98 protein-coding genes and 1 pseudogene (1 of these 99 running past the window's edge) are annotated in these 115,343 nt (G+C 60.1%); 65 read left to right on the top strand and 34 right to left on the bottom strand.

Features of this window, described 5'->3' with window-relative positions:
* Nucleotides 1–271, top strand: partial view of a bifunctional acetate--CoA ligase family protein/GNAT family N-acetyltransferase gene (locus AC5ZG1_RS29060; RefSeq protein WP_456646878.1) — the 3' end only. 2,438 nt of this gene lie to the left of the window's left edge; 271 of the gene's 2,709 nt are visible here — the last part of the coding sequence; the start codon falls outside the window, past its left edge; it ends in the stop codon at nucleotides 269–271.
* Between the two features lie 167 nt (nucleotides 272–438).
* On the opposite strand, the gene AC5ZG1_RS29055 is transcribed toward AC5ZG1_RS29060, so the two are convergent.
* Complete coding sequence (locus tag AC5ZG1_RS29055) at nucleotides 439–837, bottom strand: RidA family protein (RefSeq protein WP_496134816.1); 399 nt, start codon at nucleotides 835–837, stop codon at nucleotides 439–441.
* A 210-nt stretch (nucleotides 838–1,047) separates the two neighbouring features.
* Here AC5ZG1_RS29055 and AC5ZG1_RS29050 point away from each other — a divergent pair, with 210 nt between their 5' ends.
* On the top strand, nucleotides 1,048–1,620 hold the full coding sequence (locus AC5ZG1_RS29050; RefSeq protein ID WP_496134815.1) for a TetR/AcrR family transcriptional regulator: 573 nt from the start codon (nucleotides 1,048–1,050) through the stop codon (nucleotides 1,618–1,620).
* A gap of 269 nt (nucleotides 1,621–1,889) precedes the next feature.
* On the opposite strand, the gene AC5ZG1_RS29045 is transcribed toward AC5ZG1_RS29050, so the two are convergent.
* From AC5ZG1_RS29045 to AC5ZG1_RS29030, 4 genes are all read right to left on the bottom strand, one after another.
* On the bottom strand, nucleotides 1,890–2,300 hold the full coding sequence (locus AC5ZG1_RS29045; protein ID WP_496134814.1) for a hypothetical protein: 411 nt from the start codon (nucleotides 2,298–2,300) through the stop codon (nucleotides 1,890–1,892).
* A gap of 36 nt (nucleotides 2,301–2,336) precedes the next feature.
* A complete protein-coding gene (locus tag AC5ZG1_RS29040; protein ID WP_496134813.1) occupies nucleotides 2,337–2,813 on the bottom strand; it encodes a phage holin family protein in 477 nt (158 codons plus the stop codon).
* Nucleotides 2,814–2,817: 4 nt separating this feature from the next.
* Nucleotides 2,818–3,090, bottom strand: coding sequence for a hypothetical protein (locus tag AC5ZG1_RS29035; protein WP_130228541.1), 273 nt, complete (start codon nucleotides 3,088–3,090; stop codon nucleotides 2,818–2,820).
* 99 nt (nucleotides 3,091–3,189) lie between these two features.
* Complete coding sequence (locus tag AC5ZG1_RS29030) at nucleotides 3,190–3,507, bottom strand: c-type cytochrome (RefSeq protein ID WP_130228540.1); 318 nt, start codon at nucleotides 3,505–3,507, stop codon at nucleotides 3,190–3,192.
* A 173-nt stretch (nucleotides 3,508–3,680) separates the two neighbouring features.
* Between AC5ZG1_RS29030 and AC5ZG1_RS29025 the strand changes: the two genes are divergently transcribed.
* The 11 genes from AC5ZG1_RS29025 to AC5ZG1_RS28975 all read left to right on the top strand — a co-directional run bounded on the left by AC5ZG1_RS29025 (nucleotide 3,681) and on the right by AC5ZG1_RS28975 (nucleotide 14,266).
* On the top strand, nucleotides 3,681–4,391 hold the full coding sequence (locus AC5ZG1_RS29025; RefSeq protein WP_456646881.1) for a cyclic nucleotide-binding domain-containing protein: 711 nt from the start codon (nucleotides 3,681–3,683) through the stop codon (nucleotides 4,389–4,391).
* 448 nt (nucleotides 4,392–4,839) lie between these two features.
* Complete coding sequence (ccoN, locus tag AC5ZG1_RS29020) at nucleotides 4,840–6,462, top strand: cytochrome-c oxidase, cbb3-type subunit I (protein WP_165435430.1); 1,623 nt, start codon at nucleotides 4,840–4,842, stop codon at nucleotides 6,460–6,462.
* 10 nt (nucleotides 6,463–6,472) lie between these two features.
* Nucleotides 6,473–7,207, top strand: coding sequence for a cytochrome-c oxidase, cbb3-type subunit II (ccoO, locus tag AC5ZG1_RS29015; protein WP_496134812.1), 735 nt, complete (start codon nucleotides 6,473–6,475; stop codon nucleotides 7,205–7,207).
* 11 nt (nucleotides 7,208–7,218) lie between these two features.
* Nucleotides 7,219–7,383, top strand: a complete 165-nt coding sequence (locus AC5ZG1_RS29010; protein WP_028168632.1) for a cbb3-type cytochrome oxidase subunit 3 — start codon at nucleotides 7,219–7,221, stop codon at nucleotides 7,381–7,383.
* A 6-nt stretch (nucleotides 7,384–7,389) separates the two neighbouring features.
* The gene (gene ccoP, locus AC5ZG1_RS29005; protein WP_130228531.1) at nucleotides 7,390–8,259 is read left to right on the top strand and encodes a cytochrome-c oxidase, cbb3-type subunit III; all 870 of its coding nucleotides are present in this window, start codon (nucleotides 7,390–7,392) and stop codon (nucleotides 8,257–8,259) included.
* A 94-nt stretch (nucleotides 8,260–8,353) separates the two neighbouring features.
* The gene (ccoG, locus tag AC5ZG1_RS29000) at nucleotides 8,354–9,817 is read left to right on the top strand and encodes a cytochrome c oxidase accessory protein CcoG (protein ID WP_496134811.1); all 1,464 of its coding nucleotides are present in this window, start codon (nucleotides 8,354–8,356) and stop codon (nucleotides 9,815–9,817) included.
* A gap of 20 nt (nucleotides 9,818–9,837) precedes the next feature.
* Nucleotides 9,838–10,338: a FixH family protein gene (locus AC5ZG1_RS28995; protein ID WP_463326863.1), complete on the top strand. Its 501-nt coding sequence runs from the start codon at nucleotides 9,838–9,840 to the stop codon at nucleotides 10,336–10,338.
* 9 nt (nucleotides 10,339–10,347) lie between these two features.
* Nucleotides 10,348–12,540 (top strand): cation-translocating P-type ATPase, encoded by a 2,193-nt coding sequence (locus AC5ZG1_RS28990; RefSeq protein ID WP_496134810.1) that lies wholly within the window; start codon nucleotides 10,348–10,350, stop codon nucleotides 12,538–12,540.
* Nucleotides 12,540–12,725 carry a cbb3-type cytochrome oxidase assembly protein CcoS gene (gene ccoS, locus AC5ZG1_RS28985; protein ID WP_208820454.1) on the top strand — a complete coding sequence of 62 codons (186 nt, stop codon included), beginning with the start codon at nucleotides 12,540–12,542 and terminating at the stop codon, nucleotides 12,723–12,725. Before AC5ZG1_RS28990 ends, ccoS begins: the two co-directional genes overlap by 1 nt.
* A 67-nt stretch (nucleotides 12,726–12,792) precedes the next feature.
* Nucleotides 12,793–13,239, top strand: coding sequence for a hypothetical protein (locus tag AC5ZG1_RS28980; protein ID WP_496134809.1), 447 nt, complete (start codon nucleotides 12,793–12,795; stop codon nucleotides 13,237–13,239).
* A 172-nt stretch (nucleotides 13,240–13,411) separates the two neighbouring features.
* A complete protein-coding gene (locus AC5ZG1_RS28975) occupies nucleotides 13,412–14,266 on the top strand; it encodes a 3-hydroxybutyryl-CoA dehydrogenase (protein WP_028168626.1) in 855 nt (284 codons plus the stop codon).
* 316 nt (nucleotides 14,267–14,582) lie between these two features.
* Here AC5ZG1_RS28975 and AC5ZG1_RS28970 read toward each other — a convergent pair whose 3' ends face one another.
* Nucleotides 14,583–15,797, bottom strand: a complete 1,215-nt coding sequence (locus AC5ZG1_RS28970; protein WP_496134808.1) for an ABC transporter substrate-binding protein — start codon at nucleotides 15,795–15,797, stop codon at nucleotides 14,583–14,585.
* Nucleotides 15,798–15,950: 153 nt separating this feature from the next.
* Between AC5ZG1_RS28970 and AC5ZG1_RS28965 the strand changes: the two genes are divergently transcribed.
* From AC5ZG1_RS28965 to AC5ZG1_RS28950, 4 genes are all read left to right on the top strand, one after another.
* Nucleotides 15,951–16,718, top strand: a complete 768-nt coding sequence (locus tag AC5ZG1_RS28965) for a FadR/GntR family transcriptional regulator (protein WP_208820458.1) — start codon at nucleotides 15,951–15,953, stop codon at nucleotides 16,716–16,718.
* A 56-nt stretch (nucleotides 16,719–16,774) separates the two neighbouring features.
* Nucleotides 16,775–18,388, top strand: a complete 1,614-nt coding sequence (locus AC5ZG1_RS28960; protein ID WP_496134807.1) for an acyl-CoA synthetase — start codon at nucleotides 16,775–16,777, stop codon at nucleotides 18,386–18,388.
* A 136-nt stretch (nucleotides 18,389–18,524) separates the two neighbouring features.
* Nucleotides 18,525–19,694, top strand: coding sequence for an acyltransferase family protein (locus tag AC5ZG1_RS28955; protein WP_496134806.1), 1,170 nt, complete (start codon nucleotides 18,525–18,527; stop codon nucleotides 19,692–19,694).
* Between the two features lie 214 nt (nucleotides 19,695–19,908).
* The gene (locus AC5ZG1_RS28950) at nucleotides 19,909–20,103 is read left to right on the top strand and encodes a hypothetical protein (protein ID WP_027577817.1); all 195 of its coding nucleotides are present in this window, start codon (nucleotides 19,909–19,911) and stop codon (nucleotides 20,101–20,103) included.
* A gap of 50 nt (nucleotides 20,104–20,153) precedes the next feature.
* Here the strand turns inward: AC5ZG1_RS28950 and AC5ZG1_RS28945 are convergent, their stop codons facing one another.
* The 3 genes from AC5ZG1_RS28945 to AC5ZG1_RS28935 all read right to left on the bottom strand — a co-directional run bounded on the left by AC5ZG1_RS28945 (nucleotide 20,154) and on the right by AC5ZG1_RS28935 (nucleotide 22,252).
* Entirely contained in the window at nucleotides 20,154–20,420 is a 267-nt protein-coding gene (locus AC5ZG1_RS28945; RefSeq protein WP_496134805.1) for a hypothetical protein, read from the bottom strand.
* 211 nt (nucleotides 20,421–20,631) lie between these two features.
* Entirely contained in the window at nucleotides 20,632–21,777 is a 1,146-nt protein-coding gene (locus AC5ZG1_RS28940; protein WP_496134804.1) for a GGDEF domain-containing protein, read from the bottom strand.
* A gap of 259 nt (nucleotides 21,778–22,036) precedes the next feature.
* The gene (locus tag AC5ZG1_RS28935) at nucleotides 22,037–22,252 is read right to left on the bottom strand and encodes a dodecin family protein (RefSeq protein WP_028168620.1); all 216 of its coding nucleotides are present in this window, start codon (nucleotides 22,250–22,252) and stop codon (nucleotides 22,037–22,039) included.
* Between the two features lie 182 nt (nucleotides 22,253–22,434).
* Here AC5ZG1_RS28935 and AC5ZG1_RS28930 point away from each other — a divergent pair, with 182 nt between their 5' ends.
* The 3 genes from AC5ZG1_RS28930 (at nucleotide 22,435) to AC5ZG1_RS28920 (ending at nucleotide 24,732) form a co-directional block, all read left to right on the top strand.
* Nucleotides 22,435–23,013, top strand: coding sequence for a GlcG/HbpS family heme-binding protein (locus AC5ZG1_RS28930; RefSeq protein WP_496134803.1), 579 nt, complete (start codon nucleotides 22,435–22,437; stop codon nucleotides 23,011–23,013).
* 213 nt (nucleotides 23,014–23,226) lie between these two features.
* Entirely contained in the window at nucleotides 23,227–24,222 is a 996-nt protein-coding gene (locus AC5ZG1_RS28925) for an SMP-30/gluconolactonase/LRE family protein (protein WP_496134802.1), read from the top strand.
* A gap of 141 nt (nucleotides 24,223–24,363) precedes the next feature.
* The gene (locus tag AC5ZG1_RS28920; protein WP_028168618.1) at nucleotides 24,364–24,732 is read left to right on the top strand and encodes a winged helix-turn-helix domain-containing protein; all 369 of its coding nucleotides are present in this window, start codon (nucleotides 24,364–24,366) and stop codon (nucleotides 24,730–24,732) included.
* Between the two features lie 8 nt (nucleotides 24,733–24,740).
* On the opposite strand, the gene AC5ZG1_RS28915 is transcribed toward AC5ZG1_RS28920, so the two are convergent.
* The gene (locus AC5ZG1_RS28915) at nucleotides 24,741–25,118 is read right to left on the bottom strand and encodes a hypothetical protein (RefSeq protein WP_463326853.1); all 378 of its coding nucleotides are present in this window, start codon (nucleotides 25,116–25,118) and stop codon (nucleotides 24,741–24,743) included.
* A 190-nt stretch (nucleotides 25,119–25,308) separates the two neighbouring features.
* On the opposite strand from AC5ZG1_RS28915, the gene AC5ZG1_RS28910 reads away from it, so the two are divergent.
* The gene (locus tag AC5ZG1_RS28910) at nucleotides 25,309–25,872 is read left to right on the top strand and encodes a DUF2478 domain-containing protein (RefSeq protein WP_496134801.1); all 564 of its coding nucleotides are present in this window, start codon (nucleotides 25,309–25,311) and stop codon (nucleotides 25,870–25,872) included.
* Between the two features lie 32 nt (nucleotides 25,873–25,904).
* Here AC5ZG1_RS28910 and AC5ZG1_RS28905 read toward each other — a convergent pair whose 3' ends face one another.
* A complete protein-coding gene (locus tag AC5ZG1_RS28905; RefSeq protein ID WP_496134800.1) occupies nucleotides 25,905–26,744 on the bottom strand; it encodes a VOC family protein in 840 nt (279 codons plus the stop codon).
* 201 nt (nucleotides 26,745–26,945) lie between these two features.
* Between AC5ZG1_RS28905 and AC5ZG1_RS28900 the strand changes: the two genes are divergently transcribed.
* Entirely contained in the window at nucleotides 26,946–27,569 is a 624-nt protein-coding gene (locus AC5ZG1_RS28900) for a 2-hydroxychromene-2-carboxylate isomerase (RefSeq protein ID WP_210384874.1), read from the top strand.
* A 50-nt stretch (nucleotides 27,570–27,619) separates the two neighbouring features.
* Nucleotides 27,620–28,819: a CaiB/BaiF CoA transferase family protein gene (locus AC5ZG1_RS28895; RefSeq protein ID WP_496134799.1), complete on the top strand. Its 1,200-nt coding sequence runs from the start codon at nucleotides 27,620–27,622 to the stop codon at nucleotides 28,817–28,819.
* Nucleotides 28,820–28,942: 123 nt separating this feature from the next.
* Here AC5ZG1_RS28895 and AC5ZG1_RS28890 read toward each other — a convergent pair whose 3' ends face one another.
* Nucleotides 28,943–29,617 carry a glutathione S-transferase family protein gene (locus tag AC5ZG1_RS28890; protein ID WP_028169051.1) on the bottom strand — a complete coding sequence of 225 codons (675 nt, stop codon included), beginning with the start codon at nucleotides 29,615–29,617 and terminating at the stop codon, nucleotides 28,943–28,945.
* Nucleotide 29,618: 1 nt separating this feature from the next.
* Nucleotides 29,619–30,359 carry an SDR family NAD(P)-dependent oxidoreductase gene (locus AC5ZG1_RS28885; protein ID WP_496134798.1) on the bottom strand — a complete coding sequence of 247 codons (741 nt, stop codon included), beginning with the start codon at nucleotides 30,357–30,359 and terminating at the stop codon, nucleotides 29,619–29,621.
* Between the two features lie 343 nt (nucleotides 30,360–30,702).
* On the opposite strand from AC5ZG1_RS28885, the gene AC5ZG1_RS28880 reads away from it, so the two are divergent.
* The 5 genes from AC5ZG1_RS28880 (at nucleotide 30,703) to AC5ZG1_RS28860 (ending at nucleotide 36,608) form a co-directional block, all read left to right on the top strand.
* Nucleotides 30,703–31,884 carry an acyl-CoA dehydrogenase family protein gene (locus AC5ZG1_RS28880; protein WP_496134797.1) on the top strand — a complete coding sequence of 394 codons (1,182 nt, stop codon included), beginning with the start codon at nucleotides 30,703–30,705 and terminating at the stop codon, nucleotides 31,882–31,884.
* A gap of 19 nt (nucleotides 31,885–31,903) precedes the next feature.
* Complete coding sequence (locus AC5ZG1_RS28875) at nucleotides 31,904–33,043, top strand: acyl-CoA dehydrogenase family protein (RefSeq protein WP_130230023.1); 1,140 nt, start codon at nucleotides 31,904–31,906, stop codon at nucleotides 33,041–33,043.
* Nucleotides 33,044–33,060: 17 nt separating this feature from the next.
* Nucleotides 33,061–34,245, top strand: coding sequence for an acetyl-CoA C-acyltransferase (locus AC5ZG1_RS28870; RefSeq protein ID WP_463326846.1), 1,185 nt, complete (start codon nucleotides 33,061–33,063; stop codon nucleotides 34,243–34,245).
* A 21-nt stretch (nucleotides 34,246–34,266) separates the two neighbouring features.
* Nucleotides 34,267–35,277, top strand: a complete 1,011-nt coding sequence (locus AC5ZG1_RS28865) for an NAD(P)H-dependent flavin oxidoreductase (protein ID WP_463326845.1) — start codon at nucleotides 34,267–34,269, stop codon at nucleotides 35,275–35,277.
* 125 nt (nucleotides 35,278–35,402) lie between these two features.
* Complete coding sequence (locus AC5ZG1_RS28860; RefSeq protein ID WP_496134796.1) at nucleotides 35,403–36,608, top strand: ABC transporter substrate-binding protein; 1,206 nt, start codon at nucleotides 35,403–35,405, stop codon at nucleotides 36,606–36,608.
* A 192-nt stretch (nucleotides 36,609–36,800) separates the two neighbouring features.
* On the opposite strand, the gene AC5ZG1_RS28855 is transcribed toward AC5ZG1_RS28860, so the two are convergent.
* Nucleotides 36,801–37,628, bottom strand: a complete 828-nt coding sequence (locus AC5ZG1_RS28855; RefSeq protein ID WP_130230029.1) for an enoyl-CoA hydratase-related protein — start codon at nucleotides 37,626–37,628, stop codon at nucleotides 36,801–36,803.
* Nucleotides 37,629–37,805: 177 nt separating this feature from the next.
* On the opposite strand from AC5ZG1_RS28855, the pseudogene AC5ZG1_RS28850 reads away from it, so the two are divergent.
* Nucleotides 37,806–38,829, top strand: a pseudogene (locus tag AC5ZG1_RS28850) (aldo/keto reductase).
* A gap of 131 nt (nucleotides 38,830–38,960) precedes the next feature.
* Here AC5ZG1_RS28850 and fabF read toward each other — a convergent pair.
* From fabF to AC5ZG1_RS28835, 3 genes are all read right to left on the bottom strand, one after another.
* Nucleotides 38,961–40,223 (bottom strand): beta-ketoacyl-ACP synthase II, encoded by a 1,263-nt coding sequence (gene fabF, locus AC5ZG1_RS28845; protein WP_496134795.1) that lies wholly within the window; start codon nucleotides 40,221–40,223, stop codon nucleotides 38,961–38,963.
* Nucleotides 40,224–40,390: 167 nt separating this feature from the next.
* Nucleotides 40,391–41,626, bottom strand: a complete 1,236-nt coding sequence (locus AC5ZG1_RS28840; RefSeq protein WP_496134794.1) for a GTP-binding protein — start codon at nucleotides 41,624–41,626, stop codon at nucleotides 40,391–40,393.
* 6 nt (nucleotides 41,627–41,632) lie between these two features.
* Nucleotides 41,633–46,849, bottom strand: a complete 5,217-nt coding sequence (locus AC5ZG1_RS28835; protein WP_496134793.1) for a DUF4082 domain-containing protein — start codon at nucleotides 46,847–46,849, stop codon at nucleotides 41,633–41,635.
* A gap of 217 nt (nucleotides 46,850–47,066) precedes the next feature.
* Between AC5ZG1_RS28835 and AC5ZG1_RS28830 the strand changes: the two genes are divergently transcribed.
* Nucleotides 47,067–47,399 carry a hypothetical protein gene (locus AC5ZG1_RS28830; RefSeq protein WP_496134792.1) on the top strand — a complete coding sequence of 111 codons (333 nt, stop codon included), beginning with the start codon at nucleotides 47,067–47,069 and terminating at the stop codon, nucleotides 47,397–47,399.
* A 1,777-nt stretch (nucleotides 47,400–49,176) separates the two neighbouring features.
* On the opposite strand, the gene AC5ZG1_RS28825 is transcribed toward AC5ZG1_RS28830, so the two are convergent.
* Both AC5ZG1_RS28825 and AC5ZG1_RS28820 read right to left on the bottom strand, forming a co-directional pair.
* Nucleotides 49,177–49,545, bottom strand: a complete 369-nt coding sequence (locus AC5ZG1_RS28825; protein WP_130225334.1) for an H-NS histone family protein — start codon at nucleotides 49,543–49,545, stop codon at nucleotides 49,177–49,179.
* 206 nt (nucleotides 49,546–49,751) lie between these two features.
* Nucleotides 49,752–50,027 carry a hypothetical protein gene (locus AC5ZG1_RS28820; RefSeq protein ID WP_496134791.1) on the bottom strand — a complete coding sequence of 92 codons (276 nt, stop codon included), beginning with the start codon at nucleotides 50,025–50,027 and terminating at the stop codon, nucleotides 49,752–49,754.
* Between the two features lie 262 nt (nucleotides 50,028–50,289).
* Here AC5ZG1_RS28820 and AC5ZG1_RS28815 point away from each other — a divergent pair, with 262 nt between their 5' ends.
* The gene (locus tag AC5ZG1_RS28815) at nucleotides 50,290–50,658 is read left to right on the top strand and encodes an H-NS histone family protein (protein WP_028169206.1); all 369 of its coding nucleotides are present in this window, start codon (nucleotides 50,290–50,292) and stop codon (nucleotides 50,656–50,658) included.
* Between the two features lie 237 nt (nucleotides 50,659–50,895).
* Here AC5ZG1_RS28815 and AC5ZG1_RS28810 read toward each other — a convergent pair whose 3' ends face one another.
* The 3 genes from AC5ZG1_RS28810 to AC5ZG1_RS28800 form a co-directional block, all read right to left on the bottom strand.
* A complete protein-coding gene (locus AC5ZG1_RS28810) occupies nucleotides 50,896–52,374 on the bottom strand; it encodes an undecaprenyl-phosphate glucose phosphotransferase (protein ID WP_496134790.1) in 1,479 nt (492 codons plus the stop codon).
* A 447-nt stretch (nucleotides 52,375–52,821) separates the two neighbouring features.
* Complete coding sequence (locus AC5ZG1_RS28805; protein WP_496134789.1) at nucleotides 52,822–54,150, bottom strand: polysaccharide biosynthesis/export family protein; 1,329 nt, start codon at nucleotides 54,148–54,150, stop codon at nucleotides 52,822–52,824.
* A 96-nt stretch (nucleotides 54,151–54,246) separates the two neighbouring features.
* On the bottom strand, nucleotides 54,247–56,427 hold the full coding sequence (locus AC5ZG1_RS28800; protein WP_496134822.1) for a polysaccharide biosynthesis tyrosine autokinase: 2,181 nt from the start codon (nucleotides 56,425–56,427) through the stop codon (nucleotides 54,247–54,249).
* On the opposite strand from AC5ZG1_RS28800, the gene AC5ZG1_RS28795 reads away from it, so the two are divergent.
* The 13 genes from AC5ZG1_RS28795 to AC5ZG1_RS28735 all read left to right on the top strand — a co-directional run bounded on the left by AC5ZG1_RS28795 (nucleotide 56,326) and on the right by AC5ZG1_RS28735 (nucleotide 71,000).
* A complete protein-coding gene (locus AC5ZG1_RS28795; protein WP_349645065.1) occupies nucleotides 56,326–56,607 on the top strand; it encodes a hypothetical protein in 282 nt (93 codons plus the stop codon). The two genes, AC5ZG1_RS28800 and AC5ZG1_RS28795, sit on opposite strands and share 102 nt — an antisense overlap.
* Before the next feature lie 677 nt (nucleotides 56,608–57,284).
* The gene (locus AC5ZG1_RS28790; RefSeq protein ID WP_028166733.1) at nucleotides 57,285–57,611 is read left to right on the top strand and encodes a hypothetical protein; all 327 of its coding nucleotides are present in this window, start codon (nucleotides 57,285–57,287) and stop codon (nucleotides 57,609–57,611) included.
* A gap of 49 nt (nucleotides 57,612–57,660) precedes the next feature.
* Nucleotides 57,661–59,811: a peptidase domain-containing ABC transporter gene (locus tag AC5ZG1_RS28785; protein ID WP_496134821.1), complete on the top strand. Its 2,151-nt coding sequence runs from the start codon at nucleotides 57,661–57,663 to the stop codon at nucleotides 59,809–59,811.
* The gene (locus AC5ZG1_RS28780; RefSeq protein WP_496134788.1) at nucleotides 59,808–61,226 is read left to right on the top strand and encodes an HlyD family type I secretion periplasmic adaptor subunit; all 1,419 of its coding nucleotides are present in this window, start codon (nucleotides 59,808–59,810) and stop codon (nucleotides 61,224–61,226) included. The genes AC5ZG1_RS28785 and AC5ZG1_RS28780 overlap by 4 nt, the downstream gene beginning before the upstream one ends.
* 196 nt (nucleotides 61,227–61,422) lie before the next feature.
* Complete coding sequence (locus tag AC5ZG1_RS28775) at nucleotides 61,423–62,484, top strand: Gfo/Idh/MocA family protein (protein ID WP_130225329.1); 1,062 nt, start codon at nucleotides 61,423–61,425, stop codon at nucleotides 62,482–62,484.
* A gap of 60 nt (nucleotides 62,485–62,544) precedes the next feature.
* On the top strand, nucleotides 62,545–64,005 hold the full coding sequence (locus AC5ZG1_RS28770) for an oligosaccharide flippase family protein (RefSeq protein ID WP_496134787.1): 1,461 nt from the start codon (nucleotides 62,545–62,547) through the stop codon (nucleotides 64,003–64,005).
* Between the two features lie 37 nt (nucleotides 64,006–64,042).
* The gene (locus AC5ZG1_RS28765; RefSeq protein WP_130225327.1) at nucleotides 64,043–64,537 is read left to right on the top strand and encodes an acyltransferase; all 495 of its coding nucleotides are present in this window, start codon (nucleotides 64,043–64,045) and stop codon (nucleotides 64,535–64,537) included.
* A 130-nt stretch (nucleotides 64,538–64,667) separates the two neighbouring features.
* Entirely contained in the window at nucleotides 64,668–65,777 is a 1,110-nt protein-coding gene (locus tag AC5ZG1_RS28760) for a DegT/DnrJ/EryC1/StrS family aminotransferase (protein ID WP_496134786.1), read from the top strand.
* Nucleotides 65,778–65,852: 75 nt separating this feature from the next.
* Nucleotides 65,853–66,848, top strand: coding sequence for an NAD-dependent epimerase/dehydratase family protein (locus AC5ZG1_RS28755; protein ID WP_496134820.1), 996 nt, complete (start codon nucleotides 65,853–65,855; stop codon nucleotides 66,846–66,848).
* A 58-nt stretch (nucleotides 66,849–66,906) separates the two neighbouring features.
* Nucleotides 66,907–67,767 carry a glycosyltransferase gene (locus AC5ZG1_RS28750; RefSeq protein WP_496134785.1) on the top strand — a complete coding sequence of 287 codons (861 nt, stop codon included), beginning with the start codon at nucleotides 66,907–66,909 and terminating at the stop codon, nucleotides 67,765–67,767.
* Nucleotides 67,768–67,774: 7 nt separating this feature from the next.
* Complete coding sequence (locus AC5ZG1_RS28745; protein ID WP_028166725.1) at nucleotides 67,775–68,914, top strand: DegT/DnrJ/EryC1/StrS family aminotransferase; 1,140 nt, start codon at nucleotides 67,775–67,777, stop codon at nucleotides 68,912–68,914.
* 79 nt (nucleotides 68,915–68,993) lie between these two features.
* Nucleotides 68,994–70,055, top strand: coding sequence for a glycosyltransferase family 2 protein (locus AC5ZG1_RS28740; protein WP_496134784.1), 1,062 nt, complete (start codon nucleotides 68,994–68,996; stop codon nucleotides 70,053–70,055).
* Complete coding sequence (locus tag AC5ZG1_RS28735; RefSeq protein ID WP_283814843.1) at nucleotides 70,056–71,000, top strand: glycosyltransferase family 8 protein; 945 nt, start codon at nucleotides 70,056–70,058, stop codon at nucleotides 70,998–71,000. It abuts the gene before it with no gap.
* A 64-nt stretch (nucleotides 71,001–71,064) separates the two neighbouring features.
* Here AC5ZG1_RS28735 and AC5ZG1_RS28730 read toward each other — a convergent pair whose 3' ends face one another.
* A complete protein-coding gene (locus AC5ZG1_RS28730) occupies nucleotides 71,065–71,961 on the bottom strand; it encodes a class I SAM-dependent methyltransferase (protein WP_496134783.1) in 897 nt (298 codons plus the stop codon).
* 426 nt (nucleotides 71,962–72,387) lie between these two features.
* Between AC5ZG1_RS28730 and AC5ZG1_RS28725 the strand changes: the two genes are divergently transcribed.
* The 4 genes from AC5ZG1_RS28725 to AC5ZG1_RS28710 all read left to right on the top strand — a co-directional run bounded on the left by AC5ZG1_RS28725 (nucleotide 72,388) and on the right by AC5ZG1_RS28710 (nucleotide 77,015).
* A complete protein-coding gene (locus AC5ZG1_RS28725; protein ID WP_496134782.1) occupies nucleotides 72,388–73,395 on the top strand; it encodes a glycosyltransferase family 2 protein in 1,008 nt (335 codons plus the stop codon).
* Between the two features lie 118 nt (nucleotides 73,396–73,513).
* On the top strand, nucleotides 73,514–74,863 hold the full coding sequence (locus AC5ZG1_RS28720) for an O-antigen ligase family protein (RefSeq protein WP_130225319.1): 1,350 nt from the start codon (nucleotides 73,514–73,516) through the stop codon (nucleotides 74,861–74,863).
* 263 nt (nucleotides 74,864–75,126) lie between these two features.
* Complete coding sequence (locus tag AC5ZG1_RS28715; protein ID WP_496134781.1) at nucleotides 75,127–76,293, top strand: glycosyltransferase family 4 protein; 1,167 nt, start codon at nucleotides 75,127–75,129, stop codon at nucleotides 76,291–76,293.
* The gene (locus tag AC5ZG1_RS28710; RefSeq protein WP_496134780.1) at nucleotides 76,290–77,015 is read left to right on the top strand and encodes a polysaccharide deacetylase family protein; all 726 of its coding nucleotides are present in this window, start codon (nucleotides 76,290–76,292) and stop codon (nucleotides 77,013–77,015) included. The genes AC5ZG1_RS28715 and AC5ZG1_RS28710 overlap by 4 nt, the downstream gene beginning before the upstream one ends.
* Nucleotides 77,016–77,076: 61 nt before the next feature.
* Here the strand turns inward: AC5ZG1_RS28710 and AC5ZG1_RS28705 are convergent, their stop codons facing one another.
* The 4 genes from AC5ZG1_RS28705 to AC5ZG1_RS28690 form a co-directional block, all read right to left on the bottom strand.
* On the bottom strand, nucleotides 77,077–78,375 hold the full coding sequence (locus AC5ZG1_RS28705) for a glycosyltransferase family 4 protein (RefSeq protein ID WP_496134779.1): 1,299 nt from the start codon (nucleotides 78,373–78,375) through the stop codon (nucleotides 77,077–77,079).
* Between the two features lie 18 nt (nucleotides 78,376–78,393).
* A complete protein-coding gene (locus AC5ZG1_RS28700) occupies nucleotides 78,394–79,803 on the bottom strand; it encodes a nucleotide sugar dehydrogenase (RefSeq protein ID WP_496134778.1) in 1,410 nt (469 codons plus the stop codon).
* 586 nt (nucleotides 79,804–80,389) lie between these two features.
* Complete coding sequence (locus tag AC5ZG1_RS28695) at nucleotides 80,390–81,325, bottom strand: hypothetical protein (RefSeq protein ID WP_496134777.1); 936 nt, start codon at nucleotides 81,323–81,325, stop codon at nucleotides 80,390–80,392.
* Between the two features lie 289 nt (nucleotides 81,326–81,614).
* Nucleotides 81,615–82,235, bottom strand: coding sequence for a hypothetical protein (locus AC5ZG1_RS28690; RefSeq protein WP_496134776.1), 621 nt, complete (start codon nucleotides 82,233–82,235; stop codon nucleotides 81,615–81,617).
* Between the two features lie 248 nt (nucleotides 82,236–82,483).
* Between AC5ZG1_RS28690 and AC5ZG1_RS28685 the strand changes: the two genes are divergently transcribed.
* From AC5ZG1_RS28685 to AC5ZG1_RS28665, 5 genes are all read left to right on the top strand, one after another.
* The gene (locus AC5ZG1_RS28685; protein WP_496134775.1) at nucleotides 82,484–83,512 is read left to right on the top strand and encodes a glycosyltransferase family protein; all 1,029 of its coding nucleotides are present in this window, start codon (nucleotides 82,484–82,486) and stop codon (nucleotides 83,510–83,512) included.
* A gap of 198 nt (nucleotides 83,513–83,710) precedes the next feature.
* The gene (locus AC5ZG1_RS28680; RefSeq protein ID WP_496134774.1) at nucleotides 83,711–84,073 is read left to right on the top strand and encodes a hypothetical protein; all 363 of its coding nucleotides are present in this window, start codon (nucleotides 83,711–83,713) and stop codon (nucleotides 84,071–84,073) included.
* Nucleotides 84,074–84,164: 91 nt separating this feature from the next.
* On the top strand, nucleotides 84,165–86,924 hold the full coding sequence (locus AC5ZG1_RS28675) for an Ig-like domain-containing protein (RefSeq protein ID WP_496134773.1): 2,760 nt from the start codon (nucleotides 84,165–84,167) through the stop codon (nucleotides 86,922–86,924).
* 221 nt (nucleotides 86,925–87,145) lie between these two features.
* Nucleotides 87,146–88,951 carry a type I secretion system permease/ATPase gene (locus AC5ZG1_RS28670; protein ID WP_496134772.1) on the top strand — a complete coding sequence of 602 codons (1,806 nt, stop codon included), beginning with the start codon at nucleotides 87,146–87,148 and terminating at the stop codon, nucleotides 88,949–88,951.
* On the top strand, nucleotides 88,936–90,252 hold the full coding sequence (locus AC5ZG1_RS28665) for an HlyD family type I secretion periplasmic adaptor subunit (RefSeq protein ID WP_496134771.1): 1,317 nt from the start codon (nucleotides 88,936–88,938) through the stop codon (nucleotides 90,250–90,252). Before AC5ZG1_RS28670 ends, AC5ZG1_RS28665 begins: the two co-directional genes overlap by 16 nt.
* Nucleotides 90,253–90,787: 535 nt before the next feature.
* Here AC5ZG1_RS28665 and AC5ZG1_RS28660 read toward each other — a convergent pair.
* From AC5ZG1_RS28660 to AC5ZG1_RS28650, 3 genes are all read right to left on the bottom strand, one after another.
* The gene (locus tag AC5ZG1_RS28660) at nucleotides 90,788–91,294 is read right to left on the bottom strand and encodes a hypothetical protein (protein ID WP_496134770.1); all 507 of its coding nucleotides are present in this window, start codon (nucleotides 91,292–91,294) and stop codon (nucleotides 90,788–90,790) included.
* Nucleotides 91,272–92,102, bottom strand: a complete 831-nt coding sequence (locus AC5ZG1_RS28655) for a hypothetical protein (RefSeq protein ID WP_496134769.1) — start codon at nucleotides 92,100–92,102, stop codon at nucleotides 91,272–91,274. The genes AC5ZG1_RS28660 and AC5ZG1_RS28655 overlap by 23 nt, the downstream gene beginning before the upstream one ends.
* Nucleotides 92,103–92,449: 347 nt before the next feature.
* Nucleotides 92,450–93,316 carry a glycosyltransferase family 32 protein gene (locus tag AC5ZG1_RS28650; RefSeq protein ID WP_496134768.1) on the bottom strand — a complete coding sequence of 289 codons (867 nt, stop codon included), beginning with the start codon at nucleotides 93,314–93,316 and terminating at the stop codon, nucleotides 92,450–92,452.
* A 720-nt stretch (nucleotides 93,317–94,036) separates the two neighbouring features.
* Between AC5ZG1_RS28650 and AC5ZG1_RS28645 the strand changes: the two genes are divergently transcribed.
* A complete protein-coding gene (locus AC5ZG1_RS28645; RefSeq protein WP_496134767.1) occupies nucleotides 94,037–94,546 on the top strand; it encodes an acyltransferase in 510 nt (169 codons plus the stop codon).
* Here AC5ZG1_RS28645 and AC5ZG1_RS28640 read toward each other — a convergent pair.
* Nucleotides 94,543–94,899 carry a VanZ family protein gene (locus tag AC5ZG1_RS28640; protein WP_463326812.1) on the bottom strand — a complete coding sequence of 119 codons (357 nt, stop codon included), beginning with the start codon at nucleotides 94,897–94,899 and terminating at the stop codon, nucleotides 94,543–94,545. The two genes, AC5ZG1_RS28645 and AC5ZG1_RS28640, sit on opposite strands and share 4 nt — an antisense overlap.
* Nucleotides 94,900–96,724: 1,825 nt before the next feature.
* On the opposite strand from AC5ZG1_RS28640, the gene AC5ZG1_RS28635 reads away from it, so the two are divergent.
* Nucleotides 96,725–97,084, top strand: a complete 360-nt coding sequence (locus AC5ZG1_RS28635) for a helix-turn-helix domain-containing protein (protein WP_208820560.1) — start codon at nucleotides 96,725–96,727, stop codon at nucleotides 97,082–97,084.
* A 268-nt stretch (nucleotides 97,085–97,352) separates the two neighbouring features.
* On the opposite strand, the gene AC5ZG1_RS28630 is transcribed toward AC5ZG1_RS28635, so the two are convergent.
* Complete coding sequence (locus AC5ZG1_RS28630) at nucleotides 97,353–97,994, bottom strand: nucleotide-binding protein (RefSeq protein WP_496134819.1); 642 nt, start codon at nucleotides 97,992–97,994, stop codon at nucleotides 97,353–97,355.
* Between the two features lie 514 nt (nucleotides 97,995–98,508).
* Here AC5ZG1_RS28630 and AC5ZG1_RS28625 point away from each other — a divergent pair.
* The 10 genes from AC5ZG1_RS28625 (at nucleotide 98,509) to AC5ZG1_RS28580 (ending at nucleotide 114,125) form a co-directional block, all read left to right on the top strand.
* A complete protein-coding gene (locus tag AC5ZG1_RS28625; protein WP_130225304.1) occupies nucleotides 98,509–99,468 on the top strand; it encodes a calcium-binding protein in 960 nt (319 codons plus the stop codon).
* Between the two features lie 191 nt (nucleotides 99,469–99,659).
* Nucleotides 99,660–100,274 carry a class I SAM-dependent methyltransferase gene (locus AC5ZG1_RS28620; protein WP_080663923.1) on the top strand — a complete coding sequence of 205 codons (615 nt, stop codon included), beginning with the start codon at nucleotides 99,660–99,662 and terminating at the stop codon, nucleotides 100,272–100,274.
* A gap of 203 nt (nucleotides 100,275–100,477) precedes the next feature.
* Nucleotides 100,478–102,712, top strand: a complete 2,235-nt coding sequence (locus AC5ZG1_RS28615; RefSeq protein ID WP_496134766.1) for a peptidase domain-containing ABC transporter — start codon at nucleotides 100,478–100,480, stop codon at nucleotides 102,710–102,712.
* Nucleotides 102,702–104,051: an HlyD family type I secretion periplasmic adaptor subunit gene (locus AC5ZG1_RS28610; RefSeq protein WP_496134765.1), complete on the top strand. Its 1,350-nt coding sequence runs from the start codon at nucleotides 102,702–102,704 to the stop codon at nucleotides 104,049–104,051. Before AC5ZG1_RS28615 ends, AC5ZG1_RS28610 begins: the two co-directional genes overlap by 11 nt.
* A complete protein-coding gene (locus tag AC5ZG1_RS28605; protein WP_496134764.1) occupies nucleotides 104,048–106,096 on the top strand; it encodes a tetratricopeptide repeat protein in 2,049 nt (682 codons plus the stop codon). The genes AC5ZG1_RS28610 and AC5ZG1_RS28605 overlap by 4 nt, the downstream gene beginning before the upstream one ends.
* Before the next feature lie 300 nt (nucleotides 106,097–106,396).
* Complete coding sequence (locus AC5ZG1_RS28600) at nucleotides 106,397–110,212, top strand: glycoside hydrolase family 99-like domain-containing protein (protein ID WP_496134763.1); 3,816 nt, start codon at nucleotides 106,397–106,399, stop codon at nucleotides 110,210–110,212.
* 36 nt (nucleotides 110,213–110,248) lie between these two features.
* Entirely contained in the window at nucleotides 110,249–110,689 is a 441-nt protein-coding gene (locus AC5ZG1_RS28595; RefSeq protein ID WP_028166700.1) for a hypothetical protein, read from the top strand.
* A gap of 81 nt (nucleotides 110,690–110,770) precedes the next feature.
* A complete protein-coding gene (locus AC5ZG1_RS28590) occupies nucleotides 110,771–112,156 on the top strand; it encodes a glycoside hydrolase family 71/99 protein (protein ID WP_496134762.1) in 1,386 nt (461 codons plus the stop codon).
* A gap of 88 nt (nucleotides 112,157–112,244) precedes the next feature.
* The gene (locus AC5ZG1_RS28585) at nucleotides 112,245–113,225 is read left to right on the top strand and encodes a glycosyltransferase family protein (protein WP_463326808.1); all 981 of its coding nucleotides are present in this window, start codon (nucleotides 112,245–112,247) and stop codon (nucleotides 113,223–113,225) included.
* 162 nt (nucleotides 113,226–113,387) lie between these two features.
* Nucleotides 113,388–114,125: a class I SAM-dependent methyltransferase gene (locus AC5ZG1_RS28580; protein ID WP_496134761.1), complete on the top strand. Its 738-nt coding sequence runs from the start codon at nucleotides 113,388–113,390 to the stop codon at nucleotides 114,123–114,125.
* A 10-nt stretch (nucleotides 114,126–114,135) separates the two neighbouring features.
* Here the strand turns inward: AC5ZG1_RS28580 and AC5ZG1_RS28575 are convergent, their stop codons facing one another.
* Both AC5ZG1_RS28575 and AC5ZG1_RS28570 read right to left on the bottom strand, forming a co-directional pair.
* The gene (locus tag AC5ZG1_RS28575) at nucleotides 114,136–114,702 is read right to left on the bottom strand and encodes a hypothetical protein (RefSeq protein ID WP_245474660.1); all 567 of its coding nucleotides are present in this window, start codon (nucleotides 114,700–114,702) and stop codon (nucleotides 114,136–114,138) included.
* Nucleotides 114,703–114,764: 62 nt separating this feature from the next.
* A partial coding sequence (locus AC5ZG1_RS28570; protein ID WP_496134760.1) for a dTDP-glucose 4,6-dehydratase occupies nucleotides 114,765–115,343 on the bottom strand: 579 nt, incomplete at its 5' end.

Below are 115,343 nucleotides of genomic sequence, written 5' to 3'. Positions count from 1 at the left end.
AATCCTGGGCGTGGTGCGGATTCATTCCGACTCGATTTATGAAAGCGGCGAATATGCGATCCTGCTGCGCACGGATCTGAAGGGAAAGGGGCTCGGCTGGGCGCTGATGCAGCTCCTGATCGAATACGCGAGATCGGAAGGGCTGAAGGCGATTTCGGGCCAGGTGCTGACCGAGAACATCGTGATGCTCGATATGTGCCGGAAATTCGGCTTCGAGGTGAAGGCCGATCCTCTCGAGCACGGTCTCTGTGACGTCAAGCTGGCGCTGTGACAGCTTCGTAGCCCGGTGGAGCGGAACGCGTAACCCGGGGCCGCCGTGGCAGTGTTGCGAGCGGGCCCGGGTTAGCTGGCGCTTCACTCGGGCTACGGAGTTATCAAAGCCGCGGCACCATCGTGACGCGATAGGTGTGCATCTTGTCGCCGATCGCTGCCAATCGATCAGGCGGCCTGAGGAAGGCGCGCGATGACCTTGATCTCAAAATCGAAGCCCGCCAGCCAGTTCACGCCTACCGCGGTCCAGTTCGGGTAGGGCTGTTCGCCGATTGCTTTCAGTCGAACGGCCGTGACTTTCTCCCATTGCGCGGCCGGGTCAGTGTGGAACGTGGTCACGTCAACGACGTCGTCGAACGTGCAACCGGCGGCCTTCAACACTTGCGTGAGATTGTCGAAGGCAAGCTGCACCTGCTTTTCGAAGTCCGGCTCGGGCGACCCGTCGTCGCGGCTGCCAACCTGGCCCGAGACGAACAGAAATCCGCCGGAGCGGATCGCCGCCGAATAGCGGTTGATTTCGTAGAGCGCCTGCCGACTGGCAGGAAAGATTGCATCGCGTTTGGTCATTGCTTTGCTCCTGTTCAAACGAGGCATGGCCAGTCCTCCCACGCGACGTTGTTTCGCCTGGGGTGTTTCAGGTCGTCTCTGCGCCGTCGGGAACTCGTTGATATACGCCCCGTATGTCGCTATATCCGAACATACGCGCCGTATGTCAATACACATACGTGACGTATGTCTTTTTAGGAGCTGGCGGTGGTCGCGAGACGACGTGCGCAGATGGTGGAGAAAACTCGGGCCAAGCTTGTTCGAGCGGCACGGAAGGCTTTCGCGGCCAAAGGCTATGCGGCGGCGTCGATGGACGATTTGACTGCCGAAGCCGGCCTGACGCGAGGCGCGCTCTACCACAACTTCGGCGACAAGAAGGGTTTGCTGCAGGCCGTGATCGACCAGATCGATGCAGAAATGGTGGCACGGCTGCGCGCCGTACAAGAACAGGCGACCACCCCATGGCTTGGATTTCTAGCGGCGAATATCGCCTATATCGAGATGGCTCTGGAGCCGGAGATTCAGCGCATCATGCTGCTGGACGGGCCAGCCGTGCTTGGCGATCCATCGCAATGGCCTAACCAGACTGCATGCCTTCGGACGACGACGCAAACGATCCAGGCGCTCATCGATGACGGAACGGTCAGGTCGATGGATGCGGAAGCTGCCGCCCGGCTGCTCAACGGAGCGGCGCTCAACGCCTCGCTCTGGATTGCCGCAGCCGACGATCCTCGCGCGGTCTTTGCAAAGGCTGTCGAAGCCTTCCGACATCTCGCGGGCGGTTTGCTGCAGAGCAAGGGATGAGCGTCACGATGTTGCAGTCCATCCGAAGCTCGGGCATGTCGGCAGGCGCGTGAACGGTCGCTTCACAGCGGGCGCTGTGAGGTGAAAGAGGCGGTGAGGGGATCGAAGCTGCCACCTCTCCCTTTCTCCGTTCTTACGGGGAGACGGTCGGGGTGAGGGGCTGTATCCGCGTATACGGAGGGAGATGAGGTGGTGGAGGGCTCCCCCTCACCCGAAATTCAAGCGTAGCTTGAATTTCGACCTCTTCCCGCAAGCGGGGCGAGGTGGGATCAGAGCCGCGACACCATCGTGACGCGATAGGTGTGCATCTTGTCGCCTTCGCCGATCGAGACGTATTCGCCCGCGACGAAGTGCTCGTCCTTGAAGTGGAAGCCGATCTCATCAGGTGTGCCGGGTGCGCCGTCATAATGCAGGACCCAGCCGCCGCCCTGGTGGTGGACGAGATGGCCGAGGATGTATTCCTCGTCGGGCCGGAGCCGGACCACCCGGCACGCCTCGCGGTTGGCCCGCCACAGCTTTTGGTCGATCCTGTAGTCGTCGTCGAGCGGCGCGACCATCACATAGCCGGCGCCGGCAGCGCCTTCGGGATGATCAGGCTCGCGCGCGAGCTCGAGGCGGATCTTGCGAAACTGCGGCGGCAGGGAGGTGTTGAGGATCGGCTTTTGGGGTGCGGTTGTCATCTTGCTCTACTCGGTTCGATCGCGCGGTGTGCGGCGTCAGGCGTGGTCCTTCGCGGCGTGCCCGGCCGCGGGTTTCTTCAGGCTGTTGATGATGATGCCGATCAGCGGCACCAGCACCGGTAGGATTCCGTTCAGGGGATTGCGCACTAGTCCGGAGACTTGCGACTGCATCGCGCGTGCCTCGACCTGAAGCGCCTCGACGGAAGCGCCGTGGATCTCGCTGGCGAGGTCGAGCTCGCGGCCTGACGGCGGCCGGAGCGCGAGGGCAAACAGGATCGCCGCGATGGCGAAGTTGGCGGCGCCTAGGATCGCCGCGGCCGAGACCGCGCTCCAGACCTGGACCAGTGCGAAATACGCGGACAGTTCGAACATCAGAAGACCGAATGCCGCAATCAGGCCCGCGAAGGCCCGCAGGCCAACGCCGATCAGGAGGTGGCGCAGGCGGATATCGGCGATGATCCTGTCGCTGCGCCAGAGTACGCGTAGCTGTCTGACGATATTTTCGGTGTTCACTTTGCTACCTCCGCATTGCGAAGCCGACGACCACGCCCAGCGCAAAGGCGGAGGCAAGCGAGGTGATCGGCCGTTCCGAAATCAACTGACGGACCTGAGTGTCTTCACCGCTCAGGACCTCGCTCAGTTCCTCCAGCGCTTCCTTGATGCGCGTGGTGAAGGCGTCGGCGCTCGCGCTTGCGGTGTCGCGTATGCCTTCACCTGTCGTGTTGAAGAGGCGCGACACATCGATCTTCAGGGCTTGCAGTTCGTCGTTCAGATGGGTCGTGTTGAACATCTCGTTCATCCCTGTTGCATCATGAAGAACTGTTATCGGCGCTCGCCATGCCGTGGTTGATTTGCGTCAACTCTCGCGGCGAGGCGAGGCGCCGTCGCGCTATTCCAGCGTCTTCAGGTAGGCCAGCAGATCGTGGATCTGGTCCGGGTCAAGCCGAAACTCCGGCATCGTCGGATGTCCGGTCTGGATGCCTTCCGCGAACGCCTCCGCGAGACTCTCGACGGGATAACGCTTGTGCAGGGTGCGGAAGGGCGGCGCGATCTTGAGCGGGCTTTTGGTGACCTTGTCGATGGAGTGGCAGCGGGCACAATTGTTGAGCGCGAACGTCCGGCCGCGCTGCTCGGACGGTGAAGCGGCAAGCGCCGATGTCGTCAGCACGATCGCAATGAAAACCTGGCGTGCGGCGGACTGCAGCATTACGGCCCCATCTATCAAAAAGCTCCGCGTTGGGTGGAGCGACGGTTTTGAAATTAGCTTTGCAATGGTGGGGCGATTGATCTGCATCAACACCCCGGCGGTGTGGACGGTACACTGCGCTGACTCCGCCGGGCGGCATAAGGACGCCTGCCGGCGGTCATTCGGAGCGACGCGTGAAGGTTTCTCTCTTGGAAGGTTCTCATCGGCAAACCTGTACCGATTGCGCGGTGCGGGGCTTTGCGATCTGCGCCGCGCTCGACAAGACCGAGGTATGGGAGCTGGCGAACCTGTCGCGCCATGTCCAGTGCGAACCCGGGACGACGGTGTTTGCGCAGGCGACCATGGCGACGTCGTTCTTCAGCGTGCTTGAAGGCGTCCTGCGTCTCTATAAGCTGTTGCCGGATGGCCGCCGGCAGATCATCGGCTTTGTCTTGCCCGGCGATTTCCTCGGACTTGCCGGCTCGCCGCAGTATGAGTTCTCCGCCGATGCGGTAGGCGCGGTATCGCTTTGCCAGTTCTCCAGAGCCAGCTTCTCGCGATTCGCCGAGAACCGGCCTCGCTTCCTGCGCCGTATCAACGAACTGGCGGGCCGCGAATTGATCCGGGCGCAGGAGCATATGGTTCTGCTCGGACGCCGTTCCGCCGAAGAGAAGGTTGCGAGCTTCCTGATCGGCTGGCGCGATCGGCTCGCCGAAATAGGGCATGTCGGGGACGTGCTGCCGTTGCCTATGGGCCGGCTCGATATCGCCGATTACCTGGGACTCACCATCGAAACAGTGAGCCGCACCTTCACCAAGCTCGAGCGCGACGGCATCATCCGTATTCTTACGGGCGGCATCAGCCTGCTCGATGCGGCGCGCGCCGAGGCGCTGTCAGCGGCCTAGCGTGCTGCGTCATGGCCGGGCTTGTCCCGGCCATCCACGCTTTTTTCTCAGAGCGGAGCGAAGACCGTGGATGCCCGGGTCGAGCCCGGGCATGACGAGCGTAGATGCGACACGCGTCCTCTCTCATTTTTGATCGAAGTCAAAGACTGTTCCCCGCGAGCGACGATATTCGAGCGAGCTTCAATGGAGGTCGCTATGCCCGTCGACTCGATTTTGGTTTCCGCAGCCGTCGTTTCAGTTTTCGTGGTTTTCGCCGGAGTGCTCGCTTGGGCGAGTGTTCACGCACCGGGGGCGCGGCAGCCGGCGCCGGAAGTGCGCAAGCATCGTCCTTTCTGATCGGTAGCCGTCGGTTGATCTCGATCAAGGACGCGGCGGCCAAAGCTGGGCTGATGGGGCAAGGCCCCTGCAAAGAGAATCAAACATGCAGCAAGTTCAATCCACGAAATGGATGACCCACGGCGAAGCCGGGTTGACGCTATTCTTCACGGTGGCGGCCTTCCTCTGCGCCTTCGCCGCGGCCAAGGCGCTGGATGCGCCGTTTGCCTTCCATGCTTCGCTCGCCGCGGTGGCCAGCGGCGCTGCCGCCTTCGCAATCCTTAACCGCTATTTCGATCGCCCGGCGGAGCTGCCGCCGCAGGAGATCAACGGCAAGCCGAACTACAATCTCGGCCCGATCAAGTTCGCCTCGTTCATGGCGATGTTCTGGGGCATTGCCGGATTTACCGTCGGACTCCTGATCGCCTGCCAGCTCGCCTGGCCCTGGCTCAATTTCGATCTGCCCTGGACCAGCTTTGGCCGGCTTCGTCCATTGCACACCTCGGCGGTGATCTTCGCCTTTGGCGGCAATGTTCTGATTGCAACTTCCTTCTATGTGGTGCAGCGGACTTGCCGGGCGCGGCTCGCCGGCGATCTGGCTCCGTGGTTCGTGGTGCTCGGCTACAACTTCTTCATCTTGGTCGCGGGCACCGGCTATCTCCTGGGCGTGACGCAGTCGAAGGAATATGCCGAGCCGGAATGGTACTCCGACCTGTGGCTGACGATCGTCTGGGTCGTTTATCTCCTCGTGTTTCTGGCGACGGTGATCAAGCGCAAGGAGCCGCACATCTTCGTCGCCAATTGGTTCTATCTCGCCTTCATCGTCACCATCGCCGTTCTTCACCTCGGCAACAACCCGGCGCTTCCGGTGTCGGTGTTCGGCTCGAAGTCCTACATCGCCTGGGGCGGCGTGCAGGATGCGATGTTCCAGTGGTGGTACGGCCATAACGCGGTCGGCTTCTTCCTGACCGCGGGCTTCCTCGCCATCATGTACTACTTCATTCCGAAGCGGGCGGAGCGGCCGATCTATTCCTATCGGCTGTCGATCATCCACTTCTGGGCGCTGATCTTCCTCTATATCTGGGCCGGCCCGCACCATCTGCACTACACGGCGCTGCCGGACTGGGCGCAGACGCTCGGCATGACGTTCTCGATCATGCTCTGGATGCCGTCCTGGGGCGGCATGATCAACGGCCTGATGACGCTGTCGGGCGCGTGGGACAAGCTACGCACCGATCCGGTGCTGCGCATGCTGGTGGTCTCGGTCGCGTTCTACGGCATGTCGACCTTCGAAGGCCCGATGATGTCGATCAAGGTGGTGAACTCGCTGAGCCACTACACCGACTGGACCATCGGCCACGTTCACTCCGGTGCGCTGGGCTGGGTCGGCTTCGTCTCCTTCGGCGCGCTGTATTGCCTGGTGCCGTGGCTGTGGGGCCGCAAGCAACTGTACAGCCTGAAGCTCGTCAACTGGCACTTCTGGATCTCGACCATCGGCATCGTGCTCTACATCTCCGCGATGTGGGTCTCGGGAATCCTGCAGGGCCTGATGTGGCGCGCCTACACCTCGCTCGGCTTCCTCGAATATTCCTTCATCGAGACCGTGGAAGCGATGCATCCCTTCTACATCATCCGCGCCGCAGGCGGCGCGCTGTTCCTGATCGGCTCGCTGATCATGGCCTATAACCTCTGGATGACGGTGCGGGTAGGCGAGGTGGAAGTCACCACGCCGCTCGCGCTGCAGCCGGCGGAATAAGGAGCTCAAGATGTCCTTCTGGACCCGCCACCAAATCTTCGAAAAGAACTCGATCATCCTGATCGCGGGCATTCTGGTCGTGATCGCGATCGGCGGCCTGGTCGAGATCACGCCGCTGTTCTACCTCAAGAGCACGATCGAGGTGGTCGACGGCGTCAGGCCGTACACGCCGCTCGAGCTCGCCGGCCGCAACATCTATGTGCGCGAAGGCTGCTATCTCTGCCACTCGCAGATGATCCGGCCGTTGCGTGACGAGGTCGAGCGCTACGGCCACTTCTCGCTTGCTGCCGAGAGCATGTACGATCATCCGTTCCAGTGGGGCTCGAAGCGTACCGGGCCTGACTTGGCGCGGGTCGGCGCCAAATATTCGGACGAGTGGCACGTCACCCACCTGACCAATCCGCGCGCGATCGTGCCGCAGTCGGTGATGCCGGGCTATCCCTTCCTTGCAAAGACCGAGCTCGATCCCGAGGCGATTGCCGATCACCTCAGGACCAACCGCGCGGTCGGCGTGCCCTATACCGACGAGCAGATCGCCAACGCAGTCGCCGACCTGAAGGCGCAGGCTGATCCTGACAATACCGGCACCGATGCTTTCACCAAACGCTATCCGAAGGCTGTGATCCGCAATTTCGACGGCAAGGGCGGAGCACCGACCGAGATGGATGCGCTGGTCGCGTACTTACAGATGCTCGGCACGCTGGTCGACTTCAAGCTCTACAACGAAAAAGCCAATCTTCGCTGAGAGGCCGGACGATGAAAGCAATTCTGACAGTTCACAATCTGGCGTCGAATCTCGTGACGAGCGTGTGGACGCCGATCTTCGTCGGCCTGTTCGTCGCGATCGTGATCTATGCGCTCTGGCCCCGCAACCAGGCCGCCTTCGATGAGGCATCGCGGATACCGTTGCGGGAGGAGTGAGAGACCATGGCTGAAACCGAACTCGATCAAGTCTCCGGCAAGACCACGACCGGTCACCAGTGGGACGGCATCAAGGAACTCAACACGCCGTTGCCGCGCTGGTGGGTGTTGACCTTCTACGCCACTATCATCTGGGCGATCGGCTACTGGGTGGTGTACCCGGCCTGGCCGCTGTTGTGGAGCCACACCAACGGGCTGATCAACTATTCGTCGCGGGCCGATGTCGGCGTCGAACTGGCCAACCTCGAGAAGATCCGCGGCGACAAGATGGTCGCGCTCGGCGCGGCGTCGCTGGAGGACATCGAGAAGGATCCGGCACTGCTGGCGCTCGCGCGCGCCCGCGGCAAGGCGGCCTTCGGTGACAATTGCGCGCCGTGCCACGGCTCGGGCGGCGCCGGCGCCAAGGGTTTTCCGAACCTGAACGACGACGACTGGCTGTGGGGCGGCTCGCTCGAGCAGATCCAGCAGACCATCCAGTTTGGCGCGCGCTCCGGCCACGCCAAGGCGCATGAGGGCGCGATGCTCGCCTTCGGCAAGGATGGCATCCTGAAGAAGGACGAGATCGTCACGGTCGCCAATTATGTCCGTTCGCTCTCGGGCCTGCCGACGAGCCCGGGCTACAATGCCGCCGCCGGCGCCAAGCTGTTTGCCGATAATTGCTCGACCTGTCACGGCGAGAACGGCAAAGGCAACCAGGAGCTCGGTGCGCCCGATCTCACCGACAAGATCTGGCTCTACGGCTCGGACGAGGCCACCGTGATCGAGACCATCACCAACGGCCGTTCCGGCGTGATGCCGGCCTGGGTCGGCCGGCTCGATCCGTCCACCATCAAGGCGCTTGCGGTCTACGTGCATACGCTGGGCGGCGGTAAATAAGCGGCGGATAGACCGCCTGTTTGCGCTGGATCAACTAAGGCACGGGAGGAGGGGTTAGCCTCTCCTCCCACGATGCCAGAAGAATCCCCGGCCCATGAACAAGATCGTCCAGATAGACCCTGACCAAGTCGAAGACGTCGGGCCGCTTTATGCGGCGCGCAAGAAGGTCTACCCGCAGAAGGTCTCCGGGACCTTCCGTCGGATCAAATGGGGCCTGATGGCGTTCTGCCTCGGCATCTATTATTTCCTGCCGTTTGTGCGCTGGAATCGCGGCCTCGCCGCGCACGATCAGGCGGTGCTGATCGACCTGCCGAACAGCCGCTTCTATTTCTTTTTCATCGAGCTGTGGCCGCAAGAAGTCTATTACTTCACCGGCCTCTTGATTCTCGCCGCGATCACGCTGTTCCTGATGAACTCGGTCGGCGGCCGCATCTGGTGCGGCTATCTCTGCCCGCAGACGGTCTGGACCGACCTGTTCTACGCGGTCGAGCGCCTGGTCGAGGGTGACCGGCGCGAGCGGATGAAGAAGGATGCATCCGCGCATCGCTGGACGCTGGAACGCATCTCCGAGCTCGTGCTCAAGCATTCGATCTGGCTGATGATCGCCTGGTGGACCGGCGGCGCCTGGGTGCTCTATTTCACCGACGCGCCGACGCTCGTCAAAGAGCTCGTCACCTTCCAGGCGCCGGCGATCGCCTATATCTGGATCGCGATCCTGACCGCGACGACCTATCTGCTCGCCGGCTTCATGCGGGAGCAGGTCTGCGTCTATATGTGCCCGTGGCCGCGCATCCAGGCGGCGCTGACGGACGAATGGGCGCTCAACGTCACCTATCGCTACGACCGCGGCGAAAAGCGCATGTCGGTGAAGAAGGCGAACGACCTGCGCGCGCTCGGCCAGCACGCCGGCGACTGCGTCGACTGCTATCAGTGCGTCGCCGTCTGTCCGGTCGGCATCGATATCCGCAACGGGCCGCAGCTCGACTGCATCCAGTGCGGGTTGTGCATCGACGCCTGCGACAATGTGATGAAGAAGATCAACCGGCCGACGCGGCTGATCGGCTACGACAACGACATCAACATCCAGCGCCGGATCGAGGGCAAAGCGCCGATCTATCGCATCGTGCGGCCGCGCACCATCATCTACGCCGCGCTGATCGCACTCGTCGGCGGCATCATGCTCTATACGCTCGCGACGCGTTCGCTGCTCGACATCAACGTGCTGCACGACCGCAATCCGGTCGCGGTGAAGCTCAGCGACGGCTCGATCCGCAATGCCTATACGGTCCGCTTCCTCAACAAGCGTGGTTTCGACCGTGTGGTGGCGATCGACATCGACGGCCCGCAGGATGCCAAGCTCCATGTCGTCGGCGGCGATTCGATCACGCCCGATCGTCCCATGATCGTGCTTGGGCGCGACGGCACAACCGAGCTGCGCGTGCTCGTCACCGCGCCGTCCGACCGGAATCCCGAGAAGTCGATCCCGGTGAAATTCCGCGTCACCGACATCGGTCTCGGCGAAGTCGCGTCCGCCACCGACAATTTCGTCGCGCCATAACGGGAAGAAGCAGTGCCGCCATGAATAGGGAATATGGATCGGAGAAACCGCTGACCGGCCGCAAGGTGCTCGTCATGCTGGTCGCATTCTTCGGCGTTGTGATCGGCGTCAACGTCACCATGATCAAGCTGGCGACCTTGACGCTGCCCGGCACCGACGTCGACAGCGCCTACGCGGCGAGCCTCGCCTATGAGAAAGAGATCGTCGCCGCGCGCGAGCAGGACGCCCGCAACTGGAAGGTCGACGCGCATCTGGCGCGCGATGCCGGTGGCGGCACAGCGCTCGAAGTCGAAGCGCGTGATGGCAATGGCAGGCCGCTCATCGGATTGCAGTTCACCTCCCGCCTGGAGCGCCCGACCGACCGGCGCGCCGACCAGGCGATCGAGCTGTCGGAAGCCGGCGGCGGTCGCTACCTCGGCAAGGGCAGCGCGATCGGCCCCGGACAATGGGAGCTGGTGCTCGAAAGCGAAGCCGATGGCCGGCGCGTGTTCCTCTCGAGGAACCGCGTGGTGCTGAACTAAGAGGGCGTGATGCAGGCGACACGGGACTTTTCGCACTACGTCAAGCATCTCGGCTCGGGATTGGCGCATATCGACCTCGCGGTCGAGGGCGTCAACTGCGCCGGCTGCATGTCAAAGATCGAGCGCGGGCTTTCGGCGATTCCCGATGTGACCTTGGCGCGCGTGAATCTCACTGACCGCCGCGTGGCGCTGGAGTGGAAGGAGGGCGCACTCGACCCCGGCAACTTCATCGATCGGCTCGCCGAGCTCGGCTACAAGGCCTATCCGTTCGAGACGGTGAGCGCTGAAGCCGCCGAGGTCGAGAACTCGCGCTTCCTGCTACGCTGCCTCGGAGTTGCGGCGTTCGCGACTATGAACGTGATGATGCTGTCGATCCCGGTGTGGTCCGGCAATGTCAGCGACATGCTGCCGGAGCAGCGCGATTTCTTCCACTGGATGTCGGCGCTGATCGCGCTGCCGGCGGCCGCCTATGCCGGCCAGCCCTTCTTCCGCTCGGCGTTCAACGCGCTGCGCGCGGGCAATGTCAACATGGACGTGCCGATCAGCATCGGCGTGATCCTGGCGCTCGGCATGTCCATCGTCGAGACTATCGGACATGCCGACCACGCCTATTTCGATGCGGCTATCATGCTGCTCACCTTCCTCCTGGTGGGACGGTATCTCGACCAGAACATGCGGCGGCGTACCCGCGCGGTCGCCGGCAATCTCGCCGCGCTCAAGGCCGAGACTGCGACGAAGTTCATCGGACCGGACGAGATTTCGGTGGTGCCGGCGGCGGCGATCCGGGCCGGCGATACCGTGCTGCTGCGGCCAGGCGAGCGCTGCGCGGTCGACGGCATCGTGATCGAGGGCCGGTCGGAGATCGACCAGAGCCTGATCACCGGCGAGACGCGGCATGCGGCGGTCGAGGCGGGCAGCGCGGTCTATGCCGGTTCGCTTAACATCTCGGGCGCGCTGCGCATCCGCGTGTCGGCGGCGGCGGAAGGCACGCTGCTGGCGGAGATCCAGCGATTGCTCGACCACGCCGTGCAGGCGCGCTCGCGCTATGTGCAGCTCGCTGACCGCGCGTCGCGGCTCTATGCGCCGGCGGTGCATGCAACCGCGCTCTTGACCATGATCGGCTGGCTGATCGCCGGCGCGAGCTTGCACGATTCCGTCATCACCGCGATCGCGGTGCTCATCATCACCTGTCCCTGTGCGCTGGGACTGGCGATCCCAACGGTGCAGACGATTGCCGCGGGGGCGATGTTCCGCGCCGGCGTGCTGATCAATTCGGGCGATGCCATCGAGCGTGTCGCCGAGGTCGACTACGTCATCTTCGACAAGACGGGAACGCTGACCTTGCCGGAACTGGATGTGGTGAATTCCACTGCCGTGCCGGCCGATGTGTTCGAACTGGCGGGCCGGCTCGCGCTGGCAAGCCACCATCCGGTTGCCGCGGCGCTGGCGCGCGCGGCCGGTGCGAAATCGCCGCTGCCCGGCGTCACGGAAGAGCCGGGGCAGGGGGTGCGCGGCAGCTTCGGCGGCGAAGAGGTCAGGCTCGGCCGTCCTTCCTTCTGCAACGCCGAGGATCTCGCAGACGAGATTCTGAGCCGCGATCCCGAGGCGTCCGTGGTCGCGTTTGCCCGCGGCAAGAAGCGCTACGTGTTCGCGGTCCGCCAGGGTCTGCGACCGGATGCATGCGAAACCGTCGCGGCCCTGCAGCGGCGCGGCATCGCGGTCGAGATATTGTCGGGAGATCGCGAACCCGCGGTGCGGGCTGCGGCCGAGACGCTTGGCATTCCCGAGTGGCGTGCCGGCGTGCTGCCATCGGACAAGATCGCGCGCATCGAGCAATTGAAGCGGCAGGGCGTCAAGGTGATGATGGTCGGTGACGGCTTGAACGACGCGCCGTCGCTTGCGGCCGCGCATGTCTCGATGTCGCCGATCTCGGCCGCGCATCTGAGCCAGGCGACCGCAGATCTCGTCTTCCTCGGCAAGCCGCTGGCGCCGGTGATCGCGGCGATCGACTATTCGCGCAAAGCGCTGCGGCTGATGCGGCAGAACCTCTATCTCGCCGTCGGCTACAACTTCCTCGCCGTGCCGATCGCGATCCTGGGCTTCGTGACGCCGCTGATCGCGGCCGCGGCGATGTCGGGCTCTTCGATCCTGGTGATGTGCAACGCGCTGCGCGGACGTCGGGTGCGGCAGGAGCAGGTGTGATGGAAGTGATCGCGTTCCTGGTGCCGCTGGCGCTGCTGCTTGGCCTGTTTGGATTGCTCGGATTCCTGTGGTCGCTGAAGAACGGCCAGTATGACGATCTCGAAGGCGCCGCCTGGCGGGCGATCTCCGACGATGACGAGACGCCAACCACCCCGGGGCCATCGGCCGCGCATCGTGGCGTTTGATCTGGCGCAATGACGGCCGCTTTGCATGGGCCGATAGTCAACCTGCTCAGAACTACGGGAGGGTAATATGGCAGCGGCAACACAGACGGAGTCGATTGCGGCCAGGCTGATCGGCAAGCTCACGGGCTTCCTCGAAAGGTTCCGTGACATCGGCGAAATCCGCGGCCTCAGCCCGGCCGAAGCCTGTTCCGTGGCGCACGATCTCCGCATCTCGCCGGCCCAGCTCGAGACGCTGGTTGCCCGGGGGCGTCATGGTGCCGACGAATTGCCGAAGATGCTGAAGACGCTGGGGATCGACGAAGTTGCCATCAAGCGCCAAGAGCCGGGCGTGCTGCACGACATGAGGCGGGTGTGCGCGCTCTGCATCGAGAAATCCCGCTGCCAAAGCGAGCTCGAGGCCGGAACCGCCGCCCTGCATCATCGCGAATATTGCGCCAATACCTATACGATCGATTCGCTCGAGACGAAGCCCGATCAGACCGAACTCCAGCTCCGCGGGCCCTGCTGCTGCTGAGCGGGAACGCTTCGTCTCCCCGATCGAACCGGCGCCGGCACGCCAAACTGCACCGTATCCTTGGACGCGAGGCCCTGCTAACCATGGGCATCGGCGGCGGCCGGCTGGTCGCCGCAACCGTCTGTGTGCGCGGGCGCAAGGCCTTGCGCGTTTTACGAGAAGGATACGAGCAATGATCGAAACCGTTGGCATCATCGGGGCGGGCACTATGGGCAACGGCATCGCCCAAGTCAGCGCCGCCGCCGGGCTTCAGGTGGTGATGGTCGATATCTCGGACGCGGCCGTGCAGCGCGGGCTGGCGACGGTCGGCAGCAGCCTGGACCGCCTGGTCAAGAAGGAGAAGATGACCGAGGCCGACAAGAACGCCGCGCTCGGGCGCATCAATGCGACCACCGACAAGGCCAAGCTTGCCGCCTGCGACCTCGTGATCGAGGCGGCGACCGAGAACGAGGAATTGAAGCTCAAGATCCTGAAGGATCTCAGCGCGACGCTGAACCCGCGGGCGGTGATCGCCACCAACACGTCTTCGATCTCGATCACCAAGCTTGCCACCGCGACCGACCGGCCCGACCGTTTCATCGGCATGCACTTCTTCAATCCGGTGCCGGTGATGGCGCTGCTCGAACTGATCCGCGGCCTGCAGACCTCGGACGATACGCTGGCCAAAGCGGAAGCATTTGCAAAGCGCGTCGGCAAGGTCGCGATCACAGCCAAGAACAGCCCGGGCTTCGCGGTCAACCGCATCCTGTGTCCGATGATCAACGAGGCGATCTTCGCGCTGCAGGAAGGCATCGCCACCGCCGAGGAGATCGATGCCGGCATGAAGCTCGGCTGCAACCACCCGATCGGCCCGCTGGCGCTGGCCGACCTGATCGGGCTCGACACCATGCTCTCGGTGATGGACGTGTTCTACAAGGGCTTCAACGATCCGAAATATCGCGCCGCACCGCTCCTCAAGGAGATGGTCGACGCCGGCTATCTCGGCCGCAAGACTGGCAAGGGCTTTTACGACTACGGCAAGGCGTGAGCCAGGCGTTGTAGGGTGGGCAAAGGCGCTTGCGCGGTGTCCACCTTCTAGCACTCCGCTCGTGATGGTGGGCACGCTTCGCTTTGCCTACCCTACGACTTCGTTGCAATGTCGGAGGCTTAGGCGCGATGCCAGTTGATGTGCCCTCGCCCCTTGTGGGAGAGGGCGGCTCAGGTGCCTGCAACGAACTCGCTTCGGTGAGGGGTTCTCTCCGCCTGCGCTGTCGCCCGCGGAGAGAACCCCTCATACGTCGCGCATTTCATGCGCGCCACCTTCTCCCACAAGGGGAGAAGGGAAGCCGCGTAACTAAATCCATTCACTTCACCAGCGGGCAGCCGCCGTCCTTCAGCGGGCGGAATGCCTGGTCGCCGGGCACCTCGGCCAGCACTTTGTAATAGTCCCAAGGCGCTTTGGATTCCTCGGGCTTCTTTACCTCGAACAGGAACATGCTGTGCACCATGCGGCCGTCGGCGCGCAGCACGCCGTTGTCGGTGAAGGCGTCGCGCACCGGCATCTCGCGCATCTTGGCCATCACGGGCTTTGTTTCTTTGGTGCCCGCGGCCTGCACGGCTTTGAGGTAATGCAGAGTGGCGCTGTAGGTCGCGGCCTGATTCATCGTCGGCATCCGCTTCATGCGCTCGAAGAAGCGCTTGCCGAAGGCGCGGGTCCTGTCGTTGAGGTCCCAGTAATAGGCCTCGGTGACGATCAGGCCTTGCGCGAGCTTCAGCCCGAGGCTGTGCACATCAGAGATGAACATCACGATCGCTGCGAGATTCTGGCCGCCGGCGACGATGCCGAATTCGCCGGCCTGCTTGATCGTGTTGATAGTGTCGCCGCCGCCATTGGCGAGGCCGATGATCTTGGCCTTGGAGGCCTGTGCCTGCAGCAGGAAGGAGGAGAAATCCGGCGTGTTGAGCGGATGCTTGACGCTGCCGAGCACCTTGCCGCCGGCGGACTTCACGACATCGCCGGTGTCGCGCTCGATCGAGTGGCCGAACAGATAGTCCGCGGTGATGAAGAACCAGCTATCCCCGCCATTCTTGACGATGGCGCTGCCGACCGTGTGGGCGTTGGAATAGGTGTCGTAGGTCCAGTGCGCGACGTAGGGGCCGCAGGATTTGCCGGTGATATCGGAGCTCGCGGCGTCCGTGACGATCATGATCTTTTCGTGCTGCTTGGACAATTCCATCACCGCGAGCGCGGTGGCGGAGGTCGGCAAATCGATGATCATGTCGACGCCTTCGTTCTCCCACCATTTGCGCGCCATGGTAGCCGCGATGTCAGGCTTGTTCAGCACGTCGGCGGAGACGATCTCGATCGGTTTGCCGAACATGGTGCCGCCGAACTCATCGATCGCCATCTTGGTCGCTTCGACATTCCCGGCGCCGCCGATGTCGGAATAGACCGACGAGAAATCGGTGAGCACGCCGATCTTCAGCGGCGTCGCGGCTGGCTGCTGAGCGGACGCTGATGCGATCAATACCGCCGACAACAGGCAAGCCGTCGACACCATCCTTGCGATGGGCTTCATGGGGTCTCCTCCGTGTTTTTATCAGTTTGTCGGACAAAGTAGATTTGGGTTCCGGGGAAGTCAATCGGCTGTCGATAAGAAGGTCCGCGCGGCCGAATTGACGCATCGTCGCGGCCGGACTACTTTGTCGGACAACCAACATTGAGGCCACCTTTGCCCGCTTCGCCGCTGTTTCGACGGATCGACGTCGCGCCCGCCTACCAGAAGGTGGCGGACGCGATCGAACGCGAGATCGTCAGCGGCCGGATCAAGCCGGGAGACCCGATCGGGACCGAGCTTGAGCTGGTGCGGCAATTTGGCGTCAACCGCTCGACGGTGCGCGAGGGAATCCGGGTGCTGGAGGAAGGCGGTCTGCTGCGGCGCGATTCCAGCCGCCGCCTGCAGGCCTGCCTGCCGCGCTACAACAAGCTCGCGACGCGCCTCAGCCGCGCATTGGTGCTCCACGAGGTCACCTTCCGCGAATTGTTCGAGGTGTCGATGACGCTCGAGATCGCGAGCACGGAATGCGCGGTCGAACGGGCTACCGAGGAGGACATCGCCGAACTCGCCGACAACCTGGCGCGGAGCGAGCAGGTGATCGCCGATCCCGCGGCGCTTGCCGAATGCGACGCCGATTTCCACGTGCTGGTGGCAAAAGCCTCGCACAACCGCGTGCTGCAGCTCGCGCGCGAGCCGGCCGCGCAATTGTTCTTTCCGACCACCGAGATGATCGTGAGCCATGGCGCGCAGGGCGCCACGCGCCTGGTCGAGGCGCATCGCCATCTGCTCGAGGCGATCCGGCGGCGTGACAAGGCGGCGGGCGTGCAGTGGACCCGGCGTCACCTGCAGGACTGGCGCCGCGGCTTCGAGCGGATCGCTTCGCTCGACCGGTCGGTCGAACATATGTACATGGAGCATGCACAAGCGGTTCGACGTAGATAGAACGACAACGCATCGTCCGAACCACAAACAAACAGCGGACGTTCAGGGAGGGAAACATGACCGCGGACATCACCACGACGATCCAGAAGGCGCGCGAGCAAAGCATCGGCGACCTGCTGCGCCGCTCGGCCCGGCGCTATCCCGACAAGACGGCGCTGATCTGCGGCGACGTGAGATGGACCTATGCGGAGATGGATGCGATCTGCAATCGCCTGGGTCGTGGCCTCGGCGGGCTCGGGGTGACGAAGGGCGATCGCGTCGCGGTGCTGTCACGCAACTCGCATGCCTTTGCGGCGCTGCGCTTTGCGCTCGCCAAGATCGGCGCGATCCTGGTGCCGATCAATTTCATGCTGAACCCGGACGAGATCAATTTCATCCTCGCCAATTCCGGCGCGAGGCTGCTCGCCGTCGGCCCTGATCTCGTCGAGGCCGGCCGCGCTGCGACCGTCAAGGGCACGAAGGTCGAGCAACTGATCTGGCTCCCGGGCGAGGATGCCACGGAGCCGCCGAAGGACGTCACGACCTTTGCGGACCTGCTTGCGGCCGGCGCCTCGCCGCTCGAGGCTTCCGTCGACAGCCGCGACATCGCGCAGATCATCTATACCAGTGGTACGGAGTCGCTGCCCAAGGGCGCCGTCCTCACCCATGAAGCGGTGATGTGGCAATATGTGAGCTGCATCATCGATGGCGGCATGGCGGCGGAGGACACTATCCTGCACGCGCTGCCGCTCTATCATTGCGCACAGCTCGACGTCTTCCTCGGGCCTGGCATCTATCTCGGCGCGACCAACGTGATCACCGGCAAGCCTGTGCCGGATCACATCCTCTCGCTGATCGCGGCCCACAGGATCAACGCCTTCTTTGCGCCGCCGACGATCTGGATTGCGATGCTGCGCTCGCCGGCGTTCGACAAGACCGATCTCTCGAGTCTGCAAAAGGGCTATTACGGCGCGTCCATCATGCCGGTGGAGGTGCTGCTCGAACTGCAGCGGCGTTTGCCCGGCGTGAAGTTCTGGAATTTCTACGGCCAGACCGAGATCGCGCCGCTCGCGACCGTGCTGAAGCCCGAGGATCAGTTGCCCAAGGCGGGATCGGCGGGCAAGCCCGCGCTCAATGTCGAGACCCGCGTGGTGAATGCCGAGATGCGGGACGTCAAGGTGGGCGAGGTCGGCGAGATCGTCCACCGCTCGCCGCATCTGTTGTCCGGCTACTACAATGATCCGGCCAAGACGGAGGCGGCCTTTGCCGGGGGCTGGTTCCACAGCGGCGACCTGGCGACCGTCGATGCCGAGGGGCACGTCACCGTCGTCGACCGCGTCAAGGACATGATCAAGACCGGCGGCGAGAATGTCGCAAGCCGCGAGGTCGAGGAGATGGTCTATCGGCTGCCGGCGGTCTCCGAAGTCGCGGTGGTTGGCCTGCCGGACCCGCGCTGGATCGAGGCGGTGACCGCGATCGTTGTGGTCAAGAGCGGCGACACGCTGGATGAGGAGACCGTCATCAGACATTGCGCCAGCCAGATGGCGCATTTCAAGGTGCCGAAGCGCGTGATCTTCGTGGACAGCCTGCCGAAGAACCCGAGCGGCAAATTGCTGAAGCGCGAATTGCGCAAGCGCTTTCTTGGAAATGAAACACTCGATCGTGCGATTCAGAAAAATTTTGCGGGCTGAGCAGCCGATTCAAACGGGCGTGAACGGCTTACGCCGCCATAGCTGATCGGATTCCCTTGGCCGACGGTGTATGGTTGCGTCGCTGCCGTGATATGCTGCGGCAGCGACGCAGCGTCATTGCGACACGCAGGGGCCGATGCTCAAGAAATCCCATGCCACCGAGCTGGCCGGGACGACCGGGACACGCATCGTTCCGCTCGACCGTGCGCGCACCTTCATCACCTTCCTGGTGGTGCTGTATCACGGCGTAATCAACTACACCTATTTCGGTATCGGCGGCGACCGGATGCGATGGATCGGCTTCGACCTGATCGCGCTGTTCAACGACAGTTTCTTCATGGCCTGCATGTTCTTCATCTCGGGCCTGTTCGTTCACGACAGCCTGGCGCGGAGGGGGCCGGCGAACTTCCTCGGTAGCCGTGCCTGTCGGCTGGGTATTCCGTATCTGGTATCGATCTTTGTGCTGATGCCGATCGCTTATTACCGCTACCATGTAACGGAGCTCAGTTTCCCGCAGTTCTATTGGCATATGGTCACCGTCGGCCCGTGGTCATCGGGGTCGGCCTGGTTCCTGTGGGTGCTGCTTGCGCTGGACGCGATCGCCGCGTTGCTTTGGGCCGCGGCGCCCGGCGCGATCCCGGCGCTCGGGCGATTGGTCGATGGCTTTCGTCAGCGGCCGATGGCGGCCTTCGCTGCGTTCCTTATCTTCTCGATCGTCGTCTATCTGCCGCTGCACCTGGAGTTCGGCGATTCCGCGTGGTTCGTGCCCGGCCACTATCCGCTGCCGATCCAGACCAGCCGCATCCTGCTGTACACCGGCTACTTCTTCACCGGCGTTGCGGTCGGTGCCATCAGCCTGAGAGGCGGGCTGCTGGCGGAAAGCGGCGAGGTAGCGAAGCGCTGGATGCTGTGGCTCACGTGTGCGCTCGCATTCTATGGCGTCATCCTGCTCCTGGTCTATGTCCATCACAGCGTGCTGCCGGATTTCCGTTCGCCGCCGCTATGGTGGCAGATAGCCTATGGACTGGCCTTTGCGATGTTCAACGCGGCAATGACTTTCACGGTGCCCGCGCTGTTCCTGCACTTTGCGCAATCACGGTTTCGGTTCCTCGATGCGATGCAGCCTTCGGCCTACGGCATCTATCTCGTGCATTTCGTTCCGCTGATCTGGCTGCAGTATCTCGTCTACGATCCGCCGCTGCCGGTGTTTGCCAAATTCGCGATCGTCTTCCTCGGCACACTCTTCGTCAGTTGGGGCGCGACCATCCTGCTGCGAAGGATTCCGATCGTCGCGCGTATGATCTGACCCGTGGTCAGGAAGGCCGATCTGAGCCGGACGGCACTATGCGGCCTTTATAAGAGGACAAAGCAGTCCCCATGGAATTTACACGCCTTGCCATTCACCTTCCGGGCAAGCGTTCGGTCTAGCCGTGGCGACAGGGACAGAAGATGATTGTCCACTCTGAGGGTCAGGACCAGCAAATTCACCCGCGCGGCGTTCACGCTGCTTGGAGGCCAAGATGACGGTCTATCATGCATACATTGTTGGACTGCACGGCCGGTCGATTGGAGTGGTTCGGATCGATTGTGTCGATGATGATTCGGCCATCAAATCCGCCGAGCGTCTTGTCGACAGCCACGATGTGGAGCTCTGGCAGATGGATCGGCCCGTAGCTAGGTTCGACGCCCCGTCAAAGCAGGTATTCAGGAAATAATTCTTGCGCCGAGCTTACCGCGCGGCGATCCATCCCGTACGCCGAACACGTCAAGGCACGTGAACCATGGGCCCGTAGTAGCCGCCCCATTGTCCCCACATATCGCGGCCCTCGTAACCGCAGAGTTCACGATGCAAATCGCCAGCAAGGTTGCCGTAGCAAAGGCGCCAGTCACTATAACCCGCGCCGATCGTGGCATTTGCGTCGGGGTTCTCCGTGAGGTGCCGCGAGCTCATATGATTTTCGCGAGCCAGAGCGGGAGTTGCGAACATGGCTGCGGCGATCAGTGCCGCCGGGAGAAGTACAGGCTTGCTCACTCAATTTCTCCATCGGATACGAAGAGCCTACAGGATTCTCTGTGGAGATGGAGAAGCGATCGACCGATTAAAGGAATACTCTGTCACATCGTTTCAATCAGGCGCGAGGTCGGCGCGGTCGTACGATCACGAACTCCGGCGCGTGCCGACGAGGTTGAGTTTGCCTCAAGCGTCCGCTCATTATTTGAGTATGAGCCCGCGATGGTGGCGCCTAAGCAGCCAACCCGAACTCCGAGAGTTTCACGCGATTGCGGCCGGAGGTCTTCGCTTCATAGAGGGCTTCATCGGCGCGGATCAGTAGCGACTGGATCGTCTCCGATCCGGTGGCGTAGGCAATTCCACCGCTTACGGTCGTCTGGATGGGGCCCAAAGGAGTAGGGACGGACATCGCCTCGATCTGCGCTCTGATGCGCTCGGCAACGGCTGCCGAGGCCCTTGGACTCGAGTTCAGCATCACGATGCAGAATTCTTCGCCGCCTATTCGCGCGGCCAGGTCGTCTGAACGGATATTTGCGGTGATGATTTCGGCAAAGGCCTTCAACGTCCGGTCGCCGGAATCGTGTCCGAACCGATCGTTGATGGTCTTGAAGTGGTCCAGATCCATCGCGACGACGGCGGTGCCAACCGGGACATGGGCGGGCGGACCGTCAAACAGCGCGCGGCGATTCAAGAGTCCGGTCAAGGCGTCGGTCATGGCTTCCGACTTATGCCGGTTCGCGATCCGCGCCTGATTGAGGGTGAGCGATAATGTGCCGATGCCGGTCAAGCCAGCGATCACGACGATGGAATTAATGTCTTCGGCCCAATTGGATGGACGAGCGGTCAGGACGAACTGGCCTTGCTCGGCGAGGGCATAGCCACACGCGATGAACGATGCTGAGGCGATCAGATAGAGCGTCGCATTGGCGGACATCAGGAGCGGGGATTCGGCGCGCGCTGTCCAGTACTGGAAAGCGGTCATAAGCAGCAGCATGCCGATCACGACATTTGCAGCAATCGTCCCGGTGCCGGAATAGCCAAACGCGAATGTGGCCGATGTGGACAGAATGCCGAGGCCGACCACGGCGAATACGGTGAACCAATTGAACCGACTTGAGCAGAATTTGGCCGAGCCCGCGTAGAGCAGTCCGAAGCCGCATATCAGCAGCACGAAGGACACGAGCAGCAGATTGGCGTCGTACCCTTGAATGACAGTGCCAAAGAACGCCACTCCGGCGACGATAAAGACAAGGCCGATCGACCAGCTTAGCAGGTGGGTCTCGGATTTTCCGACGACCCACATCATGCAGAGCGTCAGTCCAAGGGAGGCGCCCGAGAAGCCGATGGCGACGAGGATCGAAAACTGGTCGAGAAGCATGACGCCGGGCCGTGGTTGGGATCGGCGCCTTATACGTCACCGATCGTTACCCAAATGGTGGAGGCGCAGCTCGTTTGCAGTGCACGGTAATCAAATGGTTATCGCTATCGGTTGAAAACCATCAAATTGGCGCAGCGGATTTCTTGAGCGAAAAGAGGGGGATACTGGATACTCCGAAATCTCGAATCGAGATCAGCGTGGAAGCGGACTGCGATCGAGTTCAACCTCGCCCCGCGAGCGGGGCGAGGTTGCGAAAATGTCAGGAGCCCTCGAACTTGAAGGATACGTTGAGCTTGGCGCGGTAGGCCTCGACTTGCCCCTTGGCGTCCAGTTGCAGATCGAGTTTGACAACCTCTGCGACGCGAAGATCTCGGAGCGATTTTGCCGCTTGGCTGACCGCGTTGGCCGCGGCCTTTTCCCAGGATTCGTTGCTGGTGCCGATCAGTTCGATGACCTTGTAGACGCTCTCAGGCATGTCGTCCTCCTGTCCGGAATGAAGCAGGAAGCAGGTGCTCCCTGCCGCGGTCGAAACTAGCATCACGATATCGGCGTTGAAAGGACGCGCCCGGATCGCCGGCGGCAGGACAAATCGTTCGGAAACTTGAGGATCAGCCTCAAGTTGTGCTTTGATCTTGCGGCCACAACTGGGGTTTTATCATGATTTGTTTGCGTTTCCCGGCGTTACGGCTGTTTGCTTTTGTTCCTTTCGGCTTCCGTCATGGTTTTGCAACTTGGATCATCGCCTGTGTGGCGGCGCTCACCGCAGGAGCGGCATCGGCACAGCAACCGCTCCCGCCCGGCGTGCCCGAGAAGATGCCCGCCGACATTCCCTATGGGACGCCGATTTCGCTCGATCTTGCCCGACAAGCGGTGGAAGCCGCGTTTGCGGAAGCATCCAAGCGGGGGTGGAAGATGGCCATCGCGGTCGTATCGCCATCGGGCGACCTGACCTATTTCGTGAAAATGGACGATACCATGTTGGCATCGCCAACCATCGCCCAGAACAAGGCGCGCACCGCCGCGCGCTTTCGGCGCGACACCAAGGGCATGTTCGATCTGACGGAGACCGGCCATCCCTACGTGATGACGCTCGATCCAACGCTGGTCGCTTCGCCAGGTGGCATGCCAATCATCAGCGAAGGCAAGGTCATCGGCGCCATTGGATGCAGCGGAGGAGCAGGCGTGCAGGACGCCGTCGTCTGCCAGGCGGGCATCGAGGCTCTCAATCGCAAATGACGCCTGAAGCGCGAGCGAGATCGCCGAGGCGATCCGTACGACAGCGGCGGCTTTCGCATCGTTGTATGTTGCGCTATACATCGAGGGCGAACAGCCGGGCCGGAAGAGCTACGGAGTTCCGGTCCTGCAGGACGCGCAGTGAACGATCATCGATCGATGATCGTTCGTTCGAGGCATTGCCTCGTCCACCCCACGTCCATCAGGAACCAAAACATGAAACAGAATGACAGCGTTGCCCTGTGCTCGCTGCGACAGGGAGACTTGCTCAAGAACCGTAATGCATGGGCGCTCGGCGCGGCCGGGTTGATATTGCTCATGCTCGGCACGGCGCGTGCGGAGACGCCGATCGGCGTCCCCGACAAGAGCCATCCGGAGAGCGTAACCGCCACCAGCGACGGCACGCTCTATATCGGAAGCTTCAACCTGGGCGGCGTCATAAAGGCGGCACCGGGCGGAAAAACCGAGCAGTTCATCTCGCCCGGCGCCGACGGCAGCCGTTCGGTGCTCGGCGTGCTCGCCGATGAAAAGAGCCGCACCTTGTACGTCTGTTCCAACGACCTGAGCGGTTCGGGCGTTGCCGGTCCCAGCGAGACCAAGGGCGCCTGGCTGAAAACCTTCGATCTCGCCACCGGCGCCCCGAAGGCGAGCTTTCAGCTCAAGGATCCGAAATCGCTTTGCAACGACATCGCGATCGGCGGTGACGGAACCGCTTACGTCACCGACTCCTTCGCGCCGTATATCTACAGCCTGAAGCCAGGCGGCACGGCGCTCGACGTGTGGGCGACCGATCCGCTGCTGGCGCCGGCCAAGGACGGGGTCGGGCTCGACGGCATCGCGGTCGGATCGGACGGCCATCTCTACGTCACGACCTTTATTCCCGCCAAACTGTTCAAGATCGCGGTCAAGGACGGCAAGGCGGGGGAGATCACCGAGTTGAAGCCGTCCCGTCCGCTGGATCACGCGGACGCCATGCGCGCGTTCGGCGGCGACTTCCTGCTGGTCGAAGGCGCAGGCCGGCTCGACAAGGTCGCGGTGACGGGCGATGAGGCCAAGGTCGATGTCATCAAGGACGGTCTTGCCGAGCCCGTTTCGGTGACCCAGGTCGGCAACACCGGATGGATCGCCGAGGGCAAGCTGTCCTACCTCATCGGTCCCAATAAGGGGAAAGATCCCGGTCCATTCGCGATCACGCCCGTTCCGTTAAAGTAACAGTTGAGCGACTTGCTCTAGTCTAGGTTAGAAGAGACGGCGCCGGCCGACGTCAATCGTGGCGCTATCGGCCGGCGCTCATCTTGTCCGTGAAAAGCTTCAATGGCATTCTAGGGGGCAGACGCAACCAACGGATTCTGCATGTCAAAACTGGGCGCCAAATCGCTTCCACATTTGAGCGTTCGCATCGATCTCGATAGCGACGAGCGGATCGGGCCCGGCAAGATCCAGTTGCTTGAGCATATCCGCGATTGCGGGTCGATTTCGGCCGCCGGCCGCGCCATGGAGATGTCCTACAAGCGGGCGTGGGACCTGGTCGACGAGATCAACCGGATCTGCCGGCATCCGGCAGTCGAGCGGCAGACCGGCGGCAAGAATGGCGGCGGCGCAATGTTGACGCCGTTCGGCCTCTCCCTGGTCGCGCGCTATCGCAAGATCGAGCGCGATGCAGCGAGCGCGGTGCGCAAGGAACTGGCGGCCTTGCAGACCGATATCGCCCGCAAGGCGTGATGCCGCCGTCAGTTCGTGCGCAGCGTCACGCCTTGCTGCGGTTCGGCCGCGATCGCCTCTCCCAAGGAGTTCTGCTGCTCGCGCAGAACCGAGAAGCAGACGCTGAACCCATCCACCGTCCGCAGCGTCACCATGCGCACGCTCGGATCGCTCGATTGCTCGACCATCCAGGAATCCAGCGGATAAGCGTAGCGGAGGCTGCCGTCGCCGTAGCGGCGCTGCAGCGCCTTGTCGAGCAATCCCGGCAGGGTCATCACCAGCGTGCCGACCTGGTTGAGCGAAAGCCGCAGGGTCGCGGGATTACCGGCGGAATCGACGAAGCCAAGCGAAACGGCGCCATCAGCGGCGACTTCGCACGTCGTCAGGGCCTGGGTGTCGATCTGCATCATAGGCTCCGAACAAATATACGTTATATCCATAAGGATATATCGATGCGATCCCGGGCGTCCAGCCCGTCTTTCTTGACCCTGCCGCGCCGCGTCACGGGTATGGCCGGAAACCGCCGAGACGTGATATGGTGACGGATATAACGGAGCCCGGACCGGGGGCCCGTCGCAAATGGAGATGAGGCCCGCCATGTTCGACTCCCAATGCGATCTTGCTGCGCTCGTGTATGAGCAGCATCAGGATCCCGACGAGATCCTGCGCGATTTCGCCGCCAGCCTGAACAGAGCCGGATATCGCGCGGTCGGGATTGTGCAGCTCGGCCACCACTGCCTCGATGCCGGCCTGTCCGCCATGCTGGTCCATACCGGCGAAGAGCTGCAGCTATTCCAGGACCTCGGCAGTTGCTCGGCCGGCTGCCGGCTTGACGTCGGCCAGTTGCTCGATGCGGGCGAGCGGATCGCGGCGGCGATCGATCGCGGCGCGGACGTGCTGATCGTCAACCGCTTCGGCCGGCAGGAATGCGAGGGCAAGGGCCTTTGCTATCTGGTCGAGCGTGCGCTGAGCGCGGACATCCCGGTCGTGATCGCGGTGCCCAGTCACCGCTTTGCCCATTGGATCAAGTTCGCCGACGGCATGAGCGTCCGCCTCCGCTGCGACCGCGATACGCTCGATGCATGGTGGAACAACGTCTCGGCGCGATATCCGAGGCCGGCGGGCATCGAACAACAGACGGTTTGCGAAGTGTTGAAATGACGTGAGCGCTGGAAGGCTCTGGCCTACGGCTCTTACGAAAGATGCTGCACGAACAGGGTGGGGACGTTGCACGTGCCGTCGCGGAGGGCGAACACCCGCGTTCCCGGCTTGGCACCGGCCTTGACATCGGACACGTTGCGGCCGGCGCGCAGCAGCCGCTCGCGGGCGGCGTCGGCATCGTCGACCGACCAGGCGATGCCCCAGAGGCGGTCCGCCTTGCGCGCGTCGCCCTCGGCCGGACGGTGGACAACTTCGATCAGCATGTCGCCGCAGGCGAATTGCATCAATCGGCTTTTGCTCTTTGCGTCGGCGCGGTCGAAGATCAGCTCCAACCCGAGACGCGCGCCGTAGAGCGCTATCGCGCGCTCCGGCTCGTCGGTCGCAACCACCACCAGGTCCATCCTGCGAACGGCAGCCGGCGCTGTCGCTGTGGAGCGGGCCGCTTCGGATAGAAGCTTGCTGAAGCGGATCGGTACGCCATGTGATTGTTCGGCCGGCAAGCCGTTCCGCTTCCAGGAGAGCATCGTGTCGGTCGCAAAATCGCTCCAGGTGATGTCGGCGACATCGTCCGGCTGCAGCGAGATATGTTTCAATCGCCGATAACTCTTTTCGATGTCGTCGACCGCAAAGTCCAGACACCACAGGCCTTCGCCGCTCTCGGCAAGGACGGCGCGGGCGCGCGCACCGAACGCGCCTTCGCCGTTGGGTGCCGCGACCCGAAAGGTGGCGTTGTCCAAAACGAAGAACGCGCTTTCGACGCCATCAGTTCTGGCGCGAAACGCCGGCTCCCTCGCGAGCACCTCGCGATAAGCGGCAATGCCGGTGTCGAGATCGTGAACCAGGACGCTGGTGTGGTCGAGGGTCGTGATCATGAGGGGCGCTCCCTGAGAGGCCGGCTCCGCCGCACAATGCTTCGAGCTTCGGTCGCAGCAGCATATTGGACGGTCTCGAGAATTGACAGTTCATTTTTGGAACTGTATGACGAGGACTAGCCAGGGCATGGCTCCAGATCGCCTGCGCGTGGCAGGCGGAGAATAACGGATGCCCGCGAGGAGAGGCCGGTGGGAAATCCCTTGAAGGTTGAATTCCATTTCGATTTCGGCAGCCCGAACGCCTATCTGGCGGAACTCGTGATTCCTTCGATCGAACAGCGCACCGGCGTGAAGTTCGATTATGTGCCGGTCCTGCTCGGCGGAATTTTCAAGGCGACCGGCAATATGTCGCCGGCGGATTCACTGCGCGGCATCAAGAACAAGCCGGAATACATGGCGCTGGAGACCGAGCGCTTCATCCGCCGCCACAACATCACGACCTATCGATCGAACCCGTTCTTCCCGGTCATCACCCTGATGCTGATGCGTGGCGCGGTCGCTGCGCAATTCGAAGGCGTATTCGAGCCCTATTTCCGTGCGGCCTTCCATCACATGTGGGAGGAGCCGAAGAAGATGGATGACGTCGAAGTGGTTCGCGCCGCGCTCAAATCTTCCGGCCTGGACGCCGACAGGCTGATCGCACGGGCGCAGCAGGACGACGTCAAGAAGCGGCTGATCGACCTGACGGCAGACGCGGTCAACCGCGGCGCGTTCGGTTCGCCGACCTTCTTCGTCGGCAAGGAGATGTTCTTCGGCAAGGACCAGCTTCGCGACGTCGAGGAATCCATCGTCGAGCAGACAAGGCAGTTGGCCAAGAGCGCGTGAGCGGCCTGGTCGCGGCGGCCGGAGATTGCTGAACAAATAAGGAGAACGTGATGCCGGGCCCTCTCAATGGCGTACGCGTATTGGATCTGACCGGCGTGGTGTCGGGGCCGTTCGCGACCATGTTCCTCGCCGACCAGGGCGCCGACGTTCTCAAGATCGAGCCTGTTGGCGGCGACATCACCCGCCGCAGCCGCGCCACCATAGACAAGTCCGGCGAGTTCTCGGCGCTGTTCATTTCCTCCAACCGCGGCAAGCGCTCGCTCGCGATCGACGTCAAGAGCGAGGCCGGCCGCGAGGTGCTGGCCAAGCTCGTCGCGCAGGCCGACGTGCTGGTGCAGAATTTTCGGCCCGGCACCATGGAGCGGCTCGGCCTCGGCGCGGATGAACTCCGCCAGCGCCATCCGCGCTTGATCTATGTCTCGATCAGCGGGGTCGGCGAGACCGGTCCCTATGTGAAGAAGCGGGTGTACGATCCGATCATCCAGGGATTGTCTGGATTCGCCGACATCCAGTCGCAGCCCATTACGAACCGTCCGCAGATGATCCGCACCATCGTCTGCGACAAGACCACGGCGGTGATGACGGCGCAGGCGGTGGCGGCCGCGCTCTATGCCCGCGAGAAGACAGGGCAGGGCGATCACATCCGGGTCGCGATGCTGGATGCGATGATCTCGTATCTGTGGCCGGAAGGCATGATGCAATACACGGTGGTCGGCGCCGAAGAGACCGCCGCCGATCCGAATGACCGGCCGGATCTCGTGTTCAAGACCAGCGACGGCTACATCACTGCCGGCACGATCTCGGATTCCGAATGGCAGGGCTTTTGCCGCGCCACCGGCGATCCCGAGCTCGCCAAGGATCCGCGCTTTGCGACGCCTTCCGCGCGATCGGTGAATGCGACGGCGCGCATCAACAAGATGGCCGAATATATCGCGCAGCACACCACGGCCGAATGGCTGGAGCGGCTCGACGCCACCGATGTTCCCTGCGCGCCGATCCTGCGCCGCGCCGAGATCATCCATAACGAGCAGGTGGTGGCGCGCGACATCATCACCGAATTCGACCAGCCCAAGGTCGGGCGCGTGCGGCAGCCCAAGCCAGCGGCGCGTTTCGAAGTCAACGAGGCGTCGATTGGCGGACCGGCACCCCGCGTCGGCGAGCATTCGCGCGAAGTGTTGCGCGAGCTCGGCTATGACGACGCGGCGATCGATCGGATGGTCAGCGAAAAGGCCGTGCGGGTGGCGGTGTAAGCGCTGTCGCGGAGCTGTAGGGTGGGCAAAGCGAAGCGTGCCCACCTTGCTTGCACCGAACGTGGATGGTGGGCACGCTGCGCTTTGCCCACCCTACAATTCCACCCTACAATTCTTGGCTGCTCACGCCCTCGGCGCGGGCGGTGTGACCGGGGCAAGCGGCTTGTTTGCGGCTTGGCCGCGCTGATACGCGTCCCGCTGATGGATGCGCTCGAGATAGGGATGGGCGTGGTCGCAGATGCCGACGCCGTAGGCGATTGCCCAATCCAGGCAAGTGGTGAGCAGGATATCGGCGCTGGTGAAACGATCGCCCATCAGGAATTGGCGGCCGTCAGCGAGCGCGACCTCGACGTGGCGCGATTGCTGGCGGAAATACTCCGCCGCCTGCGCCACGACATCGGGCGCGACCCCATAGATGTGGCCCAGCGCATTGCCGCTGTGGCGGCGCATGACGTATAGGCTGGTCGCATCGAGCTCGGCAACGATGAAGAAGCACCATTCGAGCCAGGCGGCGTAATCGCGCTGGCTCTCCGGAATCAGCGCACGCTCGGGCGTCGAATAAGTTCGCGACAGATAGGCGACGATCGCTGCACTCTCGCCGATACAGAAATCGCCGTCCTGCAGCAGCGGAATCTTCTGCCGCGGATTGAGCGAAGTATATTCCGTCGTCTTGGTCTCGCCGGTGCGGGGACCAATCGGCCGCGTCTTATAGGAGAGGCCAAGCTCATGCATGGCCCAGTGCGGCCTGATCGTCCGGCTCGTGCCCACGCCCCAGAGGGTCAGCTCCGGCGCGGCCATCTCACCATTTCTCCACCGAGGGGCGCAGATCGAGTTCGTGGGTCCAGCCGTCCCGCATCTGCTGATGCGCGAACCAATAGGCTTCCGCGATCGACGACGTCTTGGTCAGGCTGTCCTGTGGGATTGCGCTCGCCTCGATGCCGCGGGCCTTCATGCGCTCATGGATGGCCGGGCTGTCGACACCGGCATCGATGATGAGGTGCACGACATGGATGTTTTTCGGACCGAGTTCGCGCGCCATCGCCTGCGCGACCCCGCGTAGTGCGAATTTCGCCGATGAGAACGCGGCAAACCCGGTGCCGCCGCGGATGCTCGCGGTCGCTCCGGTGAAAAAGATGGTTCCACGGCCGCGCGGCACCATATAGCGCGCCGCCTCGCGGCCGACCAGGAATCCGGCATAGCAGGCCAGCTCCCAGGCCTTGAAGAACAGCTTTTCGGTGGTCTCGAGCAACGGCTTGTTGACGTTCGAGCCGGCGTTGAAGAGGCAGATCTCGATCGGGCCGATCTCTTCCTCGACGCGGGCGAACAGATCCTGGACTTCCGCTTCCTGCCTTGCGTCAACGCTGAGCGCATGGACCTCGTGGCCGGCGGCCTTCAATTCGTCGACCAGCTCCTGCGATTTGGCGGCGTCGCGGCGACAGATGCAGACGGTGTAGCCGCCGTTTGCGAAACGCCGCGCGACAGCGGCCCCGATCGCGTCGCCCGCACCAACCAATATCGCGACCCCGCGGCGTTCCGTCATCCTGTTTCCCATATAGTTCTTATTTGGTACCGAATTATTAGAAAGCGTCGCGTGCGATGTAAATGGAAATATTCGATATCGCACCGATATTTGAGCAGCCATTGTCGTGTCGCCTGTCCGCGAGCCACAGCTCGCAAAGAATTGCAATTGACGAGTTCTAAAAAAGAACGTTAAATATAGGGAGTGATGAAGTCGCCTCGCGAGCGGCTCGATATCTGTCGGGAGGTCTGAGGTGACGAGTTTGGCAGGGACACTTGGCATCGGCGAAGTCGCAGGCTCCGCGTCGCGCGCCATGGAACGCAGATCCGTCTATCTCGGCGGAATTTGGTAGGAGCGCTGTCCGATGGAGCTGGTGCTTTCTCCTGAAGAAGCCGCATTTCGCGACGAGGTACGAACCTTCATTGCGGAAAACTATCCGGCGGAGATGCGCGTCCCCAATCCGGACACCGACCTCACCAAGGACCAGATGCTGCTCTGGCACCGCATCCTCTACAAGAAGGGCTGGATCGCGCCGCTTTGGCCCAAAGAATATGGCGGCCCCGGCTGGTCGATCACCAAGCGCTTCATCTTCGAGCAGGAGACCGCGCGCGCCGGCACGCTGCCGCCGCTCGCGTTCAGCGTCACCATGGTCGGTCCTGTGATCTACACCTTCGGCAATGAGGCGCAGAAGAGGCGGTTCCTGCCGCGCATCCTGTCCGGTGAGGATTGGTGGTGCCAGGGCTATTCGGAGCCGGGCTCGGGCTCCGATCTTGCCTCCGTGCGCACCAAGGCGGTGCGCGACGGCGACCACTATATCGTCAACGGCCATAAGACCTGGACCACGCTCGCTCAGCATGCCGATTGGATCTTCTGCCTGGTGCGTACGGACCAGAACGCGAAGCCGCAATCCGGCATCTCGTTCCTTTTGATCGACATGAAGTCGCCGGGCGTCACCGTGCGCCCGATCATCACGATCGACGGCAGCCATGAGGTGAACGACGTTTTTCTAGAAAACGTCCGCGTGCCCGTCGCCAATCTGATCGGGGAAGAGAACAAGGGCTGGACCTACGCCAAATTCCTGCTCGGCAATGAGCGCACCAGCATGGCCGGCATCGGCCGCTCGACGCGGTACATCGAGCGACTCAAGAAGATCGTCAAAGCGGAAATTCCCGAAGACGATCCGGCCCATCTCGAATTCCTCAGGGACATCGCCCGCATCGAGCTCGATGTGCTGGCGCTGGAGGCGACCGAGCTTCGTATCGTCGCGCAAATGGCGCGCGGCATCGATCCCGGCCCGGCGGCGTCGCTGTTCAAGATCAGGGGCACCGAGATTTTCCAGGCCATCACCGAACTGACGCACCGCGCGATCGGCAATTACGGACTCGCGATCCGCGAGCATCCGGTGAGCGCCAATCATTTCATGCCGGGGCCGGACTACGGACACACCGTATCGGAAAAGTATCTCAACTCGCGCAAGCTCTCGATCTACGGCGGCTCGAACGAGATCCAGCGCAACATCATCGCCAAAGCGGTGCTCGGACTATAGGGCGACGGGAGGCATCGGAATGGACATCCAGTTCACGGAAGAGCAGGAGCTGTTGCGATCGAGCGTGCAGCGTCTGTTGCGCGATCAGTACGATTTCGACGCGCGCCGCAAGATCGTCGCGAGCGAGGAGGGCTGGAGCCGCAAACATTGGTCGTCCTTCGCCGAACTCGGCTTGCTTGCCGCGCCGTTCTCCGAGGAGGTTGGCGGACTCGGCGGCGGGCCGCTGGCCACCATGATCATCATGCAGGAATTTGGCCGACACCTTCTGGTCGAGCCGTTCTTCGAGACCGTCGTTCTTGCCGGCGGCCTGATCGAAGATTTTGGCTCAGCGGCTCAGCAGGCCACGTATCTCCCTGACATCATGTCCGGAGAGAATGTCTGGGCACTGGCCTGGTCGGAAGGCCGCTCGCGTTACGATCTCGCCCATGTTTCCACCACCGCGCGCCGTGAGGGCGGCAGCTACGTGCTCAGCGGTACCAAGGCGGCGGTCGTGGCTGCGCCCTGGGCTGACAGCCTGATCGTCTCCGCCCGCACGTCGGGCGAGCGGGGTGATCGCAACGGCGTCAGTCTGTTCGTTGTCGATCGCCATTCCCCGAACCTTCATCTGCAGGGCTTTAGGACTATCGATGGCCGGCGTGCGGCCGAGGTTGCACTGATGAACGTCTCGGTGCCGGCGAGCCAGATGCTCGGGCGAGAAGGCGAGGGCGTTGCTGCGCTCGAGACCTGCCGTGACAGGGCCATCGGCGCGCTCTGCGCGGAGACTGTCGGCGCGATGGGAGAACTGAATGCGGCGACGCTCGAGTACAGCAAGACGCGAAAGCAGTTTGGCGCGACGCTCGGCTCGTTCCAGGTGCTGCAGCACCGGATGGTCGATATGTTCATTGCGCATCAGGAGGCGCTTTCCCTGATGCAGCATCTCAATCTCAGCCTTGCAGCAAAGGACGCCGGACGCTCGCGGCTTGCGTCCGGCGCCAAGTCGAAGATCGGCTATGCGGCGAAATTCGTCGCCGACCAGGCGGTGCAGCTTCACGGCGGCATGGGCATGACTGACGAGCTCAATGTCGGCCATTACTTCAAGCGGATTTCATCCATCAACATCCAGTTCGGCGACCCCGCATTTCATGTCCTGCGCTATGCGCAGCTCGACAAGGCCGCGTGAGGAGAAGAGGAAAGCACATGCGAGATGCAGTGATCGTATCGACCGCGCGTACAGGCGTCGGCAAGGCCTATCGCGGCGCGCTCAACAACACGGAAGGGCCGACCATGGCCGGCCATGTGATGGCCGAAGCGGTCCGGCGCGCCGGCATCGAGCCCGGCGAGGTGGAGGACGTGGTGATGGGCTGCGCGATGCAGCAGGGCACCATGGTGATGAACGTTGCGCGCAAGGGCGCGATCCGCGCTGGCTTGCCGGTCACGGTCGCCGGTACCACGATCGACCGGCAATGCGCCTCCGGCCTGCAGGCGATTGCAGTCGCGGCGCGCTCGGTGATGCTGGACGGCGTCGAGGTTGCGATCGGCGGCGGCATCGAGTCGATCAGCCTGGTGCAGAACGAGCACATGAACAGGTTCCACGCTGTCGACGATGAGCTGATGGCGATGAAGCCCGACATGTACATGTCGATGTTGGAGACGGCCGAGGTCGTCGCCGAGCGCTACGGGATAGGGCGCGAGCAGCAAGATGAATATTCGCTCGAGTGCCAGCGCCGCGTCGGCGCCGCCTTGCAGGGCGGCCGCTTCAACGACGAGATCGTGCCGATCACGACCAGGATGGCGGTTGTCGACAAGGATACCAAGGAAGTCTCCTACAAGCAGGTGACGCTGGCCAAGGACGAGGGACCGCGGCCCGAGACCACGGCGGAAGGTCTGGCGAAGATCAAGCCGGTGTTCGAGGGCAAGACGATCAGCGCCGGCAATGCCAGCCAGCTCTCCGACGGCGCCTCCGCCTGCGTGATCATGAGTGACAAGGTCGCCGCGCAGAAGGGACTGAAGCCGCTCGGCATCTTTCGCGGCTTCGTTGCCGCCGGGGTCGAGCCGGATGAGATGGGCGTCGGTCCGGTCGCCGCGATCCCGCGGCTGCTCAAGCGGCACAATTTGAAGATCGACGACATCGATCTCTGGGAGCTCAATGAGGCCTATGCGGTGCAGGTGATCTATTGCCGCGACAAGCTCGGCATCGACCCTGAAAAACTCAACGTCAATGGCGGCTCGATCGCGATTGGCCACCCCTACGGCATGACCGGCGCGCGGCTGACCGGCCATATCCTGATCGAGGGGCGGCGGCGCAAGGCGAAATACGGCGTGGTGACCATGTGCATCGGTGGTGGCATGGGCGCCGCGGGCCTGTTTGAAATCGTCAACTGATCGGGAAAGCGGAGAAACGTCTTGAAGACAGCGATCACTGAATTGTTCGGCATCCAGCATCCGATCATCCAGGGCGGCATGCACTATGTCGGCTTTGCCGAGCTTGCCGCGGCGGTGTCGAACGCCGGCGGTCTTGGCATCATCACCGGGTTGACGCAGAAGACGCCGGAATTGCTCGCCAAGGAAATCGCGCGTTGCCGCGACATGACCAACAAGCCGTTCGGCGTCAATCTGACCTTCCTGCCGAGCTTCACCGCGCCGCCTTATCCGGAATATATTGCCGCGATCCGCGAGGGCGGGGTCAAGATCGTCGAGACTGCGGGCCGCAGCCCCGAGCAGTACATGCCGGCGCTGAAGGCCGCCGGCATCAAGGTGATCCACAAATGCACGTCCGTCCGCCATTCGCTGAAAGCCGAGAAGATCGGCTGCGATGCGGTCAGCGTCGATGGCTTCGAGTGCGGCGGTCACCCCGGTGAGGACGATATCCCGAACATGATCCTGCTGCCGCGCGCGGCGGATGAATTGAAGATTCCGTTCGTGGCTTCCGGCGGCATGGCTGACGGCCGCAGCCTCGTCGCGTCGCTCGCGATGGGCGCCGATGGCATCAACATGGGTACGCGCTTCGTCGCGACCAAGGAGGCGCCGGTGCATGAGAATGTGAAGCGGGCGCTGGTGGAAGCCACCGAGCTCGACACCCGTCTGGTGATGCGCGCGCTGCGCAACACCGAGCGCGTGTTGAAGAACAAGGGCGTCGACCGCCTGGTCGAGATCGAACGCGAGAAGGGCAGGGGGCTGAAGATCGAGGACATTCTCGATCAGGTCGCGGGCGTCTATCCCAAGGTGATGGTCGACGGCGAAATGGATGCCGGCGCCTGGAGCTGCGGCATGGTGGTCGGATTGATCAATGACATTCCGACCGTGCAGGAACTGATCGACCGCGTCATGACCGAAGCCGAGCAGATCATCCGGCAACGGCTCACCGGCTTCCTTGACGGTGTTGTGGCGAAGGTGCCGGCGCGCGCGGTCGCCTGAGAGCTCTTTGGGGTTCCGGGATGTTGGCTGGTTCGCCCGAGCAGGCGAACCAGGCTGCGGGCGGCTGCCTGCATTTTTCTTAAATGATTGGCCTGCGCGTGACGGGCTTTGGAGGGAGGGTAACCATGAAGGTGAAATTGAGTATGGCGGCGGCGTGCGTTGCGGCATCGCTGCTCGCAATGCCGGCGAATGCGGCCGATGAGCCGGGCGTCAGCGCAAGCGAGATCGAGATCGGCGGGATCTTTCCGTTCAGCGGTCCGGCGTCGTCGATCGGTCTCGTCGGGCGCGGCGTACTCGGCTATGTCCAGATGATCAACGATCGCGGCGGCATCAACGGGCGCAAGATCAACTATATCGCGATGGACGATGCCTACAGTCCGCCGAAGGCGGTCGAGCATGCCCGCAAGCTCGTCGAGAGCGACGAAGTCGCGTTCATCTTCAGCCAGCTCGGCACCCCCGGCAATTCAGCGACGGCGAAATATTTGAAGGCGAAGGGTGTTCCTTCGATTGCGATCGTCAGCGGCTCGAGCAAGTTCACCGATGTCGCCGAGTTTCCGCTGACGACGACGGGGCTCGTCAGCTACCAGACCGAGGGCCGCATCTACGCGAAGTTCCTCGAGCAGACGCTGCCGGGCAAGAAATACGCGATCCTGTTCCAGAACGACGACCTCGGCAAAGACTATGTCGCCGCGTTCAAGTCGATCCTGAAGGGCGATTTCGACAAGCGCGTCGTCACCGCAGCCTATGAAGTGACGGAACCGACCATCGATTCCCAGGTGGTCAATCTCAAGAGCTCCGGTGCGGAAGGCTTCTTCATCGCGGGCACGCCGAAATTCGCAGCGCAAGCGATCCGCAAGGCGTCCGAGATCGGCTGGAAGGCGACCGTGATCCTCAATTTCCCGTCGGGCTCGATCGGAGGTACGTTGAAGCCGGCCGGACTTGAGAATTCGAAGGGCGTCATTGTCGGCACCATCAACAAGGACCCGACCGATGGGCGATGGGACGATGACGAGGGCGTGAAGGCCTATCGCGCGTTCTTCGAGAAGTACCTGCCCGGCGCCGACATCCAGAACACCAGCTATCTCACCGGCTATATGCAGGGCATGATCCTGGAGCAGATCCTGAAGCAGTGCGGCGATGACCTGTCGCGCAAGAACATCATCAAGCAGGCGAAATCGCTGAAAGACTTCGTAGTCCCGACGGCATCTCCTGGCATCAAGGCCAATACGTCAGACAGCAACAATATGGTCTGGACGCAACTGCAGATGCAGCGCTGGAGCGGCACCAATTGGGAGCCGTTCGGCGCGATCCTGGACGCGAATTCGGAGTGATCTCTCGGCTTTTTCCCGCAAGTGGAACGCTTGTCGCCACAAACACCTTCGTCATTCCGGGCCGCCACGAAAGTGGCGAACCCGGAATCCATTTCAGCGACAGCGCTTGCAGTCCGATGGATTCCGGGCTCGCGCTACGCGCGCCCCGAAATGACCAGGGCGGTTCTTTCTCACGCGCGCCCGAGACGATATTTACTGCCCGTGAAACACCGGCCTGCGCTTCTCAACGAATGCGCGTACGGCTTCGTTGTGGTCGGTCGTGCGTGCCGCGCGGACCATATGCTCGGCTTCCAAATCCATCGAGGTCAGAAGGTCCGACGTGAGGGCGTGGTCGAGATTGTCCTTGATGTAACCAAGCGCGATCGGCGGGCCATCGGCGAGCTGCCTTGCCAGCTCCAGTGCGGCCGATCGGAGCTGATCGTCAGGCACGACGCGGTTGACCAGTCCGAACGCTTCGCAGCGCCTGGCGTCGAGACGCTCCGAGAGGAACATCAATTCGCGCGCGCGGGCCGTTCCCGCCAGCCGCGTCAGCAGCCAGGCAACACCGTAGTCGCCGGACAGGCCGATGCGGGCATAGCCGGTCGCCATGATGGCGGACTCGGCCGCGATCCGGATGTCGCAGGCGAGTGCGATCGCAAGGCCTGCACCCGCAGCCGGGCCGGGAAGGGCAGCGACGGTTGGTTTGCGGACCGCCACCAGCACGCCGGTGAGCGTGCGCTGCCTTTCCTGGAGAATGGCGACACGCTCCTCCAGCGTCCGTTCTGGCCGGGCGATGCCGCTTCCCATGCCCTTGACGTCGCCGCCGGCGCAAAAAGCAGTGCCCGCGCCCGTGATCAGGAGGGCGCCAATCTTCGGATCGTCGCCCAGGCTCTTGATCATGCGGCGCAAGGCCGGGGTGAGATTGTCCGACAGCGCGTTGCGCGCCTCGGGGCGGTTCAGCGTCAGGATGGCGACGCGCCCGTCGATATGGCACAGCAATTCGGCGGTGCCGGTTTCAACCTCGGTTCGATCCTCCGGCATGGCCGTGCCCTCCAGTTATATTTCGATCATAATATTATGGTGCGGATTGCGGTGCAATAGATAGTCAAGTCACTTTCACTCCGCCACGTCATTCCGGATGTGCGCTTGCAGCGGTTCCGGATTTGAATACGATCCTGCGGCGCCCTTGGATGGGCATGCACGATGCGGAGAACACAGATGGAATACCGACGCCTGGGAAAGTCAGGGTTCAGCGTGCCTGCGCTCAGCTTCGGGACCGGCACCTTCGGCGGCGTCGGTCGGCTGGCAGCGTGGGGGAATACCGACGCGACCGAAGCGCGGCGGCTGGTCGACATCTGCCTCGATGCCGGCGTGTCGATGTTCGACACCGCAGATGTCTACTCGATGGGCGAATCCGAACGCGTGCTCGGCCAGGCGATCAAGGGTCGGCGCGACAAGCTGCTGATCTCGAAAGGCCAGCTTCCGCTTCGGCGAAGGACCGAACGATATCGGTTCCTCCCGTCAGCATCTGCTTGCGGCGGTCGATAGCTCGCTGAGCCGGCTGGGCACCGATTATATCGACCTGTTCCAGTTGCACGGCTTCGATGCGTTCACGCCGCCCGAAGAAGTGCTCGCAACGCTCGATGTGCTCGTGCGTGCCGGCAAGATCCGCTATGTCGGGGTCTCGAACTTCTCCGGCTGGCACCTCATGAAGGCGCTTGCGGTCGCCGACAAATACGGCTTCCCGCGCTACGTCGCCAACCAGACCTATTATTCGCTGATCGGGCGTGACTATGAGTGGGAGTTGATGCCGCTCTGCCTCGACCAGGGCCTCGGCGCGGTGGTGTGGTCGCCGCTCGGTTGGGGCCGGCTCACCGGCAAGATCCGGCGCAACCAGCCGCGTCCTGATGTCAGCCGGTTGCCGCAGACGTCTTCCTTCGGACCGCCGGTGCCGGATGAGCACCTCTATCGCGTCGTGGATGCGATCGACGAGATCGCCAAGGAAACCGGCAAGAGCGTATCGCAGATCGCGCTGAACTGGCTGTTGCAGCGACCGACCGTCGCCACGCTGATCATCGGTGCGCGCAACGAAACGCAACTGCGCGAGAATCTCGGCGCGATCGGATGGTCGTTGACCAAGGAGCAGGTCGCCAAGCTCGACGAAGCCAGCAAGGTGACGCTGCCTTATCCCTATTGGCACCAACGCTCGACCTTCATCGATCGCAATCCGCCGGCGGTCTAGAGCATGATCCGGAAAAGTGGAAACCGGTTTTCCCTCGCGACAAACGCGAAGCGTTTGCGCGGAGATCATGCTCAAACAAGATCTAGGACGGGTGAGCGGAGCAATGGCGGGTGCCTCGCTCCGCAACATGATCACGTCCAGCGTCGCAGGATGATGCTGGCGTTGACGCCGCCGAAGCCGAACCCGTTCGAGATCGCGTGCTCCATGGCCATCGGCCTGGCTTCTCTGGCGACGAGGTCAATGCCCGCTGCAGCATCATCAGGGTTTTCCAGATTGAGGCTTGGCGGCGCTACCTGATCGCGCAATGCGAGAACGGTGAAGATCGCCTCCAAGCCGCCGGCCGCGCCGAGCAGATGCCCCGTCGCGGATTTGGTTGCGCTCACCGCGATCTTGCCCTCGCGACCGAATACCGACTTGATGGCTTCGATCTCGGAGTGATCGCCGGCCGGAGTAGAGGTCGAGTGCGCGTTGAGATGCTGCACCTGGCCGGGCTCAAGTCGCGCCTGACGCAGCGCGAGTTCCATCGCGCGGCGAGCGCCGTTGCCGTCCTCGGGGCCTGCGGTGATGTGATGGGCATCCGCGGTCGTGCCATAGCCGATGATTTCGGCAATGGGCCTGGCGCCGCGCTGCAGCGCATGATCGAGTTCCTCGATGACGAGCATGCCGGCGCCTTCGCCCATCACGAAGCCGTCGCGGTCGCGGTCGAACGGACGGGATGCGCGCTCAGGCGTTTCGTTGAAATCGGTCGACAGCGCCCGCGCGGCGGCAAAGCCGCCGAGGCTGACGAGATCGACGCAGGCTTCCGCGCCGCCGCACAGGGCGACATCGGCCTCTCCCGACCGGATCAGGCGTGCGGCATCGCCGATCGCCTGCACGCTCGCGGCGCAGGCGGTGACGGGCGCTCCGATCGGGCCCTTGAAGCCATGGCGGATCGAGACGTGGCCGGCCGCAAGATTGGCGAGGAACGACGGCACGGTGAACGGCGACAAGCGGCGAACGCCGCGCTGATCGGTGGTGCGCACGGCTTCGACGATCGCCGGAAATCCGCCGATGCCCGATGCGATGACGGTCGCTGTCCGCTCCATCGCATGGGCATCCGCGGGCGTCCACGCGGCTTGCGCAATCGCCTCGGCCGCCGCGACCAGCGCGAACAGAATGAAACGGTCCATCTTGCGCTGGTCCTTGGGTGGCGCCCCGAGATCGGGATCGAAGCCGCCTTCGGCATCATCGGCCTTGGTCGGCACGATCCCGGCGACGCGCGCCGGCAGCGCGGCCGCCCATGCCGGCAAGGCGCGAAGCCCCGATCGCCCGGCTGACAGCCGCGACCATGCGAGCTCGACGCCGCAACCGAGCGGCGACACCAATCCCATTCCCGTAACAACGATGCGGCGCATCACAACAACACCCTATGCTCTTGACTTTGCGAGAACCGTCCGTTCCCAATCAGAACTTGTGTGCTCGCAAATGGAAAGTCGAGTGGGTGGCGCACAATTTCATGATTGACTTGTTTCGCGTCCTTCGCCGCGACAGCGATGCCTGCGGATCGGCTGTACGCCTCCCGTCAAGGACCCGCGTGCGTCTCATGTTGAGGAGCATTCCAGGGTGGAAAGGGGTCGTCGAGGCTGCGCCAGTCGTCCGGATCGAACCCATTTTCGCAAGGGGTGAGGCAGGCATCGAGCGAGGCGCGGATCTGTGCCTCGTCCATGCCTGAGCCGATGAAGACGAGTTCCTGGCGACGATCGCCCCAGTCGTCATCCCAATGGCTATTGATCTGTTCCTGGAATTGCTGATGGCTGGGCCATGCCGGCTTCGGAACGGTTGCCCACCAGAAGCCCATCGGCTCGCACCGACGCTGGATCCCGGCGACGGACAGAACACCTACCCAATCCGGACGGGTGGCAAGCCAGAAATGGCCCTTGGCGCGAATAACGCCCGGCCAGGGTTGGTCGAGAAAAGATCGGAAGCTGACGGGATCGAACGGGCGCCTAGCTCGGTACACGAAGCTTGATATTCCATACTCCTCGGTCTCCGGCACGTGCGAGTCAGGGTTGTACAGCTCCTTGTGCCAGAGCGGATGGGTCGCAGCTTTCGCTTCATTGAAGAGACCGGTGCCGAGCAGTGCCTTGGGAGGAATCTTGCCGAAATCGGCTTCGATCTGGCGCGCATCCGGATTAAGTGCAGCGATGATCTTCCGGAGCGAGGCGCGTGTCGTCTCCGCCACTTCCGAGATCTTGTTGATCACCACGACATCGGAAAACTCGATCTGCTCAACCAGGAGGTCGATAAGCGTGCGCTGGTCGTTTCTGTCGCGCATCTCGCCGCGCTCGCGCAGCAGTTGGCGGCTGCCGTAGTCGGCGAGCATGCTCGTCGCATCCACGACCGTAACCATCGTGTCGAGCCGGGCGACATCGGAAAGCGAGACGCCGCTCTCATCGCGAAAACAGAACGTTGCCGCGATCGGAAGCGGTTCGGCGATTCCGGTTCCTTCGATCAGCAGATAATCGAAGCGCCGTTGTTCGGCCAGTCGCCTGACCTCCTGCAGTAGGTCGTCACGGAGCGTGCAGCAGATGCAGCCATTGCTGAGCTCCACGAGGCTCTCCGTCGTGTGCGACAGGTCGGCGCCGCCATTGCGGATCAGACTTGCGTCGATGTTGAGTTGACTCATGTCGTTGACGATGACCGCGACCCGAAGGCCGTCGCGGTTCATCAAGAGGTGATCGAGCAGCGTTGTCTTGCCTGCGCCGAGAAATCCGCTCAGCACGGTCACTGGCAGCAGATCTTTCCCGTTCCTTCCCATGCAACCCTAACCGACCAGTTGGGGCTGGAACACAACATCGGCCCAGTAATTGGCAGAGTTGAACGTACTGGTCGGGAACAGCCCGGTCGTGCTGTTGCCGCCATAGCCATAGACGCCGTTGCCGCCCGCGCTCGCACTCGAGGGCGCCGTCAGCGGCCCGCTGGTGACGGGAGAACTGAAGCCGCCGCCGCTCGCCACATAGGCGCCGGTGGTGTGATAGGATGCGATGTAAGTGGTGTTGGCGTTGATCGAGACGGGCGTCGGAAGCTGAACCGTCTGCCAGCCGCTCGCCGTCGTGTTGGTGAAAGTGGCGGTGGCGAGCCTGGTGCCGGTGGCGCTCCAGAGGTCGACGACATCAGGGCCGGTGTCGCTGGCGCTCCGGTAGAATTTGAGCGCGGTGATCTGGCCGGCGACCGAAGAGGTGAACTTCACGCCAAGTTCAACCTGCTGGCCGTCATTGAAACTGCCGGCCGGCGTGCTGGATGCGCTGAACAGGCTGACCGGCGCAGGCGGGGGCGTGGTGGACACCGCGATATTGAAGGTCTCGCTGGTGGCAGCGCCCGCAAGGTCGGTGGCTGTCACCTTGATGCTGGCGGTGCCGACATTGGCGGCCGCCGGCGTGCCGCTGAAGGTGCGTGTGGACGCGTTGAAGCTGAGCCAGGTCGGCAGGGCGGTGCCGTCGGCGGACGTTGCCGCATAGGTCAGGGTATCACCGGTATCGACGTCGGTGAAGGTATTGGCAGGCAGCACCAGCGAGAACGCTGAGCCGACGGTTGCGTTCTGGTTGGCGGTCTGGGTCGCGAGCACCGGTGCGTCATCAGCGCCGTGAATGGTGATGGTGAGCGTGGTGGTCGAGGTGAGGCCGGCGGTGTCACGCATGGTGTAGTTGAAGGTATCCGTCACCGTGTTCGTTGACAGCCGCAAGGCCTGCACGGCGGAATCATTCTCGTTGATGGTATAGGTGAACGTACCGTTGGCATTCAGCACGAGGCTGCCGTGCGCGCCGGCGAGCGCGGTGCCAAGCGTGCCTGCCGTCGCACCAAAGCTGACCGCGGTGACGGTCTTGGTGTCGCCGGCATCGGGATCGGTATCATTGGTGAGGACGTTGCCGGTGGCGGGCGAGCCGCCCGAACCGTTGGCGATGCCGCCTTTCTCGGTCGCGTCGGCTACGTCGGCAACAGCCGTCGGCGCGGTGTTCGATGGGCCGCCCGACACGGCGATATTGAAGGTCTCGCTGGTGGCAGCGCCCGCAAGGTCGGTGGCTGTTACCTTGATGCTGGCGGTGCCGACATTGGCTGATGTCGGCGTGCCGCTGAAGGTGCGTGTGGACGCGTTGAAGCTGAGCCAGGTCGGCAGGGCGGTGCCGTCGGCGGAGGTGGCCGCATAGGTCAGGGTATCACCGGTATCGACGTCGGTGAAGGTATTGGCAGGCAGCACCAGCGAGAACGCTGAGCCGACGGTTGCGTTCTGGTTGGCGGTCTGGGTCGCGAGCACCGGTGCGTCATCAGCGCCGTGAATGGTGATGGTGAGCGTGGTGGTCGAGGTGAGGCCGGCGGTGTCACGCATGGTGTAGTTGAAGGTATCCGTCACCGTGTTCGTTGACAGCCGCAAGGCCTGCACGGCGGAATCATTCTCGTTGATGGTATAGGTGAACGTACCGTTGGCGTTCAGCACGAGGCTGCCGTGCGCGCCGGCGAGCGCGGTGCCGAGCGTGCCCGCCGTCGCACCAAAGCTGACCGCGGTGACGGTCTTGGTGTCGCCGGCATCGGGGTCGGTATCGTTGGTGAGGACGTTGCCGGTGGCGGGCGAGCCGCCCGAACCGTTGGCGACGCCGCCTTTCTCGGTTGCGTCGGCGACGTCGGCAACAGCCGTCGGCGCAGTGTTTGGCCCGCCGCCAGATCCGGACGCGATGAATACGACGTCGGCCCAGTAATTGGAGGCGTTCCAGGTGCTGGTGGGGAAAATGCCGGTGGTGTTGGTGCCGCCATAGGAATAGACGCCGTTGCCGCTGGCAATCGCCGTCAGCGGCCCATTGGTGACGGCGCTTGTGAAGAAGTTGTTGGTCGCAACATAGGAGCCGGTGGTGTGATAGGAAGTGACGTACGTCGTATTGGCGGTGAGGTTGACGGGTGTCGGCAGTGCGACCGTTTGCCATCCGCTGGCCGTGGTATTGGTGAAGGTGACTGTTGCCAGATTGACGCCGGTCGCGCTCCAGAGGTCGAGAACGTCAGGACCGGTATCGGTGGCACTGCGGTAGAATTTGAGCGCGGTGATCTGACCAGCCACGGAGGTGGTAAACATCATGCCGACTTCAAGCGCGGCGCCGTCATGGAAACTGCCGCCGGGTGTGCTCGATGCGCTGAACAGGCTCACCGGCGTTTGCCCTGGTGCCAGCACGGTGAGGCTGACATTGGCGGTAGCCGTGCCGCCGCGCCCGTCCGACACCGTGTAGGTGAAGCTCGCGTTGCCGGTATAGCCGGCGTCCGGCGTGAAGGTGATGGTGTTGTTTTGCGGATTGCTCTGCACGTTGAGCGTCACGGTCCCGTGGCTGGCCCCGCTCACCGCGGTGATGGTCAGGGGATCGCCATTGGGATCGCTGTCATTGCTGATCAGGGACGCAGCGGTAAGCGTAATCGCCGTGTTTTGCGTCACGTTCGGCCCGACGTCGTTTGCCGCCACCGGCGGCAGGTTGGTGTTACCCGAGGAGGGGTTGAACATGACGTCAACCCAGAAATTCGTGGCCTGGAACGTGCTCGTCGGGAACAGGCTGGTGCTGCCGTAGGCAAAGACGCCATTGCCGCTGGCGGGCGCGGTCAGCGGTCCATTGACCACGTCCGAGGTGAAGAAGTTATTCGTGTTGGAATAGTGGCCGGTGTTGGTGTGATAGGAGACGGTATAGATTTGTCCAGGCGTCAACGTGATTGGACTGGAGAAGGTCGCGCTCTGCCAGCCGCTCGCGGTTTCGTTTGTGAAGGTGACGGTTGCAAGCTTGACACCGGTGCTTGACCAGAGTTCGCCGGTGTGGGTGCCTGTGTCCTGGCTGCTCTTGTAGAACCGCACGCCGGTTACGGTGCCTGCGACCGAAGCCTGAAACCTCACCCCGAGTTCGACCGCGCTCGCGTCTGTGGTGTTCACGACCGCAGGGGTTGCTGTCGGTGAGAACAGCGAGACGAAATTCGGCGCCGCAACGGTAACGGTGCGACCGGCCGAAGGCGTTTCAAGATTGATGCTGTCGTCGACCGCGCGCGAGAGGATGGTGTAGGTGCCGCCGATCTGCGGCGACCAGGAATAGGTCCAGTTCTCGTCGCCGGTGGCCGGATGCCAGGTCGCGCCGTTGTCGGTCGAGACTTCGACGCCGGCGATCACGCCGCCCCCGAGATCGGCGGCCGTGCCGGAAATCGTGACGGTGGCTCCTGCAGTAATGGATCCGAGCGGGTTGATCGTGGAGGTCGGCGGGGTGTGGTCCGTCGAGGCGGTGGCAGCGACGAGGCCCGATTGAAGCGTGCCCGGCTGAATGCCCATGTCGGCGAACGTGTTGACCATTGCCTGTTGCGCACGCGGGTCGGTCGGCGTCGCCTGCAGGTCGTGATTGTCGCTCAAGGCCCAGGGCCAAAAGACGGTCCCGGCACCGAAGACCAACGCGCCGCTCGCAGCGCGATAGAGCGTGAGGCTGTGCGTCGAGATGCCAGGGCCGGTCGTGTTGCCGTAATCGAGCAGATAGGTGCTCACCGGAACGGTCGTCGAGGAGAGCCGCACCAGGCCCGCGGGATCAAACCCATTGTCGACCGCGTCGTCCCACTCGTAGCCGAGATAATTCTGGACCAGCGATGCGGTCTGACCAGGCTGCAGATTTGCAATACTGGTGTTGCGCCAGAAGCGCAAATTGGCGTCGTCGTACGGGATATCGATCGACTCGAGCTTGGTGCCGACGTCATCGACGTCGAAGAGCTGTCCGGTGAGCGAGTTCTCCGGATTGCCGCCGCCGATCGCCGGCGGGCTGAAACGCGGGTCGCGGAAAGTGCCGGTCCATTGGTTGGTGGGATCGATCAGGCCGTTCGCCCATGTCTCCTTGTAGGAAATCAGCGTGCGATAAGCGGTCGCGTCGCTGCTGATGCTATTGCCCCAGCGGGTGCGCCAATAAACTTCGTTGCCGCTCCAGAACTCCAGGTTGACGCCGGCATCGCGCGCGGCCTCGACATTGGTACGCTGCTGACCTGACCAGTACTCGTCGTGGCCGGCATCGACATAGGCTTTATGATTGAGCAGCAGGCTGCCGTAACGGTCGACGTCAACTCCCGCCATGTAGGAGACGTCGTATCCGTTCTGCTCCAGCCAGTAGATCCCCGCATATTCGGCGCCGAACAGATAGTCCTGGGGCCCGGCATACAACCCCACGCCGCCCCGTGTGTCGATGGGACGATTATAGCTTACCGCATAGGCTCGGCCGGCGCCTTGGCCCGTCGCGGGCCCGTTGCCGCCGTAGAAATTGGCTCCGCCCCATCCATTGTAGGCCTGCCAGGTCTCGTCAGAGGTTTGGAATACGACGTCGCTGTGGCTGCTGTCGTCCCGCACGATGAAGGGGATTTGGTTCTCGCCAGACGTTCCATCCAGCCGCGTGAGCTTTGCAATGTAGACGCCTGACACCGCGTCCGCCGGGACGTCCCAACTCGCCGAAACGGACCAGTTGCCCGCATCGACCAGTCCCGTCCTGTTGTCCCGCAACGGCGCCGGCTGATTCTGCAAGCCGGTATGATCTATCGTCCCGACCTTTCGGGCGCCCATGCCTCCGTAATATCCGAGGCGGTAGATATCGATCCTGTAGTGCGTCGAATTGGTATTGATCTTGAAGCTGACCGTCGAACCGTGATTGACGCTGATGTCCGTGGCGAAGCCCTCGATGTTCGAGTCGCCCGCACCGTCGATGCCCCACTCGCTCTCGGGATTTCCCTGTTTCTGGTTTTCGAGGACGATCGGGTTGGTTGATGTCGCCGCAGCCGTTGCGGTTGTTGTCGCGGCAGCGGTGGTCGTAGTAGCCGCAGTGGTCGCCGGCACTGCGGCTGCTCGGAGGCCGGGTGATGCCGCCGGCGCAGCTTGTGGCTTGGCGGTTGTGACCGACCCGGCCAGAATCCCGATTTGGACAGCTGTGGTGCCCGTGCCGGTCTCTCCGCCGCCAGGCAATTGCGTGTTCCAGTTCGCTACCGGTGCCACATCCTGTGTTGACATGGCCGCGCTTGTGGAACTGCCGATAAGCCCGGCCTTGTTGGTCGGCACGAAATCAGCTCCGGACCCACCGCTATGCACCGACTGGCCGTTCAACTGTGTCTGCGCCCCATTGGTGTTGCCCTGGCTCATCGCCTGGGTTGGGCAATTGATGTAGCCGCACGAACCGCAGCAAAGCGGTGCACTGGCCGGGGTGGCCACCGCGGAGGTCGTGGGGAGCATGGATCCGGTGATAGCTGCAGCAACGGCGGGCGAAGGGGTGCCGCCGAGGATCACGACGGGATTTGACGTTGCGGCTTCAGTCGTCGCGGAGACAGGGGTGGGGCTTGCTGCCGCCGACGCCAGTCCGGCTTTCGCCGCTTCAAAGGACAGCGGCGCTATGAGCGCATTGGTGTTCCCCGATGTTTCCCGTGACCGCAGTGCTGCCAAGGACAAGAAGGAGTTTTCGTCTCCTGCAATGGAGGCTTCGGTTTCCGCCTTCTTCCCGCGCGGGAGAACGCGTTGCCAATTCTGCAATCCGAGAGCCGCACGGCTCCAACCAGAAGCTTCCTGAAAATCCTTCGTCATAATTGGGTCCTCGCGAGAGAGGGGGGATAAGCCTGAAAAAACCGATCGAGGGGGCAGCCGTCGGGACCGGAAAGGTCTCGGAGCGGCGGCTGCAATGTCAGGGGGGCGAGCGCCATCGCGGTACTGGGCGGCCGTGCCGATGGGGATCGTGGGACCGCAACACGGCGCGTGGCGGTTCGAGAGCTCATGCTTCTCGACGCAGCAGCCGACCGTGACGGCAAGCTCATCCTTGCAATGGATGCCGCGACCATGGCACCTTCCCGCTAGCCCCAACGCGATGGGTCGGCTACAAATTAAATGAGGTATTTAATATTATTTTACCTCTTAGTCGAGCAATAAATTTTGCTGCTAAAAATCAGAATTAAACCAACGGGCATAATGAGGTACCATCAACCTGAACGCGTGCGCAAAGTACACAAATACGTTATCCGCTCCTATTCTTCAGTCTGAATTCAATTCAAGAAGGTCTCGCATCATCAAGAATGCGTGGGTAGGGGTTCGATCCAAATTAAATGCATAATAATAAATTGGACGTCAAAAAATAAATAATATAATGATCCGGACTTGGGCTTTGAGCCTTCGGGGATGCGCTACGCGAACGCGCGGCTTCCCAGCCAAGTTCTGCTTATTGAATTTTGCTGATCCGATTTCAGAAGAGATTTATGACCGGGAGCCACTGATGGACCGTCATGCCGAGTTCAAGCTAGTTTGCGACAATTGCAACTCACTGAGCATTCGGATCGACCTTGCGGAGGGGGCTCCGTCCTCGACCCCGATCCGATGCGGTCACTGCGATGCGCCCCGGGGCACGTTGGGTAACCTTCGACGCCTTGCCAGCAAGCGTGATTCGCTCAAGTTCGACCTGGACGAGGCGTTCTTTCCTGCGACACGTAGCCCTGACGCGCTTGAAGGCGGTGAGCTGCGATAGCGGCCGGAGGCGCGTTCCCTCATCGCTGCCGCTTGTAGGGCTTTCCCGCCGACCATCATAGGGCGTTCGGCTCTCCCGCGTAGAGTTGGCTGAGCGTTCCCCGATCGCAACACTCGGGCGGCGAATTCAGCGCTTTCATGCGGTGTGCATGCAGCCGGCGACGAACAGTCCACTGTTCTCGGAATGGTCGCGCCGCCGGATAGACTGGCAGGAGCGCACTGCAGCATCGGGTCATACTTTTATCCGGGAGCGAGAGTCGACCATTGCAAGCCAGCCAGACAGAGATTTCGCTCGCATATGCGGGAAGTGTTTAGTTCGATTTGAGAAAAGAGGTAAGGGCGCTTCGCGTCGCGCCCGATTTAAGTTGCTTCGTTTTGTGGCTCGATTTAAACTATTTAAATGAACGCGAGTCAGTCTTTCGTCCGGCCGTCGAATTTTTGACCGGCGAGCTGCCAGACATACGATGAATTTTCATGTGTAAAATTGTCGCAGGCGAGATGAACCATCATCGATGATCGCCGACTAACGAAAGTGACTATTGCCGACCACCGGTCATTTGTTTGGGTGAGGGGGTCAATAATGAGAAATATTTACAAGTCGAGTGATTGCGTCCTTTGGGATTCCCTTAACGCGATCAAGCAAGCGCAAATTCAGCTTCATCTTTTAAATGGCGAGGGAGCCAACCCAACCGTCATTGCCTCCCGAATTCAACTCTGCGACGTTCTTCTGGGTGAGATTTCGGGCATCCGTACCAGTCTCGCCAGGCACCTCGAGTACACGCGCGGCGCGGCGCCTGTTCAGTTGCACAGCTAACATATCTCGGCGAACGACGCGCTCAGGAGCGGTGAGCGTTGTCGTCCGTCGCCTTGTCGCTGTCCTCGATCCTGAACTCCTCCAGCTTGCGCCCGGACTGCAGCGCGGCGACGAGCCATCGGGGTTGTTTGCCGCGACCGGACCAGGTTTCGGTTGGCTCCATCGGGTTGCAGTATTTCGGCGGCACCCGTGGATATCTGCGGCGCGGCCGTTCGGCGCCCGGCTCGGAACCTGCACTATCCTGCATCGGCTCGGGCGGATTGAGTTGAGCCAAGCGTTTCTCCAGTTCGAGCTTCTCGGCCGTGATTCTCTCCGACAAAATCTTCGTAATCTCTTCGTGGAGAAGCCAAAGCTCGTCGAAAGTCATCGTCTCTAAATCGGATTTGCGCATCGTGCTCTCGCGACCAATTTGAGCCTGAGCGGGGGCAATTTCTCTACAAAACACACTCTCTGCTCAGGCGATAAAAAGCGCTGAGCGCCGACGTGAATGGAAGACATTATATGTGACATAAATATTATATCCAATGATTTATTTAATGCTTGATAATTCGTTTTTTATTGGCAAGCTATGGCGGAATTTCAGGCGATCTGCGGAGTTTAAATAGATAAATAATTGTGCGCGGAAATGTGGTTTAAGTTGGTATTGTAAGGGTTTGAGAAATGGACCGTATTGAGCTTCCCCTCTGCCATCTTCATGAGACCGTCAGTCGCTTTGTCGTCCCTTCCGCTGCCCTGCGGGATATTCGCGCCTTGCAGGCCCAGATCGAGCTTCGACGTCTCGCCCTGAGGGATATCGAGGTAATTCGCTGCCGGTTGCGGCCGCTCATGCGCCGGAGAAGCAAGCGGGTCATCCCGAGCCTGCGGAAGAGGCATGGGAGGCGATTACGTCAGGCGCCGGCGTTCCGCGCCAGGGGTCTGCGCGAGTCCTGCGCCGTGTAGCCCTCAAATTCGGTAACATATCTTGTTGCGGGTTACCTTCGGCTGTTGCAGCTTCTGGAATAGGCTGTGGGTACATAAATGTATGCATGGCTGGTTTATCCAGAACTTGCATTGGAACTTTTTGGTATTCCCCTTGATTAATAATGAACGAGGCAATATGACAGCCGATTATTAAAGGCGGAACCGCGGGACGACCATGTCGGCGAAAGAAATCGAACTCAAGTCCATGTCTTTAGATGATCTCTGGTCACTTCATGAAGAGATCAGCGGGATATTGTCGGCCCGGATCGAAGCGGAAAAGCGCGAACTTGAGAAGCGGCTGGCGGTTCTTAGCCGGGGTGTGGGTGGCGCGCGCGAGTCGGATGATGCGCGAACGCTCCAGGGCGGGAAGCCGCGGCGGAAGTATCCGAGAGTGCTGCCGAAATACCGTAACCCGAAGACCTCCGAGACCTGGTCGGGCCGTGGCAAGCTGCCTCGGTGGCTTGTCGCCGCGATGAAATCAGGAAAGAAAATCGAAGAGTTCCGGATCAGCGAGAGCGGTTCGAAAGGCCGGCAGCGGGCCTGATCCTCGACGAAGTCCGGGATCGCAAATCCTCCTACTTGGTCGACGAACAACAGCCTGGAGGAGGCATGCGAGCCATGCCGTCCGGGTTTAGCCGTTTTGCGTTCGTTCATTTGTGCGCCCATCGCCGAAAGCGGCTTCGATCCGATCCTTGGAGCGTTCCGGGCGACGTGGATACCTGTTTGGGTGAAGGAAACGCACCAACAGCGTCGGTTCTGATGCAATCAGGACCGAATACGGTCAAAAGGCGTTGCGCGCGCGCAATACTTCCATTGGGGTCCGGAGCAGAATTGCGAAATCCAGTCGTAGACTCCAGTTGTCGATGTACCACAGGTCGAATTCGACCCGTTGCTCGATCAGGGTCCTTGTGGGCGTCGGGCCGCGGCAACCATGGATCTGAGCCCAACCGGTGAGCCCGGGCTTGACCCGCCGGCGGAACGCGTAGTGTTGGACCGCCTCGTCGAATTGACTGTCGTGCGCCATCGCATGCGGTCGCGGTCCGATCAGGGACATGCTCCCTTCCAGGACATTCAGGAGCTGCGGCAGCTCGTCTATGCTGGTCCTGCGCAGCCATTTGCCAATCCGGGTCACGCGGCTGTCGGCGGGCCCGGCTTGGGTGATCGAGGGGCCGTTCTCCAGCACACGCATGGTCCGAAACTTGTAGATCGCAAAGCTACGGCCATTGAAGCCGCAGCGTTGCTGCCTGAAAAGGACGGGGCCCGGCGAGTCAAGCTTGATGATGATGGCAACGAGCGCCAGCAGCGGCGCCAACATGATCAGGCAAATTCCAGCGCCGATCAGATCAATGCTTCGCTTGGCAGCGCATTCAATCGGGGTGAGAGGCCCGCGCTGCACCTCGACGCCTATGGTGCTGCCGAGATCCCGGGTCGGTCGCGCGAACATCTCCGATGCAGCCCCGACCGGAACGAAGACGACCGGAAACGGCAAGACTCTCAGCTCGGCCACGAGCTCGCGCAACTCGCACCATCGGTTCGGATCCGCTTCCACAATGATCTGTTCGATGTCGAAGCCGCGTGCATGCCGGACGACAAGGCCGCTAAGCCGCCTGCGGTAGCTTGAACTAGCGCCGGGCCGAGGCAGGCTGAAATGTCCAGCCAAGCGAAATCCCAATGCCGTGAGCGCCTCCGCCAGCCCCGTGTCCTGCGATCGCGCCTGGTCCGTGATCAACACCACATTGCCGCCGGAAAATTTCCGGTCGTTGAGGCCCTTCGAGAGCAGGGCTCTCATGACGACCCGATGTCCGATCAGCATTGCTAAGCCGACGACGGCAAATGCGACGCCGGCGCCGCGGGAGAGTTCGGCGCCGATGTTGAAGACGCCGACCGCTGCGCTGAGCAGAACGAACACGAACATCCAGGAGAGGCAAACGGCGTGGACTTGACGGCGAAACGCGAGCAGCTCAGGTGGTCTGTACATGCCTCGCATCTTCAGCAGGGAAACGCAGAGCGCCGAGACGACGATTGCGGAGCCTACGGCCTTGCTGACATCTGCTGCGGTCGAGCCGGAATACAGCCGGTAAAGCAGTGTGGAAAGAATGCCGGCGATCAGGATGATCGCGACGTCGCTGCAGGTCGCGAACAACTCAATGGAGCGATAGCGGATCGGCCATTTTCGTTCTGACTTCAGCGGTGGACTGAAGCTACGAGCGGCAAACTCGCCGTCGACGTCCGCTGCAATGTTGCGGCTTATGAAATTCATGGCTTGCTGAAATGATCAGGGGTGGCCCGTCTTAACCACTATTTAATGTATAATAACATATTAAATTGGGCAAGAATTAATTACGGTATTAAATGAATTTAAATGGATGGTCCTTTCCCTAGGTGCGCCCCGTTCGCGCGTCGCCGCCGCAGCGGCTCCTGTATCTATCGCACGCTGCATCCGGATGCATCGGACGACAAGCGATGAGGCTTCTTGCGGTGCCCTAGGAGACGGCGCGGCGCATGGAGGCTCGCTTGGCGCGTCAAGCTCGCCGATTCTAATCGTACAGAATCTAGAATCTAATGGCAGATGCTGCGCGCGATCAGTTGCCTGCGGGCGCTTCCTCGCTCCGCATCGCTGGCCCGGAGCCTCCTGATCAATGGACGCATGATCTCATCCCGGAGATCACGCCGTGCCGGTAGCGTCGCTGGGCATAAGCCCGCCGAATCACCGAGTGATCGCTGGTGTAACTGTGACCGATGGTGAAGTAATTGGCGTCGGTGTCGTGATGACCGTGGGTGATCCGCCCGAGGTGGCAGCCTTGAGCGCATAGCCGTTGGTCGCGTAGATGATCGGGTCGTTTGCCGTGGCCATGATCGTTCGCAGGAAGTTCAGGAACTTGGTGGTCTCGACCGCAGCGGCGTTGGAGGTGTAGATGACGTCTTTGTTCCGCAGTTCAAAGGTCTGAGCGAGGAATAATCCGGAAGGATCGCGCAGATTGATCAAATAAATTATTGGAATGATCGGGCCTTTAAAGGGCCTGCAATCGACGCCCATTTCCTTGGCCACTTCTCGCGTCTCGCCCCGATACAGGAACACCGACGACGGATCAGCCAAAGCATCGTTCATGCCGCCCTGCTTGCCTATCGCTTCGGCTAGCGAGATACGCCACGCATCGAACTTGAATTGCCCCTGGAGACCGGACGCGCCGAACGCGACAAAGGTCTGCGGTTGGCTGTAGAGATAGATGACGTCGTTAGGCAACACGTAGATGTTGTTGGAAGGCTCGTACATCAATGCGCCGAACGGGACGCTAGCCCGGTGTCCCTTGCGCTCGAGCGAGACCCACATGTCATAGCCTTGCGTCGCAGGTCCGCCGGCGCGCGCGATGGTGTCGATGATGCGCTCGGCGGACGGACTCGCACGAAAGCGGCCGGCGTTGCGCACGTCGCCAAGCACGCTGACCAAGGACGTGTTCTGCTCGGCCAGAGCCACGACGACCTGCGGCTCGAGGGCCCGGCCCTTGAGCTTGTCCGTGACCTCGTCACGGATCTCCGATGGGGTGCGGCCCAGCGCCCGGATCGTGCCCGCGTACGGAACGGCAATATATCCCCTCTCGTCCACCGCCTGGTTTGGAACCGTAACGAAGTTGCCGGCGCGGACGCCGGCGTCCGATGTAAACAGGCCGCCGGCTGCGGATTCGAATATCGTGATGCTGACCGTGTCGCCCACGCCGAAGCGGAACGCCTTCGCCGGCGCCTTGTCGGCAAAGGCCGAGGACAGCCTTGGCGTATAGCGGCCGAGGACTTCAACAACCTCGGGCGTCAGCTTGACCAGGGCGTAGGGGAGGACGGCAGGCTCAAGTCCTTCCGACGCCGATCGGACATCCGTCGCTAATGGGCCGGATCCAGGCGTGATAATGCACCCGGCACAAGATAGCGCCAGGAGGCCAGCAACGATCCTCCCACATGTTTGCAGCGCAATAATGGTGATTATCCCCAAGTCGTCCCAGTAAGGGTAAGGTACATTAATACGCGATTCAGGCCAGCGAATCATCGCATTAACCTGAAACGCAACCGGAGCTTGTTGCCGATATGCAACATGGGGGCGAGGGGGCGGGGCGCGCCCGAGCCTGGCAGGTATTGAACCGCTTCAGTTGGAGACGGTTAGCCCATAACGGATATAATGATCGTCGCGATAGTAGTCGCTGCGGTGCGTGTCGTAGCGAGACATGGCCTTGATGTCGGTCTTGTTGAGAACCGCTCCGATGAGGCACTCGTGGATATTGGGGGCGGTGTGCAGTGCATGCTTGACCACGTCGACCTTCGTCTGTCCCCATTCCACCACCAGGACGAAGCAGTCGATGAAGCTTGTCGTCGAACGCACATCGACCAGGGGGGTCAGGGGCGGAAGATCGACGATGACGTAGTCATACGTCGATCTTAGCTGATCGAACAGCTTGCGCATCGAATCCGCTGCCAGCATCTCGCTGGTGTGAAGCACCGGTGTCCGGCTGATGGCGGGCAGGAATGCCAGATTGGTTTTCGGATCGCGCCAGATCGTCTCCTCGATCTGCTTTCCCTGGGTAATGACGTCTACGATGCCTGTAGTGGCATTCGCGGCGAGACTGGCAGACAGCGACGGGTTTCGGAGGTCGCAATCGACGACGATGACGCTCTTGCCGCTATGGGCGATGAGCTGGGCGAGCGAGGCTGCGATCGTCGTCTTGCCCTCGTTGGGCAGGGCCGAGGTGATGCCGATTACCTGATTGGAGGCTTTGCCGGGATTGAGGTCTATGGCGAGTTTGATGGCACGGATCGACTCGGCGTACCGAGATAATGGCTTGCCGATGACCGTCCTGTGAAATGTCGAACCGGTGGAAATCTTTCGCTGCCGCATGTCATGATCGGAGTTCCATGACGCTGCCTTTGCTGTCGACGACCGCTTTTCGGCCCGCAACGCCGGTACCAGCGACAGGCACGGCAGTCCCAACGTGGTTTCGATCTGAGAGGACGTACGGAAGACGCGATCCATCATTTCCCTGAACAGGCCGAGCCCCAAGCCCAACCCAAGCCCGCCGAATAGACCCATCATCATGATGATGGGTCCCTTCGGTTTGCTCTTGCTCTGCGGCGGCACCGCCGGATACATCACCCGCGCTTCTGCGAGAGGAAAGCCTTCTTGCTGCGCAGAGCCCACATAGCGCTGCAGGAAGGTATCGTGCAGGCTGCGCAAGCTTTTCGCCTTGCTTTCCAATTCGCGTATTGTGATCTCGGCCAGGTTTGTCGTGCGCGACTGCTCCACAGCCTCGGCCATTCGCTTCTCAATCTCCTGCTGCCGCTGCTTGGCGACCTCTAATTCGCTCCGGCTCGTCTCCGCATACCGCTTGACCTCGTCGAGGATCGACCCGCGAAGCTCGCGCATCCGGTTTCGTAAATTTACGACCGCCGCATGGTCGCGGCCAAAACGCGGCGCCCACTCGGCGACACGCCGCTCGAGCTCCAGATATTGTTGGCGAAGATTGATGATGATGGGGCTGTTAAGTGCATCCGCGCCCGCTGCATCCAAATTGCCGATTGATGGTGCGTTCGCCGGATTGGCTTCCAGGATCGCCTCGTAGCGGTTCAGCTTGGCCAACGCCTCGGACGTTTGCGCGCGCGCGGCGACCAATCGGCTGTTGAGGTCCGAGACCTGCTGCTCGTCGATCGGCCTTCCCCCGGAGGAAATGACGTTGTTCTTGGACTTGTAGGCACTGACCGCGCGTTCAGCAGCGAGGGCCTGCTCTCCGAGCTCCTGTAGCCTCTGCTGCATCCATTCCCTTGCGCGCCGATTTGTCTCCTGCCTCGCTTTCTCCTGGTCGGCGAGATAGACGCTCGCGATCGCGTTGGCGATCTCGGCCGCTCGTACTGGGTCGCTCGAACTGTAGCCGATCTCGATCAGATCGCTGAAGCTGATCCGGCTTACTGAGACGCGGCTCTGAAACGCGCTGATCAGGCCATCCTGCGGCTCGTTCGGCGGAGGCGGTTGCAGATCCTGCGGCGGAGAAAATCCAAATACAGCACGAACTCGCTGAAACACAGCGGGCAATGACCGCGGCGACGGTTTGAAATCAGGGTCGTCGGCGAGGTTGAACTGAGTGATGATCTGGACTGCCATCCCTCGCGATTTGAGGACCTCTACCTGAGTTTCGAACAGGCTGCGATCGAAGGCCGGCTCAGCCAAGATCGATTGTTGCCTGATGAACTGCGCCTTGGCATTATTCTCGAGCATGACCTGGACCAGGGCGGTATAGGTCGGCGGCGTGATCCGCAGATAGATCAGGCACGCGGCCATGCCGAGTACGGTTGCAAGAATGATCACGACGTACTGACGTCGCAGGAATGCAAGGGCGGTATTGATGAGTTCGCCGATTCCGCCGCTCTCGGCCACATCGTTGTAGGCGGGTGCGCGAAGCCTATCGGGTTGCCGCATATTGCTCTGGAGCATTCGGTGTTCGCCTCCGCCACCTGGTGAATCCCGCGGTGCCGCCGCCCGCGTAAATTGGCATGGCCCGCCGAATGCCGGGCGCCGTGCTGCCCTGCACTTAATAAATATACCGGAAAATGTGGTTTGTTCAAATTAAATGTAGGATGGTTAATTCGCGGATGCTGAATGCGGCCGTTCGCGGGTATTAATGTGCGGGACGTTTGAATAATCTCCGCGAGCAGTCCGCAAAATCGCAGAGAACGGGAGGTTCGTCCGTGGCAGCCATAAGCGAATTGATACCTGCTCCCTAGTCAAATCTTCATTCAGCCGGGAAACGGGCTTGTCCGTGAGTGGGTTGAGTGGAAACTGCGTAGCGATTCCCGAATCCAGATTCAGCGATGGGTGGCGTCCGAGATAATATATATGTCGCGTGATCGCGACATAATCGATTGACATTTAATTTGCTGCGTTCTTTATTTATTTGCAGGAATATCCGATTGGTCATTCCGGGTGTCGGAGATGCTGAGACGGGAACTATGCGGCTTGTTTGAAGACTCCGATGCCCAGCTTTTCGGCTTCCCGCCATTTCCGCGGGTGCCGGACGGATATCGAAGCAACAACAGCCCGGTTCTCGATCGGCGGCTCCAGGTCCGTGACTGACGTCAGCGTCGATCCCTTAGCTGCAGGTCGACGTGGGGCTGAAGTTGGCAGCACTGGAGGCTTTGATGCACGACGAGCTCTATACTGACGGGGTGGAAGAGATCACGATTGGCGGGTCGATCGTCCGTGTCGATCTGGTCAGCCTTTCGCCGACCGAACGCGACGCCAACAATGCGCCGAAGAAGGTGTTCCGGCAAAGGCTGATCTTTTCCGTTGAGTCGTTCGCGAACTCAGTCGAGGTGATGCAGAACGCGCTGCAGGGACTGGTCGACGCTGGCGCGGTGCGGCGCAACCCGCCGAAAGGACAGGCCGGCCAGGCCCCGACCACTTCGACGGATCGCGAACCGCCCAACAGCCCACGGTCCCCCAATGCCTCAAGCAATTTCCGTTGAAGCCGACCTCACGGGCGCGGAAGCGTCGCCCGTGAACGCCGACGAACCCGTGCGCCCGGCCTTGCGGACAGAATTGGAATGTCTCGCAAAGATCGCCGCCTATCATGGCGTCGATCTGCCGGTAGAGCGACTCAAGCACAGCTACGCCATCGACGGGGTCCCTGTCTCGGCAACGCGACTGTTGCGCATGGCGAAGGAAGCGGGCATGCGCGCAACGCGCACGCAGCTTGACTGGGGTGCGCTGTTTCGGTTGGGAGAGGCTTATCCGGCTCTGCTCCGACTTTCGAACGGCAACTGGATCGTCGTTCTCGCGGCAGGGCAGGGAGCCGATGGTGCGGAAGCGGTTAGCGTGTTCGATCCGCTCGCCGAGCGCCGGGACGAGCCTCTCATCGTCGACAGGGATACGTTCTGCGCCCGATGGAGCGGCGTCGCCATCCTGATCAAGCGCGAACGGCTCGCGTCGGACCATCGGCCGGCGTTCGGGCTGCGCTGGTTCATCCCCGAACTGGCCCGTCAGTGGCGCCTGTTTGTCGACGTCGCGATCGCCGCCATCATGCTCTATGCACTGGGGCTCGCGACACCGATCTTCTTCCAGCTCGTCATCGACAAGGTCCTTGTGCACGAGAGCTTCACCACGCTCTATGTGCTGGCAGCCGGTGCGACTGCCGCGCTGGCGTTCGACGCGATATTCGGCTTTCTGCGGCGCTATCTTTTGCTCTATGCGACCAACAAGGTCGATATCCGGGTAGCAACCAAGACCTTTGGTCACCTCCTTGGCCTGCCCGTGACGTTCTTTGAGCACATTTCGGCCGGCGTGCTGGTAAAGCACATGCAGCAGGCGGCGCGAATTCGCGAGTTCCTGACCGGTCGGTTGTTCCTGACCACGCTCGATGCGCTGTCGCTATTCGTCTTCATCCCGGTGCTGGCGTTCTACAGCATCAAATTGACATGCATGGTGCTGGCCTTCACCGCCGCGAGCGGTCTGGTCGTCGCGCTGCTGATGGGACCGTTCCGGCGCCGTCTCTATAATCTGTACCAGGCGGAAGGCGCGCGGCAGGCTCTGTTGGTCGAGACTGTACACGGCATGCGCACGGTGAAGTCGCTGGCAATGGAGCCGCTGCAGAGCAGGGTCTGGGACGATCGCTGCGCACAGTCGGTGACGATGCGGTTCGGCGTCGAGAAGATTTCTGCTGCCGCCCAGTCAACCACCGGATTTCTTGAGAAGATGATGACGCTCGGCATCATCTCGTTTGGGGCGCTCGACGTCTTCAGCGGCGAGATGACCATCGGCGCGCTGGTCGCCTTCAATATGCTGGCGGGGCGCGTGTCGGGACCGCTGGTCCAGTTGGTGACCATGGTTCATGAATATCAGGAAGTCGCGCTGGCGGTGAAGATGCTGGGCGAGGTGATGAACCAGAAGCCCGAACGCGATGGCAACCGCGAGGGGCTCCGACCCGACTTCGCCGGCAAGATCGAGTTCGAGAATGTCTCGTTCCGCTATGGCTCGGAAGGCGCGCCGGCGCTGGACGATGTCTCGTTCTCCATCGCCCCGGGATCGATATTCGGGATCGTCGGCCGAAGCGGCTCCGGCAAGACCACGCTAACGCGGCTCATTTCCGGGATGTATCCGGTGCAGCAGGGCCTGCTGCGCGTTGACGGATACGATTCGAGGGAGCTCGATCTCGCCCATCTGCGCCAAAATCTCGGATTGGTCCTGCAGGATAATTTCCTGTTTCGCGGTACGGTTCGCGACAACATCGCCTGCGTGAAGCGCGACGCGACCTTTGCAGAGGTCGTCCGCGCGGCCCAGCTCGCAGGAGCCGATGAATTCATCGAACGGTTGCCGCGCGGCTTCGACACCATGCTGGAGGAGGATGCCTCGAACCTGTCGGGCGGACAGAAGCAGCGCCTCGCGATCGCGAGGGCGCTGATCGTCAATCCGCGCATCCTGATCCTGGACGAGGCAACGAGCGCGCTCGATTCCGAAAGCGAGATGATCATCCGGCGCAACCTGCGCCGTATCGCCGAGGGGCGTACCGTCATCATCGTCTCGCACCGGCTGTCGATGCTCGCAGACGCGAACCAGATCCTCGTGATCGACCGCGGCCGGATCGTCGACGTCGATCATCACGACCGGTTGCTGTCGAAGTGCATGATTTACCGACATCTCTGGAACCAGCAGACGAAGCAGATCGCATGACCAAGCCTGAGAAATCCGGCACCGATGCAAACGCTCCGGTGCGGACGACCGAACGGCGGCGGCGCGGGCTATTCCGGCCCACCGGGCGCCGGCCGCAGGTAGTGACGGAATTCCAATCCGACGCGATCGAGGTCGAGCATCGGGCGCCGCCGCGGATCGCCCGCGTGACGCTCTATTGCGTCCTGGCTCTGATACTCACCGCGATCGGCTGGGCCGCGGGGTCGCAGGTCGACATGATCGTGACGGCGCAGGGCAAGCTGGTCACCACGCGCCCCAATATCGTCGTCCAGCCGCTCGAGACCTCCGTCATCCGCGAGATACATGTCAAACCCGGCGACCGGGTCAATCGCGGCGACCTGCTGGCGACGCTCGATCCGACATTCTCGCAGGCGGATCTCGACCAGTTGAGCAGCAAGGTCGCTGTATTCAATGCCGCGATTGACCGTCTCAAGGCTGAGTTGAATGGTGAGGAGTATGTCATCGGCGAATCCGCCAACGCCGACCAGGTCCTGCAGCGCAAGATGTTCCTGCAGCGCAAGGCGGCCTACGATGCGCAGGTGGAGAACTACCAGGCGCAGATCGCGTCCGCGCGCGCCAATCTGAAGACCGCGCAAAACGAAGAGACCGTGCTGCTTCAGCGGCTCGAAACGATGAAGTCGATCGAGGTCATGCGCGCGACGCTGATGGACAAGGAGGTCGGCTCGAAGCTGAACTTGCTGCTGTCGCGCGATGCTCGCCTCGACGTGGAAAGCAATCTGGCCCGCGTCCGGGGCAATATCGCCGATTATACGCATCGCCTCGACAAAGCCGAGGCGGACCAGAAGGTCTACGCCGAGGATTTTCGCAAGACGGCTTATCAGGACCTCGTGGAGACGCTGGCGAAGCGGGATAGCGCGGCGGAGGATCTCAAGAAGGCTGAGCTTCGCCGGCAGTTGATTGTGCTGAAGGCGCCGGCCGATGCAATCGTGCTCGATATTGCCAACCGAACTGTCGGTTCGGTCGCGCGTGAGGCCGAGCCGATGTTCGTACTTGTTCCCCGCGATGTGCCGCTGCGGGCCGAGGTCAATGTCGAGGGCAAGGACGTCGGCCAGGTTTCGGTCGGCCAGCCTGTCCGCATCAAGCTCGATGCCTTTCCGTTCCAGAAATACGGGACAGCCAAAGGCGAGGTCGCCGTCATCAGCCAGGACTCGTTCCCGCCGGATCCGAAAGCCGAAGGTGCGCACCGTCCGACCGCTCCCTATTACCGCGTATTGGTCGACTTGTCCGATACGCACCTTCGGCTGCCGGCGGAGCGCGCTCAATTCATCCCCGGCATGGCGGTGACCGCCGAGATGAAAGTCGGGCGGCGCAGCGTGATGTCCTATTTCCTCTATCCACTACTTCGCGGGTTGGACGAAAGTATCCGCGAATACTAGCTGCAGACACACATTGCATATCGGTCATTTCATGAAGTTGGAATCCAATGCCAGTCGCCTGCTGGTGATGCCTATGACCGCGAACGAGCGGTCACGGACGTCGAGCCCGGTGGACTACGCGCCGAGAGGTTTACAGCGGTGCTGGCTGCGGGAGCACGGTCACTGATCTCAAATCCAAGAAATTGAGGACATTTTCATGCAAGATATCCGCGTTGGTATGGGCGTCGTTGGATACGGCTATTGGGGGCCGAATCTTGTACGCAACTTCGTCAGCAACCCGTCGGCTCGCCTCGTTGCGATCGCCGATCTCGACCCGGGGAAGCTTGCGGCGAGCACGCGCCTCTATCCGGGCGTAGCCACCACTGACCGCTATGAGGACTTGCTCAAGGATCCGAGCATCGATGCGATCGCGATCGCCACACCGGTGCGAACGCATTACGAGTTGGCGCTTGCAGCTCTGAAGGCGGGCAAGCACGTGCTGGTGGAGAAGCCGCTAGCGCCAAGCGCGGATCTTGTACGCCGACTTATCGACGAGGCCGATCGGCGAAGGCTAACGCTGATGGTCGACCACACCTTCCTCTATACGCCGGCGGTTCAGAAAATCCGCGAACTGGTGCTTAAGGAAGAACTCGGCGAGATCTATTATTACGACAGCACGCGCTCGAGCCTTGGCCTGTTCCAAAGCGATGTGAACGTCATATGGGACCTTGCGGTCCATGATATCTCGATCATTCAGTATATCTTGAACGAGGACCCCGTGGCTGTCTCGGCGACGGGATCTTGCCATGTGGCCGGCACGCCGGAGAACATGGCGCATATCACGCTGTTCTTCGATAGCAAGTGCGTGGCTCATGTCAGCGTCAATTGGCTCTCCCCCATCAAGGTCCGTCAGACCTTCGTAGGCGGGAGCAAGAAGATGATCGTCTATGACGATCTTGAGCCTACCGAAAAGATCAAGGTCTATGACAAGGGCATCACCCTCGACGAGCCGTCCGAAGACGCCCATCAATTCCGGATTGGCTATCGCGCCGGCGACATGTGGGCGCCTCACATCTCCGCGAAGGAGGCGCTGCAGACCGAGGTCGAGCACTTTATCGATTGCGTGCGTACGGGATCGCCGCCGATCTCCGGCGGCATGTCGGGCCTGCGCGTGATCGAAATTCTCGAGGCGGCATCACGCTCGATTGCCGACCAGGGTCGTCCCGTTCTGCTGCCTGGGAGGCGAACCTCTGTAACGCCGGTCAGAGCGACGGCCTGATAGATGAAGGGCCTTGATCAGCCTGGTCCGTCAGGCACCGCGCCGGGTTCGCGACGCTCCGTGCAACGTTCGATCCTCTTTTCCGCGATCGAACGGTACGGCAATCTTGTTGTGTTCCTGGTCACGACTGCCGTGCTGGCACGTCTGCTGACGCCCGCGGAGTTCGGGATTTATGCGGTCGTCAATGCTGTGACGGCAGTCGTTGTCGCGTCCTTCCAGGAGTTCGGAGGTGCCAACTACCTGATTCAGAAGCGCGAGTTGTCGCGCGCCAGCGTGCAGACCGCTTTTACGGTCACGTTTGGAATTTCGGCATTCACCGGGCTGGCGCTGCTCGCACTTTCAGGCGTTCTGTCACAGCTATTCGAGCAGGAAAGTTTGCGGAAAGGGATCGCGGTTTCGGCGTTAAGTTTCCTGCTTGCACCATTCTCTGGAACGATTATCGGCCTGTTGCGCCGCGACATGGAGTTTGGGAAGCTCGCCACATGCAACCTTGCATCCGCCGTCGTGGGAGCCACGGTATCCATCGCACTTGCAATGTTGAGCTTCGGTTTTATGGCGCCGGTCTGGGGCGGCGTAGCGGGCAGCGTCGTCTTGACCATCATGTTGCTGAGGGAGCATCGCGATTTCGGCGTGTTTCGGCCATCGGTTGCGGATTTTCGTGACGTCGTCGGTTTCGGCCTGTATTCGAGCGGCATAAGCATCATAAACGTGTTGTATAACCTGTCGCCTCAGCTGTTTCTGGCGAAGATTCTCGACTTTACCTCTGTCGGCTTGTACAGCCGTGCCACGGGCATAACCCAGGTTTTCGACAGGCTCGTCGTGCAGGTCTTGAACCCCATCATCATGCCCGCCCTTGTCTCGAGGAGCAGAGATGCGGCGGGTCTGAGGAGTGCCTACCTTGAGGCGATTGAGCTGCTTTCGGTTGTACAGTGGCCCTTTCTGCTCTTCATCGCGATCATGGCGCATCCGATCATTCTGATCCTGCTCGGCCAGAACTGGCTGGAAATCGTGCCTCTGGTTCGCTTTCTCTGCGTCGCGAATTTGGCGCTGTTCGCCGCCTGTTTGAGCTATCCGACATTGGTGGCTACCGGCAGCGTGCGCGACGCGCTCACGTCGTCCTTGATCTCCCTACCGCCCTCGCTTCTCGTCATTCTATGCGCGGCTTTCTTTGGGGCCGAGGCCGTGGCAGCTTCAGCATTATTGACCTTGCCGTTCCAGGCTGCTGTGGCTTTGTATTTCATCGGTCGACGGCTTGCCCTCGAGGCAAAACACCTTTCTCGTGCTTTGCTGAAGAGCGCCGTTGTGACGGCTATGTCCGCTTCAGGTGTGATGGTCTGCGCAGCGCTCATCGAAGCGAGGATCGTACCATCCTTCGTTGGCCTGATCGCTGCGTGCGGTGTCGCCGCCCTCTGTTGGGGGCTCGGGCTGATGCTCACCGGACATCCTCTGCTGCATCATCTTTATCGAGCGGCAGGTGGGGCGGTTGTGATTGCGCCGTGGCTCAGGCTGCGGCGTCTATGAGACTGTCGCAAGGTTGTTGAGAGCTTGGAGATAGCAGATGCCCATCGCGAAGGACGTTCAACTCGGTCGCGACGTCCGAATATTCCATCCGGACCTCGTTAATCTCTACGGCTGCTCGATCGGGGACGACACAAGGATCGGAACTTTCGTCGAAATCCAGATCGGCGCGAAAATCGGGGCGCGCTGCAAGGTATCTTCACACAGCTTCATCTGTGAAGGCGTGACCATCGAGGACGAAGTTTTCATCGGGCATGGCGTGATGTTCACCAACGACAAATACCCGAGGGCAACCACTGCGGACGGCAAGCTGCAGGGACCTGCGGACTGGAAGGTGGAACGAACCCACATCGGCCGCGGGGCATCCATTGGATCCAACGCCACCATTCTTTGCGGTGTCACGATCGGCGCTGGGGCCATCGTGGGCGCCGGCTCGGTGGTGACAAGGGATGTTCCACCGCAGGCGATTGTTGCCGGCGTACCCGCGCAGATTCGTGAGCCTCGCCACGTCGCGGCAGAAATCGCAGGCCGTTAATCAAGGATTAGATTCGGCCCAAATTTCTTAGCCTGGCTATTTTCATTGCGTGATTTATATGATTTAATTTTATCTGGAATAATCATTTAATATATTTAATGGGTCTGAGAGGCCCGGAGAGGATAGCCACTTGATACCTTTTCTGGATCTGAAGGCTCAGTATCGCCAGATCAAGCCACAGATTGATGCCGCGGTTGCGCGGGTCATCGACAGCACTCAATTTGTTCTGGGGCCGGACGTCGCCGCCTTTGAGGATCGCTTTGCGGCTTATTGCAACGTTGATCACTGTCGCGCGGTCAATAGTGGAACGTCGGCGTTGCATCTTGCGCTGCTCGCGGCCGAGATCGGGCCGGGCGATGAGGTGATCACCGTCTCGATGACGTTCGTCGCCACGACCGCAGCGATCCTGTACAGCGGCGCCAAGCCGGTCTTCGTCGACGTCGACCCGGTCTCCTGGACAATGAACCCGGCTTTGATAGAAGCCGCGATCACGCCGCGAACGAAGGCGATACTGCCTGTGCACTTGCACGGACTAATGGCGGACATGGATCCGATCATGGAGATCGCTCGCCGCCACGGGCTCGTCGTCATCGAGGATGCGGCGCAAGCCCATGGTGCGGAATACAAGGGGCGGCGCGCCGGATCCATCGGCGATCTCGGCTGCTTCAGCTTCTATCCCGGCAAGAATCTCGGAGCATACGGGGAAGGCGGAGCGGTGGTTACCAACCGCCCGGACTTCGCACGACGAATTTCGCTGCTCCGTGATTGGGGCCAGGAGTCCAAATACAATCACGTTGTCGCCGGCTACAATTTCCGCATGGACGGCATTCAGGGCGCCGTGCTGAACGTCAAAATGGACCACCTCGAATCCTGGACCGAGAGGCGCCGGACAGTGGCTACGCAGTATGATTCCATGCTCGAGAAGCTTCCGTTCGAGCGACCCCGAGCGCCGACCCACAGCAGGCATGTCTACCACGTCTACGCGGTGAGGCTTCCCCGGCGTGACGAGGCGCTGAAGGCGTTGCAGGAAGGCGGAATTGGTGTGGGCATTCACTATCCCGTTCCGGTTCACCTGCAGAAGGCCTACGCGAATCTTGGCTGTCGCGCGGGCGACTATCCTGTCACCGAACTGCTGGCGAACGAATTCCTCTCGTTACCGATCTATCCGGAACTGCGGCCGGACCAGGTGGCAGAAGTCGTGTCTCGGCTGCAGAAGGCGGTACTTGTCGAGGCTGCCTAAGGCATCCCGGTCAAAGCAGCATGTCATGCACGTCTGCTTGCCGAGGTCCAACAACAGGAGAGCGTCTTGGCTGATCTGAAGGGTAGGCGGATTCTGGTTACGGGTGGCGCCGGCTTTATCGGCTCGCACATTATTGACCTCCTGTGCGACGAAGGGTGCCTCGAGATCGTCGCGCTTGATAACATGGTGAGAGGACGGCCCGAAAATCTTCAGCGCGCCGTCTCGCGCGGTCCTGTGCGCCTCGTCCACGGAGACATACGCGACGGCAAGCTCATGGCAGCGCTGGTGCAGGCGGCCGACATAGTCTTTCATCAGGCCGCGCTCCGCATCACCCATTGCGCCGCCGAGCCGCGCTTGGCCATGGAAGTCATGGTCGACGCGACGTTCGATCTGCTCGAACTGTGCGTCAAGCACAATGTCCAGAAGGTCATCGCCGCGTCCTCCGCATCGGTGTACGGCATGGCGGAGGAGTTTCCCACGACGGAGCGGCAGAATCCTTACGACAACCGTACCCTTTATGGGGCGGCCAAGGCCTTCAACGAAGGGCTGCTGCGCACCTTCAACGACATGCACGGGCTCGACTACGTCGCCTTCCGCTATTTCAATGTCTATGGCGACCGCATGGACATCCATGGCCGCTATACCGAGGTGCTGATCCGCTGGATGGAGCGGCTGGAAGCGGGCCTGCCCCCGATTATCTTCGGCGACGGTCAGCAAACCATGGATTTCATCCATGTTCGCGATGTTGCTCGCGCCAACATTATGGGAGCGAGGGCAAAGCTCACCGATCAGGTTTTCAACGTCGCCAGCGGGACCGAGACCAGCCTGTTGCAGCTTGCTACGACCCTCGCTTCGGTGATGGGCCATCGTGGCTTGTCGCCGGAATTCGCTCCGGAGCGATCGGTCAATCCGGTGCCGCGCCGCCTGGCTTCGACGGGAAAGGCGGAGCGCCTGCTCGGCTTCCGCTCGAGTGTGCCGCTTGAGCAGGGACTTGCCGATCTTGTGAAATGGTGGCGAGTCGAACGCGGATCGCTCGAGCCATCGCGCCAGCAAGAAGCGGTGGCTTCGTGATGCCGATCGCACTGCCGCTGCTCGCGGGTGAGTTTGATCCATTCCGACCCGGCTAGCCATGATTTCGATCGTCGTTCCGGCCCACAACGAGAGTTCCGTGATTGCGCGGACGCTGAGCCAGTGGGTCACCGACCCGGCTTCGGACGAAATCGGCGTGGTTGTCGTTTGTAACGGGTGTACTGACGACACTGCGAACGTCGCCCGGCGCTTCAGTCCGGCCGTCCATGTTGTCGAGTCGGATATCGCAAGCAAAACCCACGCGCTGAATCTGGGTGATCAAATCTCAAATGGGTTTCCTAGGATTTATGCTGACGCCGATATTGTTCTGTCGCTTGACGCCGTTCGAGCTCTGGCGAAACGCCTCGAGCAAGGCGACGTTTTGGCGGCGGCACCTACCGCCGAGATCAATGTGACGGGCTGTTCCTGGTTGGTCCGCAAATACTACGGAATTCGGTCACGGCTGCCATCTTCGCGCCAGGGAATCGGTGGGTCTGGCGTCTACGCCTTATCCGAGGCGGGGCGCAGGCGATTCGGCCAGTTTCCGGATGTCATTGCTGATGACACCTATGTTTGCCTTCAGTTCAGACCAGGAGAGCGGGAGACACTACCCTACGTCAGCTCCACGGTATTCCCCCCACGCACTGTGCTGCAACTGATCGCGGTCAGAACGCGTGCGTACAGGGGAATATTCGAGCTCGTCCAGCGCTTTCCCGAACTGCGCGTCAACAAAGCGGAAGCCAATCATCGGACGCTCGTTGCACTGTTCAAAGAGCCTCACTTGTGGCCCGGATTACTGGTCTACTGTTGTGTCAACATTGTTGCCCGGCGCAGGGCGAGCATGGCTTCCCGAAGTGGAGCCCATCTCTGGCAACGCGATGAGACTTCTCGTGCAGCGCTAACCGCAGATTCACTCAAATGAGGGCGCAATGATCCCGATTGCCATTCCGCTTCTTGACAAGGAGGAGGCCGACGCGGCTCGCGAGGCCGTGTTATCCGGCTGGGTTTCGCAGGGGCCACAGGTTGCTGCGTTCGAGCGGGAATTCGCTGCTCTGGTTGGTGCGCCTCATGCGTGCGCGGTCTCGAACTGCACGACGGCATTGCACGTGGCCTTGACAGCGGCAAACATCGGGCCAGGCGACGAGGTGATTACCGCAAGTCATTCCTTCATCGCAACAGCCAACTGCATCAAATATTGTGGCGCAACTCCGGTGTTCGTGGATATCGACCCGGACACGTACAACATAGACCCAGATCGGGTAGCCGAAGCGATCACATCGCGCACGCGTGCGATCATCGCCGTTCATCAGATGGGCATGCCCTGTGATCTCGCGGCGCTCGCTACGATCGCCGATCGTCATGGCGTGATCCTGATCGAGGACGCGGCCTGTGCCGCCGGCAGCGAGGTCCGCGTGAACGGCCACTGGGAGCGGATCGGCAAGCCGCACGGCCTGATCGCGTGCTTTTCGTTCCACCCCCGCAAGGTCATCACGACCGGCGAGGGTGGAATGCTCACCACCGCGGACGCGGAGCTGGATCGAAAGTTCAGACTGCTGCGCCAGCACGGCATGAGCGTGCCGGACACAGTGCGCCATGGCTCGGCGCAAGTGATTTTCGAAGACTATCTGATGGTGGGCTTCAATTACCGCATGACCGATATCCAAGCCTCGGTCGGCCGCAAGCAACTTGAGCGGCTCTCCGAGCTTGTCGCGCGCCGTCGCTCGCTTGCCTTGCGCTACACGGAACTGCTCGGTAACATCGAGGGATTGATCTTGCCTTTCGAACCGCAATGGGCTCGTTCGAACTGGCAGAGCTACTGCATCAGACTGCCGGATCGCGTGGATCAGAAGGTGCTGATGCAGCGATTTCTCGATAAGGGAATTGCAACTCGGCGCGGCATCATGTGTGCGCATCGCGAGAAGCCCTACTCGAATGACAAGCAGCCTCACGACCTTCGCCAATCGGAGCTTGCGCAGGATCACTCGATCCTGCTGCCACTGTACGCTCAGATGACTGACGAGAATCAGGTGCTGATTGCAGAGACCTTGAAGAAGGAACTTCAAGTCTAAATAGATCGTGTCGATGTCGCGAGCCGGCAGTTGCGCCGGTGACGCCGATCATTTCGGTTGGGCTCAGGGAATCAGGCGCATGGCCAAAGTTGATATCGTTGTACCCTGTTACAATTATGGGCGGTTCCTCGAAGCCTGCGTGGGGAGCGTTCTCAGGCAGTCCGTCGCAGATCTTCGCGTGCTGATCATCGACGACGCTTCGTCCGATAATTCGCTCTCGGTGGCGAGAAAATTGGCGCGAGACGATTCCCGAGTGACCGTGGTCGCGCATGAGCAGAACAAGGGGCATATCGGCACATACAATGAGGGAATTGCCTGGGCCTCGGCCGATTACTTCCTTCTGCTGTCTGCGGATGATTTGTTGGTTGCCGGCGCACTCGAACGCGCTGTCGAAGTCATGGACAAAAATCCGGACATTGTTCTCACGCATGGCGAATGCGTCAATTGGAATGATGATTCTCCGATCCCGAATATCGAACCGAAGCAGAACTACACGTGGGCTCGCCAAGAGCTCTTGGAAGAGATGTGTGCGACCGCGACGAACTCTGTTTGGACGCCTACCGCTATTGCGCGAACGAGTACGCAAAAAGCGATCGGCGGCTATCGAGCATCGTTGCCGCACAGCGGTGATATGGAGATGTGGCTTCGTTTCGCGGCGAGCGGCTCGGTGGCGCGCATCCATGCGGTGCAGGCAATCTATCGAAGGCACTCAACTGCAATGTCTAACGCGTACTTTGCCGAAATCATATCCGACTATCGACAATGTCAACTCGCGTTTGAGAGCTTCTTCGATGAATACGGGGATCGTCTCGGCACCTCACGTGACTTGAAAGGTTCAGCTCGTCGTGCATTGGCCGAGCGAATATTCCATCGGGGAATCGGGCTGCTGCGACGGGGACGCTTCAATGACGGCCTCGGCCTCATGCGCGAAGCGATGGCTATGGATCGCCGGCTGCGTTACTTGCCGCCGCTATGGCGATTGCTGAAGATTCCGGGCGAGGGCGGCCGTCAATGGGCTTTGTCCGTCATCAGGAGGACGCCGGGCAAGCTATTGGGGTGGGCATTGCAATCGCCGAAGAGTCAGCATCAACCCGAGGTTGATAGCGGCCGTTTCTCTTCCGGGAACCATGTAGGTCATTAGATGGAGTCAAAACAGATACGAGGTCCAATCGTGCTCGCTTGTGACAAGCGGTATGCCATGCCGCTTGCCACGACCCTGCGGTCGATTGTGGAAACGGATAGAAGCGGCGAGCCGCTCGAGTTTCATGTGCTTGCCGATGGGCTTTCCGAGCGTATTCGAAGGAGGATACTGGACTCCCTTCCGCATGGTTCTGCGTCGATCCGATGGATCGAGGTGGACTTGGGAATGTTCCAGGAGTTCTCGACGATTAGTTACATTTCCAAAATCACCTACGCTCGATTCCTCATTCCGCGTATTTTCCCGGATACGGTCTCCAAGGTATTGTATCTAGACTGCGACCTTCTTGCTCTTGATGACTTGCAGGCGCTCTGGGCAACAGATCTGGAGGGAAATGTTCTTGGCGCGGTTTTGGACCGTCTCGATTCTCAGATTAAAAATCAAACCGTTCGCCTACCGGTGCCTCGCGTGCGGGACTACTTTAACGCCGGTGTACTTCTGATAGACCTGCACCAATGGCGAAAGGCGCAGATCGTCGAAACAGCGTTAGACTATCTCAAGCGCTGTCCTGGATCTCCCTACTCGGATCAAGACGCACTGAATGTTGCGTGCGACGGCTTTTGGAAAAAGCTCGATTCCCGATGGAACTATCTCGCTTACAACGAGAAGCTCGACGTCTCTGAACTGGCTGGCGAACACAAGCCCAGCATAGTTCATTTCACGACCTGGAACAAACCTTGGAGACCTGGCGTTCCAAACGCGAATGCCGCGTTGTACGACTCGTTTCGAAGCCGCACGCGGTTCCCGCGCAACTCCATGGACAGAATGGAAGCTACGCTGCGTATCGGTTGGTCCCACATCAAGGGCTTCCAGAAGGCGAGACAAGACAAATCAGCTCGCTCGGACGCTATGGTTGATCGTCAGGCTGATCAGAGTAGCTTCAAATAATCGAGCAGTTTCCTCTCTAATCATTGGTCGGAGGGGCAGGAGTTTGCGATTCGGGCCATTCAGCCTAAGCAGCGGTCAACAGGAAAGCTGCCTGATCTCCCTGTTGTTCGATATTTAGCTTTGCCGCTCGTTTGGCAAACCCTCTCAACTGATGACGGCTAAACACATCGTTTGGCCCGGACGATGTGAGCGGCTTAGACTTCCGGTACATTTCGCTTCCCCAGAACTGAAACGCAGTAGAATCATCAATCGATTGTCTGACAGAGAGGCCGCAGCGCTCCGCCAATGCGTTCATTCCTTTGCGGGAGGGAATCACAATGTGGCGCGGTGCATCCAGTTGCACCCAATTCGGGCCGTACTCCATCCATGCTTGCGAGGACGAAGTTGGGATGCGAACCAGAATGCGGCCCCCGGGTGCGAGTAGCCTTCTTGCATTGTCAAGACTTTGGCCGGGATCAGGGACGTGTTCTAACGAGTGATTGAACATAATGAAATCGAACTCGCCGGACAGGCTCTGAAGATCCGACTTATGAATCGTCACGGCACCTGATGTCGGCTTGGAAATGTAAGGGTCTACTCCAGTAAGATTCGTGAACCCTGCCGCAGACATTCTATGAAGAAGTTTCCCGGAACCGCAGCCAACGTCCAGCACCCGAGAGCTAGGATCGATCTTAAAAATTCCGATGACCCCCACGATAGGATCGTACCTCACAAAGGATGCAACGGCTCCCAATATGCTTTTGATGCCGAGTGCATGCGCGTCCCTGATTGCGATGACCCGCGAATTTCGCGAAGGCTTGGCGAATGAATAATACCCATCGGGGTAAAAGCGACCTTCGTCTGCGACATCCGCCAGGCGCTGGATCGTCCCACAATCGATACATTCCTGGTATTCAAACCGCTCTCCTGTACCAAACATCATCTCGGTAAATACGTGGCGGCGATGCTCGCCGTCTGACAAGCAAGCTTTACAAATCATCTCGAGTACCTAGCCACTCCAGGGGTTCGAATCCGGCTCAGCCAGCATCGGAGAAGCCGTAACGGATGTAGTGGTCGTCGCAATAACGGTCGCGGCGAAATTGACGAGTTCGGCGATGTCGCCGCCTTCGGCCTGGTCGCTCTGCCCAGCCCCGTTGATCGGAGCGCAGGCTCTGTCACTTTGCCGCCTATTCATCTGAAGGTGCTCGCTCGCCCCATCTGTCGATCTCGCTGGGCAGCGACCCGCACCATGATGTTCACCGGGATGCCGATTAACGCTCTGGCTGAGGTTTGTTGCATTATAATATTATATTGGATAAAATAGGCATTGTCCAAATTAAATAATGGCTATTAATTTGCTGGCCTTTTGAAGGCTGAACGCTGGACTCGACCGCCCAGGAGCTTTTTCATGACATTCCAAGCACATCCGCCCAAAGTCGAAGGGGTAGCTGAAGGTCCCCTCGTCACGGTCGTGATGTCCGTTTACAACGCAGGGGAATATCTACGGCCGTCGCTGCTGAGCATAATCGATCAGACGTATAAAAATCTGGAGATCCTCGTTATCGACGACGGCAGCACGGACGGCTGCTTCGACTCAGTTCAAGACTTGCTAGTGGACGAGCGTGTCCGTGTGATCCACCAGGCAAATTCGACCAAGCCTGTGGCCGTCAATCGGGCGCTCGATCAGATCCGCGGCGAGTTTTACGCAATTCAAGACGCGGATGACATCAGTCATCCGACGCGAATTGAAAGACAGGTTCGTGCGCTGCTCAACAAGCCGCATTTGGCTGCCGTATTCTGCGGTAACGAGCTTATCATTAACGGGAAATTCATGGCGCCCGTGTTTGCGCCGCAAAGCGAGGACGACTGCCAGTCTGAGATTCGAGCCTTTCGAATGCCTGCCCTTGATCCGACAGGAATGTTTCGAATGTCATTGGTCGGGGACATGCGGTTCGAGCCCTCGTTGAAGGTTGCTGAGACCTACGACTATATATTGAGAATTGGGGAAATATATCCGATGACCGTGTTGGGCGAGTGCCTTTACGCGTATCGCATCCTTCCCAATTCACTCACCCGGCGTGCGCCAACGTGGCGCAGGCAGTTCGAGGCTGCGGCATTCAAGCGAGCGTGCGAGCGGCGAGGTGTACGGTTCGAGCCAGAATGCGAGGACAGCAGCCACAGCTCTCGTAACAGTTTGCTGGACAACAACATCGCCGCCCATTTTATGAGAAGCGTGTTGGATTTTCGTCGGTCAAACCGTCGCCTTTCGGCGTTGAGGACGGGTTGGCAATGTGCTTGTTTGCATCCCGCGGATCCGCACTACTACAAGGCGCTTGTTTACGCGCTGATTTCACCCACCGTAGCGAGGCGCCTGCGTCGTAACTTCCAGGCTATTCCTTTGGAGACGACGAAATGATGCGCGTCTTCGGAAGGAACGGTCGCTTTACGCGGCGCCTCAATTTTGAGCGCTGTTTCTTTTTTGCGGAACGTCTTCGGCATTGGGGGTATTCACGTTGAACCGCAGAAGCTTAGAATTGGATTCGGGTTTTCAACTTGCCTATCTGCAGGATCGGCAGCTGAGTTCAGTCAGGCGTGCGGCAAGCGGCTCGCACTCACGTACTGAGCTATATCTCAAAGTATTACTGGTCGCGATTTTTCTGCCCGAGGGCCTGTCTTTCTTCGTCGGTGATTTTCGCCTCTCGGTCGCTCGAGTTCTGATTTTTGTTTCCTCCATCGCGGCGATATCGCGACTCTCAAGCGCGCGAGCTGTAGTCTGCGTGCCATCAGATATTTTGGCCCCAGTTGCGGGCGTTTGGATGATGTTTGCCGCCACCATCACCGGTGGTCTTACGGGCCTTAAAGGGGCGGGAATAGACGCAATTGTATTCACTGGCGGATATCTGACGTTCCGGTATCTCACTCCTGGCGATAGTTCCGTGCGACTCGCACGCTTCTCCTGCATGCTGGCAGTTCTGATTGTCTGTATCGCGCTTCTCGACCCTTTGAATGATAAACTGTTCACCTATGAATTCATCAAAGGCATTACTGGTTATGTGAAATTCAGCTATGAAGGCGCATTAGCGACGAAGGCCGAGACCTTGTATAGGGAAGGGGTCATTCGCGCCATGGGGCCGCTGGAGCATTCGATATTATTCGGCGCTGTTTGCGCTTGGTTTGGGACCGTGGCCTTGATTACGTTTAGGTCCCAGGTATTTGGCTGGGCTGTTGCAGGTATTGCGCTCATCGGTGTGTTGTTTTCGCAGGCGCGGAGTCCATTGCTGGCTTATCTGATCGGATTTGCGCTCGCCATGTTCTATGTTGCAACCCCTCGCTTCACGGCTCGATGGAAGTTGGTCGGACTGTGTGTGACTGCCCTAGTCGTTACTGTTTTCACTTTCTCTGGCAACCCTGTCGTAACGCTTGTACGCCTTTGCGGAGTAAGTCCGGAGGCGGCCTGGTATCGTCAAGCGATCTGGCAGGTCGGGGGGCGTGTCGTACTCGGTTCGCCGATCTTCGGAATTGGTGCGAACGGCGACTGGGATTGGCAATCCAACGGCGCGCTTTTGAGTGAGAGTGTGGATGCCTTTTGGCTTGCTAATGCAATGGCGTATGGAATTCCCGGAAGCATATTGGTTCTTTTGACGATTGTGGGCGCATGCTGGCTTGGTTCGATCGATAAATCGCGTCACCTTACTCCGGAAGAAGGACGGCTGTCGGTCGCGCTCGGAGTTGTCATAACAACCATCGTTTTTCTGGGGTTCATGGTGCACTTTTGGGGCATCTGTTTGATCCTTATCGCTGTCTTTGCTGGGATGCGAGCGAACCTCGCGGAAACCGCCGTCCTGCGTGATAGAGCCGCACGAGCGGCGGAAACATGGGTGTGATTGATGACCGGAGATGTTTGACTGCGAGGTCATGGCGCCGTGCCAAGCGGAGGAGCCCGCGGAACGGATCGTTATGTCGCCGGCAATCAAATTAAATAAATTAGATAATTATTGAAATGTCTGATAGTTAATATTTAATGCTCCGGAGATTCTGGTCGTTGAATCAGCGCGGAAGACGCGGAAGAGTGGAGCGCACTTTTTCGAAGAGTACCATGATTGCTTTTGGCACAATCTGCCGGTTGCGCCGTGTGTAAGGGAATGAAATGAATCAGCGCCACCTTTCCGGCAGCCAGGCAGCGCGGCGGATCGCCTTCGCCACGATCGGCGACGCAAGCGAGGTCAGGTTCTGGTCCGGCACCCCGTTTCACATGTCGAGATCGCTCGCAAACGAAGGTCATGAGGTGGTCCATATCGGTCCCCTGAATGCACCGATCCTGCCTCTTTACAAGACGTATTCCAGACTTTGCCGCACCTTTCATAGGCCGGGCCTCTCCCCATTCCATGCGGGGCCTGTTGTTGCGCAGTATGCAGCGGACGCAGCACGCAAGATCCGCGCCGTGTCGCCCGATATCGTCTTCGCACCCGCCGGGTCCAACTTCGCCTGGAATGTGCCTGAGGGCGTTCCTCTCGTCTATGCGTCTGACGCGACCTTTCGGCTTGTCGAGAATTATCATCCCAACTATCGGAGCTTGTCACCCACAGCTCGAGAGACTGCTGAACGCCTGGAACGCGACACAATCGCGCGCGCGGATCTGGTCCTCTACCCGTCGGAATGGGCCGCCGAGTCTGCGATTAGGGACTACGGCGTTGACCGTGCGCGGGTCCATGTCATTCCTTGGGGAGCCAACCTCGAGGAAGCGCCGGATCGTGCCTCTGTGCTTGGCTGCCGCAAGCCGGGTCCGTGCCGGCTCCTCTTCATCGGTGCCAACTGGAAAGAGAAAGGCGCGGACATCGCGGTCGGAACTCTCGCTGAGCTAAGGGGTGGGGGCGTCGACGCGGAGCTCGTGATCTGCGGATGCACTCCGCCCAAGCCCGTCACCCAGGAGGGCCTGACGATCATTCCTTTCCTCAATAAGAACGATCGCGAACAGCGCGACCGACTGGATCAACTCTATCGCGACGCGGATTTCTTTCTGCTACCGACCCGGGCAGATTGCTACGGTATCGTATTCTGCGAGGCCGCGGCCCACGGCGTACCGAGCATCGCGCCGGCCACGGGTGGCGTGCCCGGTGCCATCCGCGATGGTGAGACAGGCATCTTGCTGCCGCCGGATGCGACGAAGGAGGACTATGCGACGGTCATCTCCGAGATCTTTGCGAACCCGGACCGGCTGGCGCGCCTGAGACAATCGAGCCGCGACGCTTTCGAAGTCCGGCTGAACTGGCAGGCCTGGAGCCGGCGTGTCTCAGATCTGATACAAACTCTATGATTGTCCTGAACTATCACGAGCTGGTGGAAGCGTCGCCTTCGAATGCGTGGTGCCTGACGCATGAAACATTCGATGCACATCTCGCGCTTTGCAGGGACAGGCTGGTTTCGCCCCAGTGGTTTCTGGAGCATTGCCCCAATCCGAAAGCCAGCCGCACCGGTTCGGTCCTGCTAACCTTCGACGACGGATTTCTTTCGGACTACACGCATGTCTATGCGCGTTACGTGAAGACTGGTCGCATTCCGGGTTTCATGTCCTTTATTCCGGTGGATTTTGTGGGCTCGCCGGGACGTATGAGCTGGGAGATGATTGAGGAACTTGGCAGGAACGGCGTTGCGATCGGCTCACATGGCATGGCCCACGTCGATTTGACCACTGTCTCGGATGTCGAACTCGCTCGCGAGCTTGCGGTATCGAAATCGATGCTGGAGGATCGCCTCGGGCAACAGGTTACTCTCTTCGCCTTCCCATACGGGCGCTTTTCCCGGCGCGTGTGGGACGCGGCTCTAAAGGCCGGCTACACGCACCTCTTTACGATCCAGCTTGGGTATCATCGAGGGTTCGAACCTTTTCTCTATTCCCGCCTTTGTCTGACGAACCGCATGGATGCGGACTACATGCGCCAGCACTTGCGCGATCCGGATGCGATGCGTGGCGTTGCCTGGAGGGTCAGCACAAGGCTGGGGCTCTATCGCCAACTGATGCGCTGGCGGCATCGATAAGTCGGTTAGTAGGATACTTTGATCGACGAGCCGTGCCAAAGCCGGCCAATGACAAAGACAGTCAATTTGACTCGGTCAGGCTTGCCGGGAGGGGGGACGCGGAATCGTGGTTCTTTGGCGCTGGAGAGACCTTATTTGATTTGAAAAGAGCGTCGTACGCCGCAATCAATTTCGGCTCTTCATGCTCCCACGACAACTCGTCGCGCACACGCTTGCGTCCATACATGCCCATCTCGCGGCGACGATCTGGGTCGTCGATGAGTTCGAGGATCTTGTCACCAAAATCGGCCGTGTCGGGGTTGCGCGCATAGAGAGAAGCAGACTGGGCCGACACCCGTCCTTCGACTAGATCGAACTGCACGATTGGCTTGCCGAGCGCCATATACTCCATGATCTTGTTCATGGTCGACATGTCATTCATCGCGTTGGGACGATCCGGATTGACGCAGACGTCTGCGGTCGAAAGCACCTTGAACAGCGTCGTGTCGTCGACCCTGCCAGTGAAAGTGACAAATTCCGAAAGTCGCATCCGCGCACATGCGTCTTTGAGCTGCTCCAGGCTTGGCCCTGCGCCCATGATAACGAACTGGACGTCGGTACGTTGACATGTGGACGTGATGTGCCTGACCGCCTCTAGCAGAAGATCAATGCCTTCCTGCTCCCCGATCACGCCGACATAGGCGACCAGATGTGACCGGCCATTGCGCCATGTGTCATCGGGGGCGAGCTCACGCACGCGCGCAAGATTTGGCCCTGAGCGGACGACAAACACGCGATCGGGTTCCATCTTGCCGCGCTGGACAGCGACATTGGCGTAAGACCGGTTGGTGGCGATGGAAATGTCAGCCAAGCCGAAAGTCAGGCGCTCGAGAAAGACAAGCGCCTTCCACATCAGCCCGCGATGTCCGAATTTTGCCTCGAACAGCTCCGGGTTCAGATCATGATGGTCGAATACGAACTTCTTGCCGAACAGGTACTTGTAAAAGGCCCCGACCAGGAAAATGAGATCTGGCGGATTGCAGGCGTGAATCACATCGAAACCGCGCCCCCAAAACACCTTGAGCGAATAGGCGAACTCCCACCATAGCGCGCTGCTGTATTCGGCAAGATAGCCGAGCTTGCCCTTGGCCTCGATTGGTAGCGGATGGCGGTAAACGTCGATGCCGTCGATCGATTCGAACGGAGTTTCTGCGAACGGACCACGGGGACAGATCACGGAGACCTCGTAACCTGCCCTGTGCAATGATTGCGCCTCCGCCCAGACCCGGCGATCAAACGGAACGGGGAGATTTTCAACAATGATCAGAATTCTCCGCCGGCGTACGCTGCGCGTGGCCTCAACGACCGATGCCAGTGTCATGATCGCTGTCCCGGCGACTTACCAACAAATGCCGCGATAGTCGTCTGCGGTCTGCTTTTCAGGCGAAATGCGTACAAGATCGATGATTACTTTGTCATGGCCGTTCAAGACCAATGAGTTCTTCAGAAACTCCTTACGGTTCCCCACGACGAGAACGTCGGCAAAGGCGGCGACGTCGCTCATTTTCTCCCGAAGCAGACAGGCAATGTGCGGCAGGCGACTCGTCAGGTGATCCCTGTTGACCCCCGTGAGCTGAGACAGGCGAACGTTCGAGTCATAGATCGCGAGCTCATAGCCGCGACCAATCAACCGTTCCGCAATCTCAAGCATCGGACTGTAGCGCAGATCGTCCGTGTCCGGCTTGAAGCTCAGCCCGACGAGCCCGATACGCCGTTTTCCGGTCGCAGCAACAAGTCGGAAAGCGCTGCGAATTTGGTTCTCGTTCGCCTGCAGCACGGCGTCGAGCAGGGGCGTGTCAACGTCGACATTTCGTCCTGCATAGCGCAAAGCGCTCACGTCTTTTGGCAAGCAGGAGCCGCCAAATGCAAACCCTGGTTTGAGGTATGCCGGCGAGATATTTAGCTTCTTGTCGGCAACTAGGACGTTCATGACTTCGTGGCTGTCGACGCCCATCGCCTTGCAAAGCAATCCCATCTCGTTCGCGAAGCTGATTTTGGTCGCGTGCCAGGCATTGTTCGCATATTTGACCGCCTCGGCGGCACGAATTGACAGGACCAGAGGCGTTACCGCGAATCGCTCGTGAATTTCCATGAGCCGCCGAAGCGTAAGCGGATCATCGTCGACGCCAATTACGATGGTTCCAGGATCATCGTAGTCGGCTATAGCCGTTCCCTCCCGCAGAAACTCGGGCAGATAGGCGACTCCGAAATCTTGCCCCGCTTTCTTGCCAGATGACCGCTCCAGAATGGGTATGACTACGTTTTCCATCGTGCCCGGCAGCATCGTCGAGCGCATGACAACGGAATGGAAGTTTGTGGTCTTGCGGATACTTTCTCCAATTTCCTGCGCCACCCGCGTCAGGAATGATGTTTCCAGTGATCCGTTCTCCTGCGAGGGGGTTCCAACGCAGACCAATGAAATGTCCGTCGACGAGACGGCAGCCGAAGAATCGGTGGTTGCCTTGAGGCGGCCAGCGCTGACACCGGAGCCAATGCTTTCAGCGAGCTTTGGCTCTATGATTGGCGATAGTCCACGGTTCAGGACATTGACCTTGTCCTGATTGACATCGACCGCCACGACGTCATGTCCATCGCGTGCAAGACAGGCTGCCGACACTGTGCCGACATAACCGATCCCGAAGACGCAAATCCTGTACTTGCTCGCGCTGTCTACGCGAGTCTTTTCTTTCTTGTCCAGAATTGAGCTGTCCCATGCCGGGCGGGACGGACTGTGAACGAGTGCATCCATGTCTAATCTCTTGGCTTTTAATGGGACAAATTAAATGCCAAAAAACTATATTTAAATTTAATTGGAAATCAACCCAAATTTAATGTCGCATTAAATATTAAAGTGGAACTTGGGCAAGTGGTAAGCCTTGACCGGGCGGGGGAGGGCGGCAGCACCAACGCCGATGGTTGTGCGTCGGCTTCATAGCCACACAATATTTGCTCTCATCGGCAGGCGGTGTGGAGCAGGATTGTCGCTAGACAAAAGGCAGTAGGTTTGGGTCGGGCCTCGCCCGCACCACTAGGTGGCCGCATCGCGCCTCCGCTGTGCCGAGTCGGCGCGCGTGAACGCCTGTTTGGGCATCAGCGTCATCGAATTCAATGTCAACCGCAGCGATGCCGCTACGCGCTTGCTTCTCGCAAGCGCGTCGGCGCTCCGATGTGATAGCCTCGACCCGGCCTCCTTGCCTGCGCGGTCTAGGTGTGGGGCGCTCCTGACGTCCTGCCCATCTTGCTGATTGGTTGTGGGATTGTGGATCCCAGCCGTCCGCGCCAAGCATTTAATGCGTTTTGCGCCCGCAAACCGGCGAGAGGTCGATCCGTTCCCGTCACCGCGGTGGGTACGCAGCTGGCCGCGGGATGAGATTTCCGAGGACGAGCCGGTCGCCTTCCCAACTTGCCCAGCGCACATTCTCCCACTGCGCGATGTTGATGCGCCGCCCCTTAACCACGTCGAACAGGAAAGCCCTGTAACGGAACGAGCCGCGCACGAAGTAGACGTTCTTCAGGCTCACCGAAGAGCCGCCGTCTGCCGGGATACGGAGCCCGTAAGAGCCGCCTTCGAACAGTACGTTTTCCAACACGTGAGAGCCTTGCCAGCCGTCCGCCGACCAGTAACCTGCGGTCGTGACTCCGGCCATCTTGAACGTCGAGTTCTTGACCGTGACCGTGCCCGTGGAACCTGGGGCGTAGCACTGCAATCCATCCGCATGGTCATTCTCGACCCCGGTGGCCTCGATATAGACCCACGTCAGATTGATATTGCCGCCCTTGCAGCGAACGCCTTCTCGTGACTGAATACGAACCCGCGTGAGATTACAGGAGCCAAGGCAGGTGATCGTTGGGTCCCCTGAGTTCTCAATGATCGACAAGTCTGTTCGGGAGGAGTCCGGCTGCAGGGCGATATTGGTCGTGCCGCTCGTGACGTTGGCGTAGACGGGATCGTTGAAGCTCAGAGGGACGTCGGCAGAGTTCGGCACCGGATCGGACGAGGGATGAGGCGTCGGGGCAGGAGCGACCACCCCACGCTCCTCTGCGGTCAGACGATAGCCGTCCGCGGGCATCTCGGAGAGAGGCTCTGGAGCTCCCAAGGCGCGCTTATTGCAAGCGTCCTCCGCCTTATCAGCCAGTGTGTGGCTCGAGGGTATCGCGCTCGAGGAATCTCGGCACATCGACTGTGCAGCCTCAGCCCGCGTCGATGTGACGGTCGGTTGGGCAATTACTGCCCCGGCCGGCAATAGCGCCAGCGTCATCAGGTACCGCATGGGACGCTCCTAAAGCGGAATTTTCCGCCGAATCTCTGCACCTCCGTCTAGCCCGGATATCTCGCAGCAGATAAGCGCATCGAAGTGCCTAGACGGCGAGGCGTTATCACAAGATAGCTGATGTTCCGGTCGCTATCGAGGCCCTGTTCGTGCGGCTTTTCTGTTGCCGCCAGCAGATTTGGAGTTGCTGGCTGCACAGGTGTATCGGGAGCGAGCCGAAGGCAGCGATCCAGCCGCCCGCTGCACCTGCAACCCATTTCGCCGTTGGCAGGATGCTGGTTCTAATCGGCTAATTTACCAATGAGACCTTGAACATCAGCGTGATGCGCAACAACGGACACTGCCGCGAGATGCCGCGCGCCACATGCGGAATCCAACCGGGAAATCTCACAAGTCGGTTCGGCTTGGGATACACTGCGCACAGCAGGTCATCGCCGCCTTCGTTGAAGAACAACGTCTCGCCCGCCCAGTCGGGGTGCCAATGCAGATGTGGATAATAGAGCAGTGTATAATGCTCGGGCCCCATCGAGTCCTTGTGCACCCCGCCCTCGGCACCGCACGGATAACCGTTGGCGTAGCAGCGCAGCAGCCGCGACCGGCCGCGCACTTTCTGCCACATCGCCTCAACCAGCGGGTATTGGCTCAACTCCTGCTCGGCCTGCGTATGTCGATCAAGCCCAGCGGTTGGCACCTCCCAGAACCCGGCGAAGTGCTTGAACCAGTAACGGCTGGCGTCGTTGCCCATATGTGAACGGGCGCCGTAGCCCCAACCGGGAGCCTGCAAGAACTCACACATCTGCTCTTGCTCGACCTTGTTCAGATAGTTGTCTATCACTTCCACATCTGCGGCGCTGTACTGGCGCTGAATCGCGGAGGGTTGGCGTTGGATTGCTGTTGGCGTTGCTGACATTGTTTCATCCGATGACATTAATCGCACCTCGCAGCCCGATGAACCTGTAGGTGGGCATCTGTCTTAGGATTGGGGTTGTCCATAGGCCGAAACATGATGAATATGTGGCTAGTAGGTTAGTGCATTTTGGCGTTGCCGTCAGAGAATTTCTGGGACTGGGTCTGTCGGAGGCTGCGTTCGGACACCCGCAGATATTTAGTGGGCGGTCATGCGTCAGCGTCAACAGCAAATGAGAAGGTGTCCGGGCTATGTCGACCGCTAGCGTCAAACTTGCTGTCATCATCGTCTCATACTGCAATGCCGATGATGTCGATCGTTGCTTGAAGTCGCTCGCTCGTTCGGATTGGGATCACTTTGAGGTCTTCATTTGCGAGAATGGAGGGGAAGCAGCCTACGGGAGATTACTGGCTGCGCTCGTGGGATCGGATCGAACGTTGCAACGAACTTCCGATGCGTCGGACACCCTTGACCAGCCGCAGAAACGACTGGTCTCGGTGGCGAAATGCCGATTTCAGAAACGCGCGAATGTTGTCCGAGTTGGGCTCGCGACCGAAAATCTCGGTTACGGAGGCGGCGTCAACGCGTGGCTTGAGCCACTACTTGGCGTCCCCGACTGGGGGGCAGTGCTTGTCCTCAATCCCGATACCGATGTGGATAGTCGTAGCCTGTCTGAATTAATTGCCAAGTCTGCCGAGGGATTCGGCATGGTTGGCGGAAGCCTGGTTTTCGACAATAGCCCCGACAAGGTCATCAACTACGGACTGCATTGGTCCCGTCTGACGGGCCGTGTCGTCGCCGTAGGAAGGAATGCGCCAGCGGGTAGCGCACCATCGGCCGAGGACCTTGGCAGGATCGATGCCGTAAGCGGCGCGTGTGTTCTGGTAACGCGAGCGTTCGTCGAAGACGTCGGTCTCATGGCCGATGATTATTTCCTCTATATGGAAGACCTGGACTGGGGGCGCCGGCGGGGGAAGCACCGGATCGGCTTCGCGAGCAAAGCTGTCGTTCGCCACATCGGGGGAACGACCATCGGATCGGCCGTTGCCCCCGAGAAGCGCTCGCATCTCTCGATCTATCTGTCTGCCCGCAACAGCATTCTCTATGCTCGTCGCTTTGCGGGATGGCGCTGGATCTGCCATTTCGGAGTAGGGCTGTTGTTTGCAGCGCGATATATGCTCAAAGGCTCCTTGTCGGCCGGAAGAGTTGCTTTCGTGGGCTTGCTGGACGGTGCAAAGGGCAAGACAGGGCGGCCGGACGCCGCGCCCAGGCCGCATTGATCGGCGCGACGATCCCCATCAGATCTAAGCACACGCCATTGGTTTGAGCTTGCCCGGACGCCGGCATGTCAATCAGCGCAGGTATCTGATGGCAGATCCATCGATCCTCGACGGTTCGATTATTTAATCGTTTTTGTCCGCAAGATAATATTGGCGGGGCGGGTTGATTCTGGTGGCCCCAGTATTCCCCGGCATGTGTTGAGGCTCGCCGTTGCAGCGCTGAGAAACGAGCGCCGCGCGAAAGTCAAACCGTTCTTGCAGCTATTGGGTCCTATTAAACGCCGCGATCTTATTAAATGCCTTGATGCGAAATTTACTCTGCGCAAGAACTGCTCGAAGCCGGCGTTTTTTCGCAATGCAATTAACCGCGCAGAAATCGTCGCTCCTTACCTTGAGGTCAACGTTGCGGTGCTGAGAACACCGGATTTATTATTCTTGTGGTTTTTCGAGCACACTGAGACTTTGGCCAGGGTAGCTAAGAAATCACCTTGGGTGGGCCGTCATGTCGTCCCAAAAAAGCCTCTGCCAACGACCAAGACGCGTACCCGGGCGCTGCGCTAGCAGAGCTGCACTTGGGGTATCGTCGCTCGGGACTCGAAAATTGGGCGCGTGCCTGGGACAAACTAGATAGGCACTATTAGGAGAGAACTAGATGGCATCCATTCCGCTGAGCTGGAATGACCCGATGTTTAACAGCGTCACTAATATCAATGGCGCTTCAGTTGCACAGGGCGGGACGCTTTCGAATAAGAGTATCAGCGACATGTCCAGCGGCGATGCGTCGGTCGGAGGCACGGGCTCGTTCAACCTTGACACCGTCCGCATTGAGTCAAGGGAAGGCGTGCGCGTTGGGACCGGCGGCGACTTCAACATCAATAACTCGTATATCGAAACAACCGGACTGGCGGGCGATCACGCCGATGGTATTCAGGCCTATGCCCCCGGGGCCAGCGGGAATATCACCGTCACAAATTCATCTATTGTGTCCCACGACAACGCAAATGCGACCGCCGGAATTTGGATTGCGGATAATTATGGCGGGTCGCTCACGCTGGACAATGTGATGTTCGAGGGCGGTCCGTATGGACTGCGTATTGCCGCCGATGATCAAGATATCACGGTAGCTCTCAAGGACGTGTATTTTGTGGGACCCTTTGGTGGTGGCCCGCTACTCTTTCAGCAAGTGAATGCGAAAATACATATCACTCAGTGGGAAAACGTACGCAGCGCGACGATCGTGAATGGTCAACTCGTTCCGGGCGATCTCATCCCGGCGCCTTTGCCGGTGGAAGGCGGCGGCGCTCCGAGCACGCCTCCGAGCACGCCACTGGACGCGCCGGTGATCGCTTCATACTCGAACGACACAGGAAAGGTCGGTGATGGTATTACCAGCGACAACACGCTTCAGTTGAAGGGGACCGCCGCGGCAAATAGCACCATCAAGATCTACGACGGCACGAAGCAGATCGGTACGGCCACTGCGAATGCGAGCGGCAGTTGGGAGTATATTACGTCGGTTCTGACCAACGCGCAGCACGTGCTGAAAGCAACGGCCACCAATGCGGCCGGTCAGACCAGCGCCGCTTCTGCCGCGCTTACGGTGACGGTCGACAATATTGCTCCGACTGCCCCGGTGGTGAAGAGCGATTCGGTCGTTGAGACGAACAAGGTTCTGTTGTCCGGCACCGCCGAGGCGGGCAGCACGATCAAGGTCTATGAGGGGACGAACCTGGTCGGTACCGGCACGACGGCCGCGAATGGTACCTGGAGCATCACTACTAACTCCATGTCGGCCGGATCTCATACGCTGACGGCCACGGCGACGGACGTTGCTGGCAACGTCAGTGCCGCCTCGCAGGTGGTCGATCCGGTGGTCGGTGGCCCGACGACGACGCCGCCGACGCAGCCTTCTGGGACGCCCAAGATCGTTTCCTTCTCGAACGATAGTGGGAAGGCCGGCGACAACATCACCAACGACAACACGCTGACGCTCAAAGGCACTGCCCAGGCCAACGCCTCGGTCAAGGTGTTTGACGGCAACACGCAGGTCGGGACGGTCAAGGCCGATGCCAGTGGCAACTGGAGCCTGACGACCGCAGCGCTGAAGGACGGTGCTCATAGCTTCACGGCTACGACCGCCAGCACCGATCCGGCGGCAAAGGCCGGCAGCGTGACATCAGCGGCGCTTGCCGTCACCATCGACACCACGGCGCCGACCGCGCCGGCGTTGAAGGCGAACTCTGTTGTCGATACCAACCACGTGCTGTTGTCCGGAACGGCCGAGGCTGGCAGCACTGTCAAGGTCTATGACGGGTCGAATGTCGTCGGTACCGCCACGGCGGGGACGAACGGGAGCTGGAGCGTCACTACCAGCGCTCTGTCGAACGGCACTCACGACCTCACCACGAAGGCAACGGACGTTGCGGGCAATGTCAGCGCCGCGTCGCAGCCCTTCCATTCGGTGATCGGTGGTGGATCGACCACACCGTCTGGATTGACTGGCCTTGTCGAGGTCGGCAACCATTATTTCCTCGGAGCGACCGGCCCCGAGCTGAAATATAGCGGCGCCGCTGTGACAGCCGGCCAATTCGATGACTGGATTCCGATCAGCTCAGTCAAGCTGGATGGCGGCGGCTACGATGTTGCGTGGAAAGACTCAAGTGGGCAGTTCACCTTCTGGACTACGGATAGTCAGGGCAACTTCCAGTCCTACCCGACCCACGGCGTTGCTCTTGCTGCCAACAGCACAACGGTCCAATCGTATGAGAATATTTTCCATCAGGATCTCAACGGCGATCACACCATCGGTGTTCCGGGCACGACCCCGACGACCCCGACGACACCAACCACTCCAGCTTCAGCGGTGAATTTCAGTTCGCTCACCACGAACTCGAGCAATGTAGTTACGGTGAAAGGCACTGCTGATGCATTCAGCCAAGTCAAGATGTACGACGGCAAGGCGTATATCGGGACGACGACTGCCGGTGCCGACGGTAACTGGAGCTTCACGGGCAAGTCTGCCGTATCCGACACCGTGCACTCGTTCAAAGCGGTAGGGGTCGACAGTGCCGGTCACACGACGGCCAGTTCGGGTAGCGCGATCCTTGGCTCGACAGGCAGCAATACGCTGACGAGCACATCGGGCAACGACTTGTTCGTCGGCAAGGGTCATCCGGACACGTTCGTGTTCGCTGCGAATTTCGGTAAGGATGTCATCAAGGACTTCGCTGCTTCCGGGCCCTCGCACGATACGATCCAGTTCAGCAAGAGTGCGTTCAGTGACTTTGCCAGCGTTCTCAACCACGCTTCGCAGGTCGGGCAGGACGTGGTCATTGCGAACGGAGCTGACTCGCTCACGCTGAAGAACACCAAGCTTGGTGCACTGCAGAGCCACGACTTCCATTTCGCGTAAGCGAAAGGGCGCAATAAGTCGAAGAACATTCAGCGCCGTGGAGATTTAATCTCCACGGCGCACGTTAGGGGACACGTGCCATGACTAATCTTGGACGGCGGGGAGATGCCGCCGCGTCGGTAAATATTGAGGAGATGGAAGTATCGCGATGGGCGGTATTTATCGCTGCCTTGGGACTTCTGGCAGATCGGGCGCGATCATCGTCGCGAGAGCTCACCAGGTTGGGCGAGCGTTCGGTCGAGGTCGTGCGAGCGCGGCTCTTTGCCCGCCCGCCGCGTCCTGCCGACTTCTACGATGAGCCGCAATCCGAAATATCGGCATTCCTGAGTTCGTGCCGTCGGATATTCTGGAGCCTTGCCGCCTTCAGCGGCCTGAGCAATCTGCTGATGCTCACCGGCTCGTTCTTCATGCTTCAGGTTTATGACCGGGTGCTGCCCGGTCGCAGCATCCCGACGCTGGTTGCGTTGTTGGTGCTGGCGATGGTGCTTTATCTGTTCCAGAGCGGTCTCGACCTGGTCCGAAGCCGGATCAGTGTTCGGATCGGGCGTTACTTCGATGAAAGGCTCGGGCTTCGTGTGTTCGATGCAGTCGTGCGCCTGCCGCTCAAGACGCGCGGCGATGGCGACGGCCTGCAGCCATTGCGCGATCTCGATCAGGTCCGCAGCTTCTTGTCCGGAGGCGGGCCGACCGCACTCTTCGATCTGCCCTGGATGCCGATCTATCTTGGCATCTGCTTCCTGTTCCATTTCTGGATCGGCGTGACCGCGCTGTTGGGTGCGCTGGTGCTGGTCGGAGTCACAGTCCTGACGGAGACCCGCACGCGCGGTCCGGCGAGGGCCTTCTCGCGTCTCGGCGTTGCGCGCAACGCACTTGCCGCCGAGGGGCGGCGAAACGCCGAGGTCCTGCAGGCGATGGGGATGAGGCGGCAGGCGGCGCTGCGCTGGCAGGATGTCAACGGCAAGTATCTCTCGGCGCATGAGCAGGCGAGTGACGTTGCGAGCGGGCTCGGTGGGCTCTCGAAGTTCTTTCGCTCGTTTCTGCAGTCGCTTGTTCTTGCGGTCGGTGCAGTTCTCGTCATCAACCAGGAATCGACAGCCGGCATCATCATCGCCGGCTCGATCCTGACGGCGAGGGCGCTTGCGCCCGTGGAGGTGGCGATCGCGAACTGGAAGGGATTCGTTGGCGCCCGACAGTCGGCGCATCGGCTGGATCGCTTGCTGAAACTCCTCCCCGACGAGGTTACGCTGCTTGACCTGCCTGCGCCCAAAGAGGCACTCGTCGTGGAGCAGCTCTATGTCGCGCCGCCGGATTCAGAGAAGCTGATCCTCTCCGATGTCTCGTTTCAGTTGAAAGGAGGCCAGGGCGTGGGAATTATCGGCCCCAGTGGGTCCGGTAAGTCGACGCTGGTTCGGGCCCTGGTCGGCGTCTGGCCGCGGCTGCGCGGCAAGATCAAGCTCGACAACGCGGCGCTGGAGCAATGGTCGCCCGACGCGCTCGGCAAGCACATCGGCTATCTGCCGCAAGACGTCGAGCTGTTTGAGGGCAGCATTGCCGTCAACATCGCGCGGTTCGACCTTCAGGCCACATCCCAGGGGGTGCTGGATGCCGCACAGGCAGCCGGCGCGCATGATCTCATCCTCTCGCTCCCGGATGGCTATGCCACCAAGGTCGGCGAGGGCGGAATGGCCCTATCCGCCGGTCAGCGGCAACGCATCGGGCTTGCCCGGGCACTCTACGGCAATCCCTTCCTGGTGGTGCTTGATGAGCCGACATCGAACGTTGATTCCGAAGGCGAAGAGGCGCTCACGGAAGCGATCCTGAACGTTCGCCGCCGCGGTGGCATTGTGGCGGTGGTTGCGCACCGGCCGAAGGCGCTCGAAGCGGTCGACCATGTCCTGGTGATCGGCGAAGGAAGGCTTCAGTCGTTCGGGCCGAAAGAGGAGGTGCTCAACAAGGTGCTGCGACCAGCAGCTCCGCTCCGGGTGGTGGCAGACGGGCAGGGAGGCGGACGATGGATCGCCAAGTAGTAACGCCGGCGCTGCACTCCATCCAGCGCTACATCATCGTCGGCATGTTCATGGTCGGCTTCGTCACCTTCGGCATCGGCGGCTGGGCTGCGACGTCGCAATTGTCGGGCGCCGTGATCGGCCAGGGCGTCGTCGTGGTGGATTCAAGCGTGAAGAAGGTCCAGCACGCGACCGGCGGCATTGTCGGCGAACTGCGCGTTCGCGACGGTGACCGCGTGAAAGCCGGAGATATTCTGATCCGCCTCGACGAGACGCAGACGCTTGCAAATGCAACGATCGTCACCAAGAGTTTCGACGAATTGCTCGCTCGCCAAGCGCGCCTCGAGGCCGAGCGCGACGGTGCCGATCAGATCGAATTTCCGCCGACGCTGCTTGAGCGGGCCAGAGACAGCAAGCTGGAGGCGGGGCGCGCGATCTCGGCGGAGCGCTCCTTGTTCGATTTGCGCCGACAGTCTCGGAGCGGCCAAAAGGCGCAGCTCAAGGAGCGCAAGGCACAGCTTCAGGATGAGATCAAAGGTTATGCCGGTCAGGCCGAGGCCAAGCAGAAGGAGGTCGACTATATCCGCCAGGAACTCGAGGGCGTCAGGACGCTCTTCCAGAAGAACCTGGTGCCGATCACACGCCTGACTGCGCTCGAGCGCGACAGCGCGCGCCTGGAAGGCGAGCGTAGCCAGTTGAGCGGCATGATGGCGCAGTCAAAGGGAAAGATCGCCGAAATCGAGCTTCAGATTATCCAGATCGATCAGGACCTGCGAACCGAGGTTGGCAAGGATCTCATCGAAACGCGCTCCAAGCTTTCTGAGCTCACCGAGCGGAAGACCGCGGCCGTGGATCAGCTCAATCGCATCGATATTCGCGCGCCGCAGTCCGGCCGCGTTCACCAGCTCTCGGTTCACACCGTAGGAGGTGTGATCGCGCCCGGTGAGCAGATCATGCTCATCGTGCCCGATGCGGATGCCCTCGCGGTCGAAGTCAAACTCGCACCGCGCGACATCGATCAGGTGTATGCCGGCCAGACCGCGACCATGCAATTTGCGGCGTTCAATCAGAAGACGACGCCGGAAGTCGACGGTGAGGTGAGTATGGTGTCGGCGGACCTGACGCAGGACCAGCGGACTGGCGCGAGCTATTACACGGCGCGCATCCTGCTCAAGGCGGATGAGCTCGCAAGGCTCGGATCGGCCAAGGTGATGCCGGGTATGCCGGTCGATGTCTTCATCAAGACGCCGGCGCGAACCGCGCTATCGTACCTGGTCAAGCCGTTGCGGGATCAGGCCGGGCGCGCATTCAAGGAACGCTGAGATTCGCGAACTGGGGGCGTGGTGGTTCATCGATGACAATGATCCACCCGCTCGCGCAGGCTCGACGATCGACATCGATGCCTTCGTCCTGCCGAACCGCGCTGGTCCGGCCGGCCGATTCATAGCGGGGACGATGCGTCGCGATTTTATTTTGGAATGTATGCGCCCTCAAAACATCTATTTTTTAAATGAGATTATAATGACTTTGAGGATTGTTCGGTTCAATGATCGATTTGTTGAGGGGTGAGGTTGTATGGGACGGACGGGCCCTTTTGGTCCCTGCAGCCGTGCCTTCCGGTCAAGCCATTTGCAGAATACCTCGTGAGACGGTTCACGTGCTGCGATTGTATTCTGACGCGATTGGTCGTGAGATAAACCTTGAACGACAGAACATAGTGGAGAAGCTTGCTCCATTCCTCATTACGAAGCTGGCCCAAGCCAACCACGGCGAAGTCGTTGAGTTATTCCCTTGGGAGGTCAACGACTAAAAGGGCGATGCCGATCCGTCCGACCTGAGGGATCTCCCAAAAAACAGTCATGAATTGTGTTTCGAGGGATCCGCACGGCCCAGTTTCGTGGTGGAACCTTGAAGCTCACTCCACGGAAGTCGTTCGGCGTTGCAAGATGAGTTCTCCGCCACGCTAATGACAGGCGAAACGGTCCTGATCAGGCGGAGCTCACGAAGAAATCTGGACCACAGATAATCCAAAACGGTCCAGAATACTGGTTGTCGCGTGTACATCTCGCCGCGAAAGACGACGAACGAGCGTTGCGCTCCTGCGGTCAGATGCCGAATGAGGTTCGCGTTCGATCCATCGGGGGCCAGCTTTGCAACGTGCATTTCGCATGATGCTGTAGTGGCGCGGATGACCAGCGTTCCCGTCTCGTAGGTCGCGGCCACATTGAAGTGCTTGCCTTCAAGAAACTCAACAAGGTCGTCCTTTAGATGACCTTGATAGTCAGGCGGAAGCACGATCTTCCATGCGATGGCCAGCGCGAGCACGACGGCAAGCGCTCCCTTAAACGCGCTGGAAAAATTCACGTCTTACCCCTAGCAGGCAACAACCGAGGATCAAGCCCAGCATGAGGATATTGCTAACAGCAGCTCCCAAATCGCTATGGAATGTTTCGTAGTGCCATTGGCTTAAGCCCATCAAGCTCATCCGCGTAACATTCACCGCGATCACCGACGCGCAAGCCAGTAAGCACCAGAACAGATCGCGGGGAGATCTCTTATGGTCCACCAATCGGCTCATGGTAACCCAGCAGAGAAATGCAAGCGACATGTTTGCAAGCGAAGAACAACTTGGCAGGATGACCAAAACTCCCGAACCGTCGGCGAACTCAACGATGTCTCCGGTCCGGGGAGTGTGCAATAACCAGCCGACAAGCGACGCATCCATCCGCAATATGAAGTCGGCAAAGAACTGAAACAACAGCCGGCTCCAGAGCACAGGCACGGTGGTTGCCACCAATATGAAAGCACCACGCCGAGATGACGGATTTTCGGTGAAGATGATGACGTAGAAGCCTAGCGCCGTTACTGCGAGCCAGCTCAAAGCGCCGATTGGCAGAATGACCAGAAATGCAAATGCTGCGCCTATGGCGAGTTCGAAAGAACGAATCCCAACCGTTCGATCTTGAAGAACGAGGTATATCCCCGCGGCACACGATACCCAAACAAGTACGCTCACCTCGAAGGTTTCAAAGAAGGCCTCCACCCACCCAAGCTTGTTTATCGATTGGATGACGCGTGCCGCGAGCCCACTTAGGCAGCCAAGGGCAAAGAGTCCCGCGAAGAACTCGCCGCGCGACTGATCGCTCGCCACTTTCGATAGGTTTCGGGCCAAGATTAATTCATTTAAAGCGGTCATTGCGATTTAATAGCTCGATTTATTTGCTTTATCCATCGTTTTTGCGATTACGGAGTTTTTAGGGTCAGGCTCTGATATGAATCGTTGATGGGGCCGCCCCGAGCGGTGGATGGGCGCGCCGGGAGCGGATTCCATGTAAGGAGCCCACTCACCCAATGTGGCGGCCGTGGCAGGCCCGCTCACCAAATCGAGTTGCTCTACACTTCTTGCGTTCCATACAGTGCAACCCGATCGGTACGGAGCAATATACTCGAAGAAGCCACTGCCGGGATCTGGCGTTTCACATCGCTGCGTAGTTGCGCAGAGTCTGCAGACTCTATTGTCTAGCCGTTTTTCATTTCTCTATGGAAGTTCTCTAAGACAAAGTGGCGGTACACCTTACGCGCCTGAACGTAGATATGGTGCATAGGCATGGAACACCAACCTTCCATTGAGACTACGGGATCTGAACGTAACCCATAATACTTGGTGCCGAAGAGATTATAGTGACCGGCTCCGTTATATATGTTGTATTGCAATGACAACTCAGTCTCATTTGCTACCATCCGGTAACTGTTCGTGCTCATGAGGGGTTCAATAGCTAATGTATAGGCTATAGGGCCTGTTGTTTTCCAGACGCCCCTGCCTCCGACGCCGTGTACCCACGATCGGTAATTTTGAATATTTTTCAGGACCTGTTCAATCACTCTCCTCAGAAACGGATGGCCAGGCACGGTTATGATATGCCACTGCTGCACTTCCCGTTTTCGGTCAAAGCCAAACTCTTTTTGCATGCCCCAACCAGCGAACGGCTCACCAGGCTCATTACGCCAATGCGCTAGAATGAACTTGTCGTCCGGTCGAATAACGCTGTCGAGGGGCTTGAGAGTTGTGCTTTTTATATCAAGATAGACCCCTCCATGCTTGTACATGAGGAGATAGCGGAAAAGGTCCGCTCGCGCTGCTCCGTACTGCGGATTGATCCTACGGAACAGATTGCTAATTTCTGCGCCATAAGAGTTGACGATAAAAGTATCGACCGCTCGGTCGTCGTACAGTCGATATTCCCAACCCGGGTTCATGGCTTTGATGGCTTGGATATTCTCTGCCAAGACGTCAGATAGTCGATTTTTCGAGGGACATGTTTGATGGATAATCCGGGGAATTTGAGATCCCATATCAAAGGTCGGAATTTCGATTGGAGCATTCATGCTGATCTCCGTACGTCGTACTTCGAAGGGCGGTTTGGTGTGCGGTGGTATGACGGTGCAAAACGTCGCCTTTGTAGAACGCTCCTACCTATGCGGATACGACGGTGGGCGCAGCGAGGCGCCAAGGTCGTGGAGGTAACCGCGAGGGGGCGGCGGGACACGGGGCCTGCGCAAGGGCAGTATCGTGCCGCGAGCCGATGACCATCCGATCCAGTCAACCTTGTGACCTTAGCCTGAGCTTTGGAGGGTAGCGACTTCAGTAACGTGTTGTATCTATGAATATTTATAAAATGCGCTTGCACGGGTGCTACGCCATTATCGTCTGCTATCGTGAGGCTAGTCAATTAAAAGGTTGATTTACGATCGTTAATAGGTCTATTTAATTCGGAGGTCGGAAATATTGGATTATGTTTAAAGTGGTTGATTAAATCCCGCTGGCGTCATGGGCGCACCGTATACTTGCGGCCTCCGGCGACTGCGGGTAACGGGGAACGCGAGCTAAGCAGCAGGCCTCGCGCGGCGGTTCCCGTTGCGTCCTCGTTCGACGCGTGATGGTGATACAATGAAGTCCGCCCAGGATTCGGCTGAACTAGGGGGCTTTGGATGTCGCCAGACTTCAATTCCGGAATGTCCGAACAGCGAGTCGACGAATGGCTCGGGCTCATCCGCCATTTTCTGCAGATTCTCGCAGCGCGCAAGAAACGTCAGTTCTCCCGAAGGGTGTCGATCGGCGATCTCCTCACAGAGCGAGGGGATAACGCCGCCGCATACGGCTTCGGCGAGGGCACCACGATGTACGACAATGTGCTCGTGCTCGGAGACGTCCGGGTCGGCCGGCATACATGGATCGGACCCGGCTGCATTCTGGACGGTTCGGGCGGAGGCTTGCAGATCGGCGATTGGTGCTCGATATCGGCCGGCGTTCAAATCTATACACATCACACCGTCAATCGCTCTATCTCGCTCGGCGAGAAGCCGGTCGACTACGCTCCGACTAAGATCGGAAACGGTGTCTATATCGGTCCGAATTCCATCGTTCAGATGGGCGTGACCCTTGGCGACAAAGCCATCATCGGTGCGAATTCGTTCGTCAATCGGGATGTGCCGGCGGGCGCGAAAGTATTCGGGTGCCCGGCGCGCATGCGAGAGGCCGCGGAATCACCGGCTGGGGGCGCTGGCTGCGATCACGGCGCCAGCCCTTCTCGTGCTTCCGCCGGCTCTGCCGATTAGATCTCCCGACGGCGTAGCGCTTGCTCGAAATAGAGCGCCGCGCGGCCCAAGAACATGCCCACGCTGCCGCCCACCATCTTTTCAAAGGCGTCCACCAGTCGCGCATGGCGATCTATGGTCACGAGCTGCATGAGTTCAAAGAGTGCGGCGCTGCCAATGACGACGAGCCACACAAACATCACGTGGCGCGGATAGGCCAAGTGGAAGAGGAAGCCTACGGTCGCAAATGCGGCAATATGTTCCAGGCTGGTTGAGGCCGGGAGTGTTGGCCTCGCGCCGATTGGCGACACTGAGGCATAGGCAAGAAAGCACAGGAGTGCCCAGGCGACGACCGCGACGAGTTTCTGAGGCATGGGGGCGCTGGTTCTTAGAGGAAATCCCGGAGGCGAGCGACTTCGATGATCTGTTCGACGGACAATACGGCCGTCACGAGTTGCGTTTGCGGTTCAGTACGTATCTCGTAGAGATGGCGTTGGTGTGCAGGCTTCGCCAGGAATGCCCGGATGCATGCGTCCAAAGAACCCTCAAGCAAAAGGTAAGGTTCGGGCCAGAGGGTTCTCTTTGCGCGCTCATTCCCAATTGAAGGCCATTTCCTCAGTGTCGCGGTTGCGCTGAAATCGACGGGCGCGCGCGGCAAGGATCCAATATATGCATCCGCCTCGCGCGTCCGTTGAGGCGACGGTGCGGTCGTTTGCACCGCTCTAATCATGCGGGCAGTCGAAGCGGGACGGGCCGAAATCCATGCCCGAAGAGACGTGGAACGTCTTGGTCTCTCTCTCTTTCGCTGGCGATTTCGATCGTCGAACCATCGCGCAGGGGCTTCGGAGGTTCGATCGAACTTGGCGGCATCATCTCTTTCCAGGCCGAAACCCTGGTCGTAACGTCATTGGGCAGATTGCGGATGCCACGCTGGGACACTGTCCTCTCCTACGATACTTTAGCTGCGCTGCACTATCTTCCAGGTCGGAACCCACTCAAATGTCATAGCCGCGCTTGCCCGGAGACGTGGTTGCCGGCCGCAAGCAAATTAAATATATTTAAATCCGCGTGATTTAAAAGAAAATAATTGGGTATGTGGCAGGCCGCCGGTGCAGGCCTGCAATCCGAAGGTGTGCCGTAGGCAAGCGGTCAGCATGCGAGAATGCTTACCGCATGGTGACGGTTGAGCGCGTCAATGTTTGACATACCGTACCGCTCGACATGCTGCAGGCTGCGGGCAGTCTCGTACGGCGGGACGATCGTGTTTCCGTTCTCGTAGTGGTGAATGCGAGGGCGCAACCGGACAGTTTGAGCGCCGCCTGGCTCCGCCTGTGCACCGGGAGTCGATCATAAGATCGAAGGAGATGGCCGGCTCAAGCGTCCGTGAGCGTCGGCGGCCCAGCGTCTCGCTCGGGTAGAGAGATCAAAGAAGGCTGTGGAGCTTTGTTAACAGAGCCATCACATAGCAGTGTTCAGAGCGATGATTACGGGAATGCTAGAGGAAAAATGAAGGCGATGCTCGCAGTAGTGTTTATTTTGAGGTGGGAATCCATTGGTGGTTGACCCGCGGTTCCGCCCTGACTAGGGTATCATATAGTTATCATACTTCTCGAATTAAGTGAGCCGAAAATTCTATGCAGGGTCATGGGCCGAGATAGTTCTGGGCCTGGTGCAGCGGTATCCTGATCTTCGAGACCCTTCGAAGGAAACCATTTGTTTGGTGCCTTCGGAAGAAATCGCTTGAATGTGCGCTTCGCTCAATTGACCTCGCAGTGCAATCGGATATGAGCGGTTCGACTGTTAAGTGGCGTGCGATCGAAACAACGTTGTTGCGGCGCTCTGCCCGTGGAGCGCCGATGATGTCCAATAGCGATCAAGAAAGCGGGCTCGGATCGTGATGATCCTGGTAGCGGAAGGTTGGTTTCACGCGACACGACCGGCGAACGAGGTCAAATTGATACGCGGTTACCGCTATGAAAATCAGGTTGCACCGCATCTAACACGAACGGCTAGCTTGCGCGGATAATGACTAACATTCTACCTGGAGCAAGGGCGTTAGCGACCCTTTCGGTGTTTCGCCTCTCGTTTCTGACTGTGGGTATTTATGATAATTGTGATGCTGCTCGAGCCGAGTCTTCGGCTATGTCGGGTGGCGGATCCGGCCGCTAGCTGCCGGCCCGAGCGCGTTTAGGCGGGAAGATGAAGAAGCACTCTCACGAGGAGATATTGTTGAAGCTCGTTCGAGCAGACGAGCTTGCGCGAGCGGGCAATTCCCAAGTGGAGATTTGCAAGGCGCTCGGGGTAAGCGTGATGACGCTTCATCGTTGGCGGAAACTGCCTCTGCGTAGGACTGATGCGGTCGTTCCGTCCGATCCTGCGGGTGAAGGGAAGGTGCCGGCCAACTCGCCAACGATTGATGAAATGCGCCGTGTGCTGGAGGAACTCACGCTCGAGAACCAGCGGCTGCGGAAGATCGTCACGGATCTCCTGCTGGAGAAGATGCGGCTCGAAGAAGCTTCGGCCGAGGCCTTTCCCGTAAGCCAGGCGCGCAAGGCCTGATCAATCCTTGTTGAGCCCTCGTGACCGCAGCTAGCTGATCTTCCACGGGGGCGATAATCGCAAACACCATGGCGGGGCTTCCGGCAGCCAAAGGGCTTGCCGGCACGGCTGAGCGTTGTTGCGGGGACGGGCGTTGGATGTTGCGACGATCCGAACGCTTGATTGACCGTGTACAAACTCGCTCCGAGCGGCCGGCATATATGTCGCGCACGCTTTTCGTAGACATCGCGCGCGATCGTCGGCTTCGGCGGGAGTGGTGGAAATCGCGCTAGTCCTCTCCAACCGCCCATTCTACTGCGTCTGCGAGCTGTTGGATCTCCTGATCCGCCGCGTCTCCGGGCATGAAGCTCGCGACCGATTGACCGCTTGTAAAGGAGCGGACGAATGCCGAGCGACTGGCGATGGGAGGCGCGACGATCTCACCGAACTCGTTCAACTCCTCGACCAGTTGTCGGCCCTCGAGGGTGCGGCGATCGAGACGGTTAGGAACCAGAATGACCTTAATCGCATCGCGCCGGCGCTCGCGTGCCGCATCGATGATGGCAAGCGTCTGTGCGGTCGCGTCGAGATCAAGTCCGGAGGGGGTGCAGGGGACCAGGATCAGGTTTGCCAGGGCGATCGACGCACCCATTTCGCGCGCGTTCGGGGCGGTGTCGATCACCACGAGACTGGCCTGGATATTTCGCACCTCCTGGGCCCAGGCGGATACGGTGGTGCCTTCCAGAGCCATTTCGTAAACTGGGAATTCCAGATTGCCCGGCTCGGCCCACTGCGAGGCGGAGCGCTGCGGATCGCTGTCGACCAGCGCCACGTCGTGACCGCGGCGCGCCAGCTCGGCCGCGATACAGACCGCAATCGTGGTCTTGCCAACCCCGCCTTTTCGCTGGGTAACAGTAATGGTCCTCCGCATTGGTATGGGAGAGGTCATGCGGCGCCACACTAACGAATCTTCACATTTCAAAGCAAAATCAGCCAGTTACACTATCACTACCCAACGCATATCGACAATTGGCTTCTTCATTGCATCTCCCGGGATGTTCGATCATGGCCTGTCTGATCCCCACGCATACCTCATCCGCAGATTCCGTATGGTTGTAGCCGCGGATTGTGCCGAAATTACCCGAAAAAGCGCCCTTCGGCGGCGGACTCGGATCGCTGACCCGGCGATTAACAATGGCGTGACATTGAGCTCAAATCTGAGTTAATCGCGCGTGAATTTAATCCTTGACTTCGATTGTGCAGCGCGACTAACAATGGCTTAACAAACGACGCGATGCACCTTAACATTGAACATGGTCGTGTCGGGTTAAGCTGGGCCTCTTCACTCTCGTTGTAGTTGTAGCACCTTCAACTTGCAGCACATTGGCGCTGACCGGCGTGTCAGCTGATCGGTGAAAAATCTTGGAATCTTGCCAGAGGGTACCATGGCCGTTACCTACTTGACGAAGACTGAGTTGGGTCAATTTCTCCACCACAGCGGCAACAACATCGAATCGAGTGTCAGATCGGCATTGATCGACTCGCTAGAGCAGAGCGGTGTGTTCAACGATGGGGGAGAGGATGGCACCAGGGGATGGTTTCAATCCGGACCATTTGCCGGTGGGCCGGTCGCTCCCACCATTCAGGTGCTGGACGTTAAAACCTCCACGACAGTCGACACGACGCCCAATCTGAAGGCGATCATCCTCGATGACGCCGGCGGCAAAACGCTTAACGTGACCGGTGCCGACAACGACGTATTCGTTGCAATGGGGAAGGGCTCCGACACGGTGCACCTGCACGATAGTGGCGATGATACGGTCTATGGCGGTGGCGGTAACGACCTGATCACCGGCGGACACGGCAACAGCTCGCTGTTTGGCGGTGCCGGCAACGACAGCATCTATGGCGGCACCGGCAACGACACGCTGGATGGCGGTAGCGGCAACGACTACCTGTTGGCTGGCACCGGTGCCCAGTCGCTGGTTGGCGGCGATGGCAACGATCTGATCAGGGATCTCACGTCCGGGCACAGCACGCTTTCGGGCGGCAGCGGCAATGACACCTTGGTCGGCGTGCAGGGCGATGTTTTCGAGGGTGGCAGCGGTAACGATCAGATCTGGCTCTATGGTGGCGCTGCGGGTGCGAACTCGACGCTGCAGGGCGGAGACGGCAACGATACCTTCCACATCCAGTCGCACTCCGGGAACGATACGATCATTGGTGGCAACGGCAACGATACCGTCGACTTTGCGGATCGTTCCTTCTTTGATGTCACCAAGATTGACGTTGATGCGAGCACGTCAACTTATACGCTCCACTTCAGTGACAACCAGACGGTTGCGGTCAGCGGAGTTGAAGATCTTCACTTCAACGACCAGGTCGTCACTCTGCCGAAACTCTAACTCGGCTGCTGAAGGTTATGCTGGTGAAGGCCCCGCTTCGGCGGGGCTTTTGCTTTTGTGATCAGAAGATGAGTCCAGGTGCGATTTACGCCTTTGTCAGGCCACATCGATCAGATGATGTCGTTTACACTTGATTTCGTATTGTTCTCACCCTCGTCCGATTGCGTCAGGAACCAGTCTTGTCCGCCAGTATGAAGCGCTTGCTCAATGCGGGCTCCGGCCCGGGACCTGCCCGCCGAATTGCTCGAATGGTTGGCGAGCAAGGTTGGGAGGAAGTGCGCTTCGACATCGATCCGGAAGTCAAGCCGGACGTTCTCGGCTCAATCCTTGATCTCGGCGGTTCCTTCGAGCCGCAATTATTCGATGCTGTCTGGTCGTCGCATGTGCTCGAGCATCTCTATGCGCACGAGGTCTTTCCAACGCTGCGTCAGTTCCATCGGGTCTTGAAACCCGACGGGTTTGCCTTGATCACAAGCCCGGATATCGAATCAGTCGCTCAATTCATTGTCGAGCACGGGATTGCCGCCGTCGCCTACAATTCGCCGGCGGGTCCGATCAGACCGCTTGACATGCTCTACGGCCATTCGCGCGCCATCGAGGAGGGGCATGTCTATATGGCCCATCGTACCGGATTTACGGCCGAGCGCCTTGGCAACCTGCTGTTGATGGCGGGCTTTCCAACCGTGTCGATAACAACGGAGAACTTCGAGGTTTGCGCGCTCGCGCTGATGCCCGAGGCCGATAGCGAGGGCATCCAGAGGACTTTGTTAGAAACGGGCTTTAATTTTCAGGAAGCGTCGGCCTAGACGCTCATCACGGCGCCGGTTCGGCTGGCAGTGCAACCTGCAGTCGACGGCTGCGAGCGTTCGCTATCACGGTAAATGTTAGTGTTCCTGTCGTTTTTGTTGTATATATGTTAGTGGAAGAACAGCGCGCCGCTGGTCGTGCAGCGGTGCGTGCGTAAAAGATCGTAACAGACGCTCGTAACAGATACATGGACTGAGCTTTCATGATCATCCAAGCGGTCGCCGAGAATACCGATGCGGATCCTGTGCCTCCGTCGGCGCTCGAGTGTCTGATCATCGTCGCTCGACAGCACGGGCTGCATCTCACCTCAACGCAGCTCATCAAAGACAACCTTCTGACCGATCAGGAAGTGACGCCCGATCAACTCGTCCGCTGCGCGGAAAAGGCGGGCATGCGGGCGAAGCTCGTCAAGCTCGATTGGGACGGGCTTTCCCATTTGAAAAAGGCGCTCCCCGCCATCGTCCGCCTGCGCAACGGAAGCCATATGGTGCTGTTGCGGGTCGACGGGGATGCCAACAACACGCGCCTCGTGTTGAGGGATCCGAATGCTGCGGAAGACGCGCTGCTCGTGATCGACCGGCCCCGCTTCGAGGACATCTGGTCCGGGGATGTTGTTCTGGTCAAGCGCAACTACGAGATCTCCGACGAATCGCAGCCGTTCAGTTTCGGTCTCGTGGCCGCGCTGATGTTCCGCGAGCGTCGGATGGTTCGGGACGTCGCAATCTCCGCGCTGATCCTCGGATTTCTTGGTTTGGCGCCGATCATGTTCTGGCGGCTGCTATCGGACAAGGTGATCTTCTACCAGGCATACAACACCTTCTATGTGCTGTGCCTCGCAATGCTGGTGATCATCGCTTTCGAGGCGACGTTCTCGTTCTTGAGGCAGTTTCTGGTTCATCGCCTGACGACCAGGCTTGACGTGAAGCTATCCACCTACGTCTTCGAAAGGGTTCTCAATCTTCCCATCGACTATTTCGAGCAGACTGCAGTCGGTCTGGTGGCCCGCGACATCCGCGAAGTGTTCCGCATTCGCACCTTCCTGATGGGGCAATTGTTCGGCACGATTCTGGATTCGACGACACTGATCTTCTTCCTACCTGTCATGTTCTTCTTCAGCCCGGTCATGACCTTGGTGGTCCTGGCGATGTCGGGATTGATCGTCGCATGGCTTATCTTGATGTTGCCGACTTACCGCAAGGCATCGGCCGCCGTCCTTGCAGCGGAAGGTGCGCAGGGCGCCTTCCTGGTTCAGACGCTCAACGGCATCCGGACGGTGAAGTCGCTCGCGCTCGATGCGAGGCAGCGCCATATGTGGGACGTGCTGGTCGCGCGCGTCTCCAGGGCCAGGCTTGCGGAAGGGATGACCGGAAACGCGATACAAGCGGTCGTGCGTCCGCTGGAGCGGTTGGCGGTAAGCGGTTCATATGCGCTCGGCGTCTATCTCGCGCTCGTCAGCAATGATCCCGTCGTCATCGGAGCGCTGTTCGCCTTTCTGATGCTGTCGCAGCGCGTGTCGGGTCCCCTGATGCAGATGGCACAACTTATCAATCAGTACGACGAAGCGCGAAGCGCGGTCGCCACCGTCGGCAACCTGGTCAACCAGCCTGCTGAAGAGGGGCGTTCCGGACATGGCGTCCGCTCCCCGCTTGTCGGCAGAGTGGAGTTTTCCGGCGTCACCTTCAAATACAAGGGCGCGGTCTCACCGACGCTGAACCGCATCTCCTTCGAAATTCCACAGGGAACCACGCTTGGCGTGATGGGCAAGAGCGGCTCCGGTAAGACAACGCTCACGCGTTTGCTGCAGCGGCTGCATTCGGACTATGACGGATTGATCAAGATCGACGGCATCGACGTTCGCGAATACGACGTCGACCATCTGCGCCGGAACGTCGGCGTCGTGCTGCAGGAGAACTTCCTGTTCAGCGGCACGATCCGGGAAAACATCTCCGCGGCCAAGCCGGATGCGACTTTCGATGACATCGTCAAGGCCGCGAGACTAGCGGGCGCTGAGGAATTCATCGACAAGCTCCCCCGCGGCTACGAAACCCAGATCTATGAAGGTTCGCCCAATCTGTCAGGAGGGCAGCGGCAGCGGCTTGCGATCGCGCGCGCGCTGATCGTCAATCCGCCGATCCTGATTCTTGACGAAGCGACCAGCGCGCTCGATGCCGACAGTGAGGCGATCGTGAACGCCAATATCTCGCGGATCGCGCATGGCCGGACGCTGATCATCATCTCGCACCGGCTGTCGTCGCTGACATCGGCCGACGCCATCCTGGTGCTCAATCGCGGCGTGGTCGACGACATCGGGCGCCACGAGGAGCTGTTGGAGCGCAACGACATCTACAGTTCGCTTTGGTACCAGCAGAATACGCATTTGGTGCCCGCGAACCGGAACGATAGACCGAACTTCCGGAGCCCGACCCTTGTCTCCTAATCAAGCGTCGCTTGCCACCGTTCGCCAATTCCAATCGGAGACCGACGCGATCCGGGAGGAGGCGGAGCCGCTCGTTGCCCGAGCCACCCTGTTTGTACTTTCCGCGTTCATGGTTGTGATCGTCGCGATTCTGTGCCTGACACGGATCGATCGCGTCATCACCAGCATTAGCGGCAAGATTGTGCCGGCCGGGCAGGTCAGCGTTTTGCAGGCGCTCGATCCCTCGATCATCAAGACGATCGACGTGCGGGAAGGCGAGCAGGTGCAGCCGGGACAATTGCTCGCGACGCTCGATGCGACCTTTACGTCAGCGGATTTGACTCAGGCGAAATTGCAGATCGCGAGCCTCGAGACGCAAGTGGCGCGCGACGAGGCCGAGCTGAAGCAGCAGCCGCTGGTGTTCCCCGACAAGTCGGACCCCGACTACCAGAAGTACGCGGCGCTGCAGAAGGCGCTCTATGATCAGCGGATGGCGCAATACACCGCCCAGCTCAACAGTTTTGAATCGAAGATCAAGCAGACGCAGGCGACGATCGAAAAGCTTCGCGGCGACGATGCCAGGTATCGGCAGCGCGACGAGGTTCTGCAGAAGATCGAAACGATGCGCACGACGCTTGCCGAGCACGGTACCGGCTCGCAGCTCAACATGTACATCTCCCAGGACACCCGGCTGGAATTGCTGCGGACGTTGGAGAATACCCATAACAGCTTGATCGAGGCGCAAAATACGCTGGGATCGCTGATCGCCGATCGTGACGCCTTCAAGCAGCAGTGGTTCGCGCAATTGAGCCAGGATCTGGTCACGACGCGCAACAAACTCGACGACGCGAGATCGGCTTATGACAAGGCGGAGAAGCACCAGGATCTCGTCCGCTGGACCGCCGCCGAACCCTCCGTGGTGCTGACCATGGCAAGGCTTTCGGTCGGCTCGGTCCTCAAGCCGGGCGATCCCTTCATCACACTCATGCCGGTCGATACCAAGCTCGAAGCGGAAATCAGGATATCGTCGCGGGATATCGGGTTCATCCGGGCTGGCGATCCCTGCACCATGAAGATCGACGCCTTCAATGCCGCGGAGCATGGCACGGCTGAAGGCAAAGTGCGCTGGATCAGCGAAGGCGCGTTTACGACGGATGAGGATGGAAAGCCGCTCGAATATGCCTACTACAAGGCGCGTTGTTCGGTGGACTCGTCCAATTTCAAGGACGTGCCGCATAATTTCCGCCTGATCCCCGGAATGACCCTTGCGGGCGATATCAATGTCGGCACCCGATCGGTCGGAATGTATCTGCTCGGCGGGATGCTCAAGGGCATTCGAGAGGCCATGCGCGAGCCATGACACTGTCGGCGCGATCGCTCTTTCAGTGGATTCGACCGGCTTCCGCGTTCTCCCAGGAAGGGCCGTTTGAGCGCGGAAAGGCTGCACACGAGAGCGGTCAGTATTTGGAGGCGCTCAAGCTCTGGAAGCTCGCGGCGCAAGCCGGTGAGGCCGAGGCGAGCTACCGGATCGGAATGCTTTATGCGAGGGGCGAGGGGGTCGTGAGAAGCGTCCCGGATGCTGCGATCTGGTACGAGCGTGCGGCACAACTCGGCAACATCGACGCGCAATTTCAGCTCGGCCTGATCTTTCTTTACGGGGCGAATCCGGTGCTCGGTCCTTATCGGCATGAGACATGGTACCAGTCGTCCGCGGCTCGGTTGGGGGACGAAGCGGCAAACGTGCAAGATCTGATCTTCCCGCACGGAACAAGCGTAGCGAAGGATGTCGACACCGCTTTTCGCTGGATATCGGCTGCGGCGGAAGGCGGGAAAGCCGAGGCGCAGACGGTCCTTGGCAACATGTACAGCGAAGGGCTGGGTTGCACGAAAGACTTCCAGACGGCGCTCGGATGGTTCCAGGCCGCGGCGGAGCAGAAGTGTGCGCCGGCCGAATTCGCGCTTGGCGATGTCTACTATCAGGGCCGGGGCGTCTCCGTCGATTTCGAGCGGGCCGCGATCTGGTATCGCAGGGCCGCCGATCAGGATCATGTGAGGGCGCAGGTTGCGCTTGCCTTCATGAACCTGAAGGGAGCGGGGATGCCCGAGGCTCCCGCCGAAGCGGCGCGCCTGTTCCAGAGCGCGGCAAAGCATGACGATGCGATCGCGCTCTACAACATCGGTCTGTTGCGCTTGAACGGCAAGGGCGTCATCAAAGATCTCGATCTGGCCGAAACCGCGTTACGCAAGGCGGCGCGCAAGGACTACCTTCCGGCGATCCAGGCGTTGGCGGAGTTCTATTCACACGGCGCAGGGGCCGAGCCGGATCTGCGTGAAGCGGCCACTTGGTACGAGAAGGCCGCCGAGCGAGGCGACGTGCAGGCGCAGTTCTTCATCGGGCGCTTCTATGCGACCGGAACCGGCGTCTCCCCGAACATTCGTCAAGCCGCAAAGTGGTTCGAGCGTGCGGCCGAGAACGGCCACGCCACCGCCGCGTTCAACGTCGCGATCTTCTATCTCAACGGCTCCGGCGTCGAACGTAATGTGGAAACCGCGATCAAGTGGTTTGAGCGCGCTTCGGAGGGCGGCATCAGCGCCGCGCAGGTGCAACTCGGCAGGCTCTACTCCGCAGGCAACGGCGTTCCGCGCGATCAAAAGCTCGCGGGAGAATGGCTCAGCAAGGCTGCTGTTGGCGGGGATCCTGACGCCAAGACCGCCTATGCGCTGTTCCTTTTGCATCACGATGGCTCGGCGGACCGACTTGCGCAGGTGCAGTCATTGTTGACCGAAGCTGCTGAAGCCGGCTACGCGCCCGCGGCCTTCCAGCTCGGCGCGATGCAAATGGGCAAGTTCGGTGGGGTTGCGGATGTTCGAGGCGCTATCCCATGGTTTACGCGCGCGGCCAAAGCAGGCCATGTCGAAGCCCAATACACCCTTGCGCTACTATTTGCCGATCCGAACAGCGGCGTGAATGATGCACGAGCATCAGCGACCTGGATGACCGCGGCCGCGCGCGCAGGCAATGCGGCCGCGCAGTTCCAGCTTGCCGTCATGTATTGCACCGGCAATGGCGTTGCCCAGGATGTTGCTCAGGGTGTGACCTGGTACGAATCCGCCGCGCAGCAGGGACACACGGTTGCGCAGTACAACCTCGCTGTGATGCTCGGAAGAGGGCAGGGCCGCGAAGCGGATCCGAAGAAGGCGGCCGAATGGTTTCAGAAAGCCGCGGAGCAGGGAATGGCGGAAGCGCAGCTGGCGGTGGGAGACGCGCTGATGTCGGGCGCCGGCGTTGCACAGGATAGGGACATGGCGGTGCATTGGTATCAACAGGCGGCGCGACAGAACAATGAAGGCGCAGTGCGCCGCCTGAGGGCGATCGGCCTGACGTTGGTGGACACTGAGCGATGAAGAAGGATGTTGTTCGTTCTGGAGCGGAAAGATGCAAAAGGAGGCAAGCAACAACAACAATTCGGGCACAACTGAAGCTTGCTTTCATATCGAAGACAGAAAGAGTGCGCTAATCTCGCGCTTGCGACGTAAAGTGCTCAACGCTGAAGTGAATGTGTGACGATGGCTGATTTTCTTTCGAAACTCGCGCGCGACGCCGGCCAAAAGGAGCCTCGGATGAGGCGCGGTGCGATCGCAAGGGCTCAACTCAAGGGAGAGACAAGCGTCGCAAAGATAAACGGCGCGGCTGCCAAGGAGCCCGTGAGCAAGCAACCAGAGCTTCCGCCTTCGCCCGATCCGGCTGCACGAGCCGTCGATCTCACGGATGCTGCGCGAACGCTCAAGGGGCTTGGGCTGTTCGATGAAAACTTTTATGCGACGAGCTACCCGGACGTGATCGCCGTCGGCGCCGATCCGTTCGAGCACTTCTTCCTCTATGGCTACAAGGAAGGCCGCAAGCCCAATCCGATCTTCGATCCGATCTGGTACGTCACGACCTATCCCGATGTGAAGGACGTGGATGTGCAGCCGCTACTGCACTATGCATCGATCGGCGAGCCCGAAGGGAGGCGGCCGAGCCCGTATTTCCAGCCTGCCTGGTATCGCGAGAAGTACGGCATACCGGAGAAGGAGAGTCCGCTCGCGCACTATCTGAAAAACCGGATCGGTCCGTTCAGCCCGATTCCGGAATTCGATGCGCACTACTATCTGCAGACCTATCAGGACGTCGCGACCGCAGGCGTCGATCCGTTCGAACACTTCATCTTCCACGGTTACAAGGAAGGACGAAACCCGTCGGCGGAGTTCGATACAAAATTTTACATCCAGCGCTACTTCAAGGGGAAGACCGACCAGAATCCGCTGCTGCACTATCTGGAGCATCGGCACGAGGACGGCATCTATCCGTCGCCGCCGGAAAACGAAGCCACTATCCCGGCCGAGATCAAGCGCTTCACCAAGCCGAGCGCGCAGTTCGAGGAACTGCGTCCCTTGCCCGCAAGTGCCAAGCCGCGTGCAAAGCTCCTGGCCTATTACCTGACCCAGTTTCACGCCTTCCCTGAGAACGACAAATGGTGGGGCACCGGCTTCACCGAATGGACCAACATCGCGCGCGGCGTGCCGCGGTTCAAGGATCACTATCAGCCGCGGATCCCGCGCGATCTCGGCTTCTACTCGCTCGGCGACATCGAAACCATGCGCAAGCAGGCGAGGCTCGCCCAGGCGGCGGGTGTCTACGGCTTTGTGTATTACTACTACTGGTTCAACGGCAAGCGTCTGCTGGAGAGGCCGCTCGAGCAGTTCTTGAAGGCGCGCGACATCAACATGCCGTTCTGCCTGATGTGGGCGAACGAGAACTGGACGCGGCGCTGGGACGGTATGGAAGGCGAGGTCCTAATCTCGCAGGACTATCTCGCCGACGACGACGAGCGCTTGTTGTCGGACTTCAACCGGCACTTCAAGGACAAGCGTTACATCCGCATCCAGGGCCGGCCGCTCCTGATGATCTATCGTCCGCGCCTCATTCCGGACACCGCCAAGGTGATTGCGCGCTGGCGCTCCATTTTCGCGAAGAAGTTCAACGAAGATCCGATCATCATCATGAGCCAGAGCTTTGATGATTACGATCCTGCTCCGAACGGCATGGATGGCGCGATCGAGTTTCCGCCGCATAAGCTCACCAAATATGTCCCGCTGGTCAACTCCGAAGCCAAGATCCTGGACGATACCTACTCAGGCCAGATCTACAGCTACGACGACGTCGCCAAATATTCCATCGAGGAGCCGCGTCCGAATTTTCCGCTGATCAAGACGGTCGTCCCGAGCTGGGACAATGACGCGCGCCGCCAGGGCACGGGTCTGGTGATCCAGGGCTCGACGCCGCAGAAATACGAGGCGTGGCTGGCGACTCTGGTCGAGCAGGCGCAAAAGCACACGTTTTTCGGAGATGCGTTCGTCTGCGTCAATGCCTGGAACGAGTGGTGCGAAGGTGCCTATCTCGAGCCGGATCTGCATTTCGGATCGGCGTACCTGAACGCCACCGCGCGTGCTGCCACCGGCCTGACGCGCGACCTTTCGCTGCCAAAGATTCTGCTGATCGGGCACGATGCGTTCCCGAGCGGCGCGCAGCATTTGTTGCTCAATATCGGCAGGACGTTGCGGAGCGCCTTCAACATTGAGGTCGAGTATCTATTGCTGCAGGGCGGCGCGATGGAGTCCGAATACGCGTCGGTTGCTCCACTCACCGTTCTCAAGCAGGCCTCCGAAATCCCGGCGACCTTGCGGCACTTCCGGGAGAAGGGGTTCACGGCCGCGATCGCCAACACTTCGGCGAGCGGACGCGCCACCAAGTTCCTCGCCGAAATGGGTTTTCGCACCATTTCGCTGGTGCACGAACTGCCGCGGATCCTTCGCGAGAAGAATCTCGAGGACGTTGCACGGATGGCGATCGGCAGCGCACAGCACGTCGTGTTTGCCTCCGAATTCGTCCGCGACAGGCTGATGGAAGCGCTCAAACTCGACGCCGGTGACGGGCGATTCATGATCCGCGCGCAAGGCAGCTACAAGCAGATCGAGCCGGCGCCGGCGGAAGCCGTCTTGGTTCGCAAGGAGCTTGGCATCGCCCCCACCGACAAGATGGTGCTTGGGGTCGGCTATGCCGACCTGCGCAAAGGGTTCGATTTGTTCCTGCAGGTTTGGAACTTGGTTCGGCAACAGCATCCGAACGTCCATTTCTGCTGGGCTGGCGGCATCGATCCCGGCCTGCAGGAATGGTTGGGGCCTGAAATCAAGCGCGCCGAGGCAACCGGCCGTTTCCATCTCGCCGGCTTTCGTTCCGACATGCAGGCGCTCTATTCCGCTTCCGATATCTACGCCCTGACCTCGCGCGAGGATCCATTCCCGACGGTCGCGCTGGAGGCGCTCAGCGTTGGCGTGCCCGTGGTTGCCTTTCAGGACTCCGGCGGTATCCCCGGCTTCCTTCTCAAGGAGAATGTCGGCCGCGTCGTGCCGTATTGCGACGTGCCGGCGATGGCGCAAGCCGTAGAGAACTTCCTGCGTCGGCCGCCATCTGAGCCCGAGCGCAACCGCATGACCGAGATCATCCAGACCAAATTCGCGTTCGCAGACTATGTCCGCGATCTGCTCCGGCTTGCGGTTCCTTCGCTGCCGACCATCTCGGTCGCGGTTCCCAACTACAATTACGCGCATTGTCTCCCGGAGCGGCTCTACACTATCTTCGACCAGAACCATCCGGTCGAGGAGATCATCGTGCTGGACGACTGCTCCTCCGACGACAGCATCTCCGTCATCATGAAGCTCGCCGACGAGCGCCAGCGCGATCTCACACTCGTCATCAACGAGCAGAATTCCGGTTCCGTGTTCGCGCAATGGGCCAAAGCGGCGGAGATGGCGAGGGGCGAGTTCCTCTGGATCGCCGAAGCCGACGATCTCTCCGAGCCCACCTTCCTCTCAAGCCTGCTCGCATTGATGAATGGTGATCCCGACATCGCGTTCGGTTTCAGCGACTCGAAATCCATCGATGCCGACGGCTCCCATCTCTATGCGAGCTACAAACCGTATTACGCCACCATTGAGCCCGGCGCATTGTCGCGGACCGAGGTGTTTGACGGCCGCGATTTCGTGACCCGCTACCTCGGTGTCAAGAACACCATCCTGAACGTCAGTTCGGTACTGTGGCGCCGCGAGGCGTTGTTGCGCGCGCTCGAAGCCTGCCGCGGTGACCTTCGCGACCTTCGCATGGCCGGCGACTGGCGCATCTATCTGGAGGCGCTCGGCACGCGAGGCGCCAAGGTCGCTTACGTCGCCGATCCTCTCAACATCCACCGTCGCCACGCCGCAAGCGTCACGCATTCGCTGAAGGCGCAGAAACATATCGCGGAGATCGATAGCATGCACCGTATCGCCCGCGAGCGATTTGGTTTCGCGGACCGCGAAACCAAATCGCAGGCCGCCTATCTGGAAGAGGTGACTACGCAACTGCTCGGCGCGCCGCTGGAAGCGGAGAAGCCGAAGCGGGCCACGGAAAAGCTGCCCGCCAAGGTAAGTGCCAAGGCGTAGGGATCTGGGAATAACGAGTAGAGGTTGGGGTTATCAATGTTCGTTCCGTCTGCCGTTTCGATGCTCAACTCGCTGAAGATCGATTATGCGACCTTCGAAAACGGGGGACGGGTTGAAATACCTGCCAGACTTTTCAAGCTGTTGCTTCAGATTGCGTTGGCGTCAGCTGACTTCGACGAGGATGGCTATTTGAGAGAGAACCCGGATGTAGCGAAGGCGCTCGGCAGTGGTGAGATTGAGAGCGCTCACATGCATTTTATTGGATTTGGCTATTTTGAGGGGCGGCAGGGCGGCGGTCCCGAAGTTGACGAGGAGTGGTATACGCAGAAATATCCAGACGTCGCCGCTGCCATTCGCGAAGGAAAGATCAAGTCAGCCAAGCAGCATTTTCATTTGATCGGCGGTGCGGAAGGACGAAGTCCGAACCTCGATCAGGAGGAGAATGCAGCACAGTGGAAGAAAGCGCTGCGATCCTGACAAGGCGTCGCAAACGCTTTTCCGAAGTGTGGCAGCCCTGGATTGTCACACATCTGTAATGTCGCCGGGTTGTCAATTTGCATGAAATCACTCCGACTCAATGCCCGATATAACTCGGCCTCCTTGCAGGCTCTCGCTGTGTGCGTTCTTTCGGTGGTGTTGATGAGTTGGCCGGCGTTGGCCGGAGACGACGTCCTGATCGGCGCTCTTCGCTGGGATAACTGGACCTCGAAGAGTCCCGAGGTGAAGGTCCTAGCGCAACCGGAGTGGAAGGATCGCGTTCCCTTTTTTGCGCACTATGACGAGCAGGGGCACCTGACCATCTCGGGTGACATGGACAATGTTCTGACGGCTGAGGTGGCTTATGCCTACTCAGCGGGGATCGACTATTTTGTATTTGGCTTTTATCCAGAGACGGGGTCGTGGGGGCGAAACGTAACTGATTCGTTGGCGCTCAATCGCGCACTCGCAACTTACCTTCGCCTGAAGGATCGGAAGGGCATACGTTTCGCCGTCTCGCTCAATCAAAGCTTTCCGGAACAGGACGTCGCCGACATATCCGAGAGCATCGCGGCGTTCGTCGCCGACAAAGGCTACGTTCGTACTGTAAATGGCAGCGCTCCCTTGTTCGTCTTTACGCAGAATCCGAAGGGATGGGGAGCGGTCTATGGGAGCGATGAAGCCGCGAGGCGGGTCGTTCAGCAGATAAAAAAGCGTGTATACGAGAAGTCGGGAGTAAATCTGCTCTTCATTCTCGAATACCCGGATCCCGCGGTTGCAGCCGAGCAGGCGCGCAATACCGGCATGGATATGGCTAGCGCCTATTCGACTTTCTCGCCACCTCGGCCGGGGGAACATGTGTTTTCGGATTGCGTTGCCAACAACTCGAACCATTGGGGGCGTGCGAGCAATGCGGGATTTCCGTTCGTGCCCAATGTTACGCTTGGATGGGACCCGCGGCCGCGGGACTCAGTTAGAGTTCGTGAGGGCAAGGAGCCGCAGGTCAAATCCTGGTGCGATCCACCTCAAGACAACAATCTGAAACAACTGCTTCAGTCGGCTTTCCATGCTGTCGCAAGTCAACCCGGCCCTTTGCCATTCCGGAGTGTTCTCGTCTATGCTTGGAATGAATTCACTGAGGGCGGGTGGCTTGCTCCAACCTGGAATGGCGGAACGGCGAAGCTCGACGAGTTCCGCAAGGCGACCGGCCGAAATCGGACGATCGATCGCGTAACGATCACTTGGCCCGACGCAGCCAAGAGCGATCGATGTCCTGTGAGAACCGGGGAGCGAGATCGAAAGGAAGTCCTGCAACAATGCTCTCGCAACGTCGAGGTGGGTGAGGTGCCGCGATGGCCATGTCCACCAGGGATGCGTTCGTCGCAAGACCGTGTTCGGGCGCCGACCGGTCTTGAGGCGCTTTACTGGTCCGGACTTTGGATCGAGCGGACGTGTATCGGCGGTTAATGTGCACCGTGACGATCAGTGACAGTCTGAAATTGCGCCTTCGTTCATTCCGTCACGAGTTGGTTGACGGTCCTCTTGGGAGTTATAGGTGAGTTCGCCTCTCAGAAAATGGCACGAACAGATACAATCCAATGCGGCTTCGATCGCGGAGCGCAAGTCGGATTTCAAGATCCTTTTAAAGACAAAAAATGACCGCTGGCTTTTGAAGGAATGGATCGAGCACCATGCACCTATATGCGGCATGGATTCGCTGATCATTTTCGATAACGATTCCAGCGATGAGCACGTGCTTGAAATCTACGAAAGCAGTCATCCTGACCTGCTCATCTACAACTTCTCGGGTCACCACAACAATCTGCACTTTGTTGACAAGAATCCGGAGTTGTATCGGGCTCTGGCGGAGTCCTGTCGCTTTTTCATCTTTCTCGATACCGATGAGTTCCTGCACTGGATAGATGGCAGTGGCCACTACGATACCAATATAGCCGATCGTCTCTCCAGGCAGCTCGGAGAGGCGGAAGGAGATTTCCTTTGTGGCACCTGGCTCCCGAACGTCGCCTGGGATGCAACCAGATATTGGATCGGCGAGGACAACAAGATCTTGCTTGATGGCGTGAAGTGGGGGAAGCCGCTACTCAAGGCATCGTCGCTGAGAAACGCATTCATCAACCATAACATTCAGGCGCGCGAATGCGGTCTCTTGCCGGCGCGGTGCGGCTCGCTCGTGGTGCAACATCGCAACCGCGTTCACCGTGAGCAGAGATTGATGTCGAATATCAACAAGCTCCGGCAGCGCCGTGTGATCGTCGAGCTCGATGAAAGTGTCGAGCGCATACACGACCGAATTTCGCAAGCAACGGATCCGAACATCGTTCTCTATTTGAGGGAAATACTCGAATTGAGAAATGCGGACGGGGCTGGCAAGAGCTACGTGCGCGGGTTTGTCAAGTTCGGTCCGGATGGCCGGCTGGAATTTCCCGGCAGCAGCGAAAAGGAGATGCTTCTCTCGTTTGTTAACTCACCGGCGGACATCATCGCGCTTGGCCTGGCACAGCACTCATCCTCCTGATCGCTGGTTGGTTGGGAACTTCTGTATGTTATATATGTTATATGTCTGACCGGACGGGAGGAACTTAACGTCGCAGTAGCGCCACGGACTGGTTGAATTCGACGTCCGGCGTCCATGAGCTGCTCGGCACCGTGTCATTCAGTGAACCAGTAGAGAAAAACAATGTCCGATAGATCGAGCCTGGACGTTTCCGCTGAGAAAATAGGTCACGCCTGGAAGGAGAGTGCCTACTACGACGATGCAGAGCGTTGGACCAAGACGATTTTTTGGAATCCTGAGACGATTTTTTCGAAGCTGTTTTCTCGTCTCGATCTTACTACGGTAATTGAACTGGCTTGCGGTCGCGGTCGGCATGCGGAGCAAATCGCGTCTCAATGCGGTTCGCTGCTCGTTGTCGACATACATGAAGAGAATATCGAGTTTTGCAAGAGCCGATTGGCGCATCATCGGAATGTCTCTTATCTCAAGAACAACGGCTACGAGTTTAGCGGCGTTCCGAATAATTCGATGACAGCGATCTATTGCTATGACGCAATGGTGCATTTTAGCCCTGATCTCGTTGAGAACTACCTCAAGGAAACGGCACGTGTTCTTGCGCCAGGGGGGATGGCTCTCTATCACCACTCCAACTACGACGCACCGAACACCACCAGCTATGGGGCAAATCCTCACGCGCGTAACCATATGACGTTTGATCTGTTTTCGGAGTATGCGCGCAACGCCGGCCTTTTGATCGAAGAGAGCCACCCCATCAAATGGGCTCGGCTCGACGATTTGGACCGGGTGACCCTGCTAAGGCTTAGAGCGCTTTCGAGCGAAGTCGATGCCGGGTCGCGTGAGGCGTCTGAACAGAAGTCCAGAGCTTCGGCTCTGATTCAATCAGAACCGAACATGCTGTAGGCCGAGCCGGTCACTGCGGGTCGAGGCGATGCCTCTGGAGTAGCTGCTGGGCTCGTTCGCTGTCGAGTTGAAGCGGCCTTTGAAAGACCGACATGTTGTTCGCTCGGGCGACTTCCCGGGCGATCTGCCTGACTACATGGTATTGGGGTCGACTGGCAAAATCGTGTATCGCGATGAACGTCCCCGGCGGCGAGTGAAGAAGGCATTGCGTAAAGCAAGCGACCCGGAACCGGCCATCGATGAAGTAGAGGTCAGCGTTGCGACTTTCGGGCCTTTGCCAGATGCTCTCGTGATACTGGGGCCATGAGCTCTCTCGTTCCCGGTCTGCCGGAAACCCCCACTCTCGAAGCTTGCCGATGTCGATGTAAACCAAATCAGGTTTTGTAGGGCAATCCTTCGTTGCATTGGCGACGTTGGCAAGCCACTCCTGAGATGAGTCAATCGAAATGACCCACTCTTTTCTCATCTGGGAAGCCAGCCACGTGCTGCCGCCTGATCCAAACTCCAGATACCGGTCGGACAGATTCAGAAAGCTCTTGAACAGGCTCTGTTCGTGACTATCCATCGCAAGTTGCATTGTATGTCCCGTTGCTCCATGCGAGCCCGATCAATAGGATCGCTGGAATGGAGTTCTACGATTCAGTGTGCTGTTGCCGACAGGCTCAACCCGACCCGCTTGGCTTGATATCCCCGCTCCAAAATCCCGCGCCACCAGGGTTGCTGGTCGATGTACCAGTGCACGGTCTTGGCGATGCCGGTCTCGAAATTCTCTTCCGCGCGCCAGCCGAGATCACGTTCCAGCTTGGAAGCATCGATGGCATAGCGGCGGTCGTGGCCGGGGCGATCGGCGACGAAGGTGATCAGGTCGCGGCGGGCACCTTGTGCGCGCGGTGCGATCTCGTCGAGGAGATCGCAGATGGTTTCGACCACATGCAGGTTGCTGCGCTCGTTGCGGCCGCCGACATTGTAGGTCTCGCCGACGGCGCCGTGCTCGAGCACCAGCGTCAGCGCCTTCGCGTGGTCCTCGACATAGAGCCAGTCGCGGATGTTCTTTCCGTCGCCATAGACGGGCAGGGGCTCGCCGGCCAGGCCCTTGATGATCATGTGCGGGATCAGCTTTTCCGGAAAGTGATAGGGGCCGTAATTGTTCGAGCAGTTGGTGACCAGCGTCGGCAAATCGTAGGTCTCGCGCCAGGCGCGCACCAGATGGTCGGAGGA

The organism is Bradyrhizobium sp. Leo78, assembly GCF_059512425.1.
This window is presented reverse-complemented; position numbering and strand designations above follow the sequence as displayed.

Excerpts from the sequence above, each read along its gene's own strand:
- AC5ZG1_RS29055 (WP_496134816.1), bottom strand. The coding sequence starts at position 837 with ATGACCAAACGCGATGCAATCTTTCCTGCCAGTCGGCAGGCGCTCTAC.
- AC5ZG1_RS29050 (WP_496134815.1), top strand. The coding sequence starts at position 1,048 with ATGGTGGAGAAAACTCGGGCCAAGCTTGTTCGAGCGGCACGGAAGGCT.
- AC5ZG1_RS29045 (WP_496134814.1), bottom strand. The coding sequence starts at position 2,300 with ATGACAACCGCACCCCAAAAGCCGATCCTCAACACCTCCCTGCCGCCG.
- AC5ZG1_RS29035 (WP_130228541.1), bottom strand. The coding sequence starts at position 3,090 with ATGTTCAACACGACCCATCTGAACGACGAACTGCAAGCCCTGAAGATC.
- AC5ZG1_RS29030 (WP_130228540.1), bottom strand. The coding sequence starts at position 3,507 with ATGCTGCAGTCCGCCGCACGCCAGGTTTTCATTGCGATCGTGCTGACG.
- ccoN (WP_165435430.1), top strand. The coding sequence starts at position 4,840 with ATGACCCACGGCGAAGCCGGGTTGACGCTATTCTTCACGGTGGCGGCC.
- ccoO (WP_496134812.1), top strand. The coding sequence starts at position 6,473 with ATGTCCTTCTGGACCCGCCACCAAATCTTCGAAAAGAACTCGATCATC.
- AC5ZG1_RS29010 (WP_028168632.1), top strand. The coding sequence starts at position 7,219 with ATGAAAGCAATTCTGACAGTTCACAATCTGGCGTCGAATCTCGTGACG.
- ccoP (WP_130228531.1), top strand. The coding sequence starts at position 7,390 with ATGGCTGAAACCGAACTCGATCAAGTCTCCGGCAAGACCACGACCGGT.
- ccoG (WP_496134811.1), top strand. The coding sequence starts at position 8,354 with ATGAACAAGATCGTCCAGATAGACCCTGACCAAGTCGAAGACGTCGGG.
- AC5ZG1_RS28995 (WP_463326863.1), top strand. The coding sequence starts at position 9,838 with ATGAATAGGGAATATGGATCGGAGAAACCGCTGACCGGCCGCAAGGTG.
- AC5ZG1_RS28990 (WP_496134810.1), top strand. The coding sequence starts at position 10,348 with ATGCAGGCGACACGGGACTTTTCGCACTACGTCAAGCATCTCGGCTCG.
- ccoS (WP_208820454.1), top strand. The coding sequence starts at position 12,540 with ATGGAAGTGATCGCGTTCCTGGTGCCGCTGGCGCTGCTGCTTGGCCTG.
- AC5ZG1_RS28980 (WP_496134809.1), top strand. The coding sequence starts at position 12,793 with ATGGCAGCGGCAACACAGACGGAGTCGATTGCGGCCAGGCTGATCGGC.
- AC5ZG1_RS28975 (WP_028168626.1), top strand. The coding sequence starts at position 13,412 with ATGATCGAAACCGTTGGCATCATCGGGGCGGGCACTATGGGCAACGGC.
- AC5ZG1_RS28970 (WP_496134808.1), bottom strand. The coding sequence starts at position 15,797 with ATGAAGCCCATCGCAAGGATGGTGTCGACGGCTTGCCTGTTGTCGGCG.
- AC5ZG1_RS28960 (WP_496134807.1), top strand. The coding sequence starts at position 16,775 with ATGACCGCGGACATCACCACGACGATCCAGAAGGCGCGCGAGCAAAGC.
- AC5ZG1_RS28955 (WP_496134806.1), top strand. The coding sequence starts at position 18,525 with ATGCTCAAGAAATCCCATGCCACCGAGCTGGCCGGGACGACCGGGACA.
- AC5ZG1_RS28950 (WP_027577817.1), top strand. The coding sequence starts at position 19,909 with ATGACGGTCTATCATGCATACATTGTTGGACTGCACGGCCGGTCGATT.
- AC5ZG1_RS28940 (WP_496134804.1), bottom strand. The coding sequence starts at position 21,777 with ATGCTTCTCGACCAGTTTTCGATCCTCGTCGCCATCGGCTTCTCGGGC.
- AC5ZG1_RS28935 (WP_028168620.1), bottom strand. The coding sequence starts at position 22,252 with ATGCCTGAGAGCGTCTACAAGGTCATCGAACTGATCGGCACCAGCAAC.
- AC5ZG1_RS28930 (WP_496134803.1), top strand. The coding sequence starts at position 22,435 with ATGATTTGTTTGCGTTTCCCGGCGTTACGGCTGTTTGCTTTTGTTCCT.
- AC5ZG1_RS28925 (WP_496134802.1), top strand. The coding sequence starts at position 23,227 with ATGAAACAGAATGACAGCGTTGCCCTGTGCTCGCTGCGACAGGGAGAC.
- AC5ZG1_RS28920 (WP_028168618.1), top strand. The coding sequence starts at position 24,364 with ATGTCAAAACTGGGCGCCAAATCGCTTCCACATTTGAGCGTTCGCATC.
- AC5ZG1_RS28915 (WP_463326853.1), bottom strand. The coding sequence starts at position 25,118 with ATGCAGATCGACACCCAGGCCCTGACGACGTGCGAAGTCGCCGCTGAT.
- AC5ZG1_RS28910 (WP_496134801.1), top strand. The coding sequence starts at position 25,309 with ATGTTCGACTCCCAATGCGATCTTGCTGCGCTCGTGTATGAGCAGCAT.
- AC5ZG1_RS28905 (WP_496134800.1), bottom strand. The coding sequence starts at position 26,744 with ATGATCACGACCCTCGACCACACCAGCGTCCTGGTTCACGATCTCGAC.
- AC5ZG1_RS28895 (WP_496134799.1), top strand. The coding sequence starts at position 27,620 with ATGCCGGGCCCTCTCAATGGCGTACGCGTATTGGATCTGACCGGCGTG.
- AC5ZG1_RS28890 (WP_028169051.1), bottom strand. The coding sequence starts at position 29,617 with ATGGCCGCGCCGGAGCTGACCCTCTGGGGCGTGGGCACGAGCCGGACG.
- AC5ZG1_RS28885 (WP_496134798.1), bottom strand. The coding sequence starts at position 30,359 with ATGACGGAACGCCGCGGGGTCGCGATATTGGTTGGTGCGGGCGACGCG.
- AC5ZG1_RS28880 (WP_496134797.1), top strand. The coding sequence starts at position 30,703 with ATGGAGCTGGTGCTTTCTCCTGAAGAAGCCGCATTTCGCGACGAGGTA.
- AC5ZG1_RS28875 (WP_130230023.1), top strand. The coding sequence starts at position 31,904 with ATGGACATCCAGTTCACGGAAGAGCAGGAGCTGTTGCGATCGAGCGTG.
- AC5ZG1_RS28870 (WP_463326846.1), top strand. The coding sequence starts at position 33,061 with ATGCGAGATGCAGTGATCGTATCGACCGCGCGTACAGGCGTCGGCAAG.
- AC5ZG1_RS28860 (WP_496134796.1), top strand. The coding sequence starts at position 35,403 with ATGAAGGTGAAATTGAGTATGGCGGCGGCGTGCGTTGCGGCATCGCTG.
- AC5ZG1_RS28855 (WP_130230029.1), bottom strand. The coding sequence starts at position 37,628 with ATGCCGGAGGATCGAACCGAGGTTGAAACCGGCACCGCCGAATTGCTG.
- fabF (WP_496134795.1), bottom strand. The coding sequence starts at position 40,223 with ATGCGCCGCATCGTTGTTACGGGAATGGGATTGGTGTCGCCGCTCGGT.
- AC5ZG1_RS28840 (WP_496134794.1), bottom strand. The coding sequence starts at position 41,626 with ATGGGAAGGAACGGGAAAGATCTGCTGCCAGTGACCGTGCTGAGCGGA.
- AC5ZG1_RS28835 (WP_496134793.1), bottom strand. The coding sequence starts at position 46,849 with ATGTCAACACAGGATGTGGCACCGGTAGCGAACTGGAACACGCAATTG.
- AC5ZG1_RS28830 (WP_496134792.1), top strand. The coding sequence starts at position 47,067 with ATGGATCCGGTGATAGCTGCAGCAACGGCGGGCGAAGGGGTGCCGCCG.
- AC5ZG1_RS28825 (WP_130225334.1), bottom strand. The coding sequence starts at position 49,545 with ATGCGCAAATCCGATTTAGAGACGATGACTTTCGACGAGCTTTGGCTT.
- AC5ZG1_RS28820 (WP_496134791.1), bottom strand. The coding sequence starts at position 50,027 with ATGCCTCTTCCGCAGGCTCGGGATGACCCGCTTGCTTCTCCGGCGCAT.
- AC5ZG1_RS28815 (WP_028169206.1), top strand. The coding sequence starts at position 50,290 with ATGTCGGCGAAAGAAATCGAACTCAAGTCCATGTCTTTAGATGATCTC.
- AC5ZG1_RS28810 (WP_496134790.1), bottom strand. The coding sequence starts at position 52,374 with ATGAATTTCATAAGCCGCAACATTGCAGCGGACGTCGACGGCGAGTTT.
- AC5ZG1_RS28805 (WP_496134789.1), bottom strand. The coding sequence starts at position 54,150 with ATGATTCGCTGGCCTGAATCGCGTATTAATGTACCTTACCCTTACTGG.
- AC5ZG1_RS28800 (WP_496134822.1), bottom strand. The coding sequence starts at position 56,427 with ATGGCCGCGTGCCTGATCTATCTGCGGATCACGCCGCCGACCTATACC.
- AC5ZG1_RS28790 (WP_028166733.1), top strand. The coding sequence starts at position 57,285 with ATGCACGACGAGCTCTATACTGACGGGGTGGAAGAGATCACGATTGGC.
- AC5ZG1_RS28780 (WP_496134788.1), top strand. The coding sequence starts at position 59,808 with ATGACCAAGCCTGAGAAATCCGGCACCGATGCAAACGCTCCGGTGCGG.
- AC5ZG1_RS28775 (WP_130225329.1), top strand. The coding sequence starts at position 61,423 with ATGCAAGATATCCGCGTTGGTATGGGCGTCGTTGGATACGGCTATTGG.
- AC5ZG1_RS28765 (WP_130225327.1), top strand. The coding sequence starts at position 64,043 with ATGCCCATCGCGAAGGACGTTCAACTCGGTCGCGACGTCCGAATATTC.
- AC5ZG1_RS28750 (WP_496134785.1), top strand. The coding sequence starts at position 66,907 with ATGATTTCGATCGTCGTTCCGGCCCACAACGAGAGTTCCGTGATTGCG.
- AC5ZG1_RS28745 (WP_028166725.1), top strand. The coding sequence starts at position 67,775 with ATGATCCCGATTGCCATTCCGCTTCTTGACAAGGAGGAGGCCGACGCG.
- AC5ZG1_RS28740 (WP_496134784.1), top strand. The coding sequence starts at position 68,994 with ATGGCCAAAGTTGATATCGTTGTACCCTGTTACAATTATGGGCGGTTC.
- AC5ZG1_RS28735 (WP_283814843.1), top strand. The coding sequence starts at position 70,056 with ATGGAGTCAAAACAGATACGAGGTCCAATCGTGCTCGCTTGTGACAAG.
- AC5ZG1_RS28725 (WP_496134782.1), top strand. The coding sequence starts at position 72,388 with ATGACATTCCAAGCACATCCGCCCAAAGTCGAAGGGGTAGCTGAAGGT.
- AC5ZG1_RS28715 (WP_496134781.1), top strand. The coding sequence starts at position 75,127 with ATGAATCAGCGCCACCTTTCCGGCAGCCAGGCAGCGCGGCGGATCGCC.
- AC5ZG1_RS28710 (WP_496134780.1), top strand. The coding sequence starts at position 76,290 with ATGATTGTCCTGAACTATCACGAGCTGGTGGAAGCGTCGCCTTCGAAT.
- AC5ZG1_RS28705 (WP_496134779.1), bottom strand. The coding sequence starts at position 78,375 with ATGACACTGGCATCGGTCGTTGAGGCCACGCGCAGCGTACGCCGGCGG.
- AC5ZG1_RS28700 (WP_496134778.1), bottom strand. The coding sequence starts at position 79,803 with ATGGATGCACTCGTTCACAGTCCGTCCCGCCCGGCATGGGACAGCTCA.
- AC5ZG1_RS28695 (WP_496134777.1), bottom strand. The coding sequence starts at position 81,325 with ATGCGGTACCTGATGACGCTGGCGCTATTGCCGGCCGGGGCAGTAATT.
- AC5ZG1_RS28690 (WP_496134776.1), bottom strand. The coding sequence starts at position 82,235 with ATGTCAGCAACGCCAACAGCAATCCAACGCCAACCCTCCGCGATTCAG.
- AC5ZG1_RS28685 (WP_496134775.1), top strand. The coding sequence starts at position 82,484 with ATGTCGACCGCTAGCGTCAAACTTGCTGTCATCATCGTCTCATACTGC.
- AC5ZG1_RS28675 (WP_496134773.1), top strand. The coding sequence starts at position 84,165 with ATGGCATCCATTCCGCTGAGCTGGAATGACCCGATGTTTAACAGCGTC.
- AC5ZG1_RS28665 (WP_496134771.1), top strand. The coding sequence starts at position 88,936 with ATGGATCGCCAAGTAGTAACGCCGGCGCTGCACTCCATCCAGCGCTAC.
- AC5ZG1_RS28650 (WP_496134768.1), bottom strand. The coding sequence starts at position 93,316 with ATGAATGCTCCAATCGAAATTCCGACCTTTGATATGGGATCTCAAATT.
- AC5ZG1_RS28640 (WP_463326812.1), bottom strand. The coding sequence starts at position 94,899 with ATGCCTCAGAAACTCGTCGCGGTCGTCGCCTGGGCACTCCTGTGCTTT.
- AC5ZG1_RS28635 (WP_208820560.1), top strand. The coding sequence starts at position 96,725 with ATGAAGAAGCACTCTCACGAGGAGATATTGTTGAAGCTCGTTCGAGCA.
- AC5ZG1_RS28630 (WP_496134819.1), bottom strand. The coding sequence starts at position 97,994 with ATGCGGAGGACCATTACTGTTACCCAGCGAAAAGGCGGGGTTGGCAAG.
- AC5ZG1_RS28625 (WP_130225304.1), top strand. The coding sequence starts at position 98,509 with ATGGCCGTTACCTACTTGACGAAGACTGAGTTGGGTCAATTTCTCCAC.
- AC5ZG1_RS28620 (WP_080663923.1), top strand. The coding sequence starts at position 99,660 with ATGAAGCGCTTGCTCAATGCGGGCTCCGGCCCGGGACCTGCCCGCCGA.
- AC5ZG1_RS28615 (WP_496134766.1), top strand. The coding sequence starts at position 100,478 with ATGATCATCCAAGCGGTCGCCGAGAATACCGATGCGGATCCTGTGCCT.
- AC5ZG1_RS28605 (WP_496134764.1), top strand. The coding sequence starts at position 104,048 with ATGACACTGTCGGCGCGATCGCTCTTTCAGTGGATTCGACCGGCTTCC.
- AC5ZG1_RS28595 (WP_028166700.1), top strand. The coding sequence starts at position 110,249 with ATGTTCGTTCCGTCTGCCGTTTCGATGCTCAACTCGCTGAAGATCGAT.
- AC5ZG1_RS28590 (WP_496134762.1), top strand. The coding sequence starts at position 110,771 with ATGAAATCACTCCGACTCAATGCCCGATATAACTCGGCCTCCTTGCAG.
- AC5ZG1_RS28580 (WP_496134761.1), top strand. The coding sequence starts at position 113,388 with ATGTCCGATAGATCGAGCCTGGACGTTTCCGCTGAGAAAATAGGTCAC.
- AC5ZG1_RS28575 (WP_245474660.1), bottom strand. The coding sequence starts at position 114,702 with ATGCAACTTGCGATGGATAGTCACGAACAGAGCCTGTTCAAGAGCTTT.